The organism is Arthrobacter sp. 01T425, assembly GCF_056398725.1.
This window is the reverse complement of record NZ_JBFTPY010000001.1, coordinates 448,492-560,426: the sequence shown is the minus strand read 5'-3', so window position 1 is coordinate 560,426 and position 111,935 is coordinate 448,492. Positions and strand designations below refer to the sequence as shown.

Here is a 111,935-nt window from a genome sequence, read left to right as displayed (position 1 = left end):
TCCAGGCCGAGGAGCCGGCGCACGATCACCGTGCGGTTGGCCCACGGGCAGGCGCGCGCTGCGATGAGGCGGTAGCGGCCAGGTTCCACGGGCCAGCCGGGTTCGCCGTGGGCGCCCGTGGCACCGTCCCGGGTGATCCGGTCCTCAATGTAGTTGGTATCCCGGGTGAATTCCTCGCCGCCGGTCACATACGCGCCCTTGGTGCTGAATCCCGGATCGTCGGTGTGGGTACTCAGGCTCATGGTCCCAGCCTAAGGCCGGGAAGGGAACGGCCCGAACGCGGCCGTGAACACGGGCGCCATCGGCTGCCAGGCAAACCACCATGCCCCGGCCACAACCACGGCGAAGAGGGCAATCCACACCGCGGCGGGGATGGAGGTGGCCCGGGCCAGCAGATAGGCGTCCGACGTCGGGAGCCTGTCCCGGTGCCGCAAATGGACGTTGGCCAGTTTGCCGAGGTCCCTGACGGCAGCGACCAGTAGCGCCAGGCCCAGCACGATCATCACGTGGCCGTTGAATACCGGCGGCACGAACAGCACCAGGAGCGCCGAGGCCAGTACGGCGGCGGCGGTGATGAGGAGGCCCACGCCGTTGCGGAGGAACAGGAAGGATGCCAGGAGGATGAGCGTGCCCACCGACATCGCGGCCGGCCCCCAGCCGTTGAAACCGCACCAGACCATCGCCGCCCCGACGACGGCCGGCACGGGGTAGCCCCAGAACGTCGACCAGGCGGCGGAGAGGCGGCTCCTGCTGTACGTCGTGGTGGTGCCGGAGTGGTCCAGGCCCAGCCGGATGCCTCCGAGCCGCTGGCCGGTGGTAAGGGCGGCAAACGCGTGGCCGAGTTCGTGGGTCACGGTGGCGAGCAGGCCAAAGTAGCGCCAGGACAGGCGGGGCAGGGAGACGGCCACTGCCAGCAGGACCACCGCAACGAGCTCAATACTGCTCACATGCGGGCTGGGGGCGTGGGTGAATCCGGCAACGATCCGCTCCCACCATGTCAGGGCCAGGTTCGGTTCCCCCAGCAGGCCGGGCGGGGTCATGCCCTGCCCGAGGCATGCGCGATGCAGTACGCGGTCCAGGGCCTGGCCTCCAGCCGGTCCTCGGGGATCGGGGTGGCGCATACAGCGCAGATTCCGTAGGTGCCCTCGTCCATCCGCGCGAGAGCGGCATCGATCTGCAGCAGGGAAGCCCTGCTCTGTTCCAGGAGCGCGGAGGCCTGGGATAGTTCGAAGGCGATCGTTGTGCCCTCGGGGTCGTGTTCGTCGTCGACGTTGGAGTCGAGGCGGGCGGCATTGACCGAGGTGATGTCCCGGCGGAGGGCGGGCAGGAGGGCAAGCTTCCGGTCACGTTCCTCGCGCAGGAGGATCCGGAACCGTTCGACGTCAACCATAGGCTTCAAGGCTAGCGCGGCCGCTGCGGGGGCGCCTAAACGGGCCGAAGGAGCCGTCCGCGCCGGGAGCCGGCCAAGGACTCAACGAACTGGTAGATGATTCCCACATCCACGGAAAGAGCGCGGGCGGTGGGGGCAGCGTCTAGAGTGGGCGCATGGTGGACCAGACGCACCCCGAGACCCCCGCAAACCCCGAGGACCGTCCAAACCCCGATCATCCTGCAGACGCCGGCAACGCCGCGGCCCCCGGGAGTCCCGGGCAGACCGGGGACGCTGATACGGCCGACGCGCTCCTGCGCGAACTCGCCGCAGCCTATGGCGTCGACACCAGCTACTGGGGCTGGGACGGAGTGCAGCGTTCCGTGGCCGCCGGGACCCTGCAGGACGTGCTGGCGGCCCTCGGAGTCCCCGCCAACGGGCCCCAGGAACAGCAACGCTCCCTGGCCGAGTCCCGGCTGGCACCCTGGCGGCGCATCCTGCCCCCGGTCCTTGTAGTGAGGGAGGGACAGGAGTCCCACGTCGAGGTCCACGTCCCGCACGGAAGCGAGGTCCGCGTCTGGATCGACGCCGAGGACGGAAGCAGCTATGAGGCCGCCCAGCGGGAGAACTGGGACCAGCCGGTCGACGTCGACGGCGTTCTCACGGGACGTGCCACGTTCGCCATACCCGGCGGCCTCGGTCTCGGCTGGCACACCTTGAGAGCCGACGCCGCGGGCACGGCGGCGCAGTGTCCGCTGGTTGTTACGCCAGACCGGCTCCGCGCCTCGGCCCTGCTCAAGGAACGCCGCACCTGGGGACTGACGGCCCAGCTGTACTCCGTGCGGTCCTCCCGGTCCTGGGGGATTGGCGACTTCGCCGATCTCGGGGACCTCGCCGAGGTTGCCGGAGAGCAGGGGGCCGGCTTTGTGCTGGTCAATCCGCTGCATGCCGCCGAACCAGTGCCGCCGGTCGAGGACTCCCCGTACCTGCCCACCACGCGGCGCTTTTTCAACCCGCTCTACCTGCGGGTGGAGGAAATCCCGGAATACGGTTACCTGGACGCAGCCGGCCGGGCCGAGGTGGCACGCCTGGCCGACGGCCTGCAGGCGGCCAACCGTTCCCCGGACCTCCTGGACCGCAACGCCAGCTACGCGGCAAAGCTCGCGGCCCTGGAACGCGTGTTTGCGGTCCGCCGCGGGCCGGCCCGCACCCGGCAGTTCGCCGACTTCTGCGCAGAGCAGGGGCAGGGGCTCGAGGACTTTGCGCTGTGGTCTGCGCTCGCCGAAGAGCTGCCGCCGTCGGCGCCGGAATGGGCCGGAGCGGCGGCATCCCCGGCGTCGCCCTACTGTGTCGAGCAGCGGCCGAGGCTGGCAGCCCGGATCGAATTCCACTGCTGGCTGCAGTGGCTCTGCGACCAGCAGCTCGAGGCGGCCCAGCGTTCGGCACGCCAGGCGGGGATGGGGATCGGCGTCGTCCATGACCTGGCTGTCGGGGTAAAACCCGGCGGTGCCGACGCCTGGACCCTCTCCGGCGTTCTTGCCCGGGGCGTGAGCGTTGGTGCGCCTCCGGACATGTTCAACCAGCTGGGCCAGAACTGGTCGCAGCCGCCATGGCATCCGGGCCGGCTCGCCGAATCCGGCTATGCCGCCTACCGGGACATGCTCCGTACCGTGCTGCGGCACGCCGGCGGCATCCGGGTGGACCACATCCTCGGCCTGTTCCGGTTGTGGTGGATCCCCGAGGGCGGGGGGCCGGAGAGCGGCACGTATGTGCACTACGACCACGAGGCGCTCATCGGTATCCTTGCCCTCGAGGCGCAACGGGCCGGGGCGATCGTGATTGGCGAAGACCTCGGGGTGTTCGAGCCGTGGGTCCGCGGCTACCTGGCCGAGCGGGGGATATTCGGCACGTCGATCCTCTGGTTCGAACACGACGCCGATGGCCCGATTCCGCCGGAACACTACCGCGAGCAGTGCCTGACCAGCGTCAACACCCACGATCTGCCCCCGACGGCGGGCTACCTCGCCGGTGAACACGTCACCTTGCGCGAATCGCTCGGGCTGTTGCGGCGGCCAGTGGCGGAAGAACGCGCCGAGGCCGCGGCCGAGCAGGAGGCCGTGCTGGCCCGGGTCCGGGCACGCGGCCTGCTGGCGGAAAACGGCACGGACGTCCGGACCACGGTTGAGGCGCTGTACGCCTACACGGCGCTGGCCCCGTCAGCGCTGCTGGGGGTGGCACTGGTCGACGCCGTGGGGGAGACCCGGACCCAGAACCAGCCGGGCACCAGCACCGAATACCCGAACTGGCGCATTCCGCTGGCCGCTCCCGAGGGTGTGGTGCTGATAGACGACCTGCCGGACAACGAGCGGTTCCTGTCCCTGCTGGGCACCGTCCGCGGCGCGCTGCATCCCGGAGGGTGACCGGACACGGGGGAGCCGGACCGTGGACCGGGCGCGGGCAGCTTCTTGACCTGAGCCTGGCCTGAGGCCGGGAATGCGAACAGCATTGGCCGCACCAATACCGGCCGCTAGCATGGACCGATGACGCGGATCGGCCGACTCTCCCTGGCCGGCGGATGGGCGCTGGCGATGCTGCTGGCGGGGTGCACGTCGGTGCAGCCCCTCCAGGCCGGCCCGCCTTCGCAGCCCCCATCTGCCGAGTCCCCACCGGCCGGGTCCCTGCCTGCCGGGCCGGCGGGGACCGAATCGCCGCCCACGTCCCCCGGCCAGGACACGCCCGCCGCGACCCCACCACCATCCCCGTATTTCGCGCAGCCGGCCCCGCACCCCGCTCCGGGCGGGCAGGCCAGCGGCGGAATCGCGCACATTGTGGTCATCGTCCAGGAGAACAAGGCGGCCTCGCAGATCATGGGCGCCAGCGAAGCGGGCTACTTCAACAAGCTTGCGGCGGAATTCTCCGTGGCCGCCAACTACCGGGCCATCACCCACCCGAGCCTGCCCAACTATCTCGCCCTCACGAGCGGAACCAGCGCGGGGATCACCAGCGACTGCAAACCGGACTCGTGCACCGCCGATGTGCGCTCGATCGCCGATGAGATCACCCAATCCGGACGGACCTGGAAAATGTACGCCGAGGGCATGCCCGCGCCCTGCGCCGCGCATGACTCCCGCCGGTATGCGGTGAAGCATAATCCGTTCATGTATTACCCTGCCGTGACGGACGACGTGGCCTCCTGCTCGGACCATGTTGTTCCGTATGACCGGCTGGGGCAGGACCTGCAGTCGCCGTCGACCCTGCCGGACTACTCTTTCATCAGCCCGGACATGTGCAACGACACCCACGACTGCTCCATCGGTACCGGAGATGACTGGCTCGCCCGCGAAGTGCCCAGGATCCTGGGATCCCCGGCCTTCACGACGCAGAACTCCCTGCTGGTGATCACGTGGGATGAAGGCAGCAAAGACGACAACCGGGTGGCTACGGTTTTTGCCGGCCCGGCAGCGCGGAAGCACTTCACATCCAATGCCGCCTACTCGCACTATTCCTTGCTGCACACCATCGAGGACGTGTGGGGGCTGAGCCCCCTGACCGATGATGTCCGCAATGCGCCGCTCATGGGTGAATTGCTGAACCACTAGCGGTCAGCCTATTCCCGGCCAATACACAGGAACCACTGCCCATAATGGACCCGAAGCTCCGGTCAACCGCTATTTGACCGGAGCTTCGCCACATCCGCCTGCACCGCCGGCGGTGTCCGCCCGGGTGAAGCTAGGGCTTGGCCTCGACGAGGAAGACCAGGGTCTCGGGCAGTACGCCGTCGTAGGCCATCGCCTCGCCCATTACGTCATTTTGCATCGCGGCCATGAGGGCATCCACGTCAGGGACATCCATCATCACTGCGACTTGCGTCGGGTTCTCGGGGTTGACGAACGTACGAATGTTGGTGATCCCCAGTGGGCCGAACACCTCTTCGCGCTTCGGCGAGGCAAGCCAATGATCCTTGTCCTTGACATCGTGGTGGCCGATTATGGTTGGCATGGCGGTCCTCTCGCAGGGGGCCAGCGGTCCGCCGGCCCACTGCTCCGAAAGTTACTCGCCGCCGCATGCCCGGGCAAGTCATTTTTCCAGCCTCATACCGCGCGTCTGTGTGCCTTACGGAGGGCCGCCGCCCTGAACTGGGCGGCCGCCCGTCCCCAGCGCCCGGTTCCCGTGACAATCTCCTCCGATAGGGGCCTTTGGGCACAAGCCCGGCGCGTGCGGGAGTTCCTAAAATGAAGCATGGCCGCCGACGCGATCGAGGTGGAACGCAAGTACAGCCCTTCGGAATCCGACGCCCTCCCGCCACTGGCATCAATCCCAGGGGTAGATCGCGCCGGGCAGCCCGTAAACGAATTGCTGGACGCCGTCTACTTTGATACCAAAGCACTGGCATTGGCCAGGCAACGGATCACCCTGTGCCGGCGGTCAGGCGGTCGGGATGCAGGATGGCATCTCAAACTGCCGGTCGCCGTGGGGGAGCGCCGGGCGATTCGGGAGCCGCTTGGCGGCGATCAGGATGCCGTGCCGGAAAATTTGCGGCAGCTGGTGCTCGTCCACACCCGCTGCCACGCGCTGATGCCGGTTGCACACATCCGGACCAGCCGGAGGGTCACGCGGTTGTACGCCGCCGACGGCGCAATCCTTGCCAACTTCAGTGACGACCGTGTCGAGGCCCAATCCCTGCTAACCCGCGCGGGACCGTCGCGGTGGCGGGAATGGGAACTGGAACTCGCCGGCGGCCCCCGTCGGCTGCTGCAGGACGCCGACGCTCTGTGCGCCGCAGAGGGAGTCACCATCGCCACCCACCCGTCCAAGCTCGCCCGGGCGCTCGGACCGGACTATCCGGAGAATCCGGGCACGGTTCCGAAACCGAGCCCGAGCGGGCCGGCCTCGGACGTCATGCTCTCGTACGTATCCCAACAGATACGCGCCGTGAAGCTGCATGATCCTCGCGTCCGGGTCAATGCGCCCGATGCCGTGCATCAATTCCGGGTGGCCGCCCGCCGGCTGCGGTCGGCACTGGCAACCTTTCGAACGCTCACAGATACGACGTCGACCAGGTTCCTTAGGGGCGAGCTCCAGTGGCTCGCCGGCAACGTGGGCCAGGCCAGGGACGCCGAGGTCATCCGTGCCCGGCTGACGCAAATGATCAGTGCCGAACCTGCGGAGCTGTTGATCGGGCCAGTCGCGCAGCAGATCCAGGAGCACCTCGGCACTGTCCAGCAACAGGGCCTTGCCGCCGGACTGGCGGCGCTGGACAGCGCCCGCTACTTCCGCCTCCTCGATGCCCTCGATGCCTTCCTTGCGGTACCTCCGCTGAGCGGCGGGGCAGGCAATGATGCGCCGGGGACGGTTGGCCGGCTCGTTTCCGCGGAACGAAAACGCCTCAAGGCGGCGGTCCGGTCCCTTGACGGCGGCACAGGCGGGACACCGCAGGATGCCGCATTGCATGAAGTTCGGAAGGCTGCCAAGCGGCTGCGCTATGCCGCAGAGGCGGCTACCCCCATTTTCGGCACTCAAGCAACGAACGTTGCCCGGGCCGCGGAGGGCATCCAGGAGATCCTCGGAGACTTCCAGGACAGCGTCGTCACCCGGGAATCCCTACTGGTGCTGGCGGGGCAGGCCGCGGATGCCCCCGGCAGCGGATTTACCTTCGGGCGCCTGCACGCCCTCGAGCAGCAGCGCGGCAACGAAGCCCGCTTGCGGTTCTACGATGCGTGGCAACAGTCCAGGCCGAAGCCCCTGCGCTGGGCCTAGCCGCCGCGTCCGAACGCCGGGAGAACCCCTATGATCGAACCCCGCAACGCAATGCCGGCCATCTGGTCGGACGGACTGGGCCGCGCCAGCATCCGCTCCGTGCAGGTCCTCGCCGTGTCCGCCCTCGCGTGGGCAATCATCTGGGCCGCCAGCCGCATCCCGCTCGTCATCATCCCCGTCCTCATCGCCGTTATCCTGGCCGCAGCGATCTCCCCGCTGGTCCGCTGGCTCACCGGGCACGCCTGGCCGCGCGCCCTCGCGGTGGTTGCCTCGTTCGTGGCCATTCTCGCCGTTTTCGGCAGCGTCATCGCCGGCATCGTCATTCTGGTCTCCAACCAGTGGGGCGAGCTCACGGCCCGGGCCGCGGCGGGGGTCGAGCAACTGCACTCATTCCTGAACCACGGACCTGTCCCTGTCAGCGACCAACAGATCACCGCCGTCATGGACTCGGTGCGGGAGTTCTTCACCTCGAGCACGTTCAGTGCAGAAGCCCTCACCGGTGCCCGCACCGCGGTGGAAATCTTCACCGGCGCGGTGCTGATGGCCGTCACCCTGTTCTTCTTCCTCAAGGACGGTCCCGAAATCCGGGCCTTTCTCATTGGCATGCTGCCGGCCGACCACCGCGCCAGGGCACGGCTGGCGGCGGATCGCAGTACCGTCGTCCTGGGCGGGTATGTCCGCGGCACGGCCATGGTGGCCGCGGTTGACGGTCTCGTCGTCGGGATCACCCTCGCCATCATGGGAGTGCCGCTGGCCCTGCCGCTGGGAGTGTTCATCTTCATCGGCGGATTCATCCCGATCGTCGGTGCTACCGTCGCAGGAACCCTGGCCATTGTCGTCGCGCTGGTCTCCAACGGGCTGGTCCAGGCGCTCATTGTTGTGGCCGTGGTCATCGGCGTGAACCAGCTCGAACACCACTTCCTGCAGCCGGTCCTGATGGGCAGGGTCCTCAGCATCCACGGCCTGGCGATACTGCTCGTCCTGGCGGCGGGCACCATACTGGCCGGCATTGTCGGCGCGCTGCTGGCCGTGCCGATCACCGCCGTCACGTGGACGGTCGTGAAGACATGGACCGGCAAGGACCCGCTGCCCGGACTTGAGCCGCCCGGGCCGGAGCTGGCCGGACCTGAGCTGGCCGGACTTGAGCCGCCCGGGCCAGAGCTGCCCGGACCGGAGCCGCGGTAGGCCCGCCGTTCCGGACGCTGCCTGAAGCTGACCGCGGCAACGGGGGCCCGGCACTACAATTGACCGGTTCCCAGGACTTGCTCCTGCCCGGCACACGCCCGGCCACCAACAGAAAGATCCGATGCAGACCACTTCTGACCACGCCGTCCCGGCGCAAGTTGACCTGAAGCAGGCCGACCGCCCGGACCACAAGCCCCTGGTCCGCTGGCTACTGGCCAACCAGGTCGCACCCGCCGGCCCCGAAGCCGAGGAAGATCACAAGCCCAACGCCTGGTGGAAAGTCATGTGCCTGACCGGCGTCGACTATTTCTCCACCCTGTCCTACCTTCCCGGTATCGCCGCCCTGGCCGCCGGTGCCCTCTCGCCGCTGGCAACCCTGCTCATTGTGGCCCTGACCCTGCTGGGCATGCTGCCCATGTACCGCCGGGTCGCGCAGGAGAGCCCGCACGGGCAGGGCTCGGTTGCCATGCTGGAGAAGCTGCTCCCGTTCTGGCGCGGCAAGTTCTTCGTCCTGCTGCTGCTCGGGTTCGTTGCGACCTCGTGGATCATCACCATCACCCTCTCCGGAGCCGACGCGACGGTGCACCTGCTCGAAAACCCGATCGTGCCTGCGGGATTGAAAGGCAGTGCCGTGATCATCACGGTGATCCTGCTGCTGATCCTGGGTGGGGTGTTCCTGCTCGGCTTCAACGAGGCCGTCGGCGTCGCCATTCCGCTTGTGGCCGTCTACCTGCTCCTGAACGCCGCGGTCGTCGCCGCAGGATTCGCCCATGTTCTCTCCGAACCGTCCCTGATCGCCGGCTGGACCGACCGGCTGCTCGCCAGCGCCGGCGGCGGCCCCATGGACCTGATCGGGCCCGCCGTCATCGCCTTCCCCCTGCTGGTCCTGGGCCTGTCCGGGTTCGAGACAGGCGTCTCGATGATGCCGCTGATCAAGGCCACCGGCGACAGCCCCGAGCAGGTCATGGCGTCCCGGGTCAGGAACACCCGCAAGCTGCTCACCACGGCGGCGGCCATCATGAGCGTCTACCTGATGTCCACCAGCTTCCTCACCACGGTCATGATCCCGGCCAAGGAGTTCGAGGAGGGCGGACAGGCCAACGGCCGCGCCCTGGCGTTCCTCGCCCACGACCTGTTCGGCGCCGGGTTCGGCACCGTTTACGACATTTCCAGCGCCCTGATCCTTTGGTTCGCCGGGGCCTCCGCCATGGCCGGGCTCATCAACATCGTGCCCCGGTACCTGCCGGCCTACGGCATGGCGCCGGAATGGGGCCGGGCCGTCCGCCCGGTCGTCATCGTCTACACCGTGCTGAGCGTCGGCATCACCATCGCCTTCAACGCCGACGTCAACGCCCAGGCAGGTGCCTACGCCACCGGCATCCTGGCCATGATGGTATCCGGAGCCGTCGCCGTGACCGTCTCCGCGATCCGCCGGCACAGCCGCGCCGGAACCATCGGCTTCGGTGCGCTGACCCTGGTCCTGCTGTACGCGCTGGGCGCCAATGTCATCGAAAAGCCCGACGGCATCGCGATCTCGGCGTTCTTCATCGCCGGCATCATCGTCGTCTCGCTCATCTCCCGGGTCCAGCGCACCACCGAACTGCGGCTGGAAACTATCGAGTTCGACGAGGCAGCCCGGCAGTTCATCACCGATTCGATTGCCTTCGACGGGCAACTGAACGTCATCGCCAACAAGCGCCAAGCCGGTGACAAGGCTGAGTACGCGGACAAAGAGTACGAACAGCGCGGGCTGAACCCCGTCCCGGGCCCGGCGGATGTCATCTTCCTGGAAGTGGAAATCTCCGATCCTTCGGCGTTCAGCCACACGCTCCGGGTCGAAGGCGTCGAAGTGGACGGCTACCGGGTCCTGCGGGTGGAGTCCCCGGCCGTGCCGAACGCGATCGCGGCCGTCCTGCTGGCCATGCGCGACTCGACCGGCACGAAGCCCCAGTGCTACTTCGAGTGGTCCGAGGGCAACCCCGTCGGCCACCTCATGCGGTACCTGTTCCTGGGCGAGGGCGACACCGCGCCGCTGGTGCGCGAAATCCTCCGCGAGACCGAGCCCGACCAGGCACTCCGGCCCGCCATCCACGTGGGCTAGGCAGAGCGCACTCTAACCACAACGAACAGCCCCGCCGGGATTTGAGCAGTTCAGGTTCCGGCGGGCCTGTTCGCGCGTAGTCGGAGTCCGCGTCGTCGTCTTCGGTCAGCACGCAGGCCCGTCACGGGTGCGTCGGGTCCACCCCAGGGTCGACGGCGGTAAGCAGCCCGGGCCTCAGACGTTGGCTGATTTCCCCCAAGGGCCGATCTGGTCCAGGGTGTATCCGTCCGGGTATGCCACGACGTTCATCCTTCCCGGCACAAATATGGGCTCGGTCGGCAAGGGACGCAACCTGGCCTTGAGGGAGCGGAACCGCAGCACCGCGTTGAACGCTACGCGCAGCACTGCCGGGGCAGGTTTCAGGCCCAGGGCAACAGCGACCTGGGGTTTGTCCATCATCAGCGCCAGGATGGTCGGGGTGAATCGGCGAAGCAGGGCGGGGATACGGCTGGCGAAGGCCGCGACGGTCGCATTGAACAGCATCGAGCCCTCGGGGCTCGGGCCCATGTTCCGGTCCTCGTATTCGTCCAGGAACCGTTCCGCCTCCGCGAAGGTGGCCGGGATGCCCTCAAGCCCCATCTGCCGGCCCAGTTCGGCGTAGAAATCCGTGGCGGCCCGCTTCTCCAACTCCGTCAACCGGCGCCAGCCGTGACGTTCGGTCCAGCGCAGCGGCAGGACAAGCAAGGTCATGAGGACGTAGACGAAGTCGTCCGGGGTGCCGGACACCCCGTTGTGGACCCGGCGGAGCAGTTTGATCATGGCCTGGCTGCGTTCGTGCTCGAACCCGTTGGCGATGATCTCGTGGAGGACGATGCCGGTGTCGTAGGAGCGCTTCATCGGCCGGGATTTCATCTCTCCGGTCGCCGCCAGGGTCCTCGCTGTGGAGGGGATGGCGAAGTTGCGGTAATAGGCGACGAAGAAGCCCGAATGGATTTCAGTCTTGAAATCGAAGAGGACCATGTTCCGGTAGATCCCGTACATGTCCGTACCGCTCGGGCGTGTTCGGCGGGTCGGGTGCGTGAGGAGTTGCATGGGGGCTTTCTGTAGCTGTCGCAGGCTATGCCGGGGCGGGGGAGTTATGGAGCTTTGCTTCAACGGAGAGCAGGTAGCTGCGCTCCTCCGCGGTCAGGAACGTCGCCGAAGTGCCCGCAGCGAGTTCAGCGTCCCGGATTTCGACAACCATCCGGTGCAGCCTGTCCTGTACCGGTGCCTGGGGGTCGGCCTCAAGGGTCCGGTCAAGCGACGTGCTCTTCAGCGCCTTGGACCAGATGGCCTCGACGCGTGCGAGGGTTTCGGTGTTCCGGCGGTGCAGGTTTTTGCGGGCAGCCCTGCCGGCAACCGCCGGGATCGTGAGCCCGGCGCCGGCCAGGACGGTCGCAACCAGTTCCAGCTGATGGTACGGGAAGCCAGGCCTGACCAGTACGGCCAGGAATGTCAGGTGCCGGGCCAACAAGGACAGACACATCTCGGCCATCACCAGGAAGCCCATGATGCAGCCGGCGCCCAGCATGGAGAAACCGACGCGGAACGGGCGGCTCATCCGCGGGACGTAGCGGAAGCAGATCACGGCAATTTCCGCGCTCATCGAACAGATGAAGAGGGTGAGCATCAGTGAGAACAGGAGAGCCGGGAAACGGTCCTCGTAGATGCCCCAGGCGGTGGTCGTGACGGTGGGTCCTGTGAGGAGGAAGAACGCGGTCTGCAGGCTCAGCGTGAGCGTCAAAGGCAGTGTCCGTGTCCACCAGGTCCGGCGGCCGCCGGCTTCCGGGGCGATGGCGGCGTATGCGGCGAGGCGCAGATACCAGAGCGAGATAATCATCAGGGAGTTCAGGACCAGTTTGACCAGGTTCATGCCGCCGAGGGCCGTATCGACGGGGACGTAGACAATCGGGGACATGAGCAAAGAGCCCACGCCTCCGTACACGGCACAGGAGAACACCAGGTCGCTCCGGCTGCGAAGCAGGGCGGGAATGCGGGCCCCGGCCAACAGGAACAGTGCCGCGGCCATGAGGAACTGCATCATCCGAAGACCGCCCCGAAGTTGCCCGGCTCCGCGTCCGGCTGCTGGTAGGAGCGGCGGATGCGGGAGGCAAGCCGGTCGGCAAGGAGTTCGGCCGTTACCTCGAGCTCGTCGGCGAAGTCGGTGCGTTTCAGGGCCGAGACGACGCGCTCCGGGTCGAGGTCCGGGAAGAAGACCTGGGCGTAGTCGTGCGAGAGGACTTCCTGCTCGTGGCGGAGGATCATGTGGGCGAACTCGTGCAGGACGATCTGCTGGCGGTGCACCTCTGACGCCGACTTGGCGTGGAGGATGAGGTCCAGGCCGTCCAGGCCGAACCACAGGCCACAGACCTTGTCGGTGGGGGTGTTGTCGATCGGCCTGATGACAATTGGACGCCCGCTCGCGGTCTCCAGGCGGCTCTGGATGGAACGCATGGAGACCGGCTCCTGCAGCCGCAGGCCTTCTTCCGCAGTCCGGGCCCGCGCTCGGGCGACGCTGTAGTCCATGGCGCTGATCCTTGGGATGGTCCGATAGGGGGCCGGAGTCCCTCCGACTCCAAGGAGGAGCGTATCAGCCCTGTTCAGAGGCCTTTCCGGCACCCGGCGTGTCGGAAGAAGTGACGTTCGTCTCCGCCAGCTGCTCGTCGATGAGGTCCCGGATCTGAAGGAGCGTCTCGGGTGACAGGCCGCCGAGTTGCCGGGCAGCGAAATTGCGGACCTTGTTGGCCCGCATGCTGGCCAGGAGGTCCAGCTGGGCTTCGACTTTCCGGGGCAGTTCGTCCTGGTCGTGCAGCAGGTAGTCGCGGTTCACGCCGAAAAACTTTGCGAGGTTCTGCAGGAGCTCGGTCTTCTTCACCTCGGGCCCGGACCCGGTGCGCATGTAGTGCCAGCGGGCGCGGGAGATCGGGGTGCCGGCCGTCTTCATGGCGGCGCTGACGTCGTTGAAGGTGATCTTCTTCCCGGCGGCTTCCGAGGAATCAAGGAGAAGGTTCAGCTTCCTTGCGAGTGCCGCGCCCGGCCCGGAATCGACTGATGCGTCATTCATGACAGGGCTCCTTTGCTGCGGTCGAAGGGTGGATCCAGAAGACAATATCATCCGATTGGACATGTCCAATAATTTTGCATTACCCTCTGAAAACAGAATTGGACATGTCTATTTCTGCATCGGGGGGTACCGGGCCACGCCTCCGGTAACGCCTCCATAGTGGAGGCACGCAGCCTAAGGGTTGCCCGTCAGGGGAGCCACGCTCCGGCTGACGCCACGACGGCCGCATTCCTGCAGGAGCTTTTGGGGGGCCGGCAGGGATGCGGTCTTTTGGTCGGCCTGGCCGCGCCGGCTCAGCACCCTTGTACCGGCAAGCGCACAGCGGCCCAGCGGGTCGTTAGTCCTTGGACTTCCGGCCTCGGGCCCGTCGAGCTGCCCAAACCACGAAGACGACGATGAACGCGACGGGCAAAAGCACCAGCGGGTTCCAGCCTCTAACTGTCATTTGTCATCCCTCGATCCGCTTGCAAGTCTCTTGCGCAGACTCTACGCCGGCGGCCACGGGGCGAGAACGCTGCGCGGCCATCCTCTGGCGGGCACGTCCGGTGGGCTCCGGGTCGGGGCAGCGGGTATTGGTATTCAGCGGCAGCGGGGGCGAAGCTGCGGCCCGTCGGCGGGGAAGCAGAAAAAACCCCTGGAATCCGTGGATTCCAGGGGTTTTCCCTTGTGCGCGGAGGGGGACTTGAACCCCCACCCCCTTTCGAGGACTAGCACCTCAAGCTAGCGCGTCTGCCATTCCGCCACCCGCGCAGGTGGTAATTCCGAGTTCGTTTCGCCTTTCAGCGTTTTGCTTTTCTCGGAAGCAGCGAGAAAGACTCTAGCACGACTTTTCCGGAAACAAATAATCGGGGTCCGCGGGGGTGGTGTGGGTAGGCTGAAGCAAGCAATTGAGCCACCCGCCACGAGGAGCCGCTATGACTGACACCCGGACCGAAACCAGGCCAGAGGATGAGGTCGTCAGGATCTGCCAGGAGCTGATCCGGATCGACACGTCCAACTACGGCGACGGCTCCGGCCCCGGTGAACGCGCGGCCGCCGAATACACCGCCGGGCTCATGGCCGAAGTCGGGCTGGACGCCGAAATCTTCGAAGCAGCCCCCGGCCGCGCCAGCGTGGTCACCCGGCTGGCGGGGGAGGACCCCTCCGCCAGCGCACTGGTGGTCCACGGCCACCTGGACGTCGTCCCGGCCCTGCGCGAACAGTGGTCGGTTGACCCCTTCGGCGCCGAACTGAAGGACGGCCTGATCTGGGGACGCGGCGCCGTGGACATGAAGGACATGGACGCCATGATCCTGTCCGTGCTGCGCAACTTCGCCCGCACGGGACGCAAACCCAAGCGCGACCTCATCTTCGCGTTCTTCGCCGACGAGGAAGCCGGCGGCACCTACGGCGCCCGCTACGCCGTCGAGAAGCGGCCCGAACTCTTTGAGGGCGCCACGGAGGCGATCTCCGAAGTCGGCGGCTTCTCCGCCACCATCGGCGGCCAGCGCACCTATCTGCTCCAGACGGCGGAAAAGGGCCTCTCCTGGCTCCGTCTGGTGGCCCACGGCCGCGCGGGCCACGGCTCCCAGATCAACACCGACAACGCCGTGACCAGGCTTGCCGGCGCGGTATCCCGGATTGGTGCCTATAACTGGCCGATCGAGCTCACGCCGACCACGCGGCAGTTCCTCGACGGCGTTACCGAACTCACCGGGGTCGAATTCGATCCCGACGATCCGGAGAAGATCCTCAAGGAACTCGGCACGGTGGCCCGCTTTGTCGGCGCCACACTGCAGAACACCACCAACCCCACCCTGCTCAAAGGCGGCTACAAGCACAACGTCATTCCGGAATCGGCCGAGGCCCTCATCGACTGCCGGACCCTGCCCGGGCAGGAACAGCAGGTGCTGGAAATCGTGCGCGAACTCGCCGGCACCGGAGTGGACATCAGCTACGTGCACAACGACGTCTCGCTGGAGGTGCCGTTCGCCGGCAACCTCGTCGATTCGATGATCGACGCCCTGCATTCCGAGGATCCGGGCGCCAAGGTGCTGCCGTACACGCTCTCCGGCGGGACCGACAACAAGTCCCTGAGCCGGCTCGGCATCACCGGCTATGGCTTCGCCCCGTTGATGCTGCCGGACGAGCTCGACTTCACCGGCATGTTCCACGGCGTCGACGAACGGGTCCCGGCGGATTCCCTGAAATTCGGCGCACGGGTGCTGGACACCCTGCTCACCAACTACTGAGCGGACACCGCCTGACATGACGCCCGAGGACATCCTGAGTGGTCCGCTGCTGGAACGGATCCGCGGCCGCGCCGCCGGCTACGACCGCGACAACGCCTTCTTCCACGAGGACCTCGCGGATCTCACGGCGGCCGGCTACCTGAAAATTTTCGTCCCGGTGATCGACGGCGGACTCGGACTCGGGCTTGCGGAAGCGGCGCAGCTGCAACGCCTGCTGGCGACCGCGGCGCCGGCCACGGCGCTGGCCGTCAACATGCACCTGGTGTGGACCGGCGTCGCCCACGTCCTTGCCGCCCGCGGTGACTCCTCGCTGGATTTCATCCTCCAGGAGGCGGCACAGGGTGAGGTCTTCGCCTTCGGCAATTCGGAGGCAGGCAACGATTCCGTGCTGTTCGATTCCCGCACGGAGGCCGTCCCGCTGCACGACGGCGGCTACAGCTTCACGGGCCGCAAGATCTTCACCAGCCTGTCACCGGCGTGGACCCGGCTGGGCATCTTCGGAAAGGACGCCAACGCCGCGGACGGCGCCGGGGAACTGGTCCACGGGTTCATCACCCGGGAAACCCCCGGCTACGAGATTTTGCCCGACTGGGACGCGCTCGGCATGCGGGCCAGCCAGTCCAACACGACCCTCCTGGAGGGCGCCGTCGTCCCGGCCGAACGGATTTTCCGGAAACTGCCGGTGGGCCCGAACGCCGACCCACTGATCTTCGCGATCTTCGCCTGCTTCGAGACCCTCCTCGCCGCTGTGTACACCGGAATCGGCGAACGGGCCCTCACGCTCGGGGTGGAAGCGGTGCAGCGCCGGACATCGTTCAAGAACGGCGGCCGCAGCTACGCCCAGGACCCGGACATCCGCTGGAAGGTGGCGGAGGCGGCGATGGCCATGGATGCGCTCTATCCGCAGCTGTCCTCCGTGGCGGCCGACGTCGACGCCCTCGCGGACCACGGCAGCCAATGGTTCCCCCGGCTCGTGGGGCTCAAGGTCCGGGCCACGGAGACGGCGCGCACCGTGGTGGACCTCGCCATCCGGGTATCCGGCGGCTCCAGCTACTTCCGCGGCTCCGAGCTGGAGCGGCTGTACCGGGACGTGCTCGCCGGCATGTTCCACCCATCAGATGACGAGTCGGCGCACAATACCGTGGCGAACGCCTGGCTGGGCCCGCTGGAGACACCCTAGAGGGCCCAGGACTCCCCGCGGCGTTCGCCGCTGCCCGTCCCGGCCGATGCGCGGCCGGGATCCGTGTGCGGCCTAGACGGTGCGCTGGACCTGGATGACTTTCCGGCGCAGCCAGAAACGCCGCCCGCCGCCCACGTAGAGGCGGCTGCGTTCCAGTTCCCATTTGCCGTACTCGGAATGCTCCACGAGCCGGCGGCGGGCCTCGGGGAGCGAATCCTCAGGGCCGACCGTCAGAACGAGGTACTCGTACTGCTTGACATAGTCCCGTTCCCGCCGGACCGAGCTGCTCAGAAAATGTTCTTTCATTGCTCTCCATTTTCGTCTTTTTCCGACTAACGTGAAGTCATGAGCATCGATCCGCGTGTCGCGCTTCAGTCCCTGACCTCTGCACTGGAAGAACACCTGGCGGCGGCCTCCGCCCGCAGAAGTGACGGGGATCCCGCGGTCGAGGCGGCGTTCTTCGCCGTTGCCGATGCCTTTGAAGTCTACGACGACGCCCTGTATGAGGCGTATGGGGAAGTGACGCCGCTCGAAGTGATCGACGGCGACGAAGACGGCGACGAAGACGATGTCGACGACGAAGAGGACCTCGAGATCCTCGAGAATTCGGAGAACTAGGGGGACCTGCGGATCTCCGCGGCCTCAGCCGGGGTCGGACACGTCTTCGAGCGCCTGCGCGATCTCCGGCGGCAGCGGCGCGAGCGCCGAATCCAGGATCTCCTTGAGCTGAACCGGTGTCCGGGGGCCGACGACGGCGGTTGCCACCCCCTGTTGGGACAACAGCCAGCTCAGCGACACATCCAGGGCAGTCCGGCCGAGCCCCTTCGCCGCCATGGCGACGGCTTCCACTACGCTGGACGCCGGTCCCTCGAGATAGGGTTCCACGTACGTCGCCAGCCGCTGGTTGGCGGCCCGGGAATCAGCCGGGATGTGGCCGCGGTATTTGCCGCTCAGGACGCCGCGTCCCATCGGAGCCCAGGCCATCAGGCCCAGCCCCGCGTCCTCGATGGCCGGAATGAGCTCAATCTCCGCGTTGCGCTGCAGGAGCGAGTATTCGGACTGGTTGGCCACGAGGGGGAAGCCCGCGATTGCGGCGGCCTTTGCCGTCTGCCAGCCGTTGAAATTGGAGACACCGGCGTAACGCGCCCGGCCGGACCGCACCGCGTGGTCCAGCGCTGACAGGGTTTCCTCCAGCGGAACATTCGGATCCCACGCGTGCGCGAACCAGAGATCCACGTAATCGGTTCCCATCCGGGCCAGGCTCGCGTCCAGCCCGGAGAGCATGCCGTTGCGGGACGTGTCGACGCTGCGGCGACCGTCCGCCGTCGTCAGTCCGGCCTTCGTGGAGATCACCACTTCGGAGCGCGCCACGACGTCGCCCAGTATTCCGCCGAGCATCGCCTCGGCCTGCCCGTCGGCGTAGGACGCCGCTGTATCGATCAGGGTTCCGCCGGCATCGACGAAGGAGCGCACCAGGGCGGCGGCATCCTGTTCCTCGGTTTCCCTGGCCCAGGACATGGTGCCGAGGGATAGGGCGGACACGCGCAACCCACTGTTGCCGACATAACGCTGCTGCATGTCAGCTAGCTTACGGGGTCGGGCTGCTTCGTAACGTAGGGTCTATAAACGTGAACTGGATACAAGCGGCTCTGTTGGGCCTGGTACAGGGGCTGACCGAGTTCCTCCCGATTTCCTCGAGCGCCCATCTGCGGATTGTCGGCGCCTTCCTCCCGGAAGCGTCCGATCCCGGCGCCGCCTTCACGGCCATCACGCAGCTGGGCACCGAGACGGCGGTGATCGTCTATTTCTGGCGCGACATCCTGCGGATCATCCGTGCCTGGGCCGGTTCGCTGACCGGCAAAGTGTCCCGGCAGGACCCGGATGCGCGCATGGGCTGGCTGGTGATCCTGGGCAGCATCCCGATCATCGTCCTGGGCCTGCTGTTCCAGGACCAGATCGAATCGGTACTCCGAAGCCTGTGGGGCGTCGCGACCATGCTGATTATCTTCGGCATGGTCCTCGCGGTAGCCGACACCATCGGCCGGCAGGACCGTGAACTGACGCAGCTGACCTACAAACATGGGCTCTATTACGGACTGGCGCAGGCCCTGGCCCTTTTCCCCGGCGTGTCCCGCTCCGGCGGCACGATCAGCGCCGGGCTCCTAATGGGTTACACCCGTGAGGCGGCGGCCCGCTACTCCTTCCTGCTGGCAATCCCTGCCGTTTTCGGCAGCGGCCTGTACCAGCTGTACAAGGTGGTCTCCAAGGAAGGCATCACCGGCCCGTACGGTCTCCCGGAAACCGCCCTGGCCACCGTGATCGCCTTCATTGTGGGTTACGTCATCATCGGCTGGTTCCTGAAATACGTCTCCACCCGCGGCTACCGGCTCTTCGTCTGGTACCGGATCATCCTGGGAATGTCCCTGTTCCTGCTGCTCGGTTTCAATGTCATCAGTGCCTAGCACTAGGCTTGGTCTGTGAAATCCTGGACCTCCCGCCCTGTTGCCCAGCTCCCCGGCAGCATGCCCGCCCTGAGCCTCTTCGATACCGCCAAGGGCGGAATTGTGACCCTGGAGGCCACGGGTGAGCAGTCCATGTATGTCTGCGGCATCACCCCTTATGACGCCACGCACATGGGCCACGCGGCCAGCTATGTCGCCTTCGACCTCCTCAACCGCGCGTGGCGGGACGGCGGCCAGCACGTCGCCTACGTCCAGAACGTGACCGACGTCGACGATCCCCTCCTGGAGCGCGCCACGGCCACAGGCGTCGACTGGCGCGACCTCGCCGCGAGCCAAATCGAGCTGTTCCAGACCGACATGGAGGCCCTGAACGTCCTCGCCCCGGACCACTACATCGGTGCCGTTGAGGCCGTTCCCCTGATCGTTCCCGCCATCGAGCGCCTGCTGCGCAACGGGCTCGCGTACCGCGTCCCCGGCGCCGGCGGCGAGCCCGACGGCGACGTCTACTACGACGTCGAAGCCGCCGGGAAGCACTCGACGGACGACGTCGACGCCTGGACCCTGGGATCCATTTCCGGACTCTCCGACGCCGAAATGCTGGAACTCTTCGCCGAACGCGGCGGCGACCCTGGCCGGGCCGGGAAGCGCCAGGCGCTGGATCCGCTGCTCTGGCGGGTTGCCCGCGAGGGCGAGCCCAGCTGGCCCGGTGGCGAACTGGGGGAGGGCCGGCCCGGCTGGCACGTCGAATGCACCGTGATCGCCCAGGAGTACCTGCCCAAGCCGTTTACCGTCCAGGGCGGCGGCTCGGACCTTATTTTCCCGCACCACGAAATGGGCGCCGGCCACGCGTACTCGCTGGCGGGCGTGCCGCTGGCCCGCCACTTCGCGCACGCGGGCATGGTGGGCCTCGACGGGGAGAAGATGAGCAAGTCCAAGGGCAATCTTGTCCTGGTTTCCAGGCTCCGGGCTGACGGGGAAGAACCTGCCGCGATCCGCCTCGCGATCCTGGCCCACCACTACCGCACGGACTGGTCCTGGACCGCCGCCGGATTCGCCGAGGCCAAAGACCGGCTCCGCACCTGGCGCGAGGCCCTCGCCGTGGCGCCGGAAAGCTCCGCCGCGGCCCTGCTTGGCAGGCTGCGGACCGAACTGGCCAACGACCTGAACGCGCCCGGCGCACTCGCCGCCGTCGACGCCTGGGCCAAGGCCGCCCTGGCAGCCCCGGGGGAGGCCTCGGCCACGGACGCCGCGCTGGTGAGCGACGCCGTCAACGCCCTGCTCGGCGTCGAACTCTAACCGGTTTTCGGTCGGCCCGGAGGAAGATCCCAAAACCCAGCGGCCGTCTCCACGGTGGCTGCGTCGGCCGGTCAGGACGAAGCGGCTTCGATGATCTTCTCGTCGCCCTCGTTCACGGCTTTGACGACGGCGTCGTAGTCACCACTGTCGACAGCCTTGCTGACCTTCTTGGTGGCCTTGCTGATCGCCTTGTCGACGCGGTCGAGGTAGAGGTCATCGACGATGGCAACGATCGCCGAGGAGCCCGGCGGCAGAAACTCCTCCGCGTTGACGCCGATGGACTTCTCCTCGTGCCGCTTCCTGATGGCACCCACACCGGCGCCGATCCCGGCACCGATCACGCCGGACAGCAGCAGTGGCGGAGCGAACAGTCCGACCACCAGCCCGCCGACTGCGCCGGCCTTGGTGCCCCCGGCGACCAGTCCGCCGCCGTGCTCCTTGACCTCGGTCTTGCCCGATGAGTCCCGCGACAGGACGACGGCAGCCGCGACGGCCGCGTCATCCATGCCCTTGATCGCCTTGAAATCCTCTGCCGCCGAGCCCTCGTCGGCGTACGACGACACGAACAAGATGTAGTTGTGATCTGTCATGGTGTGCCCTCCACTCGGTGTTGGCCGGCGTCGCGGCCAGGTCCAACTCTCGCCGCGACAGGCGGCCGCCGGCAGGGTCATAAGACTCTGGTCCGGGGGAAGACCCCCATAGGGGAAGTGCGCGGGAAAGGTGGGAGTGGGAAGGGGGAGGGAAAAGCGGGACGCGGGCTAGGGCTTGTCCTTGCCCCGGCGCTTGAGGTAGCGCTCAAATTCGCGGGCTATCGATTCACCGCTGGCCTCCGGAAGGTCGGCGGTGTCCTTGGCCTCCTCCAGCTGGCGCACATACGCCGCAATTTCCGGATCCTCTGTAGCGAGCTCGTCCACGCCGCGTTCCCACGCGTCGGCCTCCTCCACGAGTTCCGTGGTGTCCAGCGGGACCTGGAGCAGCTCTTCGACCCGGTGCAGCAGGGCCAGCTGCGCCTTCGGCGACGGGGCCTGGGCTACATAGTGCGGCACGGCCGCCCAGAGCGAGACGGTCGGGAGCCCGGCCAGCAGGGCCACCTCGCCGAGCACGCCCACAATCCCTACCGGGCCCTCGTACTGCGAGGCCTCCAGGTCCATCCGCTCACGCAGTGCGGCGTCGTCCGTGGAGGTGCTGACCGGAATGGGCCGGCTGTGCGGCACGTCAGCCAGCAGCGCACCGACCAGGATGACGTAGTCGACATGCAGCGCCTCGGCATGCACCAGCAGTTCCGCGGTGTAGGCACGCCACTTGTAGGACGGCTCGGTGCCCTGGACGAAGATGGCGTCCACATTCGAGTCGGGGACGCTGGCCTTGAAGATCCGCGTGGACGGCCACTTGATCTTCCGCTCACCGGCCGCTGTCCGCCGGATCGTGGGCCGGGTGAACTGGAAGTCGTAGTACTCGTCGGCGTCGATCGCCCCGACCTTCTTGCCGCCCCAGAGCTTGTTCAGGTAGCGCAGGGCATCGCTGGCGGCCTCTCCGGCGTCGTTCCAGCCTTCGAAGGCCGCGAGCATGACGGTGATGCGCCGGCCCTCGGGGACTGGCTGCAGCAGCCGCTCCGGCTCGGAGACGGCGCCTGGTTCGGTGGGGTCTGCCTCGAAGCTGTTCATGCCATCACCCTACGTCCAAGAACCCGCCGCGCGCAGGCAATCGCGCGCCAAGGAACCGCAATTTCCGCCCGAAATCCCAGGGTCAGGCGCTCGGAATTCGCCGTAGGCGTAGCGCGGGCGCCCGGCCGCGGGCTTCCCCGTAGACTGGAAGGCATGCGATCCTCAGCTTCCCGGCCCCTCCTTAAAGCAGCGCTCTGGGACATGGATGGCACCATTGTCGACACCGAGCCCTACTGGATCGCAGCCGAACACGCACTCGTCGAAGCCCACGGCGGACAATGGTCCCACGAACAGGCCATGCAGCTCGTGGGACAGTCCCTGATGTTTTCCGCGGGAATCCTGCAGGAAGCCGGCGTGGCCCTGGAACGGCGCGAGATCATCGACACCCTCACCGGCCACGTGATCAGCCAGGTCCGGAGCTCCATTCCCTGGCGGCCCGGGGCCCGAGAACTGCTCGACGAACTCTACAACGCCGGCGTCCGTTGCGCCCTGGTCACCATGTCCGAGGCCCCGCTGGCCCGGGAGATCGTTGCGAGCCTGCCCGAGCCCTACTTCGAGTTCCTCGTCACGGGAGACACTGTGACGCAGGGCAAGCCGCACCCGGAGGCTTACCTCACGGCCGTCGAGCTCCTGCAGCAGCAGGATCCCGAGCTCGGCCTGCACCACTGCGTGGCCCTGGAAGATTCCGTGCCGGGTGTCGCCGCCGCCGTGGCCTCCGGCGTCGTCACGGTCGCCATCCCGCACATCCTGCCCCTCCCGCACGATCCCCGCCGCGCCACCTGGAACACCCTGGAGGGCAGGACAGTCGCTGACCTGGAGGAGCTCGTGGCCCTGCGGCACGACTTCCCCGACGCCACCTTCGGCGCCGCCGCGGACCCAACCGGCCGCTTAGGCACGGTCTCGACCACGGTCTCGACCACACTCTCGACCGCGGGCCACGCCCGTGGCTGACACCGGCAGCCAGGGGCAACCCGGAAAGACTCCCGCTAACCGCCGGGAAGGGATTCCGCTGGGCCGAATCGCCGGCATTCCGGTATTTCTGGCGTATTCCTGGTTCATCATCGCGGCCTTCACGGTGATCGCCTACGGGCCGGTCCTGCAGAGCAACAATCCGCGCCTCGGCGTCACCGCTTTCTTCGTCGCCTTCGCCTACGCGCTGCTGCTCCTGATTTCCGTACTGGCCCATGAACTCGCGCACGCGCTGACCGCGAAGCTGTTCCACTGGCCCACGGAGAAAATTGTCCTCAACCTCTGGGGCGGCCACACCCAGTTCCAGAGCTTCACGGCCTCACCCGGCCGCTCCGTCCTGGTGGCGATGGCCGGCCCGGCCGCGAACTTCGTCCTTGCCGGCGCAGGCTGGCTCCCGCTTGCCTACGGCAACCTGAACGGCGTGGCCGACATCCTGGCCAACATCTTCGTCTGGGCCAACCTGCTGATCGGCATCTTCAACGTCCTTCCCGGCCTTCCGCTGGACGGCGGTCGGCTGGTCGAATCCGCCGTGTGGAAAGCCACCGGCAGCCAGGAGAAGGGCACAATTGCGGCAGGCTGGGCGGGCCGGATCATCGTGATCGCCCTCGCCCTGTGGTTCATAGTCCTGCCGCTGGTCAGCGGCGCACGTCCGGATATTTCCTTCACCCTCATCACCGCCCTGGTGGGCAGCTTCCTGTGGATGGGGGCGTCGGCCGCGATCCAGCAGGCCCGCCTGCGTGGCCGGCTGCACCTCGTCGACGCCGCGGCCCTCGCCGAACCCGCCCTCGGCCTTCCGGAAACCGCGACGGTCGCGGACCTCCTGGACCGGGCGCCGGCAGGAAAGCCCACCGTGGTGCTGTGCGACCGGGACGGCCGTCCCGTGGCCATCGTCGACGCCGGCGCCGCAGCCAGCGTGCCTGCCGGACTGGCCGCAGCGACCACCCTGACCGCGGTCTCCTACCCCCTTGGTGCGGGCGCCTATGTCCCCGAATGGTCCAAGGGCCAGGAGCTCGTCCAGTACCTGGCCCAGCTCGAGGGCCAGGAGTACGCGGTGGTGAACCGCGAGGGCGCCGTCACCGGGCTGCTGCGCCAGTCCGCCGTCGTCCGGGCCATAACAGGCAAGTACCGGAACGAACGCCAGAACCAGGGGCAGAACCGGTAGAGTTACTGGGCGGTCGTGAATTTCCGGCCCCCACGCGCAAAGACCGGTGCCCGCCGGCATGTCCGCGGCCACACAGCTTTACAGGAGCGAGGAACATCTTCATGAGCAGCGACACCGCCGCAGGCACTAACACTGCCAACACCACCGCCGCCGCAGGCACCGACACTCCCGCCGCCGGGGGCAGCACTGCCGCCAGCGCTAATGGTGCCACCGGCGCCGCGCGCCGCCGCGGACCCTTCCGCGAAGGCGAACGCGTCCAGCTCACGGACGAGCGCGGCCGCATGAACACGATCACCCTCGAAGTCGGCGGGGCCTTCCACACCCACCGGGGCTTCCTGAACCATGACGAGATCATCGGCAAGCCCGACGGCTCAGTGGTGGTCAACAACGTCGGACAGCAGTACCAGACGCTGCGTCCGCTGCTCTCGGACTTCGTGCTCTCGATGCCCCGCGGCGCGGCCGTCGTCTACCCCAAGGACGCCGGCCAGATCGTGACCATGGCGGACATCTTCCCGGGCGCACGCGTTGTCGAAGCCGGTGTCGGCTCGGGCGCCCTGTCCATCTCCCTGCTGCGCGCGGTGGGGGACAACGGCTACCTGCATTCCTTCGAACGCCGCCAGGAGTTCGCGGACATCGCCCGCGGCAACGTCGAGACCATCTTCGGCGGACCGCACCCGGCCTGGAAGATCTCCCTTGGCGACTTCCAGGAGGAAGTGGTGCGCACCGAGGAACCCGGCTCCGTGGACCGCGTGGTCCTGGACATGCTCGCGCCGTGGGAATGCCTCGACGCCGTCGCCACCGTCCTGGCCCCCGGCGGCGTGTGGATCAATTATGTCGCGACTGTGACGCAGCTTTCGCGGACAGCCGAAGCCATCCGCGCGGACGGACGCTTTACCGAACCCGACGCGTGGGAATCCATGGTCCGAGGCTGGCATCTCGAAGGCCTGGCCGTCCGCCCGGACCACCGCATGGTCGCCCACACGGGTTTCCTGCTGGTAACCCGCCGCCTCGCCGACGGCGTCACGGGCATTTCGGTAAAGCGCCGCCCCTCCAAGACCGACTTTAACGAAGAAGACGTCAACGCCTGGACCCCGGGCGCTGTGGGCGAGCGTGCGGTCTCGGACAAAAAGCTGCGCCGCGCCGCCCGCGACGCAATCGCCGGAACGAACGTCGTCGACGCCCCGGAGATAACGAACTAGGCAGCATATTTCGGATGTCTCCAGCGGCACCCGCCTTCTTAGGGCTATGGTCTTAACAGAAGAGCAGGAAGGGGCTGATGCACGATGGAGACTCCGAATACTGACCCGGGCCGCACACCGGCCGAGGACGCAGCAGATGCTGCCGCCCGCACGGATGCGGCCCGCGCCGCAGCCGGCGAGGGTGACCGGTATGCCGCCAATGAACTGTCCGTCGCCGAGCGCCAGGTCAACATCCTCCGGGACAAGCTCCGCCACATTGACCGCCAACTCGCCGCCGCGACGCAGAACAACTCCAAACTGGTCAGCATGCTGGAAACGGCCAAGGCGGAGATCCTGCGGCTGAAAAACGCCCTCGACCAGGAGGGACAGCCGCCGTACAGCTTCGGCACCATCCTCCAGCTCAACCCCAAACGGCAGCCGACGGCCGGGAACAGCGGCCAGGCGGCCACGGAGGAATCCGTGGATATCTTCAACGCCGGCCGCAAGATGCGGGTTGGGATCAGCCCGCTGGTCAACATCAGCCAGCTCGCCGTCGGGCAGGAAGTCCTGCTCAACGAGGCCCTGATGGTGGTCGCCGGACTCGGCTACGAGCGGGCCGGGGACCTCGTCACGCTCAAGGAAATGCTGGGGCCTGACCGTGCGCTGGTGGTGGGCCGCGCCGACGAGGAGCGGGTCATCCGGCTCTCCGGTGCCCTGCTCGCCCAGCGGCTCCGGGTCGGCGACGCGCTCTCGATTGATTCCCGGACCGGGTACGCGCTGGAAAAGATCCCGCGCTCGGAAGTGGAGAACCTCGTGCTCGAGGAAGTCCCGGACATCACCTACCAGGACATCGGCGGACTGGGCCCGCAGATCGAACAGATCCGCGACGCCGTCGAACTGCCCTTCCTGCACCCGGACCTGTACCGGGAGCACGGGCTGAAGGCGCCCAAGGGCATCCTGCTGTACGGCCCGCCCGGCTGCGGCAAGACCCTGATCGCCAAGGCCGTGGCCAACTCGCTGGCCGCCCGGGCCGCCGAGCGCGCCGGCAAGACGGACATGAAGAGCTACTTCCTGAACATCAAGGGACCCGAGCTGCTCGATAAGTACGTCGGCGAGACCGAACGCCACATCCGCCTGATCTTCGCGCGCGCCCGGGAAAAGGCGTCTGAGGGCAGCCCGGTGGTGGTGTTCTTCGACGAAATGGACTCGCTGTTCCGCACCCGTGGGACTGGCATTTCCTCCGACGTCGAAACCACCATCGTCCCGCAGCTCCTCAGCGAGATCGACGGCGTCGAACGGCTGGACAACGTGATCGTGATCGGCGCCTCGAACCGGGAAGACATGATCGATCCGGCGATCCTGCGCCCTGGCCGCCTGGACGTGAAGGTGAAGATCCAGCGCCCCGACGCCGAGGCCGCGGCCGACATCTTCAACAAGTACATCACCACGGACCTGCCGTTCCACGAGTCCGACCTCGGCGAGCACAACGGCGACGTGCAGGCGACCGTGGACGCCATGGTCCAACGCACCGTCGAGGCGATGTACTCCACCGAGAAGTCCAACGAATACCTCGAGGTCACCTACGCCAACGGCGACACCGAAATGCTCTACTTCAAGGACTTCAACTCCGGCGCCGTGGTGCAGAACGTCGTGGACCGGGCCAAGAAGTACGCCATCAAGGACCTGTTGACCATCGGCCAGAAGGGCCTGCGGATCGACCACCTGCTCCGGGCGGTCGTGGACGAGTTCCGTGAACACGAGGACATGCCCAACACCACCAACCCGGACGATTGGGCACGCATCTCCGGCAAGAAGGGCGAGCGCATCACGTACATCCGCACCATCGTCCAGGGCAAGGCCGGCCAGGAGCCCGGGAAGTCCATCGAGACGATGCCCAGCACAGGCCAGTACCTGTGACGGCTGTTGTCCCCGGCAAGCCCGCCGACACCGCGGGCGGGCTGCCGGTCGGCGGGGCGATGCGGGTCATGGGATCGGAGACCGAATACGGCATCCACGCGCCCTCGGCCCCGGGAGCCAACGCCACGATGATGTCAGCCCGGGTCATTCAGGCGTACGCGCAGGTGACCCGGCAGCGGGCCGCCGGCGGCGCCGAGACCCGGTGGGACTACACGGACGAGGAACCGCTGCACGACGCCCGCGGCTGGACCTTGGAGCGCAGCAGCGCGGACCCGGAACAACTCACCGACCAGCCTCCCGTCCTCGACGCCGAGGCGATCGCCCTCGCCTACGGGCGGCAGGAACTCGAGGCCGACGGCGAGGACGAGTCCGGCACGCTGCTGATGAACATGGTGCTGGGCAACGGCGCACGGTTGTACGTGGACCACGCCCACCCGGAGTATTCCAGCCCCGAGGTGACCAACCCCCGCGCCGCCGTCACGTGGGACGCCGCCGGCGACCTCGTGGCACTGGCCGCGGTCCGGCGCCTCGCTGCGGATCCCGAACTGCCGCCCATCAACCTGTACAAGAACAACACGGACAACAAATCGGTCTCCTACGGCTCGCACGAGAACTACCTGATGCCCCGCTCGGTGCCGTTCGGCGAAATCGTGCGCGGCCTCACGCCGTTTTTCGTCACCCGGCAGATCATTTGCGGTGCCGGACGGGTGGGCCTCGGGCAAGACAGCGCCCGGGCCGGCTACCAGATCAGCCAGCGCGCTGACTTCTTCGAAACCGAAGTGGGCCTGGAAACCACCATCCGCCGCCCCATCATCAACACCCGGGACGAGCCCCACGCCACCGCGGACAAATACCGCAGGCTGCACGTCATCATCGGCGACGCCAACCTCAGCCAGGCCTCCAACTTCCTCAAGTTCGGCACCACCGCGATGGTCCTGAGCCTGATCGAGGCCGGGCTTGCGCCGCGGATCGAAGTCCATGAGCCCGTCGCCGCGCTTCAGGCCGTCAGCCACGACACCTCGCTCACCGGGTTGCTGCGCCTGGGCGACGGCCGGCGGATCAGCGCCCTGGACCTCCAGTGGATCTATTTCGAGGCCGCCTCCAAGCACGCGCAGGACACCGGCGTCGCGGACGCCGTGGACGGTGACGGCCACACCCACGAGGTCCTGGAGCGGTGGTCCGCCACGCTGAGCGAACTCGGCGGTGACCGGGCGGCGGCCGCATCCTCAGTCGAGTGGCTCGCCAAACTGTCCCTGCTCGAGGGCTACCGCCAGCGTGACGGCCTGGGCTGGGACAACGCACGGCTGGGCCTCGTGGATCTGCAGTGGGCCGACATCCGCCCCGAAAAAGGGCTCTACTACCGGCTGCTGGCGCGCGACCGGATGCACCGAATCGTCGACGACGCCGCGATTGCCCGTGCGGTGACCGAACCGCCGTCGGACACGCGGGCGTACTTCCGCGGGCGCTGCGTCAGCAGGTTCGGTGCAGACCTCGCGGGGGCCAGCTGGGACTCGGTGATCTTCGATGTCCCCGGCCGCGGCAGGCTCCAGCGGGTCCCTACCCGCGAGCCGCTGCGCGGGACCGAAGCCCTCACCGGCGGCCTGTTTGCCCGGCACCGGGAGGCCGGGACGTTCCTGGCGGAACTGCTCGGGCTCAGCCCCGGTTCCTGAAAACAAAGCCCCCCGCGGGCGCCCCGGGCGTGGCACTATTGCTACAGGATGTCCCTTAGGAGAAAAGGGACGGACATGAAGGAGAAAACAATGGCAGGCCAGGAGCAGCAGCAGCCGCAGTCGCGGGACACCGAGGTTGACGAGGACGTCCCCGCCGCGCCGCCGGCCCCGGCGGACGCCCAGGCGTCGGCAGCCACCCAGGGCGTCGATGATCTCCTCGATGAGATCGACGGCGTGCTGGAGTCCAACGCCGAGGAGTTCGTCCGCGCATTCGTCCAAAAGGGCGGCCAGTAGGAGCGCCGCCGGCCGCCGGATGAGGGCGGCGGGAGGGGCTAAGGGCCGGAAGAGTCGTTGATCCACCACGTTGAGGGAGAGCGTTAGTGCAGGAAACAACAGCCAACCGAGTAGCAGCCAACGCGACGTCCTCATTCACCGAGCATCTGCAGCGCGAACGGCCCGATTTGATGCCCTTCGGCCAAGTGCCTTTCAACCAGTTGCCTGCCGGCGGGCACGCCGGTCAGCCAGGAGCACCGCTGCAGGCCCCGCACGGGACGACGATCGTGGCGATGACCTATGCCGGGGGAGTGCTGATGGCCGGGGACCGCCGCGCCACCATGGGCAACGTGATCGCGAGCCGGCACATCGAGAAGGTGTTTCCCGCCGACCAGTATTCCGTGCTGGGCATTGCCGGGACCGCCGGCATCGCCCTGGACATCACCAGGCTGTTCCAGGTTGAACTCGAACACTACGAGAAGATCGAGGGCACGCTCCTGAGCCTGGACGGCAAGGCGAACCGGCTCGGCGCCATGGTCCGCGGCAACCTGCCCATGGCCATGCAGGGCCTCGCCGTCGTGCCCCTCTTCGCAGGATTCGACCGGCCCGCAGGTTTCGGCCGGCTCTTCTCCTACGACGTCACGGGCGGCCGCTACGAGGAACAGGAGCACCACGCGGTGGGATCCGGCTCGATGTTCGCCCGCGGCGCGCTGAAGAAACTCTGGCGTCCCGGCCTCTCGGAGCAGGACGCCGTGGCGGTCGCCGTCGAGGCCCTGTACGACGCCGCCGACGACGACTCCGCCACGGGCGGCCCGGACCCCGTCCGGCAGCTATGGCCGGTGGTGTACATCGTGAACCGGACAGGCGCCTTCCGGGTACCGGACCGCGACCTTGCCGCCGTGGCCGGCCGCGTCATCGAATCCCGCACTGTCGCCCAGCGGGAGGCCTGAGATGACCCAGCAGTTCTATGTATCTCCCGAACAACTGATGAAGGACCGTGCGGACTTCGCACGGAAGGGCATCGCCCGCGGACGTTCGGTGGTGGTCATCAGTTGCCGGGACGGGATTGCCCTCGTGGCGGAGAACGCGTCCCCGTCCCTGCACAAGATCGGCGAGATCTACGACAAAATCGCGTTCGCGGCCGTCGGGAAGTACAACGAGTTTGAGAGCCTGCGGCAAGCCGGGGTGCGGTATGCCGATGTCCGGGGCTATTCCTACGACCGCGAGGACGTCACGGCCCGCGGCCTTGCCAGCGTCTACGCACAGAGCCTCGGCGCGGTGTTTACGGCCGAACAGAAACCCTTCGAGGTCGAACTGGCCGTGGCCGAAGTCGGTCAGGCCCAGGAGGCGGACCATCTGTACCGGCTGACCTTTGACGGGTCCATCGCCGACGAGCACGGCTTTATTGTGATGGGCGGCCAGGCGGACAAGGTCTCCGAGGCTGTCGCGGCGGGCTGGCAGGGCGAACTCGACTTCGCGGGCGCCATCCGGCTGGCCCTCGCCGGGCTCGTGGCGGACAAGGAAACCACCACCCTGCCCGTATCCGCACTGGAAGTTGCGGTACTGGACCGGGGATCGGAAAGCGGCCGCGGCACCCGCCGGGCGTTCCGCCGGCTTGAGGACCCGGACATCGTGGCATTGCTGGCTGAGGAGAAGTGAGATGGACAAGCGCATATTCGGCATCGAAACCGAATTCGGAATTTCCTATTCAAGCCCGGAGTCCCGGCCGCTGGCACCGGAGGAAGTAGCCCGCTACCTCTTCCGCAAGGTGGTCAGCTGGGGACGGTCCTCCAACGTCTTCCTGACCAACGGCTCGCGCCTTTACCTGGACGTCGGGTCGCACCCGGAATACGCCACCGCCGAGTGCGACGACCTCGCCCAGCTGATCGCCCATGACCGTGCCGGGGAACTGATCCTGTGCGACCTCGTAGACGAAGCCCAGGAACGGCTGGCGGCGGAGGGATTCAACGGCACCGTATACCTGTTCAAGAACAACACGGATTCGGCCGGGAACTCCTACGGCAGCCACGAAAACTACCTCATCCCGCGGCGCGGGGAATTTTCCCGGCTCGCGGAAATCCTCATCCCGTTCCTCGTGACCCGCCAGCTGATCGCCGGGGCCGGCAAGATCCTCAAGACCCCGCACGGGGCGACCTTCGCGTTCTCCCAGCGGGCCGACCACATCTGGGAAGGCGTCTCCTCCGCCACCACCCGCTCCAGGCCCATCATCAACACCCGGGACGAGCCGCACGCGGACGCCGAGTTCTACCGGCGCCTGCACGTGATCGTGGGCGACTCCAACATGTCCGAAACGACGGCGCTGCTCAAAATCGGCACGGTGGACCTGATCCTGCGGATGATCGAGGCAGGGGTGATCATGCGCGACATGCGGATGGAGAACCCGATCCGCAGCATCCGGGAAATCTCCCACGACCTCAGCGGCCGGGCACTGGTCCGGCTCGCCAACGGCCGGCAGCTCACGGCCCTGGAAATCCAGCGCGAATACCTGGGCAAGGTGACCGCGTTCGTGGCCGAACACGGCGCGCACAACCCCCACGTGCCGCTGATCCTGGACCTCTGGGAGCGCACGCTGGACGCCATCGAAAGCGGCGACACGAGCACGATCGATACCGAAGTGGACTGGGCCATCAAGAAAAAGCTCATGGACAACTACCGGGAACGGCACGGGCTGGGCCTTGACGCTCCCAGGATTGCGCAGCTGGACCTGACCTACCACGACATTTCCCGTGGCCGCGGGCTCTTCTACCTGCTCCAGGCCCGCGGGGCCGTGCGCCGGGTGGTGGACGACACCGCGGTCAAGGACGCGGTGGATGCCCCGCCGCAGACCACGCGCGCCAAACTCCGCGGCGACTTCGTCCGGCGCGCCCAGGAACTCGGCCGCGACTACACCGTGGACTGGGTCCATCTGAAGCTGAACGACCGCGCCCACCAGACCATCCTGTGCAAGGATCCCTTCCGGAGCGTGGACGACCGGGTGGATGCGCTGCTGGACTCGATGGGCTGATACCCAGCTTCGCACGTTATTCTGGGGTAGGGCCGCCCTGCGGCCGCCGCTTTCTTTGCCACGGGAAACCGAACGGCACTGAGTCCACCCTGCCTCGACGAAAGTTTCCAATTGCGCCGACTACTAGCAATTCTTCTTCCCGGACTGCTGCTGCTGACCGCCTGCGGCGGCAACGAAGCGCCTCCGGCTCCGGAACCCACCAGCCAGTCCGCCGGTGAGACCGCCAAGCTGGACTCGGTCAAATTGACTGAGAACGGTGACAAGAAGGCCCCCGGTGTCGACTTCACCAAGCCGCTCGACGTCAAGGAACCCACTGTCAAGGTGGTCACCGAGGGCAGTGGCGACCGGGTCAAGGCCAACCAGATCGCCGACATTTCGATCGTGGCGTTCAACGGCAAGGACGGCTCCACCCTCGAGGACACGTTCCCTAACGATCCCGAGCCGCTGGAACTGAACGACGAGCTCAAGGGCAGCAGCCCCGTCATCTACAACGCGTTCGTGGGCGCCAAGATCGGCTCGCACCTCGCCCTGGCCGTTCCCGGCCAGGCCGCAGCCGAGGGTGCCGAGGCCAAGCCGACGCAGCTCCTGATCGTCAAGGTGCTCTCCGCCAAGGACGCACCGCCGGTCCTGGACAAGCCCGAAGGCGACGCCGTCACCCCGCCGGCCGGACTGCCGACCGTCAAGGAAAACGACAAGGGCGTTCCGGAGATCTCGGTCGCCGGCGTCAAGGCTCCGACCGCGCTGGTCTCCCAGGACCTCATCACCGGCAAGGGCCAGGCCCTCAAGGAGACCGACACGATCACCGTCAACTACGTCGGCGTCGCCCTCGCCACCGGCAAGGTCTTCGACTCCAGCTTCGAGAGTGGCAAGAAGGCCACCTTCCCGCTGACCGGCGTCATCAAGGGCTGGACCCAAGGCCTGACCGGCAAGACGGTCGGCTCCCGCGTCCTCCTGGTCGTCCCGAAGGACCTCGCCTACGGAGATCAGGGCCAGGGCGACGCGAAGGGCGACCTCGTCTTCGTCGTCGATATCCTCGGCGTCAAGTAATCCACCGCTACAACTGCCACCACTACACGTCACCTCAAAGGAGTAACCATGTCATTTGGACAGCGCAACCTCGACCGCGAGAAGCCGGAAATTGACTTCCCCGTAGGAGACGTCCCCACCGAACTGGTCATCACCGACCTGATCGAAGGGGACGGCGCCGAGGCCAAAGCCGGCGACACCGTATCCACCCACTACGTGGGCGTCGCCTGGTCCACCGGTGAAGAATTCGACGCCTCCTGGGGCCGCGGCGCGCCGCTGGACTTCAGGGTCGGCGTCGGCCAGGTCATCCAGGGCTGGGACCAGGGCCTGCTGGGCATGAAGGTCGGCGGCCGCCGCCGGCTCGAGATCCCGTCCGAGCTTGCCTACGGTTCCCGTGGCGCCGGCGGGGCGATCGGCCCCAACGAGGCCCTGATCTTCGTCGTGGACCTCGTCGCCGTCCGCTAGTCCCCACCCGCCCCCCGGGGAACGAAGCGCGGTAACAATCGGAAAAGTTCTTCCGGCTGTTGCCGCGCTTTCGTCATTTTCCGCGACCGGCTTTAGTACCCTTGCGGGGTGTCCGCCTCACGTACAGAACGCCTCCTGAACCTGCTCATCGCCCTGCTCAACACCAAGTACGGCCTGCGCCGCAGCCAGCTGCGCGAAAAGGTCTACCACGACACCACGAGCAGTGACGTCGCTTTCGGCCGCATGTTCGAACGCGACAAGGGCGAGCTGCGCCAGTTTGGCTTCGACGTCGAGGCCGTGACGGACACGGGCTGGGGCTCCGACGACCCGGCAACCACCCGCTACCGGATCGGCAAGGAATCGAACCGGCTGCCCGACGTCAGCCTCACCCCCGAAGAGTGCACGGTCCTGATCCTCGCGGCCCAGCTCTGGGAGCACGCCGCCCTCGGCTCCGCCGCCGTCGACGCGGTCCGGAAGCTGCAGGCCGCCGGCGGCCTGGTCGACGCCGAACTCCCCACCGGCGTCCAGCCGCGCATCCGCCCCGCCGGCCAGGCCTTCGAGGACCTGGTCGCCGCGATACACGCCCAGCACCCGGTCCGGTTCAGCTACCTCGCCGGCAGCACCGGCCAGGACCAGGAACGCCTGGTGGAGCCCTGGGGCCTGGGCAGCCGCTTCGGCCAGTGGTACCTCGTGGGCCACGACCGGGGCCGGGGGGACAAACGGTTCTTCCGCCTGTCCCGCCTGACGTCCGCCGTGACCGTCCTGGAGAAGGAGAGCTTCACGCCGCCGGCCGGGTTCAACGTCCGCGCCGAGCTGGCCGGCCTGGCCGAGCTGCCGGTGCGGAGCGCCGTGGTCGACGTCGAACACGGGCGGCTCCTGGGCCTCCGCAAACGCGCCCAGCCGCTTCCGGACGCAGCGCCGGAAGCCCGAACACCGCGGCATTCGGCCGGGACGGACCGCCTCGCGGTGCCCTTCCGCGATGCCGAGACCCTGGGCGAGGAGCTGGCCTCCTACGGTCCCCGCGTCACCGTGATTTCACCCCCCGAACTCGCCGGCGCCGTCCACCGCCGCCTCACGGCAGCCGCCGAGTTCGCCGGCAGGCCCCTGCCGGATGTGGCCTTCCCGGCGGCGGGCCGCGCCGGCCGTACCCGGAAACGAACCTCGGAGGACCAGCTCAAGCGGATGCTGCAACTCGTCCCGTTCCTTGTCCACAACCAGGGACTGCACATCAGCGAGGTCGCCGCCAGGTTTGGCATCACCCGCAAGGCACTCGAGGACGACCTGCGGATCCTGATCTGCTCGGGCCTGCCGGAGGGGTACCCCGACGATCTGCTGGACATCCAGTGGGACGATGACCACGTATTCATCACCCAGGCCCTGGACCTGACCCGCCCCGTACGGTTCACCGTGGACGAGGCCTGTGCGCTCCTGACCGGCCTCGAGACCCTCAACAGCCTGCCCGAACTCGCCGAAGGCGGCGCCCTGGAATCGGTGACGCTCAAACTCATGGCAGCGGCGGGGGAGGAAGGCGTCAAAGCGGCGGCGCTCTCCGGCCCCGAGGTGGCCCCCGGCAATTCCGCCGTCCTCGACACCGCCCGCGCCGCCCTCGAATCCGGCGCGCAGCTGCACCTGAAGTACTTCTCGGCGCAGCGCGACGCCGTGTCCGAACGCGACGTGGACCCCCTGCGGCTCTATTCGCTGGACAACACGTGGTACCTCGAGGCGTACTGCCACTCCGCCCAGGGCCTCCGCAACTTCCGGCTGGACAGGATCGAAGCCCTTGAGCCCAACGGCCGGCGGGCGGCCGCGACGGCAAAGCCGGCGGACAGCTTTCCGGTGAAACTGTTCACCCCGAACGACGACGACACGGTGGTCGTGGTGGAACTCGCGCCCCGCGGCACCGGCCTCGCTGACGACTATTACGCCGAGCGGACCGCGGCCCTGCCTGGCGGCGGAATGCTCGCCGAAATCCGGTTTGGCAGCACGGACTGGCTGCCGATGTTCGTGGCCCAGCACGGCGGGATGGTCCGGATCCTGCAGCCAGAGGCCCTCGCGGCCGCGTCGCGGGAGTGGCTCGCCGCGGCCCTGACGCAATACGAAGCCTTCCCGGATCGCCCGATAGACTGATCAGCATGCCTTGGTGGTCCTGGATCGTTATTTGGATAGCGCTTGTCGCGTTGTCGCTGTTGTTCTTCGGCGTGCTCGGCTTCCGGCTGTTCCGGCAGGCCACGACGACGCTCACCGAATTGGGTGAAGCCGCGGACCGCTTTTCCACCCTGCCTGCACCAGCGGGCACCGGCACCGTTTCAGCGGCCGGTTCGACAGCGGCCGGCGTTGGTGACCCGGTCAGCGCGGACGAATCCCTTCGGCCGGCGCCCGGCGACGCCATTTTTGCCTCGCCCGCGCGGATGCGACATGATTACCACGCATCCAAGCTCGCCCGGCAAAACGCCCGCCGGCTGCGCCGCATCCAACGCAAGAAGGACCGCGGGCAACCCCAGGCACTGCGCGACATCGAAACGCGTTAGACATAGGATGTATTCAAACGAAAGGACCTCTCCCCATGAGGCTTGAAGGCTGGCATCTCATCATCATCATCGTTCTGGCACTGGTGCTGTTCGCTGCGCCGAAGCTGCCGGGCATGGCCCGCAGCCTGGGACAGTCGATGCGCATTTTCAAGTCGGAAGTCCGGGAAATGAAGAAGGACGGCACCACCGATGCCAAGGATGGCTCCGAGCCGGTTGAAGGACGGGTCATCAACCACCCGCAGGCCGGCGCACCGGAAAGCCGCACGGGCGACGGAACCGACGTTCCGCCGTCGACCCGCGCCTAAGACCGCATGGCAGTAACCATGAGCCGTCGATCGAACCCCGAGGGGAGGATGGCGCTCCTCGACCACCTCAAAGAGCTGCGCAACCGGCTCTTCAAGGCGGCAATCGCCGTCGTCCTTGGGACGGTAGTGGGTTTCCTTGTCTACCAGCCAATGCTGGCGGCGCTGATCAAGCCGATCCGCGACCTGAATGAACACGAAGGCCGCCAGGCGACCCTGAATTTCGACGGCGTCGCGAGCTCGTTCGACCTCATGATTCAGGTCTCCGTGTTCCTGGGCCTGATTATCGCCAGCCCCGTCTGGCTCTACCAGCTCTGGGCCTTCATCGTGCCGGGGCTGCACAAGAAGGAACGCCGCCTGGCCCTGTCCTTCGTGGCGGCGGCCGTGCCGCTCTTCGTCGGCGGCGTCCTGCTGGCCTGGCTCGTGCTGCCCAACGCGGTCCGTGTCCTGACCGACTTCACGCCGTCGGGCGGCTCCAACTTCATCAGCGCCCAGGTGTACCTGTCCTTCGTGCTGCGGCTGCTGCTCGCCTTCGGCATCGCCTTCCTCCTCCCGGTGGTTCTGTTCGGGCTGAACCTGGCCGGGCTCATCAAGGGCCAGCAGCTGCTCAAGAGCTGGCGGATCACAGTCTTCCTGGTCTGCCTGTTCGCCGCGATGGCCGCTCCCGGCGCCGACGCCATGAGCATGTTCTACCTGGCCGGACCCATGCTGGCGCTGTTCTTCGCCGCGATCGGGCTGTGCCTGCTCAACGACCGCCGGCGCGAGCGGCGCGCCGTCAAACGCGACGCCGAGACCGAAGCCACCGCCGACCACGCCACCCCCAGCTCCGAGCTGGAGAATCTCTAGCCTTTCGCGCACTAGGCTGGAAACATGTCCTCACACCCCGGGCCGGAATCACCGTCCGAACGTTACCGCGCCAGCGTCGAGCGGGCTGCTGAAGCCAAGACCTATCTGGGCGGGTTCATCCGCTCGCTCGAATTTGAACTCGATGACTTCCAGCGCGAAGCATGCCTGTCCCTGCAGGCCGGCCGGGGCGTGCTGGTGGCCGCCCCCACCGGCGCCGGGAAGACGATCGTGGGGGAGTTCGCCATCTATCTGGCCCTCCAGCGTGGGCTCAAGGCGTTTTACACCACCCCCATCAAAGCCCTGAGCAACCAGAAGTACTCCGAACTGGCCGCCAAGTACGGCGCCGCCCAGGTGGGCCTGCTCACCGGAGATACCAGCATCAACGGCGACGCCCCGGTGGTGGTGATGACCACCGAAGTGCTCCGCAACATGCTCTACGCGGATTCGGACACCCTGGATGATCTCGGCTTCGTGGTCATGGACGAAGTCCACTACCTCGCCGACCGCTTCCGCGGCGCTGTGTGGGAGGAAGTCATTATCCATCTGCCCAGCGAGGTCCAGGTGGCGTCCCTGAGTGCCACGGTCTCCAACGCCGAGGAGTTCGGTGCGTGGCTCGACACCGTCCGCGGGCAGACCGATGTGATCGTCTCCGAGCACCGCCCGGTGCCGCTGTGGCAGCACGTCATGGTGGGCCGGAAGATCGTGGACCTGTTTGCCGGCGACACGAGCTTTGACGAGATCGCCCTGCCTGGTGGGGCAACTGCCAGTGGGACAAGTGCCAGGGGGGCAACTGCCAGTGAGACAACTGCCAGTGAGGCGTCCGCCGACGCCGTAGCCGAGGCTGTTGTCGGGGGCCCGGCGGCCGCCGTCACCTCGGAAGCGCCCGGGCGGGCCGGCTTCGAGGTCAACCCGGAACTGCTGTCCATGGCCCGGGCCGAGAGCCAGATGAATTTCCGTGGCCGCTTCGGCCACGGCGGCCGGAACCAGCGCCGGCAGCAACGCAGCCAGCGGGACGAACCGCAGGGAGCCCAGCGCAGCCCGGTGCGGAAAGCCAGCCGGCCGCAGGTCATCGCCAGCCTGGACCGGCAGGACCTCCTGCCGGCCATCACCTTCATCTTCTCGCGCGCCGGCTGCGATGCCGCCGTGGCCCAGTGTGTCGCGGCCGGACTCTGGCTGACCAGCGAAGCCGAACAGCAGATCATCGCCCGGCGCGTCGACGAGGCGGCCCAGGACATCCCCTCGGATGACCTCGATGTGCTCGGCTTCTGGAGCTGGCGGGACGGCCTGCTCCGCGGGCTCGCCGCGCACCACGCCGGCATGCTGCCGACCTTCAAGGAGGTTGTGGAGAAGCTGTTCGTCGACGGGCTGGTCAAGGCCGTCTTCGCCACCGAAACACTGGCCCTGGGCGTGAATATGCCGGCCCGCTGCGTCGTGCTCGAAAAGCTGGACAAGTTCAATGGCGAGGCCCATGTCAACATCACGGCGGGTGAGTACACCCAGCTGACGGGCCGCGCCGGCCGCCGCGGCATCGACGTCGAGGGCCACGCCGTCGTGCTGTGGCAGCCCGGAACGGATCCGGCCGCCGTCGCCGGCCTGGCCTCACGCCGGACCTACCCGCTGAACTCCAGCTTCCGGCCCACGTACAACATGTCGATCAACCTTTTGGCGCAGTTCGGCCGGCCGCGCGCCCGGGAGATCCTCGAATCATCCTTTGCCCAGTTCCAGGCGGACCGATCCGTGGTGGGACTGGCCCGGCAGGTCAGGAGCCGGGAAGAATCCATTGCCGGGTTCAGCAAGGCCATGACCTGCCACCTGGGCGACTTCACCGAATACGCGCGGCTGCGGCGGGCCCTGGGCGATGCCGAAACCATGGCCTCCCGGAGCACGTCCCGGGCCAGGAAGTCCTTGACCGAGGACTCCCTGAGCAGGCTGCTCCCGGGCGACGTGGTGGATGTTCCGGCCGGGAAGTCGCCCGGGCTCGCGGTGGTGCTCAGCTCCGACCACGAATCCCGCGAGCCCCGCCCCGCCGTCATGACGCTGGACAACCAGCTCCGCCGGATTGGCCTGCACGACGTCGAGGGTCCGTTGTCGCCGATCACGCGGATCAGGATTCCCAAGACCTTCAACGCCAAGGTTCCCAAATCCCGCCGCGACTTGGCCTCCTCGGTGCGCAACGCCATCCGCGAGCACCGGCCGCCGGCGCCGCCGCGCCGCGACGACGACTTCGGCCGGGCCTCCGCTGCGCCCAACCAGGAGAAGCGGATCGCCGAGCTGCGCCGGGAACTGCGCGCCCACCCGTGCCACGGCTGCAGCGAACGCGAGGACCATGCCCGGTGGTCCGAACGCTGGTGGAAACTCCGCCAGGAAACGGACGGGCTCATCCGCCAGATCCAGGGCCGGACCAACACCATCGCCAAGACGTTCGACCGTGTGTGCGGCGTCCTGACGGGCTACGGCTACCTGGAAACCTCGGACACGGGCGCGCTGTCCATTAGCCCGGACGGGCAACGCCTGCGGCGGATCTACGGCGAAAAGGACCTGCTGATTTCGCAGTCGCTGCGGATGGGGGCCTTCAACGACCTCGACGCCGCCGAGATCGCCGCGCTGGCCAGTGTGCTCGTCTACCAGGCCAAGCGTGAGGACCGCGGCCTGCGGCCCAAGATGCCGAGCGTGTCCCTGGAATCCGCGGTAGACACCGTGGTCCGCGAATGGTCCGCGCTGGAGGACGTCGAGGAAGCCAACAAGCTGCCCCTCACTGGCGAGCCCGAGCTCGGCCTCGTGTGGCCGATCTTCAAATGGGCCAAGGGCCGGCACCTCCAGGACGTGCTGAGCGGCACCGACCTGGCCGCTGGCGACTTTGTCCGCTGGGTCAAACAGGTGATCGACCTCCTGGACCAGCTCGCCGACATCCCGAACCTCGACCCCCGGATTGCGCGGCTGTGCGCGGAGGCCATCAAGCTCGTCAAACGCGGCGTCGTCGCCTATTCCTCCGTGGCCTAGGGCGCGGGCCGGACCGGCCCGCTCCCTGCACCACTCGCTGGGCCGCTGCCGCGGCCTCCCAGATTTTCGAACCCGCCGGCGCTCGGCCGGCCCCAGCAACAAGGAGTTCCCGCCCCATGACCGATTCGCCGGCCGCCCCCGCCCCCCGCAACGTCACGCTGTACCGCAACGGCTCGGTCTACACAGCTGCCGATCCCTTTGCGACTGCGATGCTGGTCGACGGCGACACCGTCGCCTGGGTTGGTTCCGAGCAGGCGGCCACGTCCATCGCCGATTCCTCCATGGAGGTGATCGATCTGCAGGGCGCGCTCCTGGCACCCGGCTTCGTCGACTCGCACATCCACCTGACGGAAACCGGAATCGCGCTGGAGGGCCTCCAGCTGGCCGGGGTGCGCTCCTCCGCTGAACTGCTCGACGCCGTCGCCGCCGCCTCCGCCTCCAGCGCGGACGGTCCCGTCCTGGGCCACGGCTGGGACGAGACCACCTGGGCCGATCCCGCCCTGCCCTCCCGGGACGAAATCGAACGCGCGGCCGGCGGCCGCCAGGTCTACCTGTCCCGAGTGGATGTCCACTCGGCCCTGGTATCGAACTCCCTGGCCGCATCGGCCGGACTGGACGGGCTCGACGGCGGCGGCGCCGGAAGCCAGGTCAAACGCGACGCCCACACAGCGGCCCGTCTGGCGGCCCGCCGGCTGCCGGCGGACGCCCTGCGCGCGTACCAGCAGCGCGCCCTCGCCGAGGCTGCGGCCAACGGCTACGTGGCCCTCGCCGAGATGGCCGCGCCGCATATCGGAAGCATCGAGGACCTGCGGCTCGCGGCGGCCTGGAACAGCACCTCCGGCGGAGGACCGACCGGGGTGGACGGCGTGGCAGCGCCGGAGATCCTGCCGTACTGGGGCGAGCTCGCCGGATCCGCGGAACATGCCCAGTCCATCCTGGACGAATTGGGCCTGCCTGTACTGGGCCTGGCCGGTGACCTGAACATCGACGGCTCGATCGGCTCACGGACCGCCGCCCTGCGGGAGGATTACACCGACGCGCCCGGAGAGCGCGGCAACCTGTACCTCTCCGTGGCCGAGGCAGCCGCCCACCTCGCGGCGTGCTCCCTCCTGGGGATCCAGGCGGGTTTCCACGTGATCGGCGACGCCGGCCTGGACGCGGCCCTCGACGCCCTCGACCTCGCCGCGGCTGAGGTGGGGGAGCAGCGCGTCCGTGCCGCGGGGCACCGGTTCGAGCACGTCGAACTCGCGGATGCTGCGGCCATCGGCCGGCTGGCCCGCTATTCGGTCAGCGTCAGCGCGCAGCCGGTCTTCGACGCCCTGTGGGGTGGCGGGGACGGCCTGTACCAGCGGCGCCTCGGCTCCCGCCGGCTGGGAATGAATGCCTTTGGCAGCCTCTACGCGGCCGGTGTGCCGATCTGCTTCGGCAGCGACAGCCCGGTGACGCCGCTCCGGCCGTGGTCCAGCGTGCGCGCGTGCCTGCAGCACACCAATCCCGCCGAACAGATCTCCGCCCGCGCCGCGTTCCTCGGCCACACGCGGGCCGGCTGGCGGGCAGCCCGCTACCCCAACCCCATGGCCGGGCAACTGGTACCGGGCGCTCCGGCCAGCTTTGCGGTCTGGGAGGTCGAGGAGCTCATGGTCCAGGTCGCCGACGGGCGCGTGCAGTCGTGGAGCACCGACCCGCGCGCCCGCACCCCGCTGCTGCCGGCGCTGGACACCGGCAGCGATCCTGCCTGCCTCCTGACGGTACGGGACGGCCAGGAACTCTATGCCAGCGGCGCCCTCCACGCCTGACCACCTGGCGCCTGATCCGGCCCGTCATCCAGCGCACGGAGCGGAAACATTTCCACCCGCGACCCCGCCCTGACCTGCACCGACAGACGAAACGGCAGGTCACGGCTCGGTTGACAGATCGGCCCGCCCCCGTAGCATTGAGGGGCAACGGAGGGTTGCGTACCGCGCAGACTCCGGCTGTCCCCGGTCCTTCCCAGGTTGCCGCACCCGCGGGAGCTGTACTTGGTCATGACCACGGGCACCCCCAGGGGGCGGGTCTACTTCGCAGCAGAAAACGGTTCCGGCGCCGCAATTCGTGGCCTGCCGGAACTGGCCCGAAGCGGGTGGACCTGCCCGGGCGGCCGCACGGCCGCCTCGCGGGCGCCCCACGGGCGCGCAACTCCCTATAATGGGAAGTTGCGCCTGAATATCCGGAACCATCGACTTTCGGCGCACCGACCGCTCCCTTCAAGGAAAGGCCTCGCTGTGCGTGTCCTCACCATCATCCCGACCTATAACGAGCTGGAATCGTTGCCCAAGACCCTCGGTCGCCTGCGCACAGCCGTGCCCGCCTCCGACGTGCTGGTTGTCGACGACAACAGCCCTGACGGCACGGGGCAGCTGGCGGACCGCATGGCCGCAGAAGACGGACAGGTCCACGTCCTGCACCGCGCCGGAAAGGCCGGCCTGGGAGCGGCGTACATCGCGGGCTTCAAGTGGGGCCTGGACGCCGGCTACGACATCCTCGTGGAGATGGACGCTGACGGCTCGCACCAGCCCGAGCAGCTGCCGCAGCTGATTGAGGCCGTGGAGCAGGGCGCGGACCTCGCCATGGGCTCCCGCTGGGTTCCCGGCGGCCGTGTGGTCAACTGGCCGCTCTACCGCCAGGCCATCAGCCGCGTCGGCAGCACGTACGCGCGGATCATGCTCGGAGTGAAGATCAAGGACGTCACCGGCGGCTTCCGCGCCTTCCGGCGGACCACCCTGGAGAAGCTGAACCTGGATGCGGTCGACTCGGTAGGCTATGGCTTCCAGGTGGATCTGGCCTGGCGCGTGGCCAAGCTCGGCCTGACCATCGTGGAACGGCCCATTACCTTCGTGGAGCGCGAGCTCGGCGCTTCGAAGATGAGCGGCAACATCGTCGTCGAAGCCATGATCAACGTCACCAAATGGGGACTCACGGCCCGCTGGAACAAGCTCCGGGGCAAGCAGGACAGCAGGCAGAACGCCTGAGGCGTGTCTCCCGGTCCGGGCATCGCCTGGGTATAGGGTCGGGCGGTATGGCGCTGCGACTTGTTCAGGTGAATTTCAAGGCTCGGGATGACTCAACGCTCGGCCGGTTTTGGGCGGAGGCACTCGGCTGGGGCGTGTCCAGCGAGGGACCCGGTGTGACCAATGTTGAACCCCCGGGTTTCGTCTGGCCGGACCCCGCCGCCGTCTGCATCGATGTCGTCACCGTCCCGGACCCCGAGACGGTGAGGTACCGGGCACGCCTCGATCTCGCCACCACCTCTGCGGCCCACCAGGCGGAGCTGGTCGCTCATCTCTTGGGGCTCGGCGCGACGCCCGCCGACGTCGGCCAGAGTGCTGAGCCCTGGACGGTTCTGGCCGACCCGGAGGGCAACCTGTTCCGCGTGCTGGAGCCCCGCCCGATCTACCAGGACACCGGGCCGCTCGCCGCGGTGGTGGTCAGCTGTGCAGACCCGCGGGCCATGGCCGGGTTCTGGGGCGGGGCGACGGACTGGACCCTGCACGAGGTGGGCGACGATTATGCGAGACTGCGTTCGGCCCAGGGTGTCGGGCCGTACCTTGAGTTCCTTCGCACGCCCGGTGTGCAGACCGTGTGGGGCCGTGTCCATCTCGACCTGATGCCGTACCCGGGTGATGATCAAGCGGCGGAGGTGGCCCGGCTGCGGGCTCTGGGCGCCACTGACGCCGACGTCGGCCAAGGCGATGTGCCCTGGGTCTGCCTCGCCGACTCGGAGGGCAACGAGTTCTGCGTCCTCACCCCCGGCTGACGCAGAATCCCGGCTCCTGTGCGCGTCCAGACGGTGCAGCCGCAGGAGGCGCAGGGGAGGCGCAGAGCATGGAGGCGCAGGAACAGAAAAAGGGCCGGGCCCGCATCATTCGATGCGGGCCCGGCCCTTGCCGTAGCCGGTGCGCTGGGGGACTAGGCCGAGCGGCGTTCGCCGCGGCGTTCGCGCAGGATGGTGAGGCGATCTTCGAGGATCTGCTCAAGCTCGGGAAGCGAGCGGCGCTCCAGCAGCATGTCCCAGTGCGTGCGCACTGCCTTCTCGTTGCTGTTGACGGGGCGTTCGCCGTCCACCAGCAACGCCTCCTTGCCCGTTTTCGAAACCCAAACCGGGGGGATCTCGGCTTCCGAGGAGAATGTCACGAACACCTGCTCGCCATCCTCGCAACGGTATTCAACCCGCTGGCGCGGAGCCGGTTCGACGCCGGATTCGGTCTCCATGCTCTGTGCGCCAAGGCGCATACCCCGCAGGCTGCGATCGCTCATCTTTTCTCCCTCTATTCGGTTCGCAGGGTCAAGCCCTGCGTTGTCCGGGGACCGTCAGGCGCCGGACTTCTGGTTGCACCGCGCTGTACCGTACCTGGCCCGGTGTGGCCGGGCCAGATGACAGTCACCAGTGGACAAAACTCTTTGGAACGTCATTGGAATCAACGCTGTGCGGAGCGTTTTTGTTCCGGACGGCTGAACTGACCGGACAAATATTCAAGTATACGGGAGTGGTGCGGGCGCGGTAAAGCGAGTAGCCCCGCGGCGTGAACTGCGTATCCTGTACCCGACCGGGCCGGCCTTAAGCTGGCTGGCCCCCGCAGCCGGGCCGAAACGGCCGGTCTGCGGGGGCCAGGACGGAACTATCCGATCCGAGAGACTCAGTGCGGGAGCAGGCTCAGGTCCGGTTCCCTTGGCCGTCGGCTGCGGCGGGCGGTGAGTACGGTGCCACGTCCGGCGTTGAGGCCGTCTGCTCCTGCACCGCGCCTGCACCCAGTACGCTGCCGATCCCTTTGAGCGCCTCGCCAACCTCGCTGGGAATGATCCACAGCTTGTTCGAGGATCCCTCGGCAATCTTCGGGAGGGTCTGGAGGTACTGGTAAGCCAGCAGTTTCTGGTCCGGGTTGCCCTTGTGGATCGCGTCGAAGACCTTCTGGATGGCCTGCGCCTCGCCGTCGGCCCGCAGGATGGCCGCCTTCGCGTCGCCTTCGGCCTTCAGGATGGAGGACTGGCGCTGGCCTTCCGCGGTGAGGATCGCGGACTGCTTGGTGCCCTCGGCCGTCAGGATGGCGGCGCGGCGGTCACGTTCGGCCCGCATCTGCTTTTCCATCGAGTCCTGGATCGAGTGGGGCGGATCGATCGCCTTGAGCTCGACCCGGGAGACCCGGATGCCCCAGCGACCGGTCGCCTCGTCCAGGACGCCGCGGAGCTGGCCGTTGATCTGGTCGCGCGAGGTCAGCGCTTCCTCCAGGTTGAGGCCGCCAACCACGTTGCGCAGAGTGGTGGTGGTCAGCTGTTCCACTGCCTGGATGTAGTTGGCGATTTCGTAGGTGGCGGCCCGGGCGTCCGTGACCTGGAAATAGACCACAGTGTCGATCGAGACCACCAGGTTGTCCTCGGTGATGACCGGCTGCGGCGGGAAGGACACCACCTGCTCCCGCAGGTCGAGCAATGGCAGCAGGCGGTCCACAAACGGGATCAGCAGGGTAAGTCCGGGATTCAGGGTGCGTTGGTATTTACCCAGCCGTTCAACGACGCCGGCACGGGCCTGTGGAATGATCCGGACCGACCGGACCAGCACAATAATTACAAACACAATTAGTACCAGCAGCACAATTGCGACTGCGATATTCATACATCACCTATTCCCCAGTTGTTTTGTTTTAGTCTCGCGCCGGCAGCGCCGCACCGGCCGGACAGCAGTGCCCGCCGGACAGCGCCCCTTATTGGACGGCGGATTCCGGTTGCGGAGCCACGATCGCGGTGGCCCCTTCGATGGCACTGACCACAGCCTGCTGTCCGGGCGCCAGCACTCCCGATTCGGACCGCGCACTCCAGACGTCCCCGCCAATCTTGACGAGCCCGCCGTTTTCGCTCACAGCCTCCATGACGACGGCGGATTCGCCGATGAGGCGTTCAATGTTGGTGCGCTGATCCGCCGGTCCCCGGTGGAGATGCTTGAGGGCCACCGGCCGGACGAAGCCGATCATGAGCAGGGACACGACGCAGAAGGCGATGATCTGCAGCCACGGATCGGCTCCGGCGAAGTCCGCCACAAGCCCGGCGAGGGCGCCGCCGCCGAGCATGATGAAGAACAGATCGAGTGTGATCATCTCGACCACGGCAAACAGGAGAAAGAGCGTGAGCCACAACGCCCACCAATTCTCGATCAGCCATTCAGACATCAATTCCCCCTAGAGTTCCGGGAGCTGCAGGCACAGGTCCCCAGTAACTGTGATTCCATCCTAAGCGGAAAGGCAATAGCTGGGACCGGCGGTAGGGAATTGATGGCCAAAGTGGCCAAGTCGTTATTTCGCGGGTCGATTCCCCGGCCTGGCTTTCCGCCCCCGTCCCCTCCTGGGGGTGGTTTCAGGGCGTACCTGACGGCGCCTGCGAAGCGGCGGGAGCGGGAATGGTCAGCGGATGGGTTGAAAGACGCTGATCCGGAAGCGGGCCGAGACGGAGGTCCGCTCCGGAAGCGCGGCCTCGAGGGCTACCAGTGCGGCGCGGTCCAGGTGGTGGCCGGCCGGTCCCATGTAGGCCAGGTTGGCGACGTCGCGCGGGCCAAGGTTCAATGCCAGGTCCAGATCAGATGCTGCGACGGGCGCGAAGTGCTGGCCCAGGGACGCGGCGAGCCGCTCGTCTTTGGCCGGCTCGATCCCCAGCATCCCGGCCGGCCCGGCAACCTCCGCCAGGTGGCCGGGCCGCGGTGTGACCACGACAAGGCGGCCGCCGGGGCGGAGGACCCGGGCGAACTCGGGCGCGTTGCGCGGCGCAAAGACCACGGTGACGACGTCGACGGCGTTCTCCGCGACCGGCAACGGCTGCCAGACGTCCCCGACGACGTTCAAAGCCTCGGGGTTCAGCCTGGCTGCGCGACGCAGGGCGAACTTGGAAATGTCCAGGCCGATTGCCGCGGCCGGACAACTGTCCGCGGCCCGGTCCAGCACGGCCCTGAGGTAGTGGCCGGTGCCCGTTCCGGCGTCGAGCACGAGGGGCCGGCCGGCGGGGGCCTCCCGGAGCGCCGGTGTGGCGAGCCCGGCCACGGCATCGGCCAGCGGCTGGTAATGCCCCGCGGAGAGGAAGTCGAAGCGGGCCGCCACCATTTCTGCGCTGTCGGCTTCAAAAACCGTCCCCTTGCCGACCAGGAAGTTGAAGTAGCCCTGTCTGGCCGCGTCAAAGCTGTGGCCGGCCCCGCACACCAGGGTGCGGGCGCCGCCAGTGAAACGGAGGCCCTGGCGGCACACCGGGCACAGGAGGGGGAGATCGGCGGCGGGCATAGCTTTCATCCTATGCGCGGACCCCGGCCCGCCGCGCGGACGGGACATTGGCTACAGGGGCGCCGGGCACCGGGCACGCCGCGGCGTGCCTCGCCGCACCGGCGCAACGTGAGGTGTTTCACAGCGGGCACGCCACGGGCTAGGCTCGCAATCGTGAAATCTGAACATCTTCCGCTGCTCAATTCCGTGTCCGCCCCTGCCGTGAACCCCGACGGTTCCCGCGCCGTGGTCTCCGTGCTCCGCCCGGACTTCGATGCCGATGCCTACGTGGGCCAGCTGTGGACCGTGCCCCTGGGCCAGGACCCGACCCACCCGGACTTCAACGACCCGGACCAGAGGCCACGCCGGCTGACCCGGGGCTTCCGTGACACAGCACCGGACTTTTCACCTGACGGCCGTGCCCTTGGCTTCCTGCGTGCGGCAGCGGACGGAAAGCCGCAGCTGTTCGTGGTGGAAGCCGCCGGCGGCGAACCCCAGCTGTTGACGGCGGCCCCACTGGGGGTCAGCTCCTTCACGTGGTCGCCTGATTCCCGCAGTATTCTCTTCAGCGCCAGGACGCCTGACGAGGGCCGGTATGGCAGCATCGACGGCGTGAGTGCGGGCAGCGAGGACGCCCGGCTGATCACGGATTTCCAGTACCGGATGAACGGTGTTGGCTACACCGCTGACAAGCCGCTTCAGCTGTTCATCCTCGAGGTCCCGCAGCTTGACGCCGAACCGAAGGTGGCGCCGGCCGGACGCGCCCTGAAGGCCCTCGGCACCGCGGCCGATCCCGCGGAGAATGCTGCCGGGCTGCTGCCGGCCGCCAAACAACTCACCACCGCACCAGCGGACCACAACGGCGCCGGCTTCAGCGCCGACGGCGGCACCATCTACTTCACCGCAGCCCTGCACGATGGGCGGGATACTGACCTCGTCAGCGGAATCTACGCGCTGCCTGTTGCCGGAGGGCAGCCGCAGGCTGTGGTGCCGGCCAACGCCGGACGGCAGAGCATCAGCGCCGTGCGCCAATCCGCCGATGGGCTGTGGCTCTTCTTCCTGGCCCAGGACCTGGGCGCATCCGGGCTGGACTTCGTGGCCAGGAACACCGTCCTCTATGCGATGCCTGCCGACGGCGGACACGCCACGGCGCTCAGCGATGCCGAGGCGCTGGACCTGTCCGGCGGCAGCCGGCTGGAGCTGCGCGGCGGCGCGGGCGCCCTGGTGCTGAACAATGCGCGGGGAACCGTGGAGCTGCACGAATTCGTTGCGACGGGCGGCCACACCGTCCTCCTGGAAGGCAACCGGGTGGTGACCGGCGCCGCGGAGGGTGGCGGAACGCTCGTGGTGAGTTTCAGCGATTCGACGACGGCCGGTGATGTTGCCGTGCTCGAGCGCGGGCAGGTGCGCCGCCTGACGGACTTTTCCGCCCAGCTGCGGAGCGTGGCGGGGATCAGCGAGCCGCAGGAACTGACATTGGCCTCGGCCGACGGGTACCCGGTCCATGGCTGGCTCGTGAAGCCGGCGGGCCCGGGACCCCACCCGGTGCTGCTGAACATCCATGGCGGCCCGTTTGCCCAGTTCGGGGTGGCGTTGTTCGACGAAGCGCAGGTCTATGCAGCGGCCGGTTACGCCGTGCTGATGTGCAATCCGCGGGGTTCGGCCGGTTACGGCCAGGCACATGGCCGGTCCATCAAGGAGCGGATGGGAACCGTGGACATGCAGGACGTCCTGGCGTTCCTGGACGGGGCTGTGGGGAAGTTCGAGGATCTGGACGCCGCCAATGTCGGCATCATGGGCGGATCCTACGGCGGCTACCTGACGGCGTGGACCATCAGCCACGACCACCGTTTCCGGGCCGCCATAGTCGAGCGTGGTTTCCTGGACCCCGTGAGCTTCACCGGTTCGTCCGACATCGGCTGGTTCTTCGGTGGCGAATACACCGGCCCGGCGGCGGAGCAAATGGCGGCCCAGAGTCCCATGGCGCGCGTGCAGCACGTAAGGACGCCGTCGCTGGTGATCCACAGCGAGGAGGACCTCCGGTGTCCCGTGGAGCAGGGCCAGCGGTACTTCACCGCCCTCAAGCAACAGGGCGTCGAGACCGGATTCCTGGTCTTCCCCGGCGAGAACCATGAGCTGTCCCGCTCCGGCACGCCGCACCACCGGAAGCAGCGGTTCGATGAAATCCTGAAGTGGTGGGCCCGCTACCTGCCGTCCGCGTCGAATCCGGCGCCGCAGCCCTAGCCCTGGCCCTGGCCCTGGCTCGCAGGCTTAGTCCGCGGCCGGGTCCGGCAGGAACCCGAGTTCCTGCCGGGCGCGGCTGATGTCCGGCTGGGCCCAGCGGGCGGAGTATTCGGCATTGTTGCTGATGGAGCGCAGCTCGGCCCGGTCCAGGAAGAGGATCCCTTGGAGGTGGTCGGTTTCATGCTGGACAATCCGGGCCTGCCAGCCGGAGAAAGTCTGCTGGAGTTTCGTGCCGTCCGGCGCCGTGAAATCGAGCTGGACTGATTCCGGCCGCACGACCGCCGCCTGCAGGCCGCCAATGGAGAGGCAGCCTTCGTAGAACGCCGCGGACTTCGCGCCCAGGGGACGATAGCCCGGGTTCAGCATGGCAAAGAACGGCAGCGCCTCCCGCCCGCGGACGGCAGCGACGTCGGGATCGACGTCGAACTGGTCCTCCAGGACAGCGATCTGCAGCGGAATCCCCAGCTGCGGGGCCGCCAGGCCCACGCCTGGGGCCTTGTGCATCACGCTGCGCATGAGGTCGATGAGGTGGCCGAGGTCGGCATCAGTCAACTGGCCATCGTACGGCGCCGCCACGTGCCGGAGCACCGGGTGTCCGGCCTGGACAATCGGCGGGAGGATGCCGGCGCTCAGGATCTCCTGGACGGTCTCGCTTATCCGGGCGGCGCTGTAGTCAGTGGGCCTGGCGTCATAGGGCATGCCCCCACACTACTGGCGCCCGCACGCCTTTGTAACAAAGTCGTAGATGCGGGCGCGAAGTTGGCTGCCGGCGTCGATCTTCACAATTCCCTCGCGGCCCGCCACCCTGACCTGCAGGGGAAGGAGTGTGCCCACCTTGTCTTCGGCCACTGCATGGGGATCGCAGCGGGAGGGCCTGATGCCGAGGCGCACTTGGGCCGGGGTCCCGCCGGCGCGGACCGTCACCGACCGGGGCCACGGGGCTTGTGAGGCCTCCGCCAGCAGCGTGGTTTCCTCGATCCGGTCTATCACCAGTTCACCGGCGCCGGCGGCGGCGCGCGGTTGCAGCAGCAGACGCACGACGGCGGTCTGACCGTCCGCGGCGACCTCGAGCTCGGGATCCAGCGCGATCGTGGCGACGGCCGAGGCTTCCCGGGCCAGGCACAGCTCCGAATTGTTCCGCGCCAGGACGCCGAACGGGTCTGTTGCCGGGGCCATGGCCGGGACCGGCACGGCACCTTCCGGCGTGGCCAGCCGCAGGGATACGTGGGCGTCGCCCGCAGCCCCGGAGGTGGCTCCCGGTCCGGCCGGGTTGCCGCAATCCGGGGCGGGCAACGGCGCCGGCAGGCTCTTGGGCTGTCCGGGCGGAAGCTCGATCCCGCCGGTGCGGGCGGACCAGATGATCGGGGCGGCGAAGAGAGGGCTGGTCAGTTCCGCGCCGAGGACCGTCAGGGCATGGCCGGTGGTGTTCGTGAGCTGGATTTCGATGATCTGCTTGCTGTAGTTGTCGCGGAACTGGCTGATTTCCGCGGTCACGGGGCCTGTGGGGATCGGGGTCGCCGACGCCGTCGCGCTTGCCGGGGAGGCGGTGCCGCCGGCCGTTCCGTAGCTGCAAGACGCTGCCGCGCCGAGCAGCAGCGTGGCGGCCGCTGCCCGCAACGCCCAATACGATGCGGCGCCGCGCATCCCGGGAAGTCCGTCCATGCGCACAGTCTATTCCGGGGCAAACCCGTGCCAATGCGCTGCCTAGTGCATCGTGAAACGGCGGGCGATCAGGGAATTCACCGGCGGAACTGCGGCGACGCCTGCGATGCCACGGTTCCGCAGCGCCAGGAGACGGTCCGTGAGGGGCCGGCCGAGGGCCATGTTGATTTCCGCCTGGCGTGCGGCTCTCGCCGCCGCCCGCAACCGGGTCCGCTCAAAGCTCCGGAGGCGATCCGCGACATCCTGGCCGCGCACGGCCGCCGAGACGATCGGTGCCAGCGCCGCCGCGTCCAGCCAGCCGAGGTTCATGCCCTGCCCGCCGATGGGGCTCACCTCGTGGGCCGCATCCCCGATCATCACCACCCGGCCGGCCACCATCCGGGGGGCCAGGCGCGTGCGGACGCCGAAGCGGCTGAGCATGCTGTTGGTCCCGGCGTCGATGGCGAGTCCCGTCCGTTCGCGCACGCAGCCCGTGAGCCACCGGGCGTCGGCGCCGGGTCCTCCGGCATCAGGTCCGCCGGGCGGGGAGCCGCCGGGCGGGGAATCGCCGGCCGGGGAGTCGCCGGTACCGAGCCGGACCACCCAGCGGCGGAGCTGGCCGGGCAAGGGGAACGACTCCACGATGCCGGCGCCGGAGAGGAACAGTGCCGCGTCCGGACCGAACCCCGTCCCGTCCGCGAAGTCACCCATCAGGTAACTGTCCGGGTACTCTTTCACGCGCACGTCGACGCCCTGCAGCGCCCGCACCGTGGAACGCACGCCGTCGGCAGCAATGACCAGCGGCGCCGAATAGCGCAGGGTGCCACTTCCGGAGTCGGCTTCCACGCTGACCCGGCCGCCGTCGTCGGACAGCCCGGTGAGGCGGACGCCGCGGTGCAGGGCGCCGTCGCCGAGCTCGTTGACCCGCCGTTCCAGGTGCGCCTCAGTGCGGGCCTGGGGCAGGGACAGGACGAACGGAAAGCGGTCCGACACGCCGGCAAAAGACATCCGGGCGAGGCATTTTCCGCCGGCCAGTGCCATTCCTCGGCGGATCTGGACCCCCTCGGCAATCATGGCCTCGGCAACTCCGGTTCCCGCGAGCGCGGCCAGCGCCGGCGGATGGATGCCGATGGCGCGCGACTGCGGCTCCGGTGCGCCCCGCTGTTCCAGCACCTGCACATCCACGCCGTCCTGCAGCAGCAGCGCGGCCATGAACAGCCCCACCGGACCGGCACCGATGATCAGAACCTCAGCCACTGGCACCGGGCCCTGACTGGTTGGCGCCGCCGGGAGTGCCGTGCAGCAGCAGGTTCCGGAAGGGGGCGTGGCGGGCGACGGTCCAGCCCGGGGGAGCGGCGGCGGCCAGCTCCGCGGCGGTGTAGCTTCGGCGGATCGAGGTCAGCCCGTCCTGCCGGATGTAGGAGCCGGTGAGCACCCAGGAGCCGGCAGAGAACAGCGCGTAGGCGGCGGGGCTGCGGCGGATGTCGTTGTGGACCACTGTGCCGCGGGACAACCGGGCCGACTCGGCGAGAAACGCTTCCAGCCCGTCAAGGTGGTGCAGGACATGGTTGGATACCACGAGGTCGTACCGGTTGCCCTCTTCGAGCAGCTCCGCGCTGGCCGCCTGGCGGAACGTCACGTCCGCCGTCGCGTGGCGGGCGCGGGCGAACAGGATCGCCCGCGGATCCGGGTCAATGGCGGTGACCTCGAGACGCAGTCCGTCCCGGGCCGCCCACCGGGCCAACAGCACGGAAACGTCGCCCCCGCCGCACCCGATATCCAGCAAGGACGTGGCGGAAGCGGTGGACAGCCGGGGCCTGATCCGGGACCGGTAGATGCCGCGCCAGCCGGCGACGGCACGGTTGACAAGCGCAAACTGGGCATACGTGCGCTCCAGGAGGCCGGGGTCGCAGCCCGGCAGGTCCATTTCCTCGACGGCGTCGGATGCGCGGTCCCGCAGGAGGGCCGCCCGAAGGTGTTCCCTGCCCCGCTTCGCGCTGAACGGTTTCAGCGTGGCCGCTTTCAGACCCGCACCGCTACGGACTGTGCTGGTTCCGCCGTTGGCTCCTGCCGCGGAGCTGCGGCGGTCCGCGTGGCCGCCACCCGGGTGAAGAGCGCCGTCTCGACCGTCAGGCCCGGGCCGAAGGCCATGGAGCAGATCCGTTCCGCGCCCGGGCCGGCCCCGGCGTCGTCTGCTGCATCGTCCGCTGCCGGCAGTTCGAGGATGTGCTTGAGGACGAACAGGACGGTGGCGCTGCTCATGTTGCCGAAGTTTCGGAGAGTTTCGCGGGCCGGGACCAGCTGCTCGTCGCTGAGCTCCAGCCTGGACTGGACCTTGTCCAGAATGCTCCGGCCGCCCGGGTGGATGCCCCAGTGCTCGATCTCCCGGTAGGGGAGCCCCTTCAGCGAGCCGTCGCGGGACAGGAGCGGTTCCAGCGCGCCAATGATGTGATCATCGATGATGTGCGGGACATAGTTGCCCAGCACCATCTCGAAGCCCTCGTCACCGATGTTCCAGGCCATCGAGTCCTCCCCGACGGGCGTCAGGACGGTTTCGAAGTGGTCCAGCCGCAGCAGGGGCGTTTCCACGGGGATGTCCCGCGCTGTGATGATGGCCGCGGCAGCGCCGTCGGCGAACAACGCCGACCCCATGATGGTGTCCGGATCATTGGAGGTCCGGACGTGAAGGGAACAGAGTTCGGCGCAGACCACCAGCACCGTCGCCTCCGGATCCGCCTCGCAAAAGGACTTCGCCGCCCGCATCGCCGGGAAGGCTGCATAGCAGCCCATAAAGCCGAGGTGGTACCGCTGGACAGCCGGATTCAGGCCGAGGGCCCGGACAATCTTGTAGTCCGGGCCGGGATTGAAGAATCCGGTGCAGGAAACCGTGATCAGGTGGGTGATGTCCCGCTCCTCGACGCCCGGGCAGGCATCGAGGGCTTTTTGGGCTGCTTCAATGAAAAGCTTGGTCGCTTCCGTGGCGAAAATGCCGTTCCGGGTCTTGGTGCTGGGGCTGAGCACCAGGCCGGTGGCGGGGTCGAAGAACTGGGGGTTTTCCGCCTGGCTGTCCGCGGTGAGTTCCTCCACCGCCGTGTGCCGGGTGTCGATGGCTGCGGAGTCAAAGCACGTGTTGACGAGCCGGGACCCGAGCCGAGTGAGGCCCGGCTGGGCGGCGAACACGGCCCTGGCCTCGGGCTGGACCAGGATGGTTGGCGGGACTGCAGTTTCCAGAGACCTCAGGTAGACCGTCATGGTTCATTCTCAGCGAGCTTGCCGCCAAAGACAATGGAACGGCCGGAGATTCAGGAACACCTCCGGGCTGGACAACTCCGGCACGACGTAGAACGATCGCACTTGTGACCAGCAAACCCGACCGGGCGCAGCGCTTGCGCGACCTCGCGCTGTTACGCCGCGTCCGCGACCGAATGGACCGGGAATACGCACAGCCGCTGGATGTCGAGGCCCTCGCCCGTGGCGCCCACATGTCCGCGGGGCACCTCAGCCGCGAGTTCCGCCTGGCGTACGGCGAGTCGCCGTACAGCTATCTCATGACACGGCGCATTGAACGCGCGATGGCCCTGCTGCGCCGCGGCGACCTGAGCGTCACCGAGGTCTGCTTTACGGTCGGTTGCTCGTCGCTGGGCACCTTCAGCACCCGCTTCACCGAACTGGTTGGCGTGCCGCCCAGCGTCTACCGGCGCGAGGCAGCCAGGGCAACCGCAGGGATGCCCTCATGCGTCGCGAAACAGGTCACCAGACCGGTCAGGAATCGAGAAGTCCCGGCCCCCGAACCGCAACTAGCATGAAGTCCATGGACATCAACATTCACGCGAGTTTCCTCCCACACAACGATCCCGACGCCGCCCTGGCCTTCTACCGGGACACCCTCGGCTTCGAGGTCCGCAACGACGTCGGCTACGGCGGGATGCGCTGGATCACGGTCGGCCCGGCCGGCCAGCCGGACACATCCATCGTCCTGGAACCGCCCGCCGCCGATCCCGGCGTCACCGACGAAGAGCGCGGCACCATCGACGAGATGATGGCCAAGGGCACCTATGCGCGCATCCTCCTGGCCACCAAGGACGTCGACGCCACCTTCGAACGGCTGCAGGCCAGCGGCGCCGAGGTGGTCCAGGAACCGACAGAGCAGGCCTACGGGGTGCGCGACTGCGCCTTCCGCGATCCCGCGGGCAACCTGATCCGCATCCAGCAGCCGATCTAAGGTGCCCGCCGGCCACCGCCGGACCAGCCGCCAGCTGGTTAGATAGAGCCAGTCGACGACGACGGGGACGCTTGGGGCTGCCCCGCCCAACAGATGGAGACACGATGAGCATTGCCACGAGCACGGACACGCAGCCGCCCGCGCTGCATGAAGCGGACAGCCACGACCTGATCCGCGTGCAGGGCGCACGGGAGAACAACCTCAAGGACATCAGCGTCGAGATCCCGAAGCGCCGCTTGACGGTGTTCACCGGCGTGTCCGGCTCGGGCAAGAGCTCGCTGGTTTTCGCCACCATCGCCGCCGAGTCGCAGCGGATGATCAACGAGACCTATAGCGCGTTTGTGCAGGGCTTCATGCCCAACCTGGCGCGGCCCGAGGTGGACCACCTGGAGGGGCTGACGACGGCGATCATCGTTGACCAGGAGCGGATGGGCGCCAACCCCCGATCCACCGTCGGCACCGCCACCGACGCGAACGCCATGCTCCGGATCCTCTTCAGCCGCCTGGGCATGCCCCGCATCGGGCCACCCACTGCCTTCTCCTTCAACGTCCCGACGCGCAAGGCGAGCGGGGTGATGAGTACCGAGAAAGCCGGCGGCCGGGTCGAGCGGAGCGTGGTGCGCGATGTGGTCTACCTGGGCGGCATGTGCGCACGCTGCGAGGGGATGGGCTCGGTTTCGGACTTCGACCTCACGGCGTTGTACGACGACAGCAAATCGCTCAGCGAGGGTGCCCTGACGATCCCCGGCTACAGCATGGACGGCTGGTACGGCCGGATCTTCAGCGGCGCCGGCTTCGACATGGACAAGCCGATCGCGAAGTTCACCAAGAAGGAAATGCACGACCTCCTCTACAAGGAGCCCACCAAGATCAAGGTCGAGGGCATCAATCTGACCTACGAGGGCGTGATCCCGAAGATCCAGAAGTCGATGCTCTCCAAGGACGTCGACGCCATGCAGCCGCACATCCGGGCCTTCGTGGAACGCGCCATCACGTTCCAGGCCTGCCCCGAGTGCGACGGCACCCGGCTGAGCCCGGAGGCCAGGTCCGCGAAGATCCAGGGCAAGAACATCGCGGACCTCTGCGAGATGCAGATCAGCGACCTCGCCGCATGGATCCGCGAGCTTGACGCCCCTTCCGTCGCACCCCTGCTGAAAGGCCTGCAGCACCTGCTCGACTCGTTCGCCGAAATCGGGCTGGGTTACCTCTCGCTGGACCGGCCGGCGGGCACCCTGTCCGGCGGCGAGGCCCAGCGCACCAAAATGATCCGGCACCTGGGCTCGTCCCTTACCGACATCACCTACGTCTTTGACGAGCCGACGATCGGCCTGCACCCGCATGACATCGAACGGATGAACCAGCTGCTGCTGCAGCTGCGGGACAAGGGCAACACCGTGCTCGTCGTCGAGCACAAACCGGAGACCATCGCCATCGCCGACCACGTCATTGACCTTGGCCCCGGCGCGGGTACGGCGGGCGGCAGCGTGTGCTTCGAGGGAACCGTGGAGGGCCTGCGGGCGAGCGACACCATCACCGGGCGGCACCTCGACGACCGGGCCAGGTTGAAGGACTCCGTGCGTACCCCGTCCGGCACGCTCGAGGTGCGGGGCGCCTCGACGCACAACCTCAAGGACGTGGACGTCGACGTCCCGCTCGGCGTGCTCTGCGTCGTCACGGGTGTTGCAGGTTCGGGCAAGAGCTCGCTGATCGACGGCTCGGTGGACGGCCGGGCCGGTGTGGTGGTGATTGACCAGGGCGCCATCAAGGGTTCGCGGCGCAGCAACCCTGCGACGTACACGGGCCTCCTCGAGCCGATCCGCAAGGCGTTCGCGAAGGCCAACGGCGTGAAGCCGGCGCTGTTCAGCTCCAATTCGGAGGGTGCCTGCCCCACCTGTAACGGCGCGGGTGTCATCTTCACCGAGCTCGGTGTCATGGCCACGGTCGAATCCACCTGTGAGGACTGCGAGGGCCGCCGGTACCAGGCGGCAGTTCTGGAGTACACGTTGGGTGGCCGGAATATTGCCGAGGTGCTGGCCATGTCGATGACCGAAGCCGCGGTGTTCTTCAGCGAAGGGGAGGCCCGCACCCCGGCGGCCCACAAGATCCTCGACCGGCTCGTCGACGTCGGGCTGGGCTACCTCACCCTGGGCCAGCCGCTCACCACGCTGTCCGGTGGCGAGCGGCAGCGCGTCAAGCTCGCCACCCAGATGGCGGAGAAGGGTGATGTCTACGTCCTCGACGAGCCCACCACCGGCCTGCATCTCGCCGACGTCCAGAACCTGTTGGGACTCCTGGACCGGCTCGTCGACTCCGGCAAATCGGTCATCGTCATCGAGCACCACCAGGCGGTCATGGCGCACGCCGACTGGATCATCGACCTTGGTCCCGGCGCCGGGCACGACGGCGGCCGGATCGTTTTCGAGGGCACGCCCGGCAGCCTTGTGGCCGCCCGCTCCACCCTCACCGGCGAGCACCTCGCGGCTTACGTCGGTTCAGTGGCTGAAAACAGCATCAAGTGAACGAATGCGGTGAATCGGGGGACTAATCTGGGGGCGTGGCAAGCATTCGAGACGCTCAAAAGCAGATGACCCGCCGGCTTTTCCTCGACAAGGGGCTGGAGCTTTTCGAGGAGAAAGGGTTCGCCGCCACCACGGTGGATGACATCTCCGCTGCCGTGGGCACCACCAGGGCAACCTTCTATTCGCATTTTCCGTCCAAAGCCCAGCTCATGCGCTCGCTCGTCGAGCGGTCCAACGAGATGCTGACGGAGGCCGATGTCCCGCCGCTGCATTCGGTGGTGGAGTCCGGAGACCGCGAGCTGATCAGGGTCTGGCTGGCCCGGAAATTTGACCAGTGGGCCGACATCCGCCCCTATGTTGTGGCGGCTCACCAGGCCGCGGCCAGCGAACCGGACATCCAGGCGGCTTTGGACCAGTGGTTCGACACGGCGATCGACGACATGCAGGCGGGCCTCGACAGCGCCGGGCGTTTTGCCCCGGCCAGCCGCCGGGTCCGCTGCGCGCTGGCCTTCGGCGAGCTGGAGTTCTTTTCCCGGCGCTGGATGCGGCTCGGCTGGACCGTGGACCGCGATACTTCACTGGATCTGATGGTCGAGAACTGGTGCTTCCTGCTGGCTGAGTGAGCTGACAACACCAGGGCGCAGCCTGTTGGCTGCGCCCTGGTGTTGTCAGCTGCCGCATGGCATCAGCGCGCCTGGACGACCGCCGGCTGGCCCCCCGCCGGTTGGCGGGAGGTGAACGGCAGGACCAGCCTGGACTGGTGGGCGGCGTCGCGGTAGATCTTGTGGGTGACGGGCCGACCCACCGGCAGATGGAAGGCATCCGGCGGCAGCAGCGCGTTGTGCTCGTCGGCCAGCGGCTCGCCGTTCGAAAGCTCTGCGATGAGCTTGTGGCCCGGCTTGAAAGTGTTCGCGAACGGATAGAGGCGCAGGACGTACTCCTCGATCGTCCCCGGCTCCACCGGCACACTGCGGGTGTGCGGGTGGAGCGGGTTGCCCTCGGTGCTGCGGTCGTCAAGTTCGCGGTGCGAGGCCTTCAGGTATCCGCTGGTGATCAGCTGGCGCGCGCCGGTGGGCGCGTAATCCCACAGGCGGAGGATGAAGTTGGTGTCCGGCTGGTCGATCTCGGCGAAGATGTGCGCGGCGCCGGTGCCGATCATCTCCGTGTCCTCCTCGAAGACAGGGGTGGACCAGCTGATGATCTCCACCTTGTCGGTCACTGTCAGCGGCGCCTGGTAGAAGCCGTCCGGGGCGGCGTACTCCGCGCCCATCAGCTCGGGCTCGGTCGACAGTTTGTGCCGCGGGCGCAGATAGAGGGACTTGTACTCGACGTCCTTCGGCGGCCACGCCTCCGCAGTTACCAGCTCACGCGAGCCCTCCACGAAGACGCTCACGGCCGGCTCGTCCATGACGCCGTTGTCGATGCCCTTGATCCAGTAGTCGTACCACCGGAACATCTTGTCGTGTTCTTCGATGAAGGGACGCGACTGCATCGGCGGGTACGGGCCGATGTCCAGCTTCTTGGGGCCCTTCAGCTCCTTGAACAGCTCAATCGTGCCGTCCATCGTCCAGCCGCGGCCCTGGTCGATCTGCAGGTAGACCGGGATGTCGATGTTCGGGGCCAGCGTGATGGGGTTGCGCTCCTCGTACCAGTCCCCGTCGAGCTCGTTCATCACAATGTCGAACCAGGCCTCGTGGTTCTTCGGGTAGTTCAGGACATGGACCAGGTTCGGCCAGGCGGCCACGTCCGGGTCCGCAAGACGCGTGGCAACCAGCTTCGTCAATTCCCCGGGGGAGTACTTCTCGATCATGCGGGACTTGACGTTGTCCGTGAACGCCCAGCCGGAATCGCCGCCGCGGCCCTCGCGGGCGGCACGGGGCATGAACCACATGATGCCGCCATGGTAGGTGGTCTCGTAGAAGTCGTAGTGGCCGCCGGAGACAAAGATCGCCTTCAGGTGCGGCGGCCGCTCGGCCGCTGCCAGCACCTGCATGGAGCCGAAATAGGAGATGCCGACCATGCCGACGTTGCCGTCGCACCACGGCTGCGCGGCGACCCACTCGATGAAGTCGTAGGCGTCCTGGCCAAGCGACACGCCACCGGCGTTGTAATTGCCGATATGTTCGCCGCCGGAGTGACCCGAGCCGCGCAGGTCGCCAATGACGTGAACGTAGTCCTCCTTGACGATGCGGGCGATGTCGCCGGCCTCGATGCAGCCGTCCCACATCGGGCTGGGGCGCCGCTGTGGCGGGGTTGTGAGGGCCAGCGCCTGCAGTTCTTTGCCGTAGGGGCTCAGGGCTACGAGGGCGGGGCGCGGTTTGTCCCCGGTACCGTGATAGGCGTCCGCGGCGAGCTCGACGCCGTCCCGCATCGGGACCCGGAGGTCCTTGCGGACGGCGATTTTCTCCGCGCCGGCATCCAACATCTTCAGGTCATCCATGGGTGCGAAGCTCCTCATCTTTGGTCAGGCGGTCAAAGGCCGTGCGGTAGCCGTGGAGCGTCGTGAAGAACGGGGACGGCTCGAGGCTGGGGTCGCCCGCGTAGCCGAGTTCTGCAGCGACGCGGGCGAAGGGCGAGTATGGCGAGTCCGTCTCCTGGAGGCCGTCGCGAAGGTACCGGCGGGCGGCGTCGTCGATTCGGGTCTCGAGGTCCAGGCTTCCCTGCAGGGCATTCCGGGCCGCCTCACGGTCCAGTTCAACGCCGTACGGCACGCCGTCAGCACCCCGGTACGGGTGGCCCAGGTACAGGTGTTGCGGGCGGACGTCGTCGCGCAGGTACCGCAGACTTGAGCGGTAGGCGGCCGGATCCTCGTAGCCGGGGAAGCCGTTGGCCGCTCCGTGGATCTGCACGGCGTCGCCGACGAAGACCGACTGCTGCCCGTCCACGACGTAGGCGACGGACCCGGCCGTGTGGCCGGGGATGTGGTGGACCGAGACGGTGACGTCCCCGCCCAGGGCGAGGGTCTCGCCGCCCCTAACCAGCATGGTCGGCTCCATCTCGCCGGAGATGACGTGGTTCGCGGCTTTCGTCTGCTCCTCGATGGCATTCGGATTGTCGATGTACTGCTGGCGCACGTCCACGTACTGGTCGACGTGCGCGCGCCGGGAGCGCAGCAGAGGCGCGTCGGCCTCGTGGATCACGACCTTCGCGCGCCGTCCGGTGAGCTCCCATAGGGCGTGCGCACCGCCGAGGTGGTCGATGTGGCCGTGGGTCAGCAGGATCCAGCGCACGTCCTCGATCCGGCGGCCGATCGCCTCCAGTGCCGGGACCATGCCTTCGGCAGGCGAGGACGCGATCCCGGTGTCGACGATGGCGGGCTCGGGAGCGTCGATGAAGAAGCTGTAGAGTCCGAACCGGCCCCACGGCGAGACCAGGGGATGAACAGCGACTGGCCCCGTCATTGCCCGGCCCCCGCGTTCAGGAAGTCGCCTGCTTCCTCGAAGGCCCGGTAGAACTCCGGGATCCAGGAAAAGTTCTGGACGAAGCCGTGGTTGGCCCCCGGGTAGCGGCTGACGGCCGCCACGACGCCGGCCTCCGCCAGTCGCTGGCCGTAAAGTTCGCCCTCATCGCGCAGGGGGTCGTGCTCGGCGGTGATGATGAGCGCCGCCGGCAGGCCTGTGAGGTCATCGCGCTTGATGGGGGAGACGAGCGGGTCCGCCGGGTCCGCCCCGCTCTCCAGGTAAAAGGAGTTGAACGGCTTGAGGCCCGCCGTCTCCAGCCCGAATCCTTCGGCGTTCTCCCGCAGCGAGGCGTAGCGGTCGACGTCGAAGTCCAGGTCCAGGGACGGGTAGAAGAGGACCTGATGCGTGATCCGGTCGAACCCGTCGTCGTGGGCCATCGCTGCGACGGCAGCGACGAAGTTGCCGCCCGAACTGTCGCCGGCGATGGCAAGGTTCTTGCCGTCCCAGCCCAGGCTCGTACCCTGCTCGGCGGCCCACCGGACCACCCCGTAGCAGTCGTCGAGGCCGGCAGGGAAAGCAGCCTCGGGCGCCAGGCGGTAGCCGACAGAGATGACCTTATGACCTGTCTCCTTGGCCAGGGCCCGGGCAACGTGGTCGTGCGTGTCCAGGCTGCCGAGGAAGAATGCCCCGCCGTGGAGGTACACCAGAAGCCCATGAGCGTCGGCCCCGGCCGGCGTGTAGATCCGCACGGGCACCTCGCCCGATGGCGTCACTGCGGTGGCGTCCTCGACGCAGTGCAGCGGCAGACGGTCCTCCAATGCGGGAACCTGCGCGGCCTCGCCGGCGCGCATGGCCCCCGGGTTCAGCGGCGAGCCGTCGGGCGCCGGCAGGGTGCTGAGGATCTTGGCAATTTCGGGATGGATGGTCATGGGTCAGGCCTTCGACTCTGCTGGTGCGTTGACGGCGGCGGGCTTCTGGGACGTGGGCTTTTGCCCCGGGAAGACGTCATTGACCTCGTCCTCGGTCCACCCCTGACGCGAGATGCGCTGCAGCTCGTCCGTTACCGGCTTGCGGGTTGCCTGGAACAGGGCCAGTGCATCCTTGACAGAGCCGGCCTCCGCCAAGGCATCGGCGAGCGCACCGGCATCCTCGATGGCCGAGTTGGCGCCCTGGCCCTGGTGGTGCAGCATCGAGTGGGCCGCATCGCCCATGAGCACGACGGAGTCCGTGTGCCACGTGTCGACCGGGTCGATGTCGTAGACGGCGCGGATGTTGACGGTGTCCATGTCGAGGCCGCGGGCGATGTTGACGATCCGCTTGTCGAAGCCCTCCACCGTCGCCACGAGGTCATCCTTCGTGATGGTGGGGGCCCAGGTGCTGTCCGGGCACAGTGCGGTGATATCGAAGGACATCTGGTTGCGGTGGCGCAGCGGCAGCAGGTAGACCTTCGTGCCCCTGCCCATGTACATCCGCAGGTTGTCGTCCACCACCATGCCGTGGGCGTCGCCGGCGGAGATCACAGCGCGGTAGGCGTGTTCGCCGGAGAACACCGGGCCTTTGTCGCTGAAGAGCTGCTCGCGCACCACTGACTTGATGCCGTCGGCGCCGACCACCAGGTCCGCCTCGACCGTCGTGCCGTTGGTGAAGGTCAGGACGGGGCGGCCGCCCTTGTCCTCGATGGTCTCCAGCTTGTGGCCAAGGTGCACCATGCCCTGCGGCAGCACGCTCAGGAGGGCGTCGATGAAGTCGCCGCGGTGGATGAGGTGGGTCTGGCTTTGCCCGCCGAACTCCGGCCAGGTGTCCTTCATGATCGGCTCACCCGTGGCGGTGAGGATTTCGAAGTAGTCGCTCGGGGAGCTTACGTTCGCGATCGTGTCGAAGATGCCCCACTGGCTGAACCGGTGCATGGTGGCAGGACGCAGCCCGATGCCGGCGCCGACCTCCCGCATCTGGGATGCCTGTTCGTACACGCTGACGTCGGCACCGAGCAGGCTCAGGGCCTTGGCCGCCGCGGCGCCGCCGTACCCCGCGCCGACGATGGCGATCTTGAGGTTCTTGATGTCTTCAGCCTTCATGGTTTCATCTCTTTCTTGACTCTTTCTGGGCCCGGGCCATGTCTGGCGGAACGGGCAACTTGTGGTGGTCTGTCCGGGGTCAGGCGTGAAGGGACAGGAAGTCGGCCGGGTTGTCCTCAAGCAGGAGTTTGAGGGTGGCGTCGTCGATACCGGCCGCGCGCATGTCGGGGATCATGTCCTCGAAGATGTAGTTGATGGTGTGGCCCTTCACGCCCGGCCAGCCCAGCGGGCTGCAGTTTGCGTCCGCCGAGACGAGGAGCTTGTCCGCATAGCCCTTGTTCACGAGGTTGACGAAGTGCTCCATGCGTTCGGCACGTTTGCGGCCCCAGAACGGCGGATCAGGCAGCTCGAGGTCGTAGCCGAAAGTGTCGAAGCCGATGCGGCCGCCCTGCTCGTAGATCCAATCGTGCGGGGTGACCGGAGCGTTCAGGCCGTCGTCGGCGTGGCCGAAGAGCACGCGGTCCAGCGGGAGGCCTTCTTCGTTGAAGATGTTCACTGCCGGTTCCGGGTCGATGGCCAGGTGGGTCAGGACCGGAGCGCCGGTGACGACGGCGGCGCGGGCCGCGGCCCGGTAAATGCGCTTGTCCAGATCCGTCATGCGTCCGCCGCGGCTCACGCCGACCTTGATGACGCCGGCCTTGGCGCCCGTGTTGCCGATGCCGACGGTGATCTCGTGGATGAAGACCTTCGTGAGGTAGTCCACGCTCGCGCGGGAGAAGTGCGGCAGGGCGGTGTCTCCGCCGACGAAGCCGGTGCAGGCAACGATGTGCACGCCCGTCTTCCGGGACAGGGACTTGTAGTAGTCGACGTCGCGGCCGTTGCAGATGCCCGTGGCGTCCACGAAGGTACCGCCGCCGTATTCGCGGAACTTCCGCAGCTTCGGCACGGTTTCCTCGTAAGCCTGCTCCGGCGACTTCCACCACCTGGTATCCAGTTCGGACCCGGGCATGCCGTAGCCGATGTGTTCGTGGACCGCCACGATTTCCAGTTCTTCGGCCGGGATGGTTCCCAGCACGGTGTTGACCTTGGTCATTCGTTCACCTCAGGGTTTCGAAAGCTTGTTGTGTGTGTGCCGAGGCGTGCTTAGCGCACGGTCAGCAGGTTGCGCGGGTTATCCACGAGGATGCGCCGGGCGTCTTCGTCGCTCAGGCCGTGGGCCTTGAGGAACGGCACGAACGTCGTCAGGACGTGGCTGTAGGGCAGGTTGTACTCCGGCAGACCTTTGGCAACGCCGATCGAGTTGCCCGACAGGATGATCCTGTCGGCATGGCCTGCCTTGACGAGCCCGAGCACCAGTTCGGCGCGGTCATGGTCGGTGAGGTAGTCCGCGTGGTCGTTCAGGCCCACATGGTCGATGCCGACGAAGGCTCCCCGGGCGGCCACCTCGCTGGCGGAGCCGGCGGCGTGCTTGCGGTCGAGGTCGCCGACGAGCACCCGGTCGGCTCCGAGCTGCTCGTCCAGGACGATGTCCAGATCGTGCAGGACATCGGCGCCAAAGCGGATAGAGACCGGGACGCCGGTGTTCCTGGCGGCGCGGGCGGAGCCGCGGAACAGGCTTTCCTCGGTCGGGGTCATGCCGGCGCGGTCGGCAATGGTCGCGACGATGCCGGCGGCGGCGCGGCGCTCGACCCGGGGAACCACCATCCCCTCAGTGACCTCCTTGCCGAAGAGATCGGCGAACTTTTCGGCCGGCCACGGGGTGGGCGGGTTGGTCTGCGGCGTCAGGAAGTATCCGCCGAGTTCTTCCTCCGGGCCTAGGCCCGTGGAGGCGACGATGTGGACGCCGGTGGTGCGGGACAACGCCTCGTAGAGCTTGAGGTCGCGGCCGTGGAACATGCCCGTGCTGTCGACGATCGTCTGCCCGCCGTGCTCGCGGAAGTCCGCGAGCTTGGCCGCCAGGGCCTCGAAGATCTGTGCCCTGTCCATGGAGATCTCTGGTGCGTACTGGGCGCCCGGGACCACTGACAATAGGGCCTCATGGAGCGCGACTACGCCCAGTTCCGAGGCAGGGACGGGACCCAATACCGTATTGACGGTTTGCCCGGTGGGGGCGTGGAACGCGTCCCCGCTATCGACGGGTGTGGTGTGACTCACTTGGCTTCTCCCTTGAAGATCGGGTGCTGAATACAGGGGCGCCGGGGTGCCTGACCGTGCCGTAGCCCCGTTGCGGTGTAGCCAGCATCACATCTTTCTTTACAGTGTGTCAAGAAAACAGACGAGCCGTACACGTCCTTTGGGTGTCGATGCGTTCATGAAGCAAACGTTGAGTATGTTTTCTTGACATCTCGTAAAGATTGATATCAGACTGTGGTGAGCGCCACATCCACCTCCGCCTGCCGGCTCTTGCTCCGGCAGGGCACCAGTCATGGCGCGTCACCGGAGGATCGACCCGGAACAAAGGAGTTTCATCGATGAGTCAGACCATTTCGGTACCGAGCCGCGGCTCGGTACGAGCCACTTTCATAGCCGCCTACAGCGCGGTCACACTGGCCCAGATCACCAACGCGCTGCCGGGCGCCCTCAGCGGCACGTTCGCCGCGGAATTCCATACTTCAGGCGCGGGCCTGACCTGGATCGCGGGCATGTTCTTGATGGGTATTGTCGTGTTCGAACTCAGCTGGGGCCTCCTGGGCGACGTGTTCGGACGCAAGAAGCTTCTGTACATCGGAGCCGGGGTCAGCATCGTCGGCTCCGTCATGGCTGCGCTGGCGCCGACAACCGAGATGATGATCGCCGCCCAGGCCGTCGGCGGCATTGGGGCGGGCATCCTGTTCCCCATCTCGCTGTCCATGATCGCCGCGATCACCCCGGATCACCGCGCACGGGCGAAGGTCATCGCCACGTGGGCCGGGTTCCTGTCCCTCGGCGCGGTGATCTCCCCAGTGCTCGCTGGCTTCACCGCGCAGTTCTTCACCGTGCCGGGTGCTGCGCCGGGTGCGCCGAACGAGTTCAGCGGCTGGCGGGCGGCCTACCTGGTTGCGGCCGCAATTGCCGTGCTCGTACTCCTCGTCGCGCTCCGGGCGAAGGACTCCGCGGCAGCCGAGGGGCGCAAGTTGGACATCCCCGGCCAGATTACGCTCGCGCTCGGACTTATCGCCGTCCTCTACGCCACGGTGACAGCGGTTGATGCCGGCTTCGGCAGCGCCCAGGTGATTGCAAGCTACGTCGCGGGCGGAATCCTCCTGGTCTCCTTCGTCGTCATCGAATCACGCACCGCGCAGCCCCTGATTCACCTGTCGCTGTTCAAGAACAGCGCCTACTCGATCACCGGCATTGTGGCGGTCACCGGCATGTTCGCCTTCCTCGCGATCTGCTTCAGCACCAGCGTCGCCGTCAGTGGACTCGCGCTGGCCGAGACCTGGAAGGTCGGTGTGCTGTTCGTCTTCATCCAGGGCCCGGCATTCGCCTTCATCCCGGTGGTGGGGTGGCTCATCCACCACGTAGCACCGCGCTGGGTGCTCACCGCGGGCTTCGTCCTCATGGCAGTCTCCGGTTTCTGGCTCTCGACATTCGCCCTCGGCACTCCGGAGGCCTTCGGCGGCACCCCTTGGACGGCCTTCATTCCGCCGCTCCTGCTGTTGGGTATCGGATTCGCGCTCACCGTCGGTTCCGTCACCGCTGTTGCCATCAACACCGTCCCGCCCCAGCAGATCGGCATGGCTTCGGCGACGACGAACCTCCTGCGCGACCTCGGCTTCGCCCTCGGCCCCGTTGTCGGCTCAGCCATCGCCTTCGGCATCGGAGCCACGGCCTTCGCGGGTCCCCTTGCCGGGATCCTCGGCGGGGCGGGACTGCCCGCAGAGGCCGTCAGCGGGCTGGCGAACGTGCCGCCGCTGGGCTTCCTCGCCGGCTGGGACGGGGTCATCGCCCAATTCTCCGGCCAGGCACTGGCAGGCGGCGCGCCCACCCCGGCGGTCGACGGTATGGTCCAGGCCCTCAACGCCGCACAGCCGCAAATCCAGGGCGTGGCAGGGACCTCACTGGGCCAGGGGTTCCAGGCTGTATACCTCACCGCGGGCATCGCGGCGATCCTCTCCGCCACTCTCACCCTCTTCATCTCTGCCCGGTCCTCGGCGCCCGCGCCGGAGGCCATCGCCGAGACCACCGAAGTAAACGCCGAGGCGGCCGTCTAAGCCTGACGGCCTCCGGCACTGACCTGACCACCTAAAATCCACAAGGAGAACACCGTGACTGCACCCACCGAATCCGGCATCGACATCTGGGACGACGACGTCCTGGTCGACCCTTACCCCACCTACGCAGCGCTCCGCGAGCAGGCCGCAGTGGTCCACCTCCCCAAGAACGACCTCTACGTCCTGACGCGCTACGACGTCATCCGCGACGCGCTCGGCGATCCGGAGACCTTGTCGTCCACCAGCATCGGCTTCAACCCCATGGTGAACGAGGCCCTGCAGGGCACCTCCCTTGCCTCCGACCCGCCCGTCCACACCCAGCTCCGCGCCACGCTGTCCCAAAACCTCACCCCCCGGGCGCTCCGCGGCCTGAAAGTCGTCATCGACGAAAAGGCTGACAAGCTCGTCGCCGAGCTTGCCGCCAGCGGCAGCTTCGAGGCCATCGATTCCCTGGCCCGCGCCTTCCCGATCGAAATCGTTGCCGACCTCATTGGCTTCCAAGGACACGTCAAGGACAACATGCTGCGCTGGGGCCAGGCCGCGATGCAGGTCCTCGGCCCGCTGAACCAGCGCACCCAGGAGAGCTTCCCGATCGCCGGCGAGCTCTACGGCTGGTGCTCGTCGGTCACCGCAGAAGACCTCACACCCGGCTCAATCGGCCGAGGTATTTTCGATGCCGAGACACGCGGCGACATTCCCCAGGGTTCTGCGGGGCACATCATCCACCAGTACCTGGGAGCGGGCGTTGACACGACAATCGCGTCAATCGGGAACATCATTGCGCTGTTCGGCCGCCACCCGGAGCAGTTCGAACTGGTCCGGAAGAACCCGGACCTGGTCCCCGCAGCGTTCGCCGAAGTGCTGCGCTACTGGGCCCCGGTCCACATCTGGGGCCGCAAGGCAATGCGCGACGTGGAGATCGAGGGCGTCACGATTCCCGCAGGTGCCCAGGTGGGCATCCTCTTTGGGGCCGGCAACCGCGACCCGCGGCACTACGGGGATCCCGACACCTTCAACGTGATGCGGAACCCGGTGGACCACCTGTCCTTCGGCTACGGACCGCACGGCTGCGCCGGCCAGGGCCTGGCGAAACTGGAAGCGCATGCGATCATTGAGGCGCTTGCCCGCAGGGTGAAAACGCTGACGGTTACCGACGAGGTCCGGGAGCCGAGCAACATCACACGGAGCCTCGAGTCGCTCCAGGTCGCCAAGGTGGTGGCAGCATGAGGATCGAACTTGACCGGCCGCGCTGCGAGGGTCACGGCCTCTGTGAAGAAGCCGCGCCCCGGCTGATGCACCTCGACGATGACGGCGAGCTGGTACTCGACGTCCCGGACGTCGAAGGCGCTGACCTGGACGCCGCGAAGGCGGCGGTAAGGGTCTGCCCGGTTGCCGCACTGCGATTGGCCGCGGCATGACGATGCGAAAGATCGTGGTGGTCGGCAACGGCATCGCCGGGCTCACGGCCTGCGACTCGCTGCGCTCGGCCGGCTTCGACGGCGAGCTCACCGTTGTGGGCGCGGAGCGCCACCAGCCCTACAGCCGGCCGGCCCTCTCCAAGGCGCTGCTGCACGCTGTCGACGGGCAAAGCGACGGGAACAGCGACGGCGGACTCCAACCCCATGTGCTCCCCGAGCCGACCCACGAAGCAACGGAGCTGCTCGGAGTCAGCGCCACGGGCCTGGACGTCGGGGCCCGGCTGGTGCGCCTGGACGGGGGAGGGGAGCTGCCGTATGACGGCCTCGTCATCGCTTCGGGTTCCCGGGCAAAGCGACTCGGGGCGGGTGCGCAAGAGACGCAGAAGAAGGGAACAGCCGGACCGCAACGGGACGGCTCCCACCGGGAACTCACCCTGCGCACCATCGAGGATGCGATCCTCCTCAAGGAACGCGTCGCATCGCGCCCGTCGGTTATCGTGATCGGCGGCGGAGCGCTGGGCATGGAGGTCGCGTCCGGTTGCGTGCACGTGGGCTGCGAGGTCACCCTCGTCTCCGACGGCAAGCCCCTGGCGCGTCAGCTCGGCGACCATCTGGCGGACATCTTCACAGCCGCCGCCATCCGGCGCGGACTGCGCGTGGTTGGCGGCGGGAAGGCCCGGCTTGTCGATCACGGTGCCGGGGCAAAGGTCGTCCTGGCCGACGGCACCGTGCTGGAGGCTGACCTGGTGGTCACCGCCATCGGCGATGAGCCGAACATCGGCTGGCTCGCCGGCTCGAACCTTCTCGTCGACGGAGAGCTGCGGGTCGATTCGCGCGGCAGGCTCCGGCCGGACATCGTCGCCGCCGGCGATGTGGCGTCCTTCCCGACCCGCCGCGGGGTGGAACGGGTGCCCCTCTGGACCAGCGCCATCGACCAGGCCAGGGTCGCCGGCGTCGGCCTCCTGAAGGGTGACGCGGCGCCCGAGTTCGACTTCCAGCCCTACTTTTGGACGGAGGGCTTCGGCCTCTCGCTCAAGTCGGCGGGCTTCGCGCCGGCTGTCGGGCCTCCCGACTACTGCGAGCCCGGCGGGGGCGCGGACTCGATGCTGCTTCGCTGGGACAACACGGACGGTTCCGGCACCGCCGCCGCGCTTAACTACCGAATCCCCGTCCCCAAGCTGCGCCGGTTCGCCGACGCCGGTCCGGCCGCGCTGCGTGCGGCGCGCCCGCTCGAACCTGACGCCGCACAACACCGTTAGGATTGATCCATGTCGTCGTTGCGAGAAGCCCAGAAGCAGCTGACCCGCGACGTGATCGTCGAACGGGCGCTGGAGCTCTTCACCGAGAAGGGCTACGCCGCGACGACGATCGATGAGATCGCCGCTGCGGCCGGTACCACCCGGGTGACTTTTTACGCCTATTACCCCACGCGCAGCGACCTGATGCGGGACTTCATGGCCCGCGTCAACGCCGTACTGGACCGCGCGGCCGGCCCCGAACGGGGATCGACCGCGGCCGAGCTCGTCGACGTCGTGCGTGCGGGCGAACTGGCGGGCATCCTCGCCTGGCTGGAGTCGCGGGCGGCGCTCTGGCCGGTCTTCCGCCCGTACCTCGACGTGCTCGAGGAGGCCGCCGCCATCGATCGCGAAGTGCGCGCCTTGGTCGAGGGATGGCATGAGGAGGTCATCTCGGACCTCGTGCGCGGAATGGAGCTGGCAGGGCGCTTCCCGGAGGAGACGCACCACATTCGCGGCACCCTGGCCTTCACCTCGCTCGACTACGTGGCCACGCTCTGGACCCGACGGAAGTTTGAACCAAACCGGGAGCACGCCCTCGAGGTGCTCGCCGATAACTGGTATCACCTGCTCTGCGACGAGGGCTAAGCCTGCCCTCGCAGACGGACGCCTATGCTTATGGAATGGAAAGTATTGGCGCAGGCGAAGTGCTGGACGAGGCAGTCGACCACCGGGCCCTGGCCGTCGCCGTGATCGACATCTCCGCCGACGTCCGGCGGAAGTCGCACAATGACACCGGCGTCCGGCCGCTGTCCAACGGCGTCCTGGAAATCCTCCGCGTCATCGAAAGCCACCCCGGCATCACCGTCGCGGAAGTCGCTTCCCGTCTGGGGCGGCAGTTCAGCAACGTCAGCGTCCAGCTGCGTGAGCTGGTCGCCGCCGGCCTCGTCACCCGGATCCGCGACGCCGCGGACAAGCGCTACGTCGCCCTCCACCCCACGGCCGAATCCCAGCGGATCAAGGCGCTCCTGGAGGGTGCCTGGGCGGAGGCGCTGGAGTCGGCAAGTTCCCGGCTGCTGCCTGAAGAGCGCGAGCAAATTGCCGCCAGCCTCCCGGCCCTGCAGCGCCTCGCCTCGATACTCTCCGAACCCGAGTAACCCACATCACCCCCTGCAACGGTCATGACCCGTCGCCCGCGATAGTTATACTTTTATAAGTATTACTACTTTGGAGGATGGGACATGGGTATGGCAACGCAGTTGGAAGAGGCAGTCGTCCGGCGGGGGAGCAGGCCAGGGAAACGCTGGTGGGCGCTGGTGTTCCTCGCCCTCGCGCAGTTCATGGTGGTGCTGGACGGCACGATCGTGAATCTGGCGCTTCCGCGCCTCCAGCTCGAGATGGGGATCAGCGACTCGACCCGCTCCTGGGTGGTCACGGCCTACGCGCTGGCCTTCGGTGCCTTCCTGCTGCTCGGCGGACGCATCGCAGACTTCTGGGGCCGCAAGCGGACGTTCCTTGTGGCCGCCGTCGGCTTCGCCGCCGCGTCCCTGGTCGGCGGCATCGCGCAGCAGCCCTGGGAGCTGATCGGCGCCCGCGCGCTGCAGGGCGTGTTCGCTGCGCTGCTGGCCCCTGCTGCCTTGGCGCTCCTGACCGTCGCCTTCCCTGGCGGAAGGGACCGCGGCACGGCGTTCGCGATTTTCGGTTCCATTACCGGCGTCGGCGCGGCCGCCGGTGTCCTGCTGGGCGGGTTTTTGACCGAACACGTGAACTGGCGCTGGTGCTTCTTCGTGAATGTGCCGATTGCCGCTATCGCCCTCTTCGGCGTGTGGTCCCTGGTCAGTGAAAGCAAGGCCCAGGGGTCCACCAAGTACGACTGGCCCGGGGTCATTCTGGCAGCCCTCGGCTTGGGATCCCTTGTCTACGGCTTCACCAACGCCGAGCACGGCTGGGATGCCCCCGAAGCCTGGGTCTTCATTGCCGCCGGCGCAGTTCTCCTGGCACTCTTCGTCCTGGTCGAGACGAAAGTCAGGCATCCGCTCCTGCCGCTGCGCGTGGCCACCGAACGAAACCGCGCGGCCGCCTTCCTGGCGTCGTTCCTTTCCGGCGCTGTCCTCATTGGCGGCATCCTGTTCATCAACTTGTACATCCAGATCGTGCTGGGCTTCGCGCCGTTCCTCGCCGGGCTGGCTTCGCTGCCGATGACCGTTGCGGTAATCATCACGGCAGCGCTCGTCGCGAAGAACCTGCCGAAACTGGGGGCCAAAATCCCGACGGCCGCTGGGCCGGTCTTCATGGCGGCTGCGATGCTGTGGCTCACACAGGTCAGCGCCCAGGGCAGCTACTTCGTCAACATGCTTCCCGCCCTGCTTCTGCTTGGCATCGGGCTGGGCATGGTGTTCGTGCCCATGCAGAACCTCGCCCTGTTCGGCGTGGACAAGGATGACTCCGGTGTGGCCAGTGCGTTGGTCAACGCCTCGCAGCAGATCGGCGGCTCCCTCGGCATCGCCCTGTTCGGCACCATCGCCGCAGCAGCCACGGCCGGTGGCGCGACGCTATCGGCCCTCTCTGCAGGCTATGCCATGGTGTTCCTCTGGGCCGCAGGCGTCGCGATCCTGATTGCCCCGGTAGCGCTCCTGCTCATCAACATCGACCGCGAGACGTTCACCGGATCAGCTGGCGACACTCCAGTCGTGCACCTGGGCTGAGCCAACCAGGCACGAAAAGCGGAAGGCCCCCTCGGCGAGGGGGCCTTCCGCTTTCACGACCGTTTTACTGCCGTTTAGCCAGTGCTCAAATCCACTTCGGGGCGGCTGGAACCGTCCCCTCGTTCGCTTCAGTGCCTGTCCCGGTGGCGGTGACGCCGCCATTGCCGCGTCCGGCGGCCCATTCGACGACGGCGGCCAGCGGTCCGGAGACCACGGTGGGGGTCGCCGACGTCGTGTCCCCGAACGTCAGGTCGCGGTCGGTGACCGTGACGACGAGGCCTTGATCGGTGCCGCGGGTGTGCCAGGCGCCGGTAATGTCCGTCAGGAGCCGTTCCAGCACCGGTGCCGGGATGTCGGCGAAGCTCGCGCCGTTGGCGAGGTCGACGGCGTGCATCCAGACTTCGCGGCTGCGCATCCACACCGTTTCCGTGGCGGGCACTTCCCGGCCCTGGATGGTGCGGACTTTGTGGTGCCAGGCGCCCCCCGGCAGGTCGCGCCATTCGACGTTCAGGTGCACGGCGGAGTGGTCGAAGAGGTGCCGGAGCGCGATCGGGCTCAGCGTGGCGCCGAAGTCGATCTCGTGGTCCCGGACCTCCGTGGACGGGTACATCGGGGTCTCCACCCCGGTGGCAGCCCATTCGATGAGCCGGGCGATGGCCCGGGCGTTGTAGCCGATGTGCGCGGTGATGTGGCGGCGGGTCCAGCCCGGCAGCAACGAGTCGCCGTCGAGTTCCGCGTCGGAGAGCTCGTTGAGCTTGCGGGCGAAGAACGCCGTGCCGCGCCGTGCCTGCAGCAGCGCCGCGAGCAGTTCCGGGTCCGTCGTCTGGTCCTGGCGGGCAACCATCAGGCTTCCTTGATGACGCGGTTCTTCAGCTGGCCCAGTCCCTCGATGGTGGTGACCAGGATCTGGCCTTCCTGCAGGTAGCGCTTCGGGTCCTGGGCGTGGCCCACGCCGCCCGGGGTGCCGGTCGCGATCACGTCGCCCGGGTTCAGCGTGATGATCGTGGAAATGTAGGACACCAGGAACTCCGGGGTGAACACGAGGTCACCGGTCGGGGTGCTCTGCTGGACTTCGCCGTCGACCGCGGAGGTCATCAGCGGCCCGGCGGTGAACTCGTCCTTGGTGACCAGGGCGGGGCCGAACGGGGTGGACTTCTCCCAGGTCTTGCCCTGCAGCCACTGGATGGTGCGGAACTGGTAGTCGCGCATGGACACGTCGTTCAGGACGGCGTAGCCGGCGATGTGGTCCGCGGCGTCGGCTTCGCTGATCCGGCGGCCCTTCTTGCCGATCACGACGGCGAGTTCGGCTTCCCAGTCGACGGCGTCGGATTCCTGCGGCAGCGCCAGGTCATCGTTGGGGCCGATCAGGGATTCCTGGTACTTGGCGAACAGGGTGGGGAACTCGGGGACTTCCCGGCCCATTTCCTTGATGTGGTTGCGGTAGTTGTGGCCCACGCAGATGATCTTGCCGGGGGAGGGGACCACGGCGTCCAGGTCGGCGCCCTCGAGAGGGTGCGTGGCGCCGGCCGCCGCCTTAGCGGTTGCTTCCCAGTCCTGGGTGCGGAGCAGTTCTCCGACGTCGGCAAAGCCGTCGATCTCGGTCAGGGTGTCGCCGTCCTGGCGGACAGCCTTATTAACTGTTTTGTCTCCAACAGAGGTGCGGAGGGTGAGAAGTCTCATTACTTGTTGCGTCCTTCGATGTAGGTGCGGTTGAAGTTCAGCCGTTCAAAAATGGGGGCGTCACTGAAGCGGAACAGATCAAACTGGGTTCCGGCCTGCAGCGACCATTCCTGCCAGGACGGGACCACGAAGAGGTCGCCCTTGGCCAGGGTCCGGGTTTCGCCGTTGAGGACCACCGAGCCGGAGCCTTCAAAGACCTGCCAGACGCTGGAGCCCACCTCGCGGACCGCTTCGGTGCGGGCCCCGGCGCGGAGCCGGTGGAATTCGGCGCGGATGGTCGGCATCACGTCCCCACCGGTGGTGGGGTTGGTGTAGCGGACGGCGGCGTGGCCCTGGGACACAGTGGCCGGATGGCCCTCGTCCTCGAGCAGCAGCTGCTCGGACAGGGCACGGTCCGTGTGTTCCCAGCGGTAGGCCGCGATGGGGGAACTCGTGGTGTCATCCAGGCCCGACAGCGGGCGCAAGCCCGGGTGCGCCCAGAGCCGCTCGGAGCGGGAGATGTCCGGGGTGGCCTCGTCGGTGACGCGCTCGGTGCCGAATTCGAAGAAGCCGGCGTCAGCGTAGTGCACGAACGGGATGTCCAGGCCGTCGATCCAGGCCATCGGCTCATCGGTGTCGTTGTGGTGCCCGTGGAAGTTCCAGCCCGGCGTCAGCAGGAAGTCGCCGCGGGACATCCGCACCGGGTCCCCGTTCACCACAGTCCAGACCCCTTCGCCCTCGACGACGAAGCGGAAGGCGTTTTGCGAGTGACGGTGTTCGGGCGCCGTTTCGCGGGCGCCGAGGTACTGGATGGCTGCCCACAGCGTGGGTGTGGCGTACGGCGTCCCGGCCAGGCCGGGATTGGCCAGGGCGATGGCCCGGCGTTCCCCGCCCCGGCCCACCGGGACCAGATCGCCGGCACGGGCAGCCAGCGGGTACAGGTCGCTCCACCGCCAGACGTGGGGGACCGCCTTGGGGGTCGGGACCATCGGCATGAGGTCTGCGATCTCGGTCCACAGCGGGATCAGGTTTTCGCGGTCAAAATCCCGGTACAGCTCTTTGAGCTGGGCAGCTTCTTCGGGCGTCGGCTCCGGAGCAGTGTGCCCCGCGGCCACTGATTCGTGAGTCGTGTTCTCGGCGCTGATGGACACGTGGGCCTCCTCGGTAGGTCAGAACAGTTCGTTGGCGTAGTTCGACTCTACGGATGCCGGTGTGTGACCCCCAACATATTCTGCTGGTCAGAATTCCCGGAACCGGGCTCCCGCGGCGCTCAGTCCGGCTCGGCCGGGTTGGCCGCGATGTCGATCTCCAGCTGCCGGCAGGTTTCCCGCAGGGCGGGGACCAGCCCGGCGTCAAACACGCGGCGGAAGCGGGTCGCGGGGGTGGCGACGCTGAGTGCGCCGACCACGTGCCCGTGCCGGTTGTGCAGGGCCATCCCGAGCGCGCTCACGCCCTCTTCCGTGCCTTCGAAATTGGCCGCGAATCCGTTACTGCGGACGGATTCAAGCTCGCGCAGGAACGCCGGGTACTCCGCGGCCGCAATGGTGTCCCCGCCAATCTCGGCATTGTTGCTGCGAAAGAGCTGGTCGATCATCGGCGGTTCCAGTTCGGCGAGCATGGCCTTGCCTCCGGACGTTTTGTTGGCGGCCATCACCGTCCCCTGCCGGTCACCAACCCGCAGCACATTGTTCCCTTCCACCGTCGCCAGGAAGCGCACTTTCGTCCCCACCCGCACCATGAGGTTCACCGTCTCGTTGAGCCGTGCAGAGAGAAGCTCCATGTGCGGCTGGGCCAGGGATCGGAGCAGCCGGGTCCAGCTCAGGCCGGCCGGCCCGACGCCCATTGCCGGGCCGGGGACATAGCGGCGGGTTTCATCCTGCACGGCGAATCCCCGGTAGACCAACATCGCCAGCAGGCGGTGGGCGGTGGACGGCGCCACGCCCAGCTCCTCGGCGGCGTCCTTGAGCCGAAGTGCTCCGCCGTCGCGGAGCAGCTGGAGGAGCTGCAGCGCGTTGTCCACCGCCTCGATGGAATAGGTGGGCCGTTTCTGGACGGGCTTGCGGGCCGCTCTGGCGGATGGGTTGTTCTGCACATCAGAATTGTATTGTGGTTCACCTGCGGCGGCTAGGACAGTGAGTGGCATGAATCACACACAATCTGTTGCAGTGCCGCAACGGTCTTCGCCGGGGGCAGCTGCCCCCTTAACCGTTGGTGGGCCTGCATCACGGTTCTCCAAAGGCTCGGCAGCCGCCGTCCTGGTCTGCTGGCTGTTGGTGGTCTTCGATGGCTACGACCTGATCGTCTACGGCACGGTCCAGTCCTCCCTGATCTCCGAGACCGGATGGGGGCTGACCAAGGCCACCGCCGGGACCATTGGTTCCATGGCTTTCGTCGGCATGATGATCGGGGCGATCTTCGCCGGCCGGATGGCCGACTCGTGGGGCCGCCGCCGCACCATCCTGGGTTGCGCCATCGTCTTTTCGATTTTCACCATCCTCTGCGCCTTCGCCCCCAATGCGGCCGCCTTCGGGGGGCTGCGGCTCTTGGCGGGCATCGGGCTCGGTGGCCTGGTGCCCTCGGCGAACGCCCTCGTTGCCGAACTGGTCCCCACTAAGTGGCGGTCCACCATCGCCACCCTGATGATGTCCGGCGTCCCGATCGGCGGGTCCATCGCCGCCCTCGTCGGCATCCAGCTGATCCCTGCCTTCGGCTGGGAGTCCATGTTCCTCGTGGCCGTGCTCGCACTGATGATCGTGGTGCCTCTCGGACTGAAATACCTGCCCGAGACGCTGGCCCCGGTCAGTGCCGCGGACAGGGGAACTCGCAACCTCAAAGAGCCGATCGGCTTCAAGTCCCTGCTCCGCGCCCCTTACCTGGGGGTGAGCCTGCTGTTCGCCCTCGCGACGATCGCTACCCTGTTCGCCTGGTACGGGCTGGGAACCTGGCTGCCCAACCTCATGCAGCTGGCCGGCTACAACCTGGGCTCCGCCCTTACCTTCGCCCTGGCCCTCAACCTGGGTGCGGTGGCCGGCTCGGTGATCACGGCCTGGGCCGGGACCCGCTTCGGTCCGATTCCGACGGCGATCGCCGCGGCCGCCGTCGCCGCCGGCGCTCTCGTGGTCCTGGTTGCGGGACCGCCGGTCACCGTCGTGTACCTCATGCTGGTCCTCGCCGGCGTCGGCACCCACGGCACGCAGTGCCTCATCATCGCCGCCGTCGCGAGCCACTATCCCGGGCACCTGCGCGGGACCGCGCTGGGCTGGGCACTCGGGACCGGCCGCATCGGCGCCGTCGCCGCACCCCAGATCGGTGGCCTCCTGCTGGCTGCCGGACTGGGCGTCAATTCCAATTTCCTGGCCTTCGCCGGTGCAGCCGCGATAGCAGCGGTCCTGCTGGCCGCCGTCGGGCTCAAACTCAAATCAAAACTCTCAACCTCCCCTTCACTAACAGGAGCAAGCAATGTCTGAGCACGTCCCGTCCACCAGTTTCCTGTCCACCGACGGCCGGTCCACCGATGTCCTCGTCATCGGAGGGGGAATGGCCGGATTGGCCGGAGCCCTCGCGCTGCGGGAAAGCGGCGCCGACGTCACCCTCGTGGAGCGGGCGCCCGAATTCGGCGAGGTCGGCGCCGGGCTGCAGATGGCGCCCAACGCCTCCCGCGTCCTGAAGCGCTGGGGCCTGCTGGACAAGGCCCTGGAGATTGGCGTCCAGCCCAAGCACCTGGTCTTCCGCGACGCCGTCACCGGCGAGGAGCTCACGCGCCAGAGCCTCGGCGGGGAATTCGAGGAACGCTACGGTGCGCCCTACGTGGTGATCCACCGCAGCGACCTGCACCGGGTCCTGCTCGAGGGCTGCGAAGCGGCGGGCGTGAAACTGGTCAACGATGTCATGGTCGAGAGCGTGGAGACCGTGAACGGCAGGGGAGTGGCCCACACGGCCGCCGGTGTGGACTACGAGGCCGACGTCGTCATCGGCGCCGACGGGCTCAAGTCCACCCTGCGCCCGCTCGTTGCCGGCGACGAGCCGGTCCCCTCGGCCTACGTCGCCTACCGCGGCACCGTGCCGATTACCGAACACACACCCAAGGCGGACCTCGAGGACGTCATTGTCTACCTCGGACCGGACTGCCACCTCGTGCAGTACCCGCTGCGCAAGGGCGAGCTGCTGAACACCGTGGCCGTCTTCAAGTCCGCCTCCTTTGAGCGCGGCGAGGAGCAGTACGGGGGAGTCGACGAGCTCGAGGCCGCGTACAAGGACTGCGTCCCCGCCGTCCAGGCTGCGCTGAAAAACCTGGGCACCAGCATGCGCTGGCCCATGTACGACCGCGATCCGATCGAAAACTGGGTGGCCGGCCGGATGGTGCTGATGGGCGATGCCGCGCACCCGATGCTGCAGTACCTGGCCCAGGGCGCCTGCCAGGCGCTCGAGGACGCGGCAGTGCTGCAGGACGTCACCGACGGCACCGTGTTCACCGCCGACGGCTTCAACCCCGCAGCCTGGGACGGCGCGATCAAGGAATTCAACAACCTCCGCGCCGGCCGCACCGCCAGGGTCCAGCGCACCGCCCGCGTCTGGGGCGAATCCTGGCACGTGTCCGGGCTGGCCCGGACGCTGCGCAACCTGCTCTTCAAGAGCCGGATGGACAACGATTTCCAGTACAACGACTGGCTGTACGGCCAGGACGGCGACGGCGTGCCGGCGGCCCGCGCGGCACACTCCGGCATGGCGGACAAGATTTCCGCCTGATCCGGGCTCCGGGCCGGGCGCCGTCATTGGGTGACCCGTTACGAGCTCCGGGCCGGCTTCCTCAAGGAGCCGGCCCGGAGCTTCTTCGGTCATGATCCAGTGCGGACTTTCCGCCGATTCCTGGATGTTGTCGACGCACGGTGTTCGTCAACGGCAAGAATTCCCGGTCCCCTAAGCTGGGCTACGTCCGCGGCCCCGCCGGAATCATCATCGGGCTGGTCGAGGAGCTCCGCTGACGTTATGTCACTGCTTCAGGCCGACGCTGTTTCGCGGAGGTATTGGCGGAGTCCGGGGATTGCGAAGTCCACCCTGCCGTAGCCGGCTGACTCGATCAGTCCCGCGGCGATGAGTCTCTTTCGGTACTTGGACACCACGTTGGGCTTGGCCGTCATGATGTTTCCGATCAGGCCCGCTGCCGATGGTCCATCCTGAAGGGCCATGGCGTCGAGGAACTCGCGGTCCTTGTCCGAGATATCCGATAGTGCTGACTCGACGACTACTAATGTGTTTCGTCTTTGAGCGGCGGTGATGGCGCTCTGCACGCTGCTCTCATCCAGTTTCCAGTTGGCCTTTCCCGCCTCCAGCCAGAGGTAGTAGCCCACAAGCTGAATAAGGAAGGGGTAGCCCTCGGTAGCCTCCGCGGCTTCACTGACGAGGCCGGGGGAGACGCCTATTCCTCCCTCGCTGAAGAGCTCGCTGTAGGATGCGGTGACTTCGGCGATGGCTGCCTCGTGGAGATTGATCCTGTCGGCGCGTCGCAGGAAGGTCGCCACTCCTTCATTTAGGAGGTCGGAGACGGCGGATGGCAGGCCGGCGAAGATGAGGCCGATGGGCAGTCCGTCGCGGATGAAATGCTGCACTTCAGCGGCCAGTTGGGATATTTCTGTGCGGTCGACCGCATGTATCTCGTCGATGGTGATAACGAGTCCTGTACCTTTTGCGTCCAACAGCCGCAGAAGGTCGTTCCCGGTCCGTCGCCAGTCGGCACTCCGTTCCTGGGGGAGTTGCGTTGTTAGTCCGAACCCTGCCGCCGAGAATGCTGTGATTTTCCGTGTTGGGGGCCCGTCTCCGAGCTCCTCGACAAGCCGGAGCATGTCGTCGCCGATTCCGGCGAGGAAACCGGGGTTTGCTGTTCGGGAGATAACCGCCCAGCCGTGAGTCCCTGCGATCCGTTCCGCGGCGCTCAGCATGACTGTCTTGCCGATGCCTCTGGATCCGGTGATGATGGTCAAAAGCCCGGGTGCTCCCGAGCCTTGCTGCAGGCCGTACTCGAATTCATCCAAGAGCCCGGCCCGCCCAATCAAGTCCGGCGGTGTGGCTCCTGCGGTGGGCTTGAACGGGTTCCGCACCGGGACCTCCAGGGTGAAAGTAGGTGAAAGTGGTGAAAGTGGTGAAACTGATATCACACTATCAGGCGCCACATCCCGCAAAGTCTCAGGAGCTCCTGCAGGGCGAATATGCAGCGTCGGGCCATCCCTGTACGAAAAACAAGTCGACCATGCGTCCTATGCAGTCTCGGTTCTGACCACCTGAGACTGCAGCAGTCAGGCTGCGGCCAGGCAAACTGACAGATACGACGTTCGGTTCGCCCAGCGCTTTGTGTCCACAGTCTGGGTACTGGCCGGGGCGCTCATCCGCGGCCGGACCTATCCACTGTGGACGACCCAGACACCTTCGCTGGCTAACAAGATGACCCCCACTTTCCGATCCTCCTTTAAGTGCCGATAATCAACATTATGTCAAGTTGAATCAATCCAAGTGCAGAATCTCAGATTAGAACCCGGTGATACGCACTCCCCGGTTTCGACTGACTGGACGCCGAAGTCCTCGCCGTTACAGGGATCCGGGCCCGTCCGGCGCCGCGCCGGGCAACAGCCCGGGCGTGTAAAGGTCAACTGGTTCGAGGTACCGTGCAGCTAGAACTGGACCGTCGATGATGCCGACGGGTTCTTCGCCCATGAGCGCTCGATCCTGAATCTGGCGTTCACCCGGGCAGAGCTGCAAGGCGTCTTCGATCTGGCCGACCTCGAAGTTGAACGGGTCCTGGCCTCGGGACGTAGGGGCAATCGATCGGCGGAACCGGGGGCAGAGTTCGACGAATATGATTCTCCCCCGGGGGCGGCTTATCTGCCCCTGCCTATTTAGTCTTCGGGGTATTCTGGGTCCAGGGGAAGACCCGCCGCGATACGCCGCCGGTCCTCCGCGGCCGATGTCCGGACGCGCTTCAACCGGAGCCCTCCCCGAAAAAGCCGGCCACAAGCATAACGAAGGCCACCATAGCTGCTGCCCAGTAGGTGCTCGGATCATTAGCTTTGGGTTGGAACACGACGGCCAAGATGATGGCTACCAGCATCGTGAGATTGGCGATTTTCAAGGGCCCGAGCATGGAGTAGACGGACTGCCACGTCGCCTTGCTGGACCTAGCCTTGCCGGTGCCCTCAACGTCCATGCGGAATTTTCCCCCAGTGTTTCTCACCGTGAGCGTACCTGTCGCTGCTAGGCAGGGGAAGGCATGAAACAGCCCGCATGGGATTCCCATGACCTCTCGCCGCTAACATCCGACTGATCTAGCCACCCAACTCCGACGAACTGGACTCAGACCGGTAAGTCACTTTCCCGCTTGTAGTCTGCATCTCATCAGATGCATCAGGCAGCCCCCTCTCCCCCGACCATTCGGACCACGCAGCCAATGCGCATTCGTACATCGCCTTTAGGCCAGGGATATTCCGCTGATCGGTGTTCCGGGGGGAAGAGTTCGGACCTGATCGTGAATCTGGCCAGCAATGTTCAGGGTCACGACAAAATCGCCTAACTCGACGTTGCTAAGTTCGGTTGGACCTCCGAGAACTGGTGGTATGCGAAAACCGTAGATTTCGGCCTCGCCCGGTTGGAGGCCCGCGTTCTCTGCCTGGTCGGCCAAACCGACCATGAGGTACTCGGCTTGCCCCTCGCGAGAGTTCAGTACCGCGATCAGGTCACCCTCGCTCGACCACAGCCGAGTAAGTTCACCGGCAATGACGTCGAGGAACCAGAATCCGCTCTCCGTCTGCAAGAACACGTCTCCGAACGGCGAAGTGAAAAGCGGACGCTTGTCGGCAAGATCGAGGAACGTCCAGGACTCGAGAGCCTCGGCATAGAGAGCCGGCGGGAATCGACGAAGAGGTTGCATAACGTGACATTAGCGGAGACACTCGCGGCCCACGTGCGAAATTCCCAGAAGTTGGGCGCTATTCCATATCAAATACGCCCGAACTTGATCGCAGAGATGCCAGTAGGCGGTATGTAAGGACGAACCAGGGTTCATGGCAAGAAAATGGCCTCCCCGTCAGCCTCCGTTTCGGGCGTCTCAGCCGCCTCGGGAAACGCCATGTCAATTTCTCGTCCCTTGACTGGGGTATGGGCGTGAATCGTGGCCGCCAAATTCATCAGCAGAGGCCAAAGACAACCTAGGTCTGGAAGCCTATGCTCGGTTCAGCGTTCATTCACTAGGGGGAACAATGGATCGCAGCTGGCGCCTTCGAATAGGAATTTCGGTTCTGGCGGCATTGCTCATGACATCATGCGCAGCCACCCCATCAGTGGTACCGGGATCAGCAGCCTCCACGCCCACCACTTCCGGAATCGCAGCAACATCACCGAGTGCCCCGACCAGCTCCGTGAGTAAAAGCCCCGTCCCGGCCACCTCCGGCCCGCCGCGGGAAACGTGCGCGGCTTTCCTGCCCACCGCGCCTTGCTCCACCTACAGCAGCGTCGCCGCAACATCAAACGGTATGGCTCTACCCTGGGCGGCCGCCGGGACCATCAAGGTGCGACTGAGCTCCGTCGAAGGTACCCTGCAGCTGGCCATGAAAACAGACTGCTCCCCCATCAGCGGGCCAGCCACAATTGCTGGAAACATCATGACCCTCGGAAAAATCGCCACTGGCGCCAGCGGCTGCATCGGTACCGCCGGCGACCATCAAGCATGGATTCATGAATTCCTGAAACGTCCCATTGCAATGACCTATAAACAAGACACTTTGACCTGGACGAACGGGACAGACACGCTCAGCTTCAAAGCCGAGTAACCACGGTTTGAGTCCGCTTCCTTGCCCGGCCCCGACGGCGACAAATGAGCTGCCGGATAGGCGCCGAATCCACGGGAGGCTCCCTGCACGGCTGCCATTGGACTGCCAGGCCACGACCGAGCGGACTCCCCTAGATCGCTCCAGGTCCTGTCAGCCCAGCTCCCCCACCGCCCGTTCTCAGGTCTCCGTATTGGTTGATCAAATGTCCTTCGCATAGAAATCGCGGAGACTAGCCGCGAAGATCGGCCGCAGCTGCTTCGGATTGACAGTGCCTTCGGCGGTTCGAAGGATTGCGGTGTCTACCTCAGCCAAGAAGGCCTCGGATGATGCGTGCCCTTCCGGGACACGGATCATCCAGACGTAGCCCCTCGGCCGCGGCGGGAGGCCGGCATCCCGGAGGTACCGGTCGATGTCATCGTCGATTCCCAGCCGGTCGGCAGCTGTGAACGGTTCCTCGAAGGGTTGTTGCTTACCCCCGCGCTCGGTGTAACCGGTGATTGTCCTGCCGGCGTCCGAGGACGGGCGGCGGCGTAAGTTGTCCAGGCCGGCTGCCCAGCCGATGAGCGCCCCCCAGCCATTCTCGGGCAGGTCCAGCCAGGAAGCTGAGGGCTCGGATTCCTGCACGTCACTCCACATGGGCTGCTCCTTGCCTCTCCGAATGGGTCACGTCTCCGCACGGCTGCGGCGGGGCAGAACATCCGGTTCCGGGACCCGCGTCAGGGCGGCTTCCCGTGGAAGCTTGAGCCCGTCGTTGCAATCCGTACCTTGACCTTCGTCTGCGTCTCAAGGCGTGCGGTGGGCCGGGGCGAACTGCGCCGCGCGGTTGGTTTCTTCGGCGCGGATGAGGTGCACGAGCGCGTTGATGAGGGCCAGGTGGGTGAACGCCTGTGGGAAGTTGCCGAGGTGACGGCCGCTCACCGGATCCAGCTCCTCAGCGTAGAGGCCCAAGGGGCTGGCAAGGGACAGCAGACGTTCGCACAGTGCCTTGGCGCGAACCACCTCCCCGATCTCGACAAGGGCCGAGACGAGCCAGAACGAGCAGGTCGTGAAGGTCCCTTCGTCGCCGGTGAGACCGTCGTCGGTCTGCTCGGGACGGTAGCGCAGGACGAGTCCGTCCCGGGTGAGTTCATCGGCGATGGCCACGACCGTGGCGCGCACGCGAGGATCGTTGACGGGCAAGAATCGGACAAGCGGAACAAGGAGAAGCGAGGCATCGAGGTTCGTTGTGCCGTAGGACTGGACGAACACGCCTCGGTCGTCGACACCATTGCGGCAGATGTCCTCATGAATCTCTGTGGCGATGGCGTCCCACTTTCGGGCGTAATCAGCCTGACCGTGCAGGCGCGCCAGCCGGGCACCACGATCCAGGGCGACCCAGCACATGAGCTTTGAGGAGGTGAAGTGCTTCGGTTCGCCACGGACCTCCCAGATCCCGTGGTCGGGGTCCCGCCAGTGGGCGGCGGCTTGCTCGACCTGGCGGAGCAGGACGGGCCAGAGCGGCTCGGGAAGCTGGTCACGGGATTTGGCGTGGAGGTAGACGGAGTCCAGCATCATGCCCCAGACGTCGAGCTGGCGCTGGTGGGCGGCAGCGTTGCCGATCCGGACGGGGCGGGCGCCGTCGTAGCCGCCGAGTCCCTCGACAGTAACCTCGGGAAGGTCCCTTTCGCCGTCGATGCCGTACATGATCTGCAGGTCGTCCTCGGCGGCGACGTCGCGGATGAAAGCGAAGAAGTCGTCGGCTTCCCGGTCCAGGCCGAGGGTGTAGAGGGCCCAGAGCGCGAACGTGGAATCGCGCACCCATGTGTACCGGTAGTCCCAGTTCCGCTCTCCCCCGGGTGTCTCGGGCAGCGAGGTGGTGGGCGCCGCGACCAGAGCTCCAGTCGGCGCGTAGGTGAGGCCCTTCAACGTCAGCGCGCTGCGCTGCAGCTGCTCCCGCCACGGGTGGTCCGGGAACTCGCCCCCGGTGATCCATTGCCTCCAGAATTCAGTGGTCTGCCACTGCTTGCGTGTGGCTTCTTCCCACGTCCGCGGCGGGGGCAGCGACCCCCAGGAGAGCGCGATAAAGGCCTGCTCGCCCTCGGTCATCCGGCTGCGAATGACCGCGATGGAGTCCTCGATGCCCAGCCGGCGGTCGGTAGTCAGATGCAGCACCGGATCCCCCTCATCGCCGCTGACGGTCACGGCCTCTCCGTATGCGGGGCTGGAGAACTCCCACCGTGCCCGGCGCTGGCCGTAGCCGAAGACCGGCTCGCACAGCACGGACAGCTCAACCGCACCGTTGACGCACCGTACGGTGCGCAGCAGGCAATGCTCGGCCTCGTAGTTCGTCGGCGGGCGGCGGTACCGGCCGGCCCTCTCGTCGGTGTGGTGCCACGGACCCATCACCAGGGCATCCCTCACGATCAGCCAGCCCGTCCTGGTCTGCCAGGTGGTCTCCAAGATCAAGCTGCCGGGGAGATAGCGGCGCGCAGTGGGCTCCCGGACGCCGTAGGGTGCCACCTTGAAGCCACCCGCGGCGCGGTCGAGGATAGTGGAGAACACACTCGGTGAGTCGTGACGCGGCACGCACATCCACTCGACCTGCCCGCTCGATGCAATCAAGCAGTTGGCCTCACAGTCAGACAAAAACCCATAGTCGGCGATCGGCGGATACGGGCTCGTGCCGGCCCCGGGCCGCCGCCTCCCCTCCGCCCCTGACCGGGCGTCGATGCTCACCACCCCAGTATGTTCCCCTCAGGGTGGAAACGGGACTCCGGCTACCTGGACGGCTTCCTCCCCAACGGTCAGTGCTTCATCGCAGAGGACGACGGCGATGCGGCGGCGAAAATATCGTACGGCCGCCGGCCAAAGAGGCGCTGGACCTGAATTCCCTACATGGTCGATGGCCTCCTCGACCCGGGACAACGTTGACCCGCTCTGCCAACCCTTGGGATTGTTCAATCGGGGCTCTGAAGGATTTCGCCGATGATTGTGCTGAGAATCCCCGTCGGCTCAGCAATTCCGATGGATCGACAAGATGAACAACGGAGGATTGATCTCATGTCACAGGTACGGCGTTTCGATCATGTTGGTATCACCGTTGCCGATCTCAAAGAGGTGACGGCGTTCTTCGTCGGGCTGGGCCTCGAGGTCGAGGGCGCGCCGATGTTCGTCGAGGGCGAGTTCCTCGACACGGTGATCGGCATCCCCGACTCCCGTACGGAAATCGTCATGCTCCGGCCGCCCGACGGAGGTACCCGGCTGGAGCTTTCGAGCTTTGTCCGGCCCGACCACCAGCCTGGATCGCCCGCGGCGATGGCAAATGAGTTGGGGCTGCGCAACGTCGCCTTCGAGGTCGACGACCTCCAGGCGGTCGTCGACCGTCTGGCCGCGGACGGCTTCGGGCTGGTCGGCGACATCGGCCAGTACGAGCACCTCTGGCGCATGGCCTATGTGCGCGGCCCGGAGGGGATTATCGTGTCCTTGGCCGAGCGGATCGGCTGATTCGCCAACTCCAAACCCGCTAGCACGCCTGCGCCTTGATATGTCAGGGCCCCGCCGAGTGCTGGCATGATGGGCGCATGAGCAGAGTCACATGCGATCTGACTATTTCCCTCGACGGATTCGTTGCGGGCCCAAACCAAAGCATGACGGAGCCTTTGGGCCGGGGCGGAGAACTCCTCCACAGGTGGATGTTCGAAGAAGCCGAGTCCAACGCTGCGGAGCTCGAAGGCATCCTCGCCGCTGGCGCCTACATCATGGGCCGGAACATGTACGCCGGTCCCGGGGCATGGGATGAGCAGTGGCGGGGATGGTGGGGTGAGGACCCGCCTTATCACGCACCTGTGTTCGTTCTCACCCATCACCCCCGCGAGCCCTTGGAGATGGAGGGCGGCACAACGTTCAACTTCGTGGCCGATGGGATCGAATCGGCGTTGGCCCAGGCGCGGAAGGCCGCTGGCAGTAAGGACGTGGCCATAGCCGGAGGAGCGCAGACCGCCCGACAATTCCTTTCGGCGGGGCTGATCGACGAGCTGCGGCTCCACATTGCGCCCATAGTTTTGGGAGCGGGCGAGCGGTTGCTGGACGGCGTGACGGACCTCAAGCTTGAGCCGACGGACGTGAGCGGTTCCCGCCTCGTCACCCACGTGCGCTATCGGGTAATCCGCTGACAGGCTGACCCTTGGTTCTCGGAGGTCACTCGGCCTGCCCGAGGACCACGGGATGGACGAAGCCTCGAATTTCGTCGATCAGGCCGAACCGTCGCGGAACCATCAGCGCATGGTCTTCGCGGTTGATATAGACCAGGCCACCGTGCCAGTACTTGTCGTCGTCCCGGTGGGTCAGCACTGTGTCCTTCTCACCCTCATCGCGCTCGCGGTTGTTCCTGGCCAGGACCACGACGGCAACCACGACGGCGGCCGGGATCGGGAGCGCGACCACCAGTCCCGCCCACTGCCCACGGCGTGACCGTCCCGGTCCACATCAAGGCGACGAGCCCAGCATCCCCACGTCGATCATCGCGACCAGCCCGAAGAGCGCTTCGACGCCCAGCGACATGTACTGCCGGTACCAGCGCGCCGAGGCCAGCGGGCGCGCCGGGTCGAGGTCGGGCCGGCTGTGGAAGGTGGCCGCCGCGAGACCCACTAGCAACCCGGTCACACCGGGTTGCACGAACACCTGAGAGAACGCGGAGCCCACCGACTTGGCTGCCAGCCGGTTGGGCGCGCCGTTCGCGCCCTGGTGGACCGCGAGCGCGTCGGGCACCGACGGGTAACTGATCACGCCTGTTATGACCGTGCCGACGATGACGATCACTGCAGGGGCCGGCCAGAGCCAGGGAAACCGCGGAGGATCTGGCCTCAGGCCGGTGTCCACTGTGTTGCCTTGGCCCATAACTTCTTGAGAAAATGCCGCCCGTGAACAGAATCCTGATCTAGGTCTAGCCAGGCAGCTCACCTCGGTCGCGAGCGGGGCCAAGGTCTCCGAGGATTACTGCGCCTACACAGCTTGAAGGGGGCTCTCAATGGGTGATCGCACAGGCATCACCATCGACGAGGTCAAGATCCGCAGGGTGAACACCGACGCACTGTTCACCCAGGGATTCCTCTGCAAGCCTGACGGCGGATCGGACCAGCCATCAGCTGATGACATCGACGGCGCTATCACCGGAATCAGAATGCCGGAGCACCTCGATCAACGGTTCGATGCGGTTGAAGTGAGCAAGGGGACGGCAATCTACGTGCACCCCGTTATGACGCCCAAACACGCCGTAGAGATTGCGACCATGATCGCCGACGCAATCGCGCCCCTCGGATTCACCGGAACCATCACGGCATGCGCCGACCGCCCCGGCCCCAGACCCCGCACAGGGCGCTACGCGTACTGCGCCGCGATCTGCTCCGTCGACGCAGCCTTGGACAACAACGAGACGCCCCTCTTCTTTCGACCCGTGAAGAAGAACCTGGACCGATGGGCCGTGGACAGCCCCGCCTTCCAGAACATTGTTGACCAGATCGCCGGCTGGGCAGCAGCCAACGCGACCGCACCGATCCTCGCGGGAATCCACTTCACGATGACCCAATGCGAACCACACCAGGTCGCCGGCGTCTTGACCCGCTGCTGCGAGGACATCGGATGGGCGGACCTGATCTTCCCCACAGTCAACGGGGACTGGTACGTCCGGTTCACCGGTGAAGGTTGGATCCTCGCCGGCACCGAGATCAAGAAGGGCAAGGACGACGCCGGGGCGTCCCTGATGCGGCTCCTCGCCGACTCGGCCTCTCTGTACGACTACGCCCAAATGTCCCCAATCATCTTCGGACTAGTCACCCCTGGGAGTGTGATGCTCCAAAGGGCAACCCCGGGCCCCGACCTACCGGACAATTACATCCGCGGTCACCACGCGATACTCGTCCCCGGCCCCGGAGACCTGGAGCTCAGCGCCGACCACGGATTCGTGAAGAGCTCCGTGCCCGGCATCTTCGCGATTCAGGTCCTCGGACCCGACCACCCAGACCTCCAGCCCACCGACCGCTGGCGTGTAACTCCTCTCGATGCTGGGCGGAGGCTAGTGACTGCGGACAACCTCACCGAGTGGTGGGCAGCCCCTCCGCAAGCCCCACCACAAGAGGATCTAATCTTCCTGCGAGAAGCCAATGCGGCCCTCCTGTCCAAGTGGGCCTGACCAAAGCGCCACCATGGTCCCAGGACTGCTTCTCATCAAAATTTGACGATCGGCATTCTGTCCGGACAACGAAGCATCCCCGTCGAACCGCGAACCATCTGACCGCGCTACTTGACGTTGCCGGAACTGTCTTTCCATGCACGAAGTGGGGCCAGCGATAACCGTCCTACCGGGGCCAGAATTACTTGGCGCAACCACTCTGAGAGGGCCGGAACTACTGGATCCGGCGCGGAGCGGGTACAGGACTTCCTCCATGCGGGGGTCGGTTTCGGCCGGGGGTTCTGGCTGTGCCGGTTCTTCCGGTTTTGCTGCGCCGGCCATGAGCCGGTTGATCCGTGCCGAGTCCGTCTGGGCGGCTTTGAGCGTGCCGGTGTGTTTGAAGGGTTCCGCCAGGGCTTTATCTGCCTGTTCGAGGCGCGACCCGGTACGGTTCACACCGCCATCGACCGGGTGGTTAGGCTGGGTGGATGGCGACAGTTATTCTCGTGCGGCACGGCCGCACCACAGCCAATGCCACTGGACTGCTGGCCGGTCGGGCCGTCGGCGTCAGCCTGGACCAGATCGGGCGCGACCAGGCGGCTCTGACCGGAGACCGGCTCGCGGCCGTGCCCGTAGTCGGGGTGGTGTCGAGCCCTCTTGAGCGTTGTCAGCAGACCGCCCAGCTCATCCTCGATCGCCAGGCTGGCACGCCGTACGCGCCGGTCGATCTCGATCTCACCGAGTGCGATTACGGCCAGTGGCAGGGCCGCACGCTCAGTGATCTCGCGACCGAGGATTTGTGGCCGGTTGTGCAGTCGCAACCGTCCGCCGTCGTCTTTCCCGGCGGTGAATCCATGGCCGCGATGCAGGCTCGGTCGGTGGCAGCGATTCGACGCCACGATGCAGCCTTCGAAGCCGAGTACGGGCCAGGGGCCGTGTGGGTGGCGGTGAGTCACGGCGACATCATCAAGTCAATCCTCGCCGACGCGCTCGGCATGCACCTTGACCTGTTCCAGCGTATTAACGTGGGCCCCGCCTCCGTATCGATCGTGCGCTACGGCGCTAGTCGGCCGAGCGTCTACGCGACCAACACCGACGCGGGTGACCTGTCGTGGCTGTCGAACGGCATCCACTCTGGCGATGCGCCGGTGGGCGGCGGTGCAGGGCAAAAGGCGCCATGAACCTCATGTGCCTAAAATACTGACATGCCTACACGTGTTCACGAGTTTGCCTGGCCTGATCGAATCGTCGTCGGCACCATTGGCCTTCCAGGGGCGCGCACGTTCTACCTGCAGGTGCGCGCAGGGACGCAGATCGTGAGTATTGCCCTGGAGAAGCAGCAGTCGGCTCTGCTCGCGGAGAAGATCGACGAAATTCTCGACCAGCTCATCACCGTCGAGGGCAACCCCTTCAGCGTTCCCACGAGCACTCCCCTTGAACTTGTCGACAATGACCAGCTCGAGGCCGTTCAGGAGCAGTTTCGCACCGGCGCCATGAGCTTAGGTTGGGACCCAACCACGGCCCAGGTCGTAATTGAGGCCTACCCCATCACCGACGTCGATGCTGATGCTGATGCTGATGACAACGAGGAACCGCTTGATGAGGGCGGCGCTAACGAGTCCGAAATGCTGCTGGTGCGAATGCCGGTCGGCACCGCCCGCGCATTCGCCAAGCGCACCCGTGAGATCGTGGGCGCCGGGCGTCCGACGTGCCCGCTCTGCGGTTACCCCATAGACGCCGACGGGCACATCTGCACCCTTCCCGAGGTCTGATGCCAGCGCCGGACCTAGTGACCGCCGAGCTGACGCTCACCGGCCGCATCACGAGGGCTTCAAACGCTACATTTCTGGGCAGCATCGGCGACGTGGTGGTCGTCTATAAGCCGATAGCAGGCGAAAGTCCGCTGTGGGATTTTCCCCACGGCACCCTGGCTCACCGGGAGGTGGCCGCCTACCTGGTCTCGCAAGTCTTAGGCTGGGACGTGGTGCCGCGCACCTGCCTGCGCGATGGTCCTTTGGGCGAAGGAATGGTGCAGCTCTGGCAGGAGCAAGACCCCGCCCAAAGCGCCGTGAACCTGGTCGCGACGGACCAGGTGCCGGAGACGGGCTGGAAACATGTTCTCGAGGGACGGGATGAGAACGGACGGATGGTCGCCCTCGTTCACGAAGACTCGCCAGCGCTCAGACGCATGGCGGTGTTCGACATGGTCGTCAACAACGCCGACCGCAAAGGCGACCACATTCTTGCCATGACGGACGGACACCGGCACGGCGTGGACCATGGGCTCACCTTTCACCGTGACCACAAGCTGCGCACGGTGCTGTGGGGATGGCTGGGAGACGCTCTGACCGCCGAGGAACGCGACGGCATCGATCGTGTCAGCGAAGGACTGCACGGTGGGCTGGGCCGAAACCTGGCGGACTTGCTCAGCGCCGAAGAAATCGCATCGCTCGCCGCGCGCTGCGCACGGTTGCGCTTGGCAGGGCGGTTTCCGGCTCCGAGCGGTGAGATGTCGGCGGTGCCCTGGCCGCTGTTCTAAGGGAATTGCGGCTCAACTGTCAAAATTTGGCTGCCCATACGCCGATAACAGCGCCTACGCTCAACCAAGCCCGCAGGCCCCACCTTCCGCAGACGACGCGCCGAGCGTCCCATATACAGCACCCCTTCAGTCAGGTGTTGCGATGTTGAGGAGAAACCGCGCTGCCCACGCAGCCGAGGGATATGGGCAGAGTCCAACTTTTGTCGGCCCATCCGGCTACACTGAATGTATCGAACATATATTCGAATAAGGGTGTGTTGTGGGCGTTGTTGTCGGTCCCCGCGTGATAGACGCGGGCATGTCGTTGCTGTCGGTGCTGATCTCTCCGGTCCCCGTCGCGGCCGGGTATCCATCGCCGGCGCAGGACTACTTTGATGGGCGGATTGACCTGAACGAGCATCTGATCAAGGACATCACCAGCACGTACGTCGTGCGGGTCTCCGGAGACTCGATGGAACGCGCCGGCATCAGCGACGGGGATGAACTGATCGTCAACCGGGCCCTGGAACCCAAGGACGGGTCCGTAGTCATAGCCGTCCTGGACGGAGAATTGACCATCAAGCGGCTGCGGATCACGGCCGCCGGCGTCGTGCTGCAGGCGGAGAATCCGTCCTACCCGGACATCCGCGTTCCGTCCGTGTCGGATCTGGTCATCTGGGGCGTCGCGACCCGCTGCCTGCACCATGTTTGAGGCACACCATGTCTAAGCCCTCCCCGATGCGGCGGATGCCGCAGATCGCGCACGTGGATGTGAACTGCTTCTACGCCTCGGCCGAGCGGGCATTCGACCCGTCCCTCGAAGGCCGGCCCGTCGTCGTACTGTCCAACAACGACGGGTGCGCCGTCACCCGGTCCCCGGAAGCCAAGGCTCTCGGCATCGGCCTCGGTGAACCATGGTTCAAACTCGCCCCGCGGGCGAAGGAGTGGGGACTTGTTGCCCTCTCGAGCAACTACGAGCTTTACGGGGACATCAGCGCCCGGGTGATGGAACTGCTGGGCCGCTACAGCGCTTGGTTGGAGGTTTACAGCATCGACGAGGCCTTCCTGGGCGTCAAAGGCGCGCAGGAGGACCTGCTGGTCCTGGGCCAGACCATGAAGGCAGCCGTGCGGCGCAACGTGGGGGTTCCGGTCTGCATCGGGATCGCCGGGACCAAGACCCTCGCGAAACTGGCCAACAAATGGGCAAAGCACAACCCGGCCTTCGACGGGGTCTGCCACTGGGACTCCGTGCCCGCCGCCACCAGAGAAGCGCTGATGGGCCGGCTGTCTGTGATCGAAATCTGGGGCGTCGCGACGCGCCTGACCAAACGCCTCAACGCCTTAGGGCTTCAGTCCATCCTTGACCTGTCCCGGGCCGACCCGGTGATGATCCGGGACCGCTTCTCCGTGGTCATGATGCGCACCGTCCTGGAGCTGCAGGGCACGCCGTGCATCCCGATGGAGGAAGAACGGATCGGCCGGGACCAGCTCATCTTCTCTCGCTCCTTCGCCACCCCCATCACCACCGCCGCCGGCATGCGGCAGGTCCTGTCCGTCTACGGCCAGCAGGCATCGGCACGGCTGGCCAAATACAGCCTCCAGGCCAAGGTCCTCACCGCCTTCGCCGGCACCTCGCACTTCAACCCGAACGACACCTCCTACCCCTCGGTGTGCGTGCCGCTGCCGATGCCCACCGCCGATCCCGTCCTGCTCACCCGGGCCGCCCACGCCCTCCTGCCCCACATCCAGGAAGGCATCAAATACGCCCGGGCCGGCATCATGGTCACCGACCTGCGGCCCACCGGCAACCAGGCACCGCTGGCCCTGTTCCAAAATCCGCACGAGGAACGCCACATCGGAACCCTCCTGGAAGATGTGACCCGCCGATACGGGCGCGGCTCCATCGGCCTCGGCCACGCCGGCATACGGGGCGGGCCGGACTGGACCATGAAACGGGACATGCTCTCCCCCCGCTACACCACCCATTGGGACGAACTCCCCCTCGTCAAAGCCGCCTAACGCCAACACGCCCCCGCAGCACCGCACCACGAAAGACCACCCCCATGACCCTCAGCACCGAAAACCCCACACGAACCCTTGACCTTCAAGTACGGCTCGACCCGGCAGGCAAGCCCCTTGCCATCCGGCACGACGGACGGATCTGGCTTGTCGATCCGGCCACCGAATCCCGGCACTGGATCGGCGGTGACGCCGGGCGGGGCACCCGATGCACGGCCGCCGCTGGCGCCAACCCGGCCGGTACCGAATACTGGCGCGTCGAGGCCCGGCTGGGGGCTAATTCAGCGCTGCGCACCTTCACGCTGCGCCGGAATCCACGCTCCGTCCAGTGGCTCCTGGACGACATCAGCGACGGCGGCTAGGCAACGGTGACACTGCACCGTCAGCCGATCAACGACCAGACCTGGGCGGGGATCAGGGAAGAATTCACGCTGCCCGCTCTGGAACAGGTCCGCCGCCGCCTCGCCGAACTGATGGACGACCCCGACCCTGTAATGCAGCAGCTCGTCCGCGTCTTCATCGACGACGGCACGTTCTGCCCGGGATTCCAATTCGTCGCCGGCGGCCACCTCCACCCGACCGTCGTCGACCTCTTCCAGCGCGCCATAGAACTGAAGGTTCCGCACAACTACTTCACGGCCTGGATGGTTACACCCTGCCGGGAACTCGGCGGGTCCCGCCCCGTTGACCATCTGAAAAGCGGCCGCGCTCCCCTGTTTCGCGCGCTGGAATCCCACCGCTGGCAGTAGAGGCCGGCCCGCGAACCGACGTCCAACGGTTCCGCTGATCAGTCCGGCCCGGGATGCATTGAGTCACACGCGGGAATCGCAGCTGCCCTGCCGTTGGTAGTCTTTAGCCCACCATCCCTTTCCGCCCGACACTTGAGGTGCGAACCATGATCCCGACGACTCCCACTCCGGGCACTGTCCTTCTGGCCGGCGCCACCGGCGATCTCGGCGGGCGTATCCTGCAGAATTTGGTCGCCCTGGGGGCCACCGTTCGGGTCCTGACACGGCCTGGGACCAGCACGGAGCGCATTGCGCCGCTCCGCGCCCAAGGCGTCGAAGTGATCCAGGCGGGCTACGACGATCCGGTGGCCCTCCGAAGGGCCTGCGCGGATGTTGACTGCGTAGTCTCCGCGATCAACGGCGTGGACAGCGCAATTTTCGACGCCCAATCGCGCTTGCTGGAGGCGGCGGCCGCGGTGGGCGTACCGCGTTTCATCCCTTCCGATTACTCCATCGATTACCGCGGAATCCGCCCCCGAAGCAACCGGAACTTGCAGTTCCGCCGAGACTTTGCACAGCGGCTGGATGCCACCGAAATCCGGGCCACGTCCATCCTCAATGGCGCCTTCACCGACATGCTCTCCGGGCAGGCCCCCATGATCCTGTTCTCCCGGCGTCGGGTGCTCTTCTGGTCCGACGCCGACCAGGTGCTCGACTTCACCACGAAGGATGACACTGCCTCCTACACCGCCGCCGCCGCCCTCGACGAGCGGGCGCCCCGCGTCCTTCAGATCGCCGGAGACCAGGTCACGGCAAGGACCCTGGCAGCCACCATGTCCGACCTGACCGGAACGCAATTCGGGCTCCTCTACGCGGGCAGCGTCGGCTCCTTGACTGCTATGAGCCGGGCCGTCAAAGCCCTCATGCCGGCCTCTGACAAGCCGTTCCCGCCGTGGCAGGGCATGCAGTACTTCGCCAGCATGTTCAGCGGCGACGCGACCCTGAACTACGTCAGCAACGACCGGTACGGGAGCCGGACGTGGACCACCGCCCGGGACGTCCTGGACCAGCACGTGCAGCAGAGCTCACCGGCCCCGGTCCCCTAGCCTGGGGGTTGTTGCACGGACAAGCCCCGAACCCCTAGGGTTCGGATCATGGCCGCGCCCGGGGGACCCGCTCGTTATGGATTGCACACGACGCCGACACTGCTGTCCGTAGTATGCCTCGCCGTCGTCGCGCTAACCGCGGCCTGCGCGTCAACTTTCCCACTCAGCACGTCGGCAGGCGAGCAAACCGTCACCAAACCGCCCGCCGCCACGGCCGCACCATCGACGGGCGCCGGACTGTCACCAGGCATGACCCTCGCCCCGGCTCCGCCGATTCCGCCTGCCCCCGGGCACGGTTTAGATGAATGCCGGCCACAGCGTGCAGAGAAAGTCGTAGGCAATGGAGCGCTGGAGTGCCAGTACTTCACATCCGGTTCCATGACGCCGGCTTCTGTGCCCCGTGATCCGGGAATGAGCTCCGGCGATTACGCGGTACGGTTCGGCAGCGTTGGCGGCCGCACGGTGATGTCCGTGCGTATCCCCTGCGCTTCGTATGCGGTCACGGTCAGCATTGCCGGCGAAACGATCACGCCGGATGTGGGGACACTGGAAAGTTCCCTGGGCACGTGCAACTTCCCGTGGGACCAGGAACAGGCGCGGATGAAACGATACCTTCAGGCTCCGTTTCAGTTTGCACAGCGGGAGACTGGAATCGTGCTGCACAACCCGGAATGGGGAATCACCCTCTTCCGGACCCCCTACTCGGCCGGCCGATCCCCCGGTCCCGCCTAAGGGGCGCCAGGCGTGCCGCGGGAGGGGTGCGAGGCTGAGGGCCCGCGGGAATAAGAACCGCCGCTACCATGTTCGTTTCCGGTGTGAAGAACATCGGATTCCTGTCCTTCGGCCACTGGACCGACCACCCGGATTCCGGCACGCGCACCGCGTCGGACGCGCTGTTGCAGGCGATCGACCTCGCGGTCGCGGCCGAGGAGCTGGGTGCGGACGGCGCCTACTTCCGAGTCCACCACTTCGCGCAGCAATACGCCTCCCCGTTCCCGCTGCTCGCCGCGATCGGGGCCCGGACAAGCCGCATCGAGATCGGCACCGGCGTGATCGACATGCGCTACGAGAACCCGCTCTACATGGCAGAAGACGCTGGCGCGGCCGACCTGATCGCGGGCGGCCGGCTGCAGCTGGGCATCAGCAGGGGTTCACCCGAGCAGGTCATCGACGGATGGCGTTACTTCGGCTTCGCCCCCGCCGAGGGCGAGTCGGACGCCGACATGGGTCGCAGGCACGCCGAGCGTCTGCTCGAGGTGCTCACTGGCAAGGGCTTTGCGGCGCCGAACCCCCGCCCGATGTTCCCGAACCCTCCGGGCCTGCTGCGCGTGGAGCCGCACTCGGGGGGCCTGCGCGAGCGCATCTGGTGGGGCTCCGGCTCGAACGCCACGGCCATCTGGGCGGCGAAGCTCGGCATGAACCTGCAGAGCTCCACGCTCAAGGATGATGAGAGCGGCAAGCCCTTCCACGTCCAGCAGGCCGAGCAGATCGAGCTCTACCGGCAGGCCTGGAAGGAGGCGGGGCACGAGCGGGAGCCGCGCGTCTCGGTCAGCCGCAGCATCTTCGCGCTGACGGACGAGCGCGACTGGCAATACTTCGCCCGCGACCGCCACAGCTCCGACCAGGTGGGCAACATCGACGAGAAAACGCGCGCGGTCTTTGGCCGCTCCTACGCCGGTGCCCCGGACGAGCTGGCCGCGAAGCTGGCCGAGGACGAGGCGATCGCCGCGGCAGACACCCTGCTCCTCACGGTCCCGAACCAGCTCGGTGTCGACTACAACGCCCACGTCATCGAGTCGATCCTGAAGTATGTGGCGCCGCAGCTCGGCTGGCGCTGACCCCTCGTGACAGATTCCCCGGGCACCGCGCCGTCGACACTTGCGGGATCCAGCCTTGCAACGCCAGTGCGACGGCGACGACGCCGGTCCGGCCGGCACTCACCCGCGGGGCAGCCTTGACGCCGAACGCCACTTCGGCTGAAGCACAGGACGGGCGGCCGCGATGCGCTCGCGACCGCCCGCAGAAACCGGGTGCACCCGGGCTCAGCGCACCGACTTGCGCTCGTAGATCGCCATCGACCAGGCGTACCCGGCGACCACAATCACGACGCACCACCCGATTGCCAGCACCGGGCTCCAGCCGAGCGGGGTACCGAGCAGCAGCCCGCGGATGGCCTCGATGAACGGCGTGAACGGCTGGTACTGCGCGAACCACTGCAGCCATTCCGGCATCGACTCGGTCGGCACAAAGCCGCTGCTGAGGAAGGGCAGGAAGGTCAGCACGAGGGGCAGGTTGCTGGCGGTCTCGGCCGACTTCGCCTGCATGCCCATGGCCACCCCGAGCCAGCTGATCGCGTACGCGATGAGCACGATCAGACCTGCGGCGGAGATCCATTCGACAAACCCGGCGGTCGGGCGGAAGCCAATCAGGAGGCCGACGCCGAGCACAAGCACGACGGCGATAATCGCCTGGATGGTATTGCCAAGCACGTGCCCGGCGAGCACCGCGGCCCGCGAGATCGCCATCGTCCGGAACCGCGCGGTGATGCCCTCGGTCATGTCCATCGACACGGTCGTCGCGATGCCGCCTGCGCTGCCGGCGATGGTCAACAGCAGGATGCCCGGCATGACGTAGGCGACATACGCCTCGCGCCCGCCGGACGGATCCGCGCCGGGCAGGCCGGCCCCGAGCGTGCCGCCGAACACGAACACGAAAAACAGCAGCAGAACTACTGGCCCCACGATGGTGAACACCGACAGGCCCGGATAGCGCAGCATGTGCAGCAGGTTGCGGCGCAGCATCGTCACCGAGTCGGCAATGACGTGCGCTTGCTGGCGGGTGCCCGGGGCCGTCCGGCGCTTGGCGGCGATGGTGGTCATGATTCGGTTCCCTTCGTCTCGACCCGGCCGGTGAGCGCGAAAAACACGTCATCGAGGTCCGGGGTGTGGATGCTGAGGTCGTCGACCTCCAGGTTGGCCGTGTCGAGGCGGTCCAGCACGGTGCGCAGCGCGCCGACACCGCCGTCGCTCGGCACGGTGAGCGAGAGCCCGGCGTCGTCGCGGGCGGACTCGCCGAGCAGGCGGGAGGCGGCGTCGAGCCGCCCGGCGTCGGCGAACCGGAGCCGGATATGTCCGCCGGGCACCAGGCGCTTGAGCTCGTCCGGCGTCCCCTCGGCGACGAGCCGGCCGCCGTCGAGCACCGCAATGCGGTCCGCGAGTTCGTCCGCTTCGTCCAGGTACTGGGTGGTGAGCAGCACGGTGGTGCCGTCCGCGACCAGGCTGCGGACAATGTCCCACATGGTGTGGCGGCTGCGCGGGTCCAGGCCCGTGGTGGGCTCGTCCAGGAAGATGACGCTGGGCGCCGAGACGAGGGTCATGGCGAGGTCGAGGCGGCGCTGCATCCCACCCGAGTAGGTGGCGAGCGGCTTACGGGCGGCCTCGACGAGGTCGAACTGCTCAAGCAGCTCGGCCACCCGGGCCTTCGAGCGCTTCGCTCCAAGATGGCGCAGCCGGGCCATCAGCAGCAGGTTCTCCTCGCCGGTGAGCAGCTTGTCCACCGCGGAGAACTGGCCGGTGAGGCCGATCGCGGCGCGGACGCCGTCAGGGTCGCGCACGACGTCGCATCCGTTCACCAGTGCCGTGCCGCCGTCGGGCCGCACCAGGGTGGACAGGATGTGCACGGTCGTCGTCTTGCCGGCGCCGTTCGGGCCGAGCAGCGCGGTGACTGTGCCCGCGTCCACGGTGAGGTCGACGTCGTCGAGCACGGCCTTTGCGCCGTAGGACTTCCGCAGCCCGCGGACGTCGATTGCTGGCGTGTTCATGTGCTTGGTTCCCTTCTGTTGGTGGCCCGGAGTCATTGAGCGCGCTGAATGCTGATGTCGCCGTGCTGGGTGCGTGCACGCACTGCGACGGTCTGTTCGGACGCGTCCGGAGCGCGGTCGCTGTCCAGCTGGTTGCGGACGTGCCCCTCTTTCGAGGACAGATCGAGCCAGGCGGGAACGCCGGGCCGCACGCCGATGGTGACCTGGCCGAAGCCGCTCTCGACCTGGATGGAACCACTCGAGACCTCTGCGAGCTGGATGCTGCCGTAGGCGGTCTTCGCCGCGACAGAGCCGAGTGCCTTCGAGATCTCGAGGTCGCCGTAGGAGAGCTTCGCTTCAAGGTCGCCGCCGGACTCCCCGATCAGGATGGTGCCGTGCGACGCCTTGAGGATCGCGTCGCCGGTGACTTTGCCGATCCGGATCTGACCGTGGTCGGCCGTGATCTCGATCCCGCCCTCGGCGGTGCCGAGGGTCGCGTTGCCGTGCGAGGCGCGCAGCCACAGGTCGCCGGTGGAGTCGAGATCAACGCGGCCCATCGAACTCTTGATCCGGGTTGCGCCGAGGCATCCGACGGCGCGCACGCCGCCGACCCCGATCTCGGCGGTAAGCCGCGACCCGGCAGGCAGCTCGACCTTCACATCGACCGACTCGGTTGGGCCGATCCAGCTGATGCGGGGCCGGGGGCCGGTGATGATGAGCCGCTGGCCGTCGACGTCGATTTTGGTCTCTTTCGCGCCCCGGCGGTCGACTGCCTTCGCGGGGTTCGTCGGCGAGACGGTCACGACCGTGTCGTCACGGTCAGTGGCGATGATTTCGATCGCGCCGACCTGCAGTTTGATGGCGAGGTCGATGGGGGTGGGGGTGTCGTAGGTGGGCATGCTGGCGCCTTCCTTTTGGGTGTGTTTGATCGACCCCGCGGGTCCGCGTGGTTGGTGGGTGTGGTGCGGTGGGCGGTTTAGCGCGCCCAGCCGGCGAAGTTGTCGCCGGTGCGCAGCGTGCGCTGCGCGGATCGTCGCTGCTTGGGCTGGAGAGCGGCTGCGACCGCGCGGACCAGCCAGGTGTTGACGGACAGGCCGTCAGCGGCCGCGGCCTCGTCCACCCGCGTCTTGAGGGCATCCGGCAGGCGGAGCGTCGTGCGCGAGGTGCTCGCGTCGTCGAGGTCGAGGGGTGCGGCCGGCCGCTCGTCGGTGTCAGATTCCGGGTTCGGCTGGGTCACCACGAATTCGACGTCGCGTCCGCGCAGCCGCATGTCGACTGATCCGGGTGCGAGGTCGCGGGTGATCTCGCCGACCGCAGCCGAGAGAACGTCGAGGAGCACGAGCCGGGTCGCGGCGTCCAGTCCGGCGGCGAGCCGCTCGGCCACGGCGCGGGTGTCCTCCGAGCCGTTCTCCGCGGCATCCACTAGCTGCCGCTGTAGGTCGTTGACGTATTGTCCGAGTTCCATGCCACCATAGTGACACCACGGTGGTGTCACGTCAAGCCTTCGTGGTGTCACGGGTGATCCGCAGGTTGGTGCGGCGGCTCGATGAGGGTGAGTACGGGTGAAAGGCCCCCCGCCCTGAGTCCTAGTTGGCGTCCTGTCGGTTCACCATTTCGGCGATCCAGATCGGCGCGAACGGAGAGGTGCAGTTCGGCGGCGTCGGGTAATCCTTGAGCACCTCGAGGCGCTCGCCGATGCCGATCGCGCGGGCGCGGTGTGCGGGGTGCTCAATCCCGATCTGGGCCAGGCAGTGGTTCATCGCCCACTGCAAGCGGTCCGGGGCGTCCTTCATCTGCGCCTCGATGATGTCGAGCAGTCCTGGCAGGTCGAGGCCCTCCGGCTTCTTCGCAACGCGGTCGGTGGTCAGCGCCCAGCCGGCACTTGCCACCAGCGGGTCCGGATCGGCGAACCAGGCCACGCGCAGTTCCTCGGCATGCGGGTTCTTCTTCACCACATAGTTGACGAGCCAGTCCTGCACCTTGGGAGTGTGCGCCTGGCGCAACATGGCGTCCAACTCATCACGATCGAAAGCCTTCGGACGGCAGATCAGGAGCGCCAGGAGCCGCGCCGCGGTATCACCGGTCCCCCACAGCTCACGGGACAGCTCCTGCTGCGTCTTGAGCCGCTTGGCCAACGCCCGCAGCTTGCCGAGGTTCACCCCGTGGTCGTCACCGTGCTTGGCGTTCACGTCCCGGATCCTCGGGTCCTCGAGGTCAGCCAGCTCGGCCATCACCTCGGCCGCCGTCGTTCCGGTTTCCGTCGTCTGGGCCACCTCGGCCTCCTGTCCGTTGCTTGTGCGATTCAGCATACGTCGGCGGTTCGGCCGCCCGCGGCAATAAGCGGCTTGGCGACGAAAACAGACGACTGCACCGTTGCCGCGCACGCCGGTGAGCGTCCGGTGCTCACCTGTGAATCGCCCGCTGCCCCTTGCCCCAGACTGGTTGCCTGCGGCAAGCTGTTGATCAGCTGATGAATTGATCAACCGGGAGAGACCCGACGGCGGCAGCCCCCGGAAGGTTGCCGCGGCGGTGCCGTTGCGGGGCTGGAACCCCGCAGGACGGGAGGGCTCGGAACATGGAACGTGCAGGATCCAGGCCGGCAAAAATTCGTGCCGCCGTCATTTTCTCAGTGGTGGCGGTGATGGTAATTCTTGGAATTGCGTGGATCGTGACTACCCGGTCACCGGTCACGACGCCTCCGGGAGCGTCCGGGGCCCCGGTGAGTAATCCTTCGGTATCGGGACGTGCGGCTTTCCAGAAGGTCCCGAATCAGGTTCTGTTTGCGCTTGATGATTCCGGAAACCCGGATCTCTCCGGAGACTTGACGAATATCAAGCAGGGTGACGCCGGCGATTGCTATTTCCTCGCAGCGTTGATGACAGTGGCGTCCCGGGCCCCTGCGACCGTCTTGAACATGGTCCATGACAACGGCAACGGCACCTACACCATTTCCTTCCACAGCAAGTACGACGGGGTGTCCAATCCGGTGACGGTCACGGTCAACGGTGATCTTCCGTACCGCCGCGGCAAGCCCTTCGAAAACGGCATCGAAAATATCGATGGCAAAAACGTGTCATGGGCCGCGATTATCGAGAAAGGGTGGGCGGCCGCGAACGGCAACAGCTACAACGGCATCGATGGCACCGACCTCAGCAACGCCCAGGATCATGATGTACACAATGCTCTCTATGCCATCACCGGCGAAGTGGGCGTCGACCGCAACCCCGGCGGCCCCATGACGGGAGTGAGCTTTGAGCAGATGCAGCAGGATTTCACGAAAGGCCTCGTGACCTTTGGGACGTCCAACTCCGACGGCGAGCTGGTCTCCGACCATTCCTACGCATTGCTGGGTCTGAATCCCTCCGACCAAACGGTTGTGGTAGGTGACCCGGAGGGTGGCCACACCACGCTGGCTTTTGCGACCTTCCAGTCAACGAACATCAACCAGTACATCGCGATACCAACATATCCTTGAGCGGCAGCCCTAAACGGCAGCCATGGCCCGCTCGCCGTTGAAGTATTCGAGCTGCCAGCCGTCGACGGCATGGTGGTGGGCCAGGTTGAGCACGGCGTTGTCGATGCTGTCCAGGGTGCGGCCGACGGCGCGGCTGAGACTCACGCGCAGGAGCGTGCCATGGGCGACGGCCAGGACGCGGCGGCCACGGAATTCCTCGGCCAGCGCCTCAAGCGCGGCCAACCCTCGGCCGGCGGCCTCGTCCTCGCTTTCTGCGCCGCGGAACCCGTCGGGGATGCGCAGTGCGTCCAGTTCAGGACCGTCCTGAAGGCCCTCCGCGGGTCCGAAGCTGCGCTCGGCGAGCTCCGGCACGCGCCGGGCCACGCTGAGGCCGAGCCCGGCGGCGATGAGATCGGCGGTTTCCGCGGCACGGCTCAGCGGTGACGACACGATCGCGTCCCATTCATAGCCGGACAGGACGGCGACGGCGTCGCGAGCCTGGCCGCGGCCGACGTCGTTCAGAGGAATGTCGGTGGATCCCTGCAGCCGGCGCTGTGCATTCCAGTCCGTCTGGCCATGGCGGATGAGGGCGAACGTCGTAGATGTCATGCCTTCCATTCTGCCCTGACGGCAGGCTGGCGATGACAGAGGCGCCGGTCTGGGAGCCGCCGCGAGCATCCTCGTCATCGGCAAAGAGCGGCAAAGAGCGATCACAATACACCGCCACTTCGCATAGTCCCTTGACGCATGGCAAGCACCGGACGCAAAGTTCACACGAGAGTCATTCCTCAGATGGCCGATAACCGTCCGGACGGAGCCCTCATGCCGCAACAACCGCTGCACGGCGGAGCATATTGCATCCCTTGAGCCCCTCCCCGGCGGAGCCGCTTGCGGTCACCAACGGGAGCGCTCCGGTCACCTCTTGGACAGGAGAAGTAAGGATGGATCTCGAGCAACCGGCCCAAGGCCCCAAGACGGTAACTGCGGCCAGGGCCGCCAAAGACGCGGCGGGGGCGTCCATTTCCGCGTCGCGGAAGAAGGTTTCGTACGGTGCCCAGGACCGCAGAGGACCACTACTGTGGAATTCGGGCCTGGAAAGGCTCACCAACCGAACCCGTCTGCCGGGACAGCCAGCCGATGTGGGCGTGAACCTGTTCTACGAGGACCTTGAGTGGAATCCCCTCTTTGGCCCGGGCGATCCCGTGGGGATCATTCCAAGGGACACGGATCAGATTCCGCCTGGAAATACGGCTAATGCGGGAGGGCTGATTCTGCCCTGGTGCTCGAATTCCCAAGAGGTCCGCCAGAAGGCCATTGTTGTGTACCGCCTTGGGGAGGACCTGGATACGATCGAAGATCCCCTCCTGTATGTCTTCCAGTATTACTGGGACAACGTGGGGTACTTCTTGCCGGCAACCTTTGGGTCTTTCGACGAGAAGATCTCTATGGGTGAGGGGCCCAGCGCATCCCTCAATGTGGACTTCATTCTCGGTCCTGCAGGAGACCTGGTTGCCAGGGCATGGGCTTAGCCGGCCGGAGCGCGGCCGGCCGCTGCCAATCACTATGGGAGTCGGCAAGGTGTCCGGAGACTAAGTCGAGCTGCACGGTGGCGCTATCCGGGAGTGCCCGACTGTGCTGCGTAGGCAGTGGCCCGGTCGCGGACATGGTCCACGTACGGATCGGACTGGTTGTAGGAGTAGATCGCGTCGGCCCAGCCCGCGGCGGTGGTCAGGTCACCACCGTGTGCGCACAGGTACGAGGCGGCACTTAGCGCGGCGTCGTCGATGTTGAACGGGTCGGCTGTTCCGTCCCCGTTCCCGTCCCGGCCTGCGATCTGCCACGTGGAGGGAATGAACTGCATGGGTCCGACGGCGTGGTCCCACCGGGCGTCACCGTCCAGGGCGCCGGCGTCCGAATCAGGGATCGCGGCGAAGCCGTCACCGTTCAGGCTCGGACCGACAATTGGCCCGCTCACCTGACCGGTGGCGGTCAGGCTGCCGCCGCCGTACGTTCCGTGGCCGGATTCGACGAAGCCCACCGCTGCCACCGTATTCCAGCCGATCCCGCAGGTGGGGGCCGATGTGTTGGCCGCAGTGGCCGCCGCCACGTAGGCCTGGAGCGCCCGGGCGGGGATGCCGGTCTGCGCGGCGGCATGGGTGAGCCACTCGGCGTCCGCGCTCCGGGTGATGTTCACGGCGGAGGTGATGCCGGCGGACAGCGATTCGAGTTTCGCCTCTGCCCGCGGCGGCGCGGGCAGGGCCACGCGGGTCTCCGCCCCGGAGAACCGGAAGACCCAAAACAAGAACCCGGTGATGACGCAAAATACGAACAGGCCGAGCACGGCAAGGCGTTTCAGACGGAGCATGGACTAAGCGGGCCGGCCGGCGACGGTGCTGGCCCGCGTGTCCGGCGCGGCACGGAAAACCGCGCCGGCGCCGGACACGCGGGAGGCCATGGCCCTAGCCAACACACTCGACGCAGTAAGCGTGGCCGTTCTTTTCGCGTGCGACCTGGGACCGGTGCCGGACCAGGAAGCAGGAGTAGCAGGTGAATTCGTCCTGCGCCTGCGGGATGACCTGCACGACGAGTTCCTCGGCGACAATTTCCCCGCCCGGGCTGATCGCATCGTCAAAAGCGTCGGCTTCATCCAGTTCACGGACAACGCTGCGGGCATCCGGGGCGTTGGCGGATTGCAGCGCCTGCAGGGAATTATCCTGCGACTCCTTGACGTCGGATCGGACTTCGTCGTAATCGGTTGCCACGGGGGTGACTCTCATTCCTGTGTTTAGTTCTGACGGGAAGCCAACGTACACCATTGCGCGCGTCGCTGCCTCATGTGAACCAAGTCCTTCAGGCCGAACGGAGTCCCGGGACCTCGTCGACCGGCACCGGCATGGGGTCCTGGGAACCCGCCGGGCCCGGGCCCGCCGGACTGCTGCGGGCAGCCGAGGCGAAGGTGTTGGCCGGCCGGGGCAGCCCGTAGTGTTCGCGGAGCGTCCGTCCACTGTATGCGCGCCGGAAGAGTCCGCGGTCCCGCAGGATCGGGATGACGTGGTCCACGAAGGCGTCCAGGCCGGACGGAAGCACGGGCGGCATGATGTTGAAGCCGTCCGCCGCCCCGGCCTCAAACCATTCCTGGATCGCGTCGGCCACCTGCCCAGGGGTGCCAGAGAAGGTGCGGTGGCCGCGGCCGCCGCCGAGCCTGCCGATGAGCTGGCGCACGGTCAGCCGTTCCCGCCGCGCGAGGTCTACGATCAGCGTGTACCTGCTCTTGGCCCCTTCGATCTCGTCCTCGGAGGGCAGGTCGTCCGGCAGCTCGGCGTCCAGGGCCAGGGATGCTGCGGGGACCCGCAGCACCCCGGCAAGCTGCCTTCTGGCGTGCTCCGGGTGGATAAGCTCGTCGAGTTCTTGCTCCAGCCGCCGCGCCTCGGCCTCGGTGGAGCCGATGACGGGAACGATGCCCGGGAGCACCTTGATCGTTCCCGGGTCACGGCCGGCGGCGGCGGTTCGCCGCTTCAGGTCGGCATAGAAGCGTTGAGCGTCCGGCAGCGTCTGCTGCGCCGTGAACACCGCTTCGGCGTAGCGGGCGGCGAAGTCCTTGCCGTCCTCTGACGAGCCGGCCTGGACAATCACCGGGTGGCCCTGGGCGGAGCGTGGCACGTCCAGCGGCCCCTGGACGCTGAAGTACGTGCCGGAGTGGTTGACCGGGTGGACCCGGGTGTTGTCTCCCCAGGTCCCGGCTTCCTTGTCGCCGAGAGCGGCGTCGTCCTCCCAGCTGTCCCAGAGTTTGCGGGCCACGTCGAGGAATTCCGCGGCCCGCTCGTACCGCAACGCGTGGGCCGGCTGGTCCCGCAGGGAGAAGTTCCTCGCGGCGGCGTCTCCGGCGGTGGTGACCACGTTCCACCCGGTCCTGCCGCCGCTGATGTGGTCCACGGAAGCGAACCGGCGGGCCAGGTTGTAGGGGTCGTTGTAGGTTGTGGACGCCGTGGCGATCAGCCCGATGCGGTCGGTGACGGCGGCGATGGCGGCGAGCAGGACGGTCGGCTCGAGTGTGCCGTAGGGCCGCTGGCCGACGTCGCCGTGCAGCACCGGTGAGTCCGCGAAGAAGATCGAATCGAACGTGCCGCGTTCCGCCGTTCGGGCCAGCTGCTGGAAATGCGCGACGTCCGTCCCGGCGAAACTGTCACTTTCCGGCAGCCGCCACGAGGCCTCGTGGTGACCGGTGCTCATCAGGAACGCGTTCAGGTGCAGCTGCCGTGCCCCGCTCACAGCTGAACTCCGGGAACGTCGGCGCGCAGTTCGAGCGTGTCGGAATAGACGGAGGAGTCGCCCTGGATGGACGTGCTGCTGCGTCCGTCGACGCCGCGGGGTACCTCGCCGGCCACCGTGACCCGGTTCAGCTGCCGGGGCTGGCCGTCATAGTTGTCCGGGGCGTAGTGCTGGGTGATGCGGTTGTCGAACAGCACCAGCTGGTCCGGTTCCCAGTTGACGCGGACCACGTTCTCGGGACGGGTGACGTAGGCCTGGAGCAGCCGCAGGATGTCCTTGGATTCGGTGTTGGACAGTCCCACGATGCGCAGCCTTTGGGCGAAGCCGCCGATGAAGAGGCCGCGCTCGCCGGTCAGTGGGTGGACCCGGACCACGGGGTGGGCGGTCTCGAAGTGGATCCGGGTGAATTCCTTCCGCCGCTCACCGGCGTTGGCGTGCTCGAGGTTTTTCGGTACGGAGTAGTCGTAATCATTGGTGTGGATGGCCCACAGGGTGTCGGCGAAGTTCCGCAGTTCCTCCGGCAGGTCCTGGTATGCACCCGCCGCGGAGGCGATCAGGGTCTCGCCGCCGTAGGCCGGCAGCGTGATGCTGCGCAGGGTGGAGGCCTGCGGCGGGTTCACGACGAAGGTGACGTCGGTGTGCCAGTTGTTCGCGCTGCCGTTTTCGCTGTCCACCGGCAGGACGGCAGGTTTGCCCTCGACGGAGGCCACGGTTGGGTGTGCCTGGGTGAGCGGGCCGAAGCGGGCGGCGAAGCGGACCTGGGCTTCGTCGTCGTGGACGTTGGCGTCACGGAAGACCAGGGCCTTGTGGGTGTTCAGGGCCGCACGGATCTGGGCGATGGTGGCGTCGCTGAGGTCATTGCTGAGGTCCAGGCCCCGGATCTCGGCGCCGATGCGGGCGCTGAGTTGCCGGAATTCGAGCCGGGTTTCGGTGGTTGTCGACATGGTGGTTGTGTCCTTTGGTCTGTGGGGGTTAGTTGGACTGGGATCCGACGGCGGTCCGCCACCGGGAGAAGTGCCGTTCGACGGCGACCAGCAGGTAGTTGACCAGCAGGCCGAGCAGCGAGACGGTGAGGATCCCGGCGTACATGTCCGGGATCAGGAAACTGGACTGTGCGTTGACGATCAGGTACCCGAGTCCGGCCTTGGCGCCGACCATTTCCGCGGCGATGAGCACCAGGATCGAGGACGTTCCGGCCATCCGGATGCCGGTGAAAATGGTGGGCACCGCCGAGGGAAGGATGACCTTCTGGAACAGCCGGAAGTTGGAGAGTCCCAGCGAGCGGGCGGCCCGGACGAGCAGCGGGTCGACGGTCCTGACGCCGGCGATGGTGTTCAGCAGCACGGGGAAGAACGCGGCGTAAGCGACGATGCTGATCTTGGAGGTCTCCCCGATCCCCAGCAGGAGGGTGAAGACCGGGAGCAGCGCCAGTGCCGCGGTGTTCCGGAAGACCTCCAGCAGTGGGTTGAGGAACCGGTCAAGGGACCGGTACCAGGCGACCAGCAGGCCAAGGGCGACGGCGGCCACGACGGCGATGCCGAAGCCGCTGGCGGAGCGGGTCAGGCTGGCTGCCAGGTGGTTCTGCAGTTGGCCCTTGGCGACGAGTGATCCCAGTGCCCGCAGGACCTCGTGCAGCGGCGGAAGGAATACCCTGGTCGAGGCCGAGGCGAGATAGGTGGGACCCAGTTCCCAGAGCAGGAGGAACAGCACGATCGCGCCCGAGGCCCAGATCCCCCGCCCGGCCCTGCGGGCGCCGGACCGGACCAGGGCGGGAAGGCGTCGGGTTGCGGCGGGCTGTGGGGGCCGCCCGGTTGCGGCTGCAGCGGGGGCGGCAGGGGTGGTAGGAGCGGCAGGCGCGGTGGTCTCTTTGGTCAGTGTTGGTGCGGTCATCAGGCGGCCCTTCCCTTGCTGAGCTGTCCCTTGCTGAGCTCGGGTGCCTCGTCGGGCGCGGACCCGTCGGGCAGGATCTTGGCGTGCCCGGCTTCCTGGGCCTTCCGGACCTCGTCGTGCAGCAGCGACCAGACTTCGTGGCGGTGTTCGACGAAGACGGCGTCGGAGCGGACGTCCCGGTCACCGCTCCGCTCCCCCAGGTCAATGTCGACAATCTGCTTGAGCCGGCCGGGTCGGGAGCTAAGCACGGCGACCCGCTGGCCCAGGTACACGGCCTCGTCGATGCCGTGGGTGATGAAGATGATGGTCTTGCCCGTGGAGCGCCAGATGCGCAGGAGTTCCTCCTGGAGCTGTTCCCGGGTCTGGGCATCCAGCGCTGCGAACGGTTCATCCATGAGCAGGACGTCCGGCTCGTACGCGAGGCTCCGCGCGATGGCAACCCGCTGCTTCATGCCGCCGGAAAGCTCATGGGGATACCGGTCCTCGAACCCGGAGAGGCCGACGAGCTCAAGGTAGTGGCGGGCCTTGTCGGCACGTTCCCTCCGGCTCGGGCGGCGCCCGTCGCTGCCGGTTCCTTCGAGGCCGAAGGCGACGTTGGCGGCCGCAGTGCGCCATGGGAAAAGGGCGTACTGCTGGAAGACGACTGCACGGTCGCGGCCTGGCCCGGTCACCTCCTTGCCGTCCACGAGCACCTGGCCGGCGTCCGGCCGGGTGAGCCCGGCGAGGAGGTCCAGGAGGGTGGTTTTGCCGGAGCCGCTCGGTCCGACCAGAGTAATGAACTCGCCCGCGGCGACGTCCAGGGTGATGCCCTCCAGCGCCGTCAGGGTGGAGCCCTCTGGCTGGTCCTTGCTGGGCCGGACGGTGAACTGTTTCCCGACGTTGCGGAGGCTGATTTTCGGCGTCGGTCCGGTACCGGTGGTCATGACGCCGCCCCGTTCAGCAGTCCGTTGAAATCGTTGGTGTAGTACTTGGACGGGGTGATCCCGCCGCTGACGATGCCGGTGTCGTTCAGCCATGCTGACCAGCGGGTGAAGTCCTGGTCGCTGATGGCCCCCTTGGACGGGACTCCGACGCTCTTCCAGTACTTCAACGCCGCGGTGCTTTCGGAGCGCTGACGCTTGTTGATGATGCTCGTAAACCGCGCGATCACCTCGTTGCGGGGGGTGGTGCGCTCCCATTCGATGGCCTTGGCGACACCGGTCGTGAAGATCTTCGTGGTTTCCGGATTTTTCTCGATGAAGTCCTTGCGCAGGACGTACTGGCCGCCGGCGAAGGTTCCAAAGAGTTCGAAGTCGCTGAACAGGGACCGCAGGCCGCCCGTGGCGACAGCGTTGTCCTGCAGCACTCCGCCGAGCGCCCCGACGTCGACCTGGCCGCGGCGGATGGCCTCCTCGGTGTCATTGGGCGGAACGACGACGAGCTGGACCTGCCTGATTTCCTCCTGCGACAGTCCGTTCTTCTTCAGGTAGCTGTTGATCACGGCGTCCGCATGGGCGCCCAGGGTGTTGACGGCGATTTTCTTGCCGATCAGATCCCGCGGCGTCCGGATCGGACTGTCCTGGGTGACGTAAAAGCCGTTGAACGTCTTCTCGTCCTCGCCGTAATAGTTGATCACCGCAGTGACCGGCGCGCCGGCTTCGATGAGCTTGACCACGGCGCCGGAGAAGGCGCCGCCGAAGTCGGTGGCTCCTGTCGCGGCTGATTGGATGCTCGCCGGCCCGCTGATGGTGTTGCCCACCCAGTTCAGCTTGACGTCGCCGAGGTAGCCGAGGTCCTCGGCCAGCTCCGGCAGGCTCACGTTGTTGGCCGAGCCCTCGTAGCGGAGTTCGGTCACTTCGGGTGCCCCGGGGGTATTTCCGGCCGGGGACTGGGCGCTCGCAGGGCCGCCGCAACCGGAGACCACCAGCGAGACCGCCACGGCGGCAGCAACGCCCAAGGTGGAGAAAAGTCCTGCGGGTAAGTGTCGGTTTTTCATAGCGGATTCTTTCTGGATTCGATGGTGCGGACCGGGGCTACCGGACC

111 protein-coding genes and 1 tRNA gene (1 of these 112 running past the window's edge) are annotated in these 111,935 nt (G+C 67.0%); 59 read left to right on the top strand and 53 right to left on the bottom strand.

The window, feature by feature from the left end; translation table 11 throughout:
• The 3 genes in view from AC1DNG_RS02745 to AC1DNG_RS02735 are tightly spaced (at most 9 nt apart) and all read right to left on the bottom strand, a layout consistent with a single transcriptional unit that may run on beyond the window.
• On the bottom strand, positions 1-242 hold the start of the coding sequence (locus AC1DNG_RS02745) for a glutathione S-transferase family protein (RefSeq protein ID WP_476872540.1). Its footprint begins 826 nt before the window's first position; the window shows 242 of its 1,068 coding nt (coding positions 1-242); it begins with the start codon at positions 240-242; its stop codon lies off the left edge, out of view.
• Positions 243-251: 9 nt separating this feature from the next.
• Positions 252-1,040 carry a M50 family metallopeptidase gene (locus tag AC1DNG_RS02740; RefSeq protein ID WP_476850935.1) on the bottom strand — a complete coding sequence of 263 codons (789 nt, stop codon included), beginning with the start codon at positions 1,038-1,040 and terminating at the stop codon, positions 252-254.
• Complete coding sequence (locus tag AC1DNG_RS02735; protein WP_476850934.1) at positions 1,037-1,390, bottom strand: TraR/DksA family transcriptional regulator; 354 nt, start codon at positions 1,388-1,390, stop codon at positions 1,037-1,039. The genes AC1DNG_RS02740 and AC1DNG_RS02735 overlap by 4 nt, the downstream gene beginning before the upstream one ends.
• A gap of 155 nt (positions 1,391-1,545) precedes the next feature.
• Between AC1DNG_RS02735 and malQ the strand changes: the two genes are divergently transcribed.
• Both malQ and AC1DNG_RS02725 read left to right on the top strand, forming a co-directional pair.
• Complete coding sequence (malQ, locus tag AC1DNG_RS02730; protein WP_476886557.1) at positions 1,546-3,789, top strand: 4-alpha-glucanotransferase; 2,244 nt, start codon at positions 1,546-1,548, stop codon at positions 3,787-3,789.
• Positions 3,790-3,909: 120 nt separating this feature from the next.
• A complete protein-coding gene (locus tag AC1DNG_RS02725; protein WP_476855889.1) occupies positions 3,910-4,968 on the top strand; it encodes an alkaline phosphatase family protein in 1,059 nt (352 codons plus the stop codon).
• A 130-nt stretch (positions 4,969-5,098) separates the two neighbouring features.
• Here the strand turns inward: AC1DNG_RS02725 and AC1DNG_RS02720 are convergent, their stop codons facing one another.
• Positions 5,099-5,368 carry a hypothetical protein gene (locus tag AC1DNG_RS02720; RefSeq protein ID WP_230011455.1) on the bottom strand — a complete coding sequence of 90 codons (270 nt, stop codon included), beginning with the start codon at positions 5,366-5,368 and terminating at the stop codon, positions 5,099-5,101.
• A gap of 240 nt (positions 5,369-5,608) precedes the next feature.
• Between AC1DNG_RS02720 and AC1DNG_RS02715 the strand changes: the two genes are divergently transcribed.
• The 3 genes from AC1DNG_RS02715 (at position 5,609) to AC1DNG_RS02705 (ending at position 10,412) form a co-directional block, all read left to right on the top strand.
• Entirely contained in the window at positions 5,609-7,126 is a 1,518-nt protein-coding gene (locus tag AC1DNG_RS02715) for a CYTH and CHAD domain-containing protein (RefSeq protein WP_476886556.1), read from the top strand.
• Between the two features lie 30 nt (positions 7,127-7,156).
• A complete protein-coding gene (locus AC1DNG_RS02710; protein ID WP_476858570.1) occupies positions 7,157-8,311 on the top strand; it encodes an AI-2E family transporter in 1,155 nt (384 codons plus the stop codon).
• Positions 8,312-8,432: 121 nt separating this feature from the next.
• Positions 8,433-10,412, top strand: coding sequence for an APC family permease (locus AC1DNG_RS02705; protein ID WP_476886555.1), 1,980 nt, complete (start codon positions 8,433-8,435; stop codon positions 10,410-10,412).
• A gap of 174 nt (positions 10,413-10,586) precedes the next feature.
• On the opposite strand, the gene AC1DNG_RS02700 is transcribed toward AC1DNG_RS02705, so the two are convergent.
• The 5 genes from AC1DNG_RS02700 to AC1DNG_RS02680 form a co-directional block, all read right to left on the bottom strand.
• Complete coding sequence (locus AC1DNG_RS02700) at positions 10,587-11,444, bottom strand: oxygenase MpaB family protein (RefSeq protein ID WP_476886554.1); 858 nt, start codon at positions 11,442-11,444, stop codon at positions 10,587-10,589.
• A 25-nt stretch (positions 11,445-11,469) separates the two neighbouring features.
• Positions 11,470-12,435, bottom strand: coding sequence for a hypothetical protein (locus AC1DNG_RS02695; RefSeq protein WP_476855884.1), 966 nt, complete (start codon positions 12,433-12,435; stop codon positions 11,470-11,472).
• Positions 12,432-12,917, bottom strand: a complete 486-nt coding sequence (locus AC1DNG_RS02690; protein ID WP_476855883.1) for a hypothetical protein — start codon at positions 12,915-12,917, stop codon at positions 12,432-12,434. The genes AC1DNG_RS02695 and AC1DNG_RS02690 overlap by 4 nt, the downstream gene beginning before the upstream one ends.
• Before the next feature lie 64 nt (positions 12,918-12,981).
• Positions 12,982-13,455: a hypothetical protein gene (locus AC1DNG_RS02685; RefSeq protein WP_476855882.1), complete on the bottom strand. Its 474-nt coding sequence runs from the start codon at positions 13,453-13,455 to the stop codon at positions 12,982-12,984.
• Positions 13,456-14,122: 667 nt separating this feature from the next.
• Positions 14,123-14,205 (bottom strand) — tRNA-Leu (locus tag AC1DNG_RS02680).
• 164 nt (positions 14,206-14,369) lie between these two features.
• Here AC1DNG_RS02680 and AC1DNG_RS02675 point away from each other — a divergent pair.
• Together AC1DNG_RS02675 and AC1DNG_RS02670 are read left to right on the top strand one after the other, a co-directional pair.
• A complete protein-coding gene (locus AC1DNG_RS02675) occupies positions 14,370-15,686 on the top strand; it encodes a M20/M25/M40 family metallo-hydrolase (RefSeq protein WP_476850923.1) in 1,317 nt (438 codons plus the stop codon).
• Between the two features lie 16 nt (positions 15,687-15,702).
• Positions 15,703-16,866 carry an acyl-CoA dehydrogenase family protein gene (locus tag AC1DNG_RS02670; RefSeq protein ID WP_476872532.1) on the top strand — a complete coding sequence of 388 codons (1,164 nt, stop codon included), beginning with the start codon at positions 15,703-15,705 and terminating at the stop codon, positions 16,864-16,866.
• Positions 16,867-16,938: 72 nt separating this feature from the next.
• Here AC1DNG_RS02670 and AC1DNG_RS02665 read toward each other — a convergent pair whose 3' ends face one another.
• Complete coding sequence (locus tag AC1DNG_RS02665; RefSeq protein ID WP_018772920.1) at positions 16,939-17,172, bottom strand: DUF5703 family protein; 234 nt, start codon at positions 17,170-17,172, stop codon at positions 16,939-16,941.
• 39 nt (positions 17,173-17,211) lie between these two features.
• On the opposite strand from AC1DNG_RS02665, the gene AC1DNG_RS02660 reads away from it, so the two are divergent.
• Positions 17,212-17,484 carry a hypothetical protein gene (locus tag AC1DNG_RS02660; RefSeq protein WP_223916379.1) on the top strand — a complete coding sequence of 91 codons (273 nt, stop codon included), beginning with the start codon at positions 17,212-17,214 and terminating at the stop codon, positions 17,482-17,484.
• Between the two features lie 24 nt (positions 17,485-17,508).
• Here the strand turns inward: AC1DNG_RS02660 and AC1DNG_RS02655 are convergent, their stop codons facing one another.
• The gene (locus AC1DNG_RS02655; protein ID WP_223916377.1) at positions 17,509-18,444 is read right to left on the bottom strand and encodes an aldo/keto reductase; all 936 of its coding nucleotides are present in this window, start codon (positions 18,442-18,444) and stop codon (positions 17,509-17,511) included.
• A gap of 50 nt (positions 18,445-18,494) precedes the next feature.
• Between AC1DNG_RS02655 and AC1DNG_RS02650 the strand changes: the two genes are divergently transcribed.
• On the top strand, positions 18,495-19,328 hold the full coding sequence (locus AC1DNG_RS02650) for an undecaprenyl-diphosphate phosphatase (protein ID WP_079549659.1): 834 nt from the start codon (positions 18,495-18,497) through the stop codon (positions 19,326-19,328).
• A 15-nt stretch (positions 19,329-19,343) separates the two neighbouring features.
• Complete coding sequence (mshC, locus tag AC1DNG_RS02645) at positions 19,344-20,624, top strand: cysteine--1-D-myo-inosityl 2-amino-2-deoxy-alpha-D-glucopyranoside ligase (RefSeq protein ID WP_230011252.1); 1,281 nt, start codon at positions 19,344-19,346, stop codon at positions 20,622-20,624.
• A gap of 71 nt (positions 20,625-20,695) precedes the next feature.
• Here mshC and AC1DNG_RS02640 read toward each other — a convergent pair whose 3' ends face one another.
• Both AC1DNG_RS02640 and AC1DNG_RS02635 read right to left on the bottom strand, forming a co-directional pair.
• Positions 20,696-21,214 (bottom strand): DUF1269 domain-containing protein, encoded by a 519-nt coding sequence (locus AC1DNG_RS02640; protein WP_476850919.1) that lies wholly within the window; start codon positions 21,212-21,214, stop codon positions 20,696-20,698.
• 168 nt (positions 21,215-21,382) lie between these two features.
• Positions 21,383-22,288 carry a PAC2 family protein gene (locus tag AC1DNG_RS02635; protein ID WP_476850918.1) on the bottom strand — a complete coding sequence of 302 codons (906 nt, stop codon included), beginning with the start codon at positions 22,286-22,288 and terminating at the stop codon, positions 21,383-21,385.
• A gap of 153 nt (positions 22,289-22,441) precedes the next feature.
• Between AC1DNG_RS02635 and AC1DNG_RS02630 the strand changes: the two genes are divergently transcribed.
• The 19 genes from AC1DNG_RS02630 (at position 22,442) to AC1DNG_RS02540 (ending at position 44,442) form a co-directional block, all read left to right on the top strand.
• Positions 22,442-23,239 (top strand): HAD family hydrolase, encoded by a 798-nt coding sequence (locus AC1DNG_RS02630; protein WP_476858561.1) that lies wholly within the window; start codon positions 22,442-22,444, stop codon positions 23,237-23,239.
• Positions 23,232-24,419 (top strand): site-2 protease family protein, encoded by a 1,188-nt coding sequence (locus AC1DNG_RS02625; protein WP_476886553.1) that lies wholly within the window; start codon positions 23,232-23,234, stop codon positions 24,417-24,419. The genes AC1DNG_RS02630 and AC1DNG_RS02625 overlap by 8 nt, the downstream gene beginning before the upstream one ends.
• A 101-nt stretch (positions 24,420-24,520) precedes the next feature.
• On the top strand, positions 24,521-25,618 hold the full coding sequence (locus tag AC1DNG_RS02620; protein WP_476886552.1) for a tRNA (adenine-N1)-methyltransferase: 1,098 nt from the start codon (positions 24,521-24,523) through the stop codon (positions 25,616-25,618).
• A gap of 84 nt (positions 25,619-25,702) precedes the next feature.
• Entirely contained in the window at positions 25,703-27,514 is a 1,812-nt protein-coding gene (gene arc, locus AC1DNG_RS02615) for a proteasome ATPase (RefSeq protein WP_459384756.1), read from the top strand.
• Positions 27,511-29,184, top strand: coding sequence for a depupylase/deamidase Dop (gene dop / locus AC1DNG_RS02610; RefSeq protein ID WP_476850914.1), 1,674 nt, complete (start codon positions 27,511-27,513; stop codon positions 29,182-29,184). The genes arc and dop overlap by 4 nt, the downstream gene beginning before the upstream one ends.
• Positions 29,185-29,274: 90 nt before the next feature.
• On the top strand, positions 29,275-29,478 hold the full coding sequence (locus AC1DNG_RS02605) for a ubiquitin-like protein Pup (RefSeq protein ID WP_026266331.1): 204 nt from the start codon (positions 29,275-29,277) through the stop codon (positions 29,476-29,478).
• Between the two features lie 86 nt (positions 29,479-29,564).
• Positions 29,565-30,407 (top strand): proteasome subunit beta, encoded by an 843-nt coding sequence (prcB, locus tag AC1DNG_RS02600; protein WP_028275579.1) that lies wholly within the window; start codon positions 29,565-29,567, stop codon positions 30,405-30,407.
• Between the two features lies 1 nt (position 30,408).
• The gene (prcA, locus tag AC1DNG_RS02595; RefSeq protein ID WP_028275580.1) at positions 30,409-31,116 is read left to right on the top strand and encodes a proteasome subunit alpha; all 708 of its coding nucleotides are present in this window, start codon (positions 30,409-30,411) and stop codon (positions 31,114-31,116) included.
• 1 nt (position 31,117) lies between these two features.
• Positions 31,118-32,482, top strand: a complete 1,365-nt coding sequence (gene pafA, locus AC1DNG_RS02590; protein WP_026538699.1) for a Pup--protein ligase — start codon at positions 31,118-31,120, stop codon at positions 32,480-32,482.
• A gap of 111 nt (positions 32,483-32,593) precedes the next feature.
• The gene (locus AC1DNG_RS02585; protein ID WP_230011584.1) at positions 32,594-33,529 is read left to right on the top strand and encodes an FKBP-type peptidyl-prolyl cis-trans isomerase; all 936 of its coding nucleotides are present in this window, start codon (positions 32,594-32,596) and stop codon (positions 33,527-33,529) included.
• Positions 33,530-33,577: 48 nt separating this feature from the next.
• Entirely contained in the window at positions 33,578-33,973 is a 396-nt protein-coding gene (locus AC1DNG_RS02580; RefSeq protein WP_028275583.1) for an FKBP-type peptidyl-prolyl cis-trans isomerase, read from the top strand.
• Positions 33,974-34,081: 108 nt separating this feature from the next.
• Positions 34,082-36,100, top strand: coding sequence for a helix-turn-helix transcriptional regulator (locus tag AC1DNG_RS02575; RefSeq protein WP_476886551.1), 2,019 nt, complete (start codon positions 34,082-34,084; stop codon positions 36,098-36,100).
• 5 nt (positions 36,101-36,105) lie between these two features.
• Complete coding sequence (locus tag AC1DNG_RS02570) at positions 36,106-36,501, top strand: hypothetical protein (RefSeq protein ID WP_476855875.1); 396 nt, start codon at positions 36,106-36,108, stop codon at positions 36,499-36,501.
• Between the two features lie 35 nt (positions 36,502-36,536).
• Positions 36,537-36,806, top strand: a complete 270-nt coding sequence (tatA, locus tag AC1DNG_RS02565; protein WP_018772900.1) for a Sec-independent protein translocase subunit TatA — start codon at positions 36,537-36,539, stop codon at positions 36,804-36,806.
• Between the two features lie 48 nt (positions 36,807-36,854).
• Complete coding sequence (gene tatC, locus AC1DNG_RS02560) at positions 36,855-37,649, top strand: twin-arginine translocase subunit TatC (protein WP_028275586.1); 795 nt, start codon at positions 36,855-36,857, stop codon at positions 37,647-37,649.
• Between the two features lie 24 nt (positions 37,650-37,673).
• Positions 37,674-40,649, top strand: coding sequence for a DEAD/DEAH box helicase (locus tag AC1DNG_RS02555; RefSeq protein ID WP_476870798.1), 2,976 nt, complete (start codon positions 37,674-37,676; stop codon positions 40,647-40,649).
• Positions 40,650-40,765: 116 nt separating this feature from the next.
• On the top strand, positions 40,766-42,445 hold the full coding sequence (locus AC1DNG_RS02550) for an amidohydrolase (RefSeq protein WP_476886550.1): 1,680 nt from the start codon (positions 40,766-40,768) through the stop codon (positions 42,443-42,445).
• A 465-nt stretch (positions 42,446-42,910) separates the two neighbouring features.
• Positions 42,911-43,657 (top strand): polyprenol monophosphomannose synthase, encoded by a 747-nt coding sequence (locus AC1DNG_RS02545; RefSeq protein WP_223916354.1) that lies wholly within the window; start codon positions 42,911-42,913, stop codon positions 43,655-43,657.
• A 47-nt stretch (positions 43,658-43,704) separates the two neighbouring features.
• Positions 43,705-44,442, top strand: a complete 738-nt coding sequence (locus AC1DNG_RS02540; RefSeq protein ID WP_476886549.1) for a VOC family protein — start codon at positions 43,705-43,707, stop codon at positions 44,440-44,442.
• Between the two features lie 152 nt (positions 44,443-44,594).
• Here AC1DNG_RS02540 and AC1DNG_RS02535 read toward each other — a convergent pair whose 3' ends face one another.
• From AC1DNG_RS02535 to AC1DNG_RS02520, 4 genes are all read right to left on the bottom strand, one after another.
• Positions 44,595-44,942, bottom strand: coding sequence for an RNA polymerase-binding protein RbpA (locus tag AC1DNG_RS02535; protein WP_026266329.1), 348 nt, complete (start codon positions 44,940-44,942; stop codon positions 44,595-44,597).
• Positions 44,943-45,339: 397 nt separating this feature from the next.
• On the bottom strand, positions 45,340-46,296 hold the full coding sequence (locus AC1DNG_RS02530; RefSeq protein ID WP_476850909.1) for an SPFH domain-containing protein: 957 nt from the start codon (positions 46,294-46,296) through the stop codon (positions 45,340-45,342).
• A gap of 88 nt (positions 46,297-46,384) precedes the next feature.
• Positions 46,385-46,846, bottom strand: coding sequence for an NfeD family protein (locus tag AC1DNG_RS02525; protein WP_028276336.1), 462 nt, complete (start codon positions 46,844-46,846; stop codon positions 46,385-46,387).
• A 231-nt stretch (positions 46,847-47,077) separates the two neighbouring features.
• The gene (locus AC1DNG_RS02520) at positions 47,078-47,941 is read right to left on the bottom strand and encodes a methyltransferase domain-containing protein (protein WP_476850908.1); all 864 of its coding nucleotides are present in this window, start codon (positions 47,939-47,941) and stop codon (positions 47,078-47,080) included.
• Between the two features lie 153 nt (positions 47,942-48,094).
• On the opposite strand from AC1DNG_RS02520, the gene AC1DNG_RS02515 reads away from it, so the two are divergent.
• Complete coding sequence (locus AC1DNG_RS02515) at positions 48,095-50,164, top strand: S9 family peptidase (RefSeq protein ID WP_476886548.1); 2,070 nt, start codon at positions 48,095-48,097, stop codon at positions 50,162-50,164.
• Between the two features lie 27 nt (positions 50,165-50,191).
• Here AC1DNG_RS02515 and AC1DNG_RS02510 read toward each other — a convergent pair whose 3' ends face one another.
• The 5 genes from AC1DNG_RS02510 to AC1DNG_RS02490 form a co-directional block, all read right to left on the bottom strand.
• Positions 50,192-50,863 (bottom strand): peptide deformylase, encoded by a 672-nt coding sequence (locus tag AC1DNG_RS02510; RefSeq protein WP_476850906.1) that lies wholly within the window; start codon positions 50,861-50,863, stop codon positions 50,192-50,194.
• Positions 50,864-50,872: 9 nt separating this feature from the next.
• Complete coding sequence (locus tag AC1DNG_RS02505) at positions 50,873-51,826, bottom strand: hypothetical protein (RefSeq protein ID WP_476886547.1); 954 nt, start codon at positions 51,824-51,826, stop codon at positions 50,873-50,875.
• Between the two features lie 42 nt (positions 51,827-51,868).
• Positions 51,869-53,062 carry an FAD-dependent oxidoreductase gene (locus AC1DNG_RS02500; protein WP_476886546.1) on the bottom strand — a complete coding sequence of 398 codons (1,194 nt, stop codon included), beginning with the start codon at positions 53,060-53,062 and terminating at the stop codon, positions 51,869-51,871.
• Positions 53,055-53,765 carry a class I SAM-dependent methyltransferase gene (locus AC1DNG_RS02495; RefSeq protein ID WP_476886669.1) on the bottom strand — a complete coding sequence of 237 codons (711 nt, stop codon included), beginning with the start codon at positions 53,763-53,765 and terminating at the stop codon, positions 53,055-53,057. Before AC1DNG_RS02495 ends, AC1DNG_RS02500 begins: the two co-directional genes overlap by 8 nt.
• Positions 53,766-53,827: 62 nt before the next feature.
• Positions 53,828-55,057, bottom strand: coding sequence for a type III polyketide synthase (locus AC1DNG_RS02490; protein ID WP_476886545.1), 1,230 nt, complete (start codon positions 55,055-55,057; stop codon positions 53,828-53,830).
• Between the two features lie 104 nt (positions 55,058-55,161).
• Between AC1DNG_RS02490 and AC1DNG_RS02485 the strand changes: the two genes are divergently transcribed.
• The 4 genes from AC1DNG_RS02485 (at position 55,162) to AC1DNG_RS02470 (ending at position 59,169) form a co-directional block, all read left to right on the top strand.
• Positions 55,162-55,611: a helix-turn-helix transcriptional regulator gene (locus AC1DNG_RS02485; protein WP_223916339.1), complete on the top strand. Its 450-nt coding sequence runs from the start codon at positions 55,162-55,164 to the stop codon at positions 55,609-55,611.
• Positions 55,608-56,027 (top strand): VOC family protein, encoded by a 420-nt coding sequence (locus AC1DNG_RS02480; RefSeq protein WP_223916337.1) that lies wholly within the window; start codon positions 55,608-55,610, stop codon positions 56,025-56,027. The genes AC1DNG_RS02485 and AC1DNG_RS02480 overlap by 4 nt, the downstream gene beginning before the upstream one ends.
• A 104-nt stretch (positions 56,028-56,131) precedes the next feature.
• Entirely contained in the window at positions 56,132-58,546 is a 2,415-nt protein-coding gene (locus tag AC1DNG_RS02475; RefSeq protein WP_476886544.1) for an ATP-binding cassette domain-containing protein, read from the top strand.
• A 35-nt stretch (positions 58,547-58,581) separates the two neighbouring features.
• Complete coding sequence (locus AC1DNG_RS02470; RefSeq protein ID WP_476858548.1) at positions 58,582-59,169, top strand: TetR/AcrR family transcriptional regulator; 588 nt, start codon at positions 58,582-58,584, stop codon at positions 59,167-59,169.
• A 62-nt stretch (positions 59,170-59,231) separates the two neighbouring features.
• On the opposite strand, the gene AC1DNG_RS02465 is transcribed toward AC1DNG_RS02470, so the two are convergent.
• From AC1DNG_RS02465 to AC1DNG_RS02440, 6 genes are all read right to left on the bottom strand, one after another.
• A complete protein-coding gene (locus AC1DNG_RS02465) occupies positions 59,232-60,986 on the bottom strand; it encodes a CocE/NonD family hydrolase (protein WP_476858547.1) in 1,755 nt (584 codons plus the stop codon).
• On the bottom strand, positions 60,979-61,947 hold the full coding sequence (locus AC1DNG_RS02460) for an MBL fold metallo-hydrolase (protein WP_476858546.1): 969 nt from the start codon (positions 61,945-61,947) through the stop codon (positions 60,979-60,981). The genes AC1DNG_RS02465 and AC1DNG_RS02460 overlap by 8 nt, the downstream gene beginning before the upstream one ends.
• Positions 61,944-62,876 (bottom strand): alpha/beta hydrolase, encoded by a 933-nt coding sequence (locus AC1DNG_RS02455; protein ID WP_476850897.1) that lies wholly within the window; start codon positions 62,874-62,876, stop codon positions 61,944-61,946. Before AC1DNG_RS02455 ends, AC1DNG_RS02460 begins: the two co-directional genes overlap by 4 nt.
• 3 nt (positions 62,877-62,879) lie before the next feature.
• Positions 62,880-64,022, bottom strand: coding sequence for an FAD-dependent monooxygenase (locus AC1DNG_RS02450; RefSeq protein ID WP_476886543.1), 1,143 nt, complete (start codon positions 64,020-64,022; stop codon positions 62,880-62,882).
• Positions 64,023-64,101: 79 nt separating this feature from the next.
• Positions 64,102-65,055 carry a phosphotriesterase family protein gene (locus AC1DNG_RS02445; RefSeq protein WP_476850895.1) on the bottom strand — a complete coding sequence of 318 codons (954 nt, stop codon included), beginning with the start codon at positions 65,053-65,055 and terminating at the stop codon, positions 64,102-64,104.
• Between the two features lie 50 nt (positions 65,056-65,105).
• Positions 65,106-66,116: a phosphotriesterase family protein gene (locus AC1DNG_RS02440; RefSeq protein WP_476886542.1), complete on the bottom strand. Its 1,011-nt coding sequence runs from the start codon at positions 66,114-66,116 to the stop codon at positions 65,106-65,108.
• A 317-nt stretch (positions 66,117-66,433) separates the two neighbouring features.
• Here AC1DNG_RS02440 and AC1DNG_RS02435 point away from each other — a divergent pair, with 317 nt between their 5' ends.
• The 7 genes from AC1DNG_RS02435 (at position 66,434) to AC1DNG_RS02405 (ending at position 73,513) form a co-directional block, all read left to right on the top strand.
• On the top strand, positions 66,434-68,155 hold the full coding sequence (locus tag AC1DNG_RS02435; RefSeq protein WP_476886541.1) for an MFS transporter: 1,722 nt from the start codon (positions 66,434-66,436) through the stop codon (positions 68,153-68,155).
• A 54-nt stretch (positions 68,156-68,209) separates the two neighbouring features.
• Positions 68,210-69,382 carry a cytochrome P450 gene (locus AC1DNG_RS02430; RefSeq protein WP_476886540.1) on the top strand — a complete coding sequence of 391 codons (1,173 nt, stop codon included), beginning with the start codon at positions 68,210-68,212 and terminating at the stop codon, positions 69,380-69,382.
• Positions 69,379-69,573, top strand: a complete 195-nt coding sequence (locus AC1DNG_RS02425; RefSeq protein WP_028276320.1) for a ferredoxin — start codon at positions 69,379-69,381, stop codon at positions 69,571-69,573. Before AC1DNG_RS02430 ends, AC1DNG_RS02425 begins: the two co-directional genes overlap by 4 nt.
• Positions 69,570-70,832 carry an NAD(P)/FAD-dependent oxidoreductase gene (locus tag AC1DNG_RS02420; RefSeq protein WP_476886539.1) on the top strand — a complete coding sequence of 421 codons (1,263 nt, stop codon included), beginning with the start codon at positions 69,570-69,572 and terminating at the stop codon, positions 70,830-70,832. The genes AC1DNG_RS02425 and AC1DNG_RS02420 overlap by 4 nt, the downstream gene beginning before the upstream one ends.
• Positions 70,833-70,841: 9 nt before the next feature.
• Complete coding sequence (locus AC1DNG_RS02415) at positions 70,842-71,456, top strand: TetR/AcrR family transcriptional regulator (RefSeq protein ID WP_223916318.1); 615 nt, start codon at positions 70,842-70,844, stop codon at positions 71,454-71,456.
• Positions 71,457-71,491: 35 nt separating this feature from the next.
• Positions 71,492-71,965: a MarR family winged helix-turn-helix transcriptional regulator gene (locus AC1DNG_RS02410; protein ID WP_476850889.1), complete on the top strand. Its 474-nt coding sequence runs from the start codon at positions 71,492-71,494 to the stop codon at positions 71,963-71,965.
• A gap of 90 nt (positions 71,966-72,055) precedes the next feature.
• Positions 72,056-73,513, top strand: coding sequence for an MFS transporter (locus AC1DNG_RS02405; RefSeq protein WP_476886538.1), 1,458 nt, complete (start codon positions 72,056-72,058; stop codon positions 73,511-73,513).
• An 85-nt stretch (positions 73,514-73,598) separates the two neighbouring features.
• Here AC1DNG_RS02405 and AC1DNG_RS02400 read toward each other — a convergent pair whose 3' ends face one another.
• From AC1DNG_RS02400 to AC1DNG_RS02385, 4 genes are all read right to left on the bottom strand, one after another.
• The gene (locus tag AC1DNG_RS02400; protein ID WP_476886537.1) at positions 73,599-74,357 is read right to left on the bottom strand and encodes a maleylpyruvate isomerase family mycothiol-dependent enzyme; all 759 of its coding nucleotides are present in this window, start codon (positions 74,355-74,357) and stop codon (positions 73,599-73,601) included.
• The gene (locus AC1DNG_RS02395; protein WP_476858537.1) at positions 74,357-75,193 is read right to left on the bottom strand and encodes a fumarylacetoacetate hydrolase family protein; all 837 of its coding nucleotides are present in this window, start codon (positions 75,191-75,193) and stop codon (positions 74,357-74,359) included. The genes AC1DNG_RS02400 and AC1DNG_RS02395 overlap by 1 nt, the downstream gene beginning before the upstream one ends.
• A complete protein-coding gene (locus AC1DNG_RS02390) occupies positions 75,193-76,323 on the bottom strand; it encodes a cupin domain-containing protein (RefSeq protein WP_476886536.1) in 1,131 nt (376 codons plus the stop codon). The genes AC1DNG_RS02395 and AC1DNG_RS02390 overlap by 1 nt, the downstream gene beginning before the upstream one ends.
• A 119-nt stretch (positions 76,324-76,442) precedes the next feature.
• Positions 76,443-77,264, bottom strand: a complete 822-nt coding sequence (locus AC1DNG_RS02385) for an IclR family transcriptional regulator (RefSeq protein ID WP_476886535.1) — start codon at positions 77,262-77,264, stop codon at positions 76,443-76,445.
• A 49-nt stretch (positions 77,265-77,313) separates the two neighbouring features.
• Between AC1DNG_RS02385 and AC1DNG_RS02380 the strand changes: the two genes are divergently transcribed.
• Both AC1DNG_RS02380 and AC1DNG_RS02375 read left to right on the top strand, forming a co-directional pair.
• Positions 77,314-78,639 carry an MFS transporter gene (locus AC1DNG_RS02380; protein ID WP_476886534.1) on the top strand — a complete coding sequence of 442 codons (1,326 nt, stop codon included), beginning with the start codon at positions 77,314-77,316 and terminating at the stop codon, positions 78,637-78,639.
• The gene (locus AC1DNG_RS02375; protein ID WP_476886533.1) at positions 78,632-79,918 is read left to right on the top strand and encodes an FAD-dependent oxidoreductase; all 1,287 of its coding nucleotides are present in this window, start codon (positions 78,632-78,634) and stop codon (positions 79,916-79,918) included. Before AC1DNG_RS02380 ends, AC1DNG_RS02375 begins: the two co-directional genes overlap by 8 nt.
• 251 nt (positions 79,919-80,169) lie before the next feature.
• Here AC1DNG_RS02375 and AC1DNG_RS02370 read toward each other — a convergent pair whose 3' ends face one another.
• The 4 genes from AC1DNG_RS02370 to AC1DNG_RS02355 all read right to left on the bottom strand — a co-directional run bounded on the left by AC1DNG_RS02370 (position 80,170) and on the right by AC1DNG_RS02355 (position 83,087).
• A complete protein-coding gene (locus tag AC1DNG_RS02370) occupies positions 80,170-81,267 on the bottom strand; it encodes an AAA family ATPase (protein ID WP_476886668.1) in 1,098 nt (365 codons plus the stop codon).
• 484 nt (positions 81,268-81,751) lie between these two features.
• Positions 81,752-81,877, bottom strand: a complete 126-nt coding sequence (locus tag AC1DNG_RS02365; RefSeq protein WP_476858532.1) for a hypothetical protein — start codon at positions 81,875-81,877, stop codon at positions 81,752-81,754.
• A gap of 265 nt (positions 81,878-82,142) precedes the next feature.
• Positions 82,143-82,367 (bottom strand): hypothetical protein, encoded by a 225-nt coding sequence (locus AC1DNG_RS02360; RefSeq protein ID WP_476886532.1) that lies wholly within the window; start codon positions 82,365-82,367, stop codon positions 82,143-82,145.
• A gap of 261 nt (positions 82,368-82,628) precedes the next feature.
• Entirely contained in the window at positions 82,629-83,087 is a 459-nt protein-coding gene (locus AC1DNG_RS02355; RefSeq protein WP_476870823.1) for a T6SS immunity protein Tdi1 domain-containing protein, read from the bottom strand.
• Positions 83,088-83,574: 487 nt separating this feature from the next.
• On the opposite strand from AC1DNG_RS02355, the gene AC1DNG_RS02350 reads away from it, so the two are divergent.
• On the top strand, positions 83,575-83,985 hold the full coding sequence (locus AC1DNG_RS02350; RefSeq protein ID WP_476886531.1) for a hypothetical protein: 411 nt from the start codon (positions 83,575-83,577) through the stop codon (positions 83,983-83,985).
• Between the two features lie 198 nt (positions 83,986-84,183).
• Here AC1DNG_RS02350 and AC1DNG_RS02345 read toward each other — a convergent pair whose 3' ends face one another.
• The gene (locus AC1DNG_RS02345; protein WP_476886530.1) at positions 84,184-84,621 is read right to left on the bottom strand and encodes a DUF5956 family protein; all 438 of its coding nucleotides are present in this window, start codon (positions 84,619-84,621) and stop codon (positions 84,184-84,186) included.
• A 147-nt stretch (positions 84,622-84,768) separates the two neighbouring features.
• Complete coding sequence (locus tag AC1DNG_RS02340; RefSeq protein WP_476855842.1) at positions 84,769-86,700, bottom strand: glycoside hydrolase family 15 protein; 1,932 nt, start codon at positions 86,698-86,700, stop codon at positions 84,769-84,771.
• A 324-nt stretch (positions 86,701-87,024) separates the two neighbouring features.
• Between AC1DNG_RS02340 and AC1DNG_RS02335 the strand changes: the two genes are divergently transcribed.
• The gene (locus AC1DNG_RS02335) at positions 87,025-87,468 is read left to right on the top strand and encodes a VOC family protein (RefSeq protein WP_476858528.1); all 444 of its coding nucleotides are present in this window, start codon (positions 87,025-87,027) and stop codon (positions 87,466-87,468) included.
• 77 nt (positions 87,469-87,545) lie between these two features.
• Positions 87,546-88,136 carry a dihydrofolate reductase family protein gene (locus AC1DNG_RS02330; RefSeq protein WP_476855840.1) on the top strand — a complete coding sequence of 197 codons (591 nt, stop codon included), beginning with the start codon at positions 87,546-87,548 and terminating at the stop codon, positions 88,134-88,136.
• A gap of 25 nt (positions 88,137-88,161) precedes the next feature.
• On the opposite strand, the gene AC1DNG_RS02325 is transcribed toward AC1DNG_RS02330, so the two are convergent.
• Both AC1DNG_RS02325 and AC1DNG_RS02320 read right to left on the bottom strand, forming a co-directional pair.
• Positions 88,162-88,407, bottom strand: coding sequence for a hypothetical protein (locus AC1DNG_RS02325; protein ID WP_476886529.1), 246 nt, complete (start codon positions 88,405-88,407; stop codon positions 88,162-88,164).
• 42 nt (positions 88,408-88,449) lie between these two features.
• Positions 88,450-88,782: a DUF1648 domain-containing protein gene (locus tag AC1DNG_RS02320; protein WP_476886528.1), complete on the bottom strand. Its 333-nt coding sequence runs from the start codon at positions 88,780-88,782 to the stop codon at positions 88,450-88,452.
• 208 nt (positions 88,783-88,990) lie between these two features.
• On the opposite strand from AC1DNG_RS02320, the gene AC1DNG_RS02315 reads away from it, so the two are divergent.
• The 11 genes from AC1DNG_RS02315 (at position 88,991) to AC1DNG_RS02265 (ending at position 98,339) form a co-directional block, all read left to right on the top strand.
• Entirely contained in the window at positions 88,991-90,151 is a 1,161-nt protein-coding gene (locus tag AC1DNG_RS02315; RefSeq protein WP_476886527.1) for a hypothetical protein, read from the top strand.
• Positions 90,152-90,618: 467 nt separating this feature from the next.
• Positions 90,619-91,311, top strand: coding sequence for a histidine phosphatase family protein (locus AC1DNG_RS02310; protein ID WP_243177522.1), 693 nt, complete (start codon positions 90,619-90,621; stop codon positions 91,309-91,311).
• 24 nt (positions 91,312-91,335) lie between these two features.
• Positions 91,336-91,902: a DUF3090 domain-containing protein gene (locus AC1DNG_RS02305; protein ID WP_476886526.1), complete on the top strand. Its 567-nt coding sequence runs from the start codon at positions 91,336-91,338 to the stop codon at positions 91,900-91,902.
• Complete coding sequence (locus AC1DNG_RS02300) at positions 91,902-92,669, top strand: SCO1664 family protein (RefSeq protein ID WP_476886525.1); 768 nt, start codon at positions 91,902-91,904, stop codon at positions 92,667-92,669. The genes AC1DNG_RS02305 and AC1DNG_RS02300 overlap by 1 nt, the downstream gene beginning before the upstream one ends.
• A gap of 259 nt (positions 92,670-92,928) precedes the next feature.
• On the top strand, positions 92,929-93,360 hold the full coding sequence (locus tag AC1DNG_RS02295; RefSeq protein ID WP_230010920.1) for a LexA family protein: 432 nt from the start codon (positions 92,929-92,931) through the stop codon (positions 93,358-93,360).
• A gap of 8 nt (positions 93,361-93,368) precedes the next feature.
• Complete coding sequence (locus AC1DNG_RS02290) at positions 93,369-94,667, top strand: Y-family DNA polymerase (protein ID WP_476886524.1); 1,299 nt, start codon at positions 93,369-93,371, stop codon at positions 94,665-94,667.
• Positions 94,668-94,711: 44 nt separating this feature from the next.
• A complete protein-coding gene (locus tag AC1DNG_RS02285) occupies positions 94,712-95,029 on the top strand; it encodes a hypothetical protein (protein ID WP_476849183.1) in 318 nt (105 codons plus the stop codon).
• A 6-nt stretch (positions 95,030-95,035) separates the two neighbouring features.
• The gene (locus AC1DNG_RS02280) at positions 95,036-95,416 is read left to right on the top strand and encodes a hypothetical protein (RefSeq protein WP_476886523.1); all 381 of its coding nucleotides are present in this window, start codon (positions 95,036-95,038) and stop codon (positions 95,414-95,416) included.
• 146 nt (positions 95,417-95,562) lie between these two features.
• Complete coding sequence (locus AC1DNG_RS02275) at positions 95,563-96,501, top strand: NmrA family NAD(P)-binding protein (protein WP_476886522.1); 939 nt, start codon at positions 95,563-95,565, stop codon at positions 96,499-96,501.
• Positions 96,502-96,912: 411 nt separating this feature from the next.
• Complete coding sequence (locus tag AC1DNG_RS02270; protein WP_476886521.1) at positions 96,913-97,233, top strand: hypothetical protein; 321 nt, start codon at positions 96,913-96,915, stop codon at positions 97,231-97,233.
• Between the two features lie 68 nt (positions 97,234-97,301).
• A complete protein-coding gene (locus AC1DNG_RS02265; RefSeq protein ID WP_476886520.1) occupies positions 97,302-98,339 on the top strand; it encodes an LLM class flavin-dependent oxidoreductase in 1,038 nt (345 codons plus the stop codon).
• A gap of 204 nt (positions 98,340-98,543) precedes the next feature.
• On the opposite strand, the gene AC1DNG_RS02260 is transcribed toward AC1DNG_RS02265, so the two are convergent.
• The 5 genes from AC1DNG_RS02260 to AC1DNG_RS02240 all read right to left on the bottom strand — a co-directional run bounded on the left by AC1DNG_RS02260 (position 98,544) and on the right by AC1DNG_RS02240 (position 102,531).
• Positions 98,544-99,380 carry an ABC transporter permease gene (locus AC1DNG_RS02260; protein WP_476855833.1) on the bottom strand — a complete coding sequence of 279 codons (837 nt, stop codon included), beginning with the start codon at positions 99,378-99,380 and terminating at the stop codon, positions 98,544-98,546.
• A complete protein-coding gene (locus AC1DNG_RS02255; protein ID WP_476855832.1) occupies positions 99,377-100,321 on the bottom strand; it encodes an ATP-binding cassette domain-containing protein in 945 nt (314 codons plus the stop codon). Before AC1DNG_RS02255 ends, AC1DNG_RS02260 begins: the two co-directional genes overlap by 4 nt.
• A 32-nt stretch (positions 100,322-100,353) precedes the next feature.
• On the bottom strand, positions 100,354-101,199 hold the full coding sequence (locus AC1DNG_RS02250) for a DUF4097 family beta strand repeat-containing protein (RefSeq protein ID WP_476886519.1): 846 nt from the start codon (positions 101,197-101,199) through the stop codon (positions 100,354-100,356).
• Positions 101,200-101,276: 77 nt separating this feature from the next.
• The gene (locus tag AC1DNG_RS02245; RefSeq protein WP_476849190.1) at positions 101,277-101,765 is read right to left on the bottom strand and encodes a histidine kinase; all 489 of its coding nucleotides are present in this window, start codon (positions 101,763-101,765) and stop codon (positions 101,277-101,279) included.
• A gap of 121 nt (positions 101,766-101,886) precedes the next feature.
• On the bottom strand, positions 101,887-102,531 hold the full coding sequence (locus tag AC1DNG_RS02240) for a DNA alkylation repair protein (RefSeq protein WP_476886667.1): 645 nt from the start codon (positions 102,529-102,531) through the stop codon (positions 101,887-101,889).
• Between the two features lie 344 nt (positions 102,532-102,875).
• Between AC1DNG_RS02240 and AC1DNG_RS02235 the strand changes: the two genes are divergently transcribed.
• Entirely contained in the window at positions 102,876-103,775 is a 900-nt protein-coding gene (locus AC1DNG_RS02235; protein ID WP_476870840.1) for a C2 family cysteine protease, read from the top strand.
• A 9-nt stretch (positions 103,776-103,784) separates the two neighbouring features.
• Here the strand turns inward: AC1DNG_RS02235 and AC1DNG_RS02230 are convergent, their stop codons facing one another.
• Positions 103,785-104,363, bottom strand: coding sequence for a histidine phosphatase family protein (locus tag AC1DNG_RS02230; protein WP_230009858.1), 579 nt, complete (start codon positions 104,361-104,363; stop codon positions 103,785-103,787).
• 332 nt (positions 104,364-104,695) lie between these two features.
• On the opposite strand from AC1DNG_RS02230, the gene AC1DNG_RS02225 reads away from it, so the two are divergent.
• On the top strand, positions 104,696-105,283 hold the full coding sequence (locus AC1DNG_RS02225; RefSeq protein ID WP_476886518.1) for a hypothetical protein: 588 nt from the start codon (positions 104,696-104,698) through the stop codon (positions 105,281-105,283).
• An 83-nt stretch (positions 105,284-105,366) separates the two neighbouring features.
• On the opposite strand, the gene AC1DNG_RS02220 is transcribed toward AC1DNG_RS02225, so the two are convergent.
• The 7 genes from AC1DNG_RS02220 to AC1DNG_RS02190 all read right to left on the bottom strand — a co-directional run bounded on the left by AC1DNG_RS02220 (position 105,367) and on the right by AC1DNG_RS02190 (position 111,888).
• The gene (locus AC1DNG_RS02220; RefSeq protein WP_476886517.1) at positions 105,367-106,119 is read right to left on the bottom strand and encodes a lytic transglycosylase domain-containing protein; all 753 of its coding nucleotides are present in this window, start codon (positions 106,117-106,119) and stop codon (positions 105,367-105,369) included.
• A gap of 94 nt (positions 106,120-106,213) precedes the next feature.
• Positions 106,214-106,516 carry a DUF4193 domain-containing protein gene (locus tag AC1DNG_RS02215; protein ID WP_028276296.1) on the bottom strand — a complete coding sequence of 101 codons (303 nt, stop codon included), beginning with the start codon at positions 106,514-106,516 and terminating at the stop codon, positions 106,214-106,216.
• 88 nt (positions 106,517-106,604) lie between these two features.
• A complete protein-coding gene (locus tag AC1DNG_RS02210) occupies positions 106,605-108,023 on the bottom strand; it encodes an LLM class flavin-dependent oxidoreductase (protein WP_476886516.1) in 1,419 nt (472 codons plus the stop codon).
• Complete coding sequence (locus AC1DNG_RS02205) at positions 108,020-108,967, bottom strand: TauD/TfdA dioxygenase family protein (RefSeq protein WP_476886515.1); 948 nt, start codon at positions 108,965-108,967, stop codon at positions 108,020-108,022. Before AC1DNG_RS02205 ends, AC1DNG_RS02210 begins: the two co-directional genes overlap by 4 nt.
• Before the next feature lie 28 nt (positions 108,968-108,995).
• Positions 108,996-109,913, bottom strand: a complete 918-nt coding sequence (locus AC1DNG_RS02200) for an ABC transporter permease (RefSeq protein ID WP_476870845.1) — start codon at positions 109,911-109,913, stop codon at positions 108,996-108,998.
• On the bottom strand, positions 109,913-110,836 hold the full coding sequence (locus AC1DNG_RS02195) for an ABC transporter ATP-binding protein (protein ID WP_476886514.1): 924 nt from the start codon (positions 110,834-110,836) through the stop codon (positions 109,913-109,915). The genes AC1DNG_RS02200 and AC1DNG_RS02195 overlap by 1 nt, the downstream gene beginning before the upstream one ends.
• On the bottom strand, positions 110,833-111,888 hold the full coding sequence (locus AC1DNG_RS02190; protein ID WP_476849200.1) for an ABC transporter substrate-binding protein: 1,056 nt from the start codon (positions 111,886-111,888) through the stop codon (positions 110,833-110,835). Before AC1DNG_RS02190 ends, AC1DNG_RS02195 begins: the two co-directional genes overlap by 4 nt.
• Between the last annotated feature and the right edge of the window lie 47 nt (positions 111,889-111,935).

Bases quoted from the DNA above. Each gene is read 5' to 3' on its own strand.
- AC1DNG_RS02685 (WP_476855882.1), bottom strand. From the start codon at position 13,455: ATGAATGACGCATCAGTCGATTCCGGGCCGGGCGCGGCACTCGCAAGG.
- AC1DNG_RS02300 (WP_476886525.1), top strand. From the start codon at position 91,902: ATGCCAGCGCCGGACCTAGTGACCGCCGAGCTGACGCTCACCGGCCGC.
- AC1DNG_RS02310 (WP_243177522.1), top strand. From the start codon at position 90,619: ATGGCGACAGTTATTCTCGTGCGGCACGGCCGCACCACAGCCAATGCC.
- AC1DNG_RS02225 (WP_476886518.1), top strand. From the start codon at position 104,696: ATGGATCTCGAGCAACCGGCCCAAGGCCCCAAGACGGTAACTGCGGCC.
- AC1DNG_RS02660 (WP_223916379.1), top strand. From the start codon at position 17,212: ATGAGCATCGATCCGCGTGTCGCGCTTCAGTCCCTGACCTCTGCACTG.
- AC1DNG_RS02710 (WP_476858570.1), top strand. From the start codon at position 7,157: ATGATCGAACCCCGCAACGCAATGCCGGCCATCTGGTCGGACGGACTG.
- AC1DNG_RS02395 (WP_476858537.1), bottom strand. From the start codon at position 75,193: ATGAGACTTCTCACCCTCCGCACCTCTGTTGGAGACAAAACAGTTAAT.
- AC1DNG_RS02445 (WP_476850895.1), bottom strand. From the start codon at position 65,055: ATGACCAAGGTCAACACCGTGCTGGGAACCATCCCGGCCGAAGAACTG.
- AC1DNG_RS02725 (WP_476855889.1), top strand. From the start codon at position 3,910: ATGACGCGGATCGGCCGACTCTCCCTGGCCGGCGGATGGGCGCTGGCG.
- pafA (WP_026538699.1), top strand. From the start codon at position 31,118: ATGGACAAGCGCATATTCGGCATCGAAACCGAATTCGGAATTTCCTAT.
- AC1DNG_RS02315 (WP_476886527.1), top strand. From the start codon at position 88,991: ATGGGTGATCGCACAGGCATCACCATCGACGAGGTCAAGATCCGCAGG.
- AC1DNG_RS02380 (WP_476886534.1), top strand. From the start codon at position 77,314: ATGAATCACACACAATCTGTTGCAGTGCCGCAACGGTCTTCGCCGGGG.
- AC1DNG_RS02720 (WP_230011455.1), bottom strand. From the start codon at position 5,368: ATGCCAACCATAATCGGCCACCACGATGTCAAGGACAAGGATCATTGG.
- AC1DNG_RS02360 (WP_476886532.1), bottom strand. From the start codon at position 82,367: ATGGACGTTGAGGGCACCGGCAAGGCTAGGTCCAGCAAGGCGACGTGG.
- AC1DNG_RS02580 (WP_028275583.1), top strand. From the start codon at position 33,578: ATGTCATTTGGACAGCGCAACCTCGACCGCGAGAAGCCGGAAATTGAC.
- AC1DNG_RS02205 (WP_476886515.1), bottom strand. From the start codon at position 108,967: ATGTCGACAACCACCGAAACCCGGCTCGAATTCCGGCAACTCAGCGCC.
- AC1DNG_RS02220 (WP_476886517.1), bottom strand. From the start codon at position 106,119: ATGCTCCGTCTGAAACGCCTTGCCGTGCTCGGCCTGTTCGTATTTTGC.
- AC1DNG_RS02415 (WP_223916318.1), top strand. From the start codon at position 70,842: ATGTCGTCGTTGCGAGAAGCCCAGAAGCAGCTGACCCGCGACGTGATC.
- AC1DNG_RS02450 (WP_476886543.1), bottom strand. From the start codon at position 64,022: ATGAAGGCTGAAGACATCAAGAACCTCAAGATCGCCATCGTCGGCGCG.
- AC1DNG_RS02195 (WP_476886514.1), bottom strand. From the start codon at position 110,836: ATGACCACCGGTACCGGACCGACGCCGAAAATCAGCCTCCGCAACGTC.
- AC1DNG_RS02465 (WP_476858547.1), bottom strand. From the start codon at position 60,986: ATGGATGACCTGAAGATGTTGGATGCCGGCGCGGAGAAAATCGCCGTC.
- AC1DNG_RS02705 (WP_476886555.1), top strand. From the start codon at position 8,433: ATGCAGACCACTTCTGACCACGCCGTCCCGGCGCAAGTTGACCTGAAG.
- AC1DNG_RS02700 (WP_476886554.1), bottom strand. From the start codon at position 11,444: ATGCAACTCCTCACGCACCCGACCCGCCGAACACGCCCGAGCGGTACG.
- AC1DNG_RS02460 (WP_476858546.1), bottom strand. From the start codon at position 61,947: ATGACGGGGCCAGTCGCTGTTCATCCCCTGGTCTCGCCGTGGGGCCGG.
- AC1DNG_RS02265 (WP_476886520.1), top strand. From the start codon at position 97,302: ATGTTCGTTTCCGGTGTGAAGAACATCGGATTCCTGTCCTTCGGCCAC.
- AC1DNG_RS02455 (WP_476850897.1), bottom strand. From the start codon at position 62,876: ATGACCATCCATCCCGAAATTGCCAAGATCCTCAGCACCCTGCCGGCG.
- AC1DNG_RS02520 (WP_476850908.1), bottom strand. From the start codon at position 47,941: ATGCCCGCCGCCGATCTCCCCCTCCTGTGCCCGGTGTGCCGCCAGGGC.
- AC1DNG_RS02405 (WP_476886538.1), top strand. From the start codon at position 72,056: ATGGCAACGCAGTTGGAAGAGGCAGTCGTCCGGCGGGGGAGCAGGCCA.
- AC1DNG_RS02285 (WP_476849183.1), top strand. From the start codon at position 94,712: ATGACCCTCAGCACCGAAAACCCCACACGAACCCTTGACCTTCAAGTA.
- arc (WP_459384756.1), top strand. From the start codon at position 25,703: ATGGAGACTCCGAATACTGACCCGGGCCGCACACCGGCCGAGGACGCA.
- AC1DNG_RS02270 (WP_476886521.1), top strand. From the start codon at position 96,913: ATGAGCTCCGGCGATTACGCGGTACGGTTCGGCAGCGTTGGCGGCCGC.
- AC1DNG_RS02675 (WP_476850923.1), top strand. From the start codon at position 14,370: ATGACTGACACCCGGACCGAAACCAGGCCAGAGGATGAGGTCGTCAGG.
- AC1DNG_RS02235 (WP_476870840.1), top strand. From the start codon at position 102,876: ATGGAACGTGCAGGATCCAGGCCGGCAAAAATTCGTGCCGCCGTCATT.
- AC1DNG_RS02640 (WP_476850919.1), bottom strand. From the start codon at position 21,214: ATGACAGATCACAACTACATCTTGTTCGTGTCGTCGTACGCCGACGAG.
- AC1DNG_RS02505 (WP_476886547.1), bottom strand. From the start codon at position 51,826: ATGGACGGACTTCCCGGGATGCGCGGCGCCGCATCGTATTGGGCGTTG.
- AC1DNG_RS02290 (WP_476886524.1), top strand. From the start codon at position 93,369: ATGTCTAAGCCCTCCCCGATGCGGCGGATGCCGCAGATCGCGCACGTG.
- AC1DNG_RS02425 (WP_028276320.1), top strand. From the start codon at position 69,379: ATGAGGATCGAACTTGACCGGCCGCGCTGCGAGGGTCACGGCCTCTGT.
- AC1DNG_RS02740 (WP_476850935.1), bottom strand. From the start codon at position 1,040: ATGACCCCGCCCGGCCTGCTGGGGGAACCGAACCTGGCCCTGACATGG.
- AC1DNG_RS02230 (WP_230009858.1), bottom strand. From the start codon at position 104,363: ATGACATCTACGACGTTCGCCCTCATCCGCCATGGCCAGACGGACTGG.
- AC1DNG_RS02735 (WP_476850934.1), bottom strand. From the start codon at position 1,390: ATGGTTGACGTCGAACGGTTCCGGATCCTCCTGCGCGAGGAACGTGAC.
- AC1DNG_RS02375 (WP_476886533.1), top strand. From the start codon at position 78,632: ATGTCTGAGCACGTCCCGTCCACCAGTTTCCTGTCCACCGACGGCCGG.
- AC1DNG_RS02435 (WP_476886541.1), top strand. From the start codon at position 66,434: ATGAGTCAGACCATTTCGGTACCGAGCCGCGGCTCGGTACGAGCCACT.
- AC1DNG_RS02335 (WP_476858528.1), top strand. From the start codon at position 87,025: ATGTCACAGGTACGGCGTTTCGATCATGTTGGTATCACCGTTGCCGAT.
- AC1DNG_RS02420 (WP_476886539.1), top strand. From the start codon at position 69,570: ATGACGATGCGAAAGATCGTGGTGGTCGGCAACGGCATCGCCGGGCTC.
- AC1DNG_RS02555 (WP_476870798.1), top strand. From the start codon at position 37,674: ATGTCCTCACACCCCGGGCCGGAATCACCGTCCGAACGTTACCGCGCC.
- AC1DNG_RS02190 (WP_476849200.1), bottom strand. From the start codon at position 111,888: ATGAAAAACCGACACTTACCCGCAGGACTTTTCTCCACCTTGGGCGTT.
- AC1DNG_RS02635 (WP_476850918.1), bottom strand. From the start codon at position 22,288: ATGAACAGCTTCGAGGCAGACCCCACCGAACCAGGCGCCGTCTCCGAG.
- AC1DNG_RS02410 (WP_476850889.1), top strand. From the start codon at position 71,492: ATGGAAAGTATTGGCGCAGGCGAAGTGCTGGACGAGGCAGTCGACCAC.
- AC1DNG_RS02480 (WP_223916337.1), top strand. From the start codon at position 55,608: ATGAAGTCCATGGACATCAACATTCACGCGAGTTTCCTCCCACACAAC.
- AC1DNG_RS02355 (WP_476870823.1), bottom strand. From the start codon at position 83,087: ATGCAACCTCTTCGTCGATTCCCGCCGGCTCTCTATGCCGAGGCTCTC.
- malQ (WP_476886557.1), top strand. From the start codon at position 1,546: ATGGTGGACCAGACGCACCCCGAGACCCCCGCAAACCCCGAGGACCGT.
- AC1DNG_RS02490 (WP_476886545.1), bottom strand. From the start codon at position 55,057: ATGACGGTCTACCTGAGGTCTCTGGAAACTGCAGTCCCGCCAACCATC.
- AC1DNG_RS02620 (WP_476886552.1), top strand. From the start codon at position 24,521: ATGAGCAGCGACACCGCCGCAGGCACTAACACTGCCAACACCACCGCC.
- AC1DNG_RS02535 (WP_026266329.1), bottom strand. From the start codon at position 44,942: ATGAGCGATCGCAGCCTGCGGGGTATGCGCCTTGGCGCACAGAGCATG.
- AC1DNG_RS02715 (WP_476886556.1), top strand. From the start codon at position 5,609: ATGGCCGCCGACGCGATCGAGGTGGAACGCAAGTACAGCCCTTCGGAA.
- AC1DNG_RS02665 (WP_018772920.1), bottom strand. From the start codon at position 17,172: ATGAAAGAACATTTTCTGAGCAGCTCGGTCCGGCGGGAACGGGACTAT.
- AC1DNG_RS02200 (WP_476870845.1), bottom strand. From the start codon at position 109,913: ATGACCGCACCAACACTGACCAAAGAGACCACCGCGCCTGCCGCTCCT.
- AC1DNG_RS02550 (WP_476886550.1), top strand. From the start codon at position 40,766: ATGACCGATTCGCCGGCCGCCCCCGCCCCCCGCAACGTCACGCTGTAC.
- AC1DNG_RS02570 (WP_476855875.1), top strand. From the start codon at position 36,106: ATGCCTTGGTGGTCCTGGATCGTTATTTGGATAGCGCTTGTCGCGTTG.
- AC1DNG_RS02305 (WP_476886526.1), top strand. From the start codon at position 91,336: ATGCCTACACGTGTTCACGAGTTTGCCTGGCCTGATCGAATCGTCGTC.
- prcA (WP_028275580.1), top strand. From the start codon at position 30,409: ATGACCCAGCAGTTCTATGTATCTCCCGAACAACTGATGAAGGACCGT.
- AC1DNG_RS02655 (WP_223916377.1), bottom strand. From the start codon at position 18,444: ATGCAGCAGCGTTATGTCGGCAACAGTGGGTTGCGCGTGTCCGCCCTA.
- AC1DNG_RS02670 (WP_476872532.1), top strand. From the start codon at position 15,703: ATGACGCCCGAGGACATCCTGAGTGGTCCGCTGCTGGAACGGATCCGC.
- AC1DNG_RS02695 (WP_476855884.1), bottom strand. From the start codon at position 12,435: ATGATGCAGTTCCTCATGGCCGCGGCACTGTTCCTGTTGGCCGGGGCC.
- AC1DNG_RS02345 (WP_476886530.1), bottom strand. From the start codon at position 84,621: ATGTGGAGTGACGTGCAGGAATCCGAGCCCTCAGCTTCCTGGCTGGAC.
- AC1DNG_RS02365 (WP_476858532.1), bottom strand. From the start codon at position 81,877: ATGGGCGAAGAACCCGTCGGCATCATCGACGGTCCAGTTCTAGCTGCA.
- AC1DNG_RS02530 (WP_476850909.1), bottom strand. From the start codon at position 46,296: ATGAATATCGCAGTCGCAATTGTGCTGCTGGTACTAATTGTGTTTGTA.
- AC1DNG_RS02255 (WP_476855832.1), bottom strand. From the start codon at position 100,321: ATGAACACGCCAGCAATCGACGTCCGCGGGCTGCGGAAGTCCTACGGC.
- AC1DNG_RS02630 (WP_476858561.1), top strand. From the start codon at position 22,442: ATGCGATCCTCAGCTTCCCGGCCCCTCCTTAAAGCAGCGCTCTGGGAC.
- AC1DNG_RS02330 (WP_476855840.1), top strand. From the start codon at position 87,546: ATGAGCAGAGTCACATGCGATCTGACTATTTCCCTCGACGGATTCGTT.
- AC1DNG_RS02475 (WP_476886544.1), top strand. From the start codon at position 56,132: ATGAGCATTGCCACGAGCACGGACACGCAGCCGCCCGCGCTGCATGAA.
- AC1DNG_RS02510 (WP_476850906.1), bottom strand. From the start codon at position 50,863: ATGCCCTATGACGCCAGGCCCACTGACTACAGCGCCGCCCGGATAAGC.
- AC1DNG_RS02525 (WP_028276336.1), bottom strand. From the start codon at position 46,846: ATGTCTGAATGGCTGATCGAGAATTGGTGGGCGTTGTGGCTCACGCTC.
- AC1DNG_RS02605 (WP_026266331.1), top strand. From the start codon at position 29,275: ATGGCAGGCCAGGAGCAGCAGCAGCCGCAGTCGCGGGACACCGAGGTT.
- AC1DNG_RS02400 (WP_476886537.1), bottom strand. From the start codon at position 74,357: ATGGTTGCCCGCCAGGACCAGACGACGGACCCGGAACTGCTCGCGGCG.
- AC1DNG_RS02690 (WP_476855883.1), bottom strand. From the start codon at position 12,917: ATGGACTACAGCGTCGCCCGAGCGCGGGCCCGGACTGCGGAAGAAGGC.
- tatA (WP_018772900.1), top strand. From the start codon at position 36,537: ATGAGGCTTGAAGGCTGGCATCTCATCATCATCATCGTTCTGGCACTG.
- tatC (WP_028275586.1), top strand. From the start codon at position 36,855: ATGGCGCTCCTCGACCACCTCAAAGAGCTGCGCAACCGGCTCTTCAAG.
- AC1DNG_RS02275 (WP_476886522.1), top strand. From the start codon at position 95,563: ATGATCCCGACGACTCCCACTCCGGGCACTGTCCTTCTGGCCGGCGCC.
- AC1DNG_RS02245 (WP_476849190.1), bottom strand. From the start codon at position 101,765: ATGGAACTCGGACAATACGTCAACGACCTACAGCGGCAGCTAGTGGAT.
- AC1DNG_RS02240 (WP_476886667.1), bottom strand. From the start codon at position 102,531: ATGGCCGAGCTGGCTGACCTCGAGGACCCGAGGATCCGGGACGTGAAC.
- AC1DNG_RS02260 (WP_476855833.1), bottom strand. From the start codon at position 99,380: ATGACCACCATCGCCGCCAAGCGCCGGACGGCCCCGGGCACCCGCCAG.
- AC1DNG_RS02250 (WP_476886519.1), bottom strand. From the start codon at position 101,199: ATGCCCACCTACGACACCCCCACCCCCATCGACCTCGCCATCAAACTG.
- AC1DNG_RS02540 (WP_476886549.1), top strand. From the start codon at position 43,705: ATGGCGCTGCGACTTGTTCAGGTGAATTTCAAGGCTCGGGATGACTCA.